Annotated in this window: 100 protein-coding genes, 1 tRNA gene, 1 riboswitch and 2 other annotated features (1 of these 104 running past the window's edge); of the genes, 91 read left to right on the top strand and 10 right to left on the bottom strand. The window is 39.6% G+C overall.

What is annotated here, in order from left to right:
• On the top strand, positions 1–123 hold the 3' portion of the coding sequence (locus tag BMZ31_RS06115; RefSeq protein WP_090830846.1) for a M42 family metallopeptidase. 963 nt of this gene lie to the left of the window's left edge; only the last 123 of its 1086 coding nucleotides appear in the window; its start codon lies beyond the left edge, outside the window; the stop codon is at positions 121–123.
• A gap of 149 nt (positions 124–272) precedes the next feature.
• Here BMZ31_RS06115 and sspI read toward each other — a convergent pair whose 3' ends face one another.
• The gene (gene sspI / locus BMZ31_RS06120; RefSeq protein WP_090830847.1) at positions 273–479 is read right to left on the bottom strand and encodes a small acid-soluble spore protein SspI; all 207 of its coding nucleotides are present in this window, start codon (positions 477–479) and stop codon (positions 273–275) included.
• Between the two features lie 118 nt (positions 480–597).
• On the opposite strand from sspI, the gene BMZ31_RS06125 reads away from it, so the two are divergent.
• From BMZ31_RS06125 to pheT, 3 genes are all read left to right on the top strand, one after another.
• On the top strand, positions 598–1356 hold the full coding sequence (locus tag BMZ31_RS06125) for a TrmH family RNA methyltransferase (RefSeq protein ID WP_090830848.1): 759 nt from the start codon (positions 598–600) through the stop codon (positions 1354–1356).
• 402 nt (positions 1357–1758) lie between these two features.
• Positions 1759–2796: a phenylalanine--tRNA ligase subunit alpha gene (gene pheS, locus BMZ31_RS06130; RefSeq protein WP_090830849.1), complete on the top strand. Its 1038-nt coding sequence runs from the start codon at positions 1759–1761 to the stop codon at positions 2794–2796.
• Between the two features lie 20 nt (positions 2797–2816).
• Complete coding sequence (gene pheT / locus BMZ31_RS06135) at positions 2817–5231, top strand: phenylalanine--tRNA ligase subunit beta (RefSeq protein ID WP_090830850.1); 2415 nt, start codon at positions 2817–2819, stop codon at positions 5229–5231.
• A gap of 218 nt (positions 5232–5449) precedes the next feature.
• Here the strand turns inward: pheT and BMZ31_RS06140 are convergent, their stop codons facing one another.
• The gene (locus BMZ31_RS06140) at positions 5450–6211 is read right to left on the bottom strand and encodes an SDR family NAD(P)-dependent oxidoreductase (RefSeq protein WP_090830851.1); all 762 of its coding nucleotides are present in this window, start codon (positions 6209–6211) and stop codon (positions 5450–5452) included.
• Between the two features lie 153 nt (positions 6212–6364).
• Here BMZ31_RS06140 and BMZ31_RS06145 point away from each other — a divergent pair, with 153 nt between their 5' ends.
• From BMZ31_RS06145 to BMZ31_RS06255, 23 genes are all read left to right on the top strand, one after another.
• Complete coding sequence (locus BMZ31_RS06145; protein ID WP_090830852.1) at positions 6365–6751, top strand: MerR family transcriptional regulator; 387 nt, start codon at positions 6365–6367, stop codon at positions 6749–6751.
• 73 nt (positions 6752–6824) lie between these two features.
• Complete coding sequence (locus BMZ31_RS20020) at positions 6825–7136, top strand: hypothetical protein (protein ID WP_139205915.1); 312 nt, start codon at positions 6825–6827, stop codon at positions 7134–7136.
• A gap of 149 nt (positions 7137–7285) precedes the next feature.
• Complete coding sequence (gene zapA / locus BMZ31_RS06150) at positions 7286–7546, top strand: cell division protein ZapA (protein ID WP_090831378.1); 261 nt, start codon at positions 7286–7288, stop codon at positions 7544–7546.
• A gap of 7 nt (positions 7547–7553) precedes the next feature.
• Positions 7554–8096, top strand: a complete 543-nt coding sequence (locus BMZ31_RS06155) for a CvpA family protein (RefSeq protein ID WP_090830853.1) — start codon at positions 7554–7556, stop codon at positions 8094–8096.
• A gap of 91 nt (positions 8097–8187) precedes the next feature.
• Complete coding sequence (gene polX / locus BMZ31_RS06160) at positions 8188–9909, top strand: DNA polymerase/3'-5' exonuclease PolX (protein WP_090830854.1); 1722 nt, start codon at positions 8188–8190, stop codon at positions 9907–9909.
• Between the two features lie 35 nt (positions 9910–9944).
• Positions 9945–12302, top strand: a complete 2358-nt coding sequence (locus BMZ31_RS06165; protein WP_090830855.1) for an endonuclease MutS2 — start codon at positions 9945–9947, stop codon at positions 12300–12302.
• Positions 12303–12321: 19 nt separating this feature from the next.
• On the top strand, positions 12322–12726 hold the full coding sequence (locus BMZ31_RS06170; RefSeq protein WP_090830856.1) for a DUF350 domain-containing protein: 405 nt from the start codon (positions 12322–12324) through the stop codon (positions 12724–12726).
• Positions 12727–13239: 513 nt separating this feature from the next.
• Positions 13240–14943 (top strand): AMP-binding protein, encoded by a 1704-nt coding sequence (locus BMZ31_RS06180; protein WP_090830858.1) that lies wholly within the window; start codon positions 13240–13242, stop codon positions 14941–14943.
• Between the two features lie 171 nt (positions 14944–15114).
• Entirely contained in the window at positions 15115–15702 is a 588-nt protein-coding gene (locus BMZ31_RS06185) for a TetR/AcrR family transcriptional regulator (protein WP_090830859.1), read from the top strand.
• Positions 15703–15731: 29 nt separating this feature from the next.
• Entirely contained in the window at positions 15732–16505 is a 774-nt protein-coding gene (locus tag BMZ31_RS06190) for an enoyl-CoA hydratase (protein ID WP_090830860.1), read from the top strand.
• Between the two features lie 108 nt (positions 16506–16613).
• The gene (locus BMZ31_RS06195; protein WP_090830861.1) at positions 16614–17387 is read left to right on the top strand and encodes an electron transfer flavoprotein subunit beta/FixA family protein; all 774 of its coding nucleotides are present in this window, start codon (positions 16614–16616) and stop codon (positions 17385–17387) included.
• 36 nt (positions 17388–17423) lie between these two features.
• On the top strand, positions 17424–18401 hold the full coding sequence (locus BMZ31_RS06200) for an electron transfer flavoprotein subunit alpha/FixB family protein (RefSeq protein ID WP_090830862.1): 978 nt from the start codon (positions 17424–17426) through the stop codon (positions 18399–18401).
• 224 nt (positions 18402–18625) lie between these two features.
• Positions 18626–18940 carry a thioredoxin gene (trxA, locus tag BMZ31_RS06205; protein ID WP_090830863.1) on the top strand — a complete coding sequence of 105 codons (315 nt, stop codon included), beginning with the start codon at positions 18626–18628 and terminating at the stop codon, positions 18938–18940.
• A gap of 283 nt (positions 18941–19223) precedes the next feature.
• The gene (locus BMZ31_RS06210; RefSeq protein ID WP_090830864.1) at positions 19224–20405 is read left to right on the top strand and encodes a hypothetical protein; all 1182 of its coding nucleotides are present in this window, start codon (positions 19224–19226) and stop codon (positions 20403–20405) included.
• Between the two features lie 169 nt (positions 20406–20574).
• Entirely contained in the window at positions 20575–21522 is a 948-nt protein-coding gene (locus BMZ31_RS06215; protein ID WP_090830865.1) for an SDR family NAD(P)-dependent oxidoreductase, read from the top strand.
• A complete protein-coding gene (locus tag BMZ31_RS06220) occupies positions 21512–22456 on the top strand; it encodes a lysylphosphatidylglycerol synthase transmembrane domain-containing protein (RefSeq protein WP_090830866.1) in 945 nt (314 codons plus the stop codon). The genes BMZ31_RS06215 and BMZ31_RS06220 overlap by 11 nt, the downstream gene beginning before the upstream one ends.
• The gene (locus BMZ31_RS06225) at positions 22453–23904 is read left to right on the top strand and encodes an alkaline phosphatase family protein (protein ID WP_090830867.1); all 1452 of its coding nucleotides are present in this window, start codon (positions 22453–22455) and stop codon (positions 23902–23904) included. The genes BMZ31_RS06220 and BMZ31_RS06225 overlap by 4 nt, the downstream gene beginning before the upstream one ends.
• Positions 23905–24666, top strand: coding sequence for a glycosyltransferase family 2 protein (locus BMZ31_RS06230; RefSeq protein WP_090830868.1), 762 nt, complete (start codon positions 23905–23907; stop codon positions 24664–24666).
• Between the two features lie 81 nt (positions 24667–24747).
• Positions 24748–25497, top strand: coding sequence for a hypothetical protein (locus tag BMZ31_RS06235; RefSeq protein WP_090830869.1), 750 nt, complete (start codon positions 24748–24750; stop codon positions 25495–25497).
• A gap of 43 nt (positions 25498–25540) precedes the next feature.
• Positions 25541–26467 carry an FTR1 family iron permease gene (locus BMZ31_RS06240; RefSeq protein WP_090830870.1) on the top strand — a complete coding sequence of 309 codons (927 nt, stop codon included), beginning with the start codon at positions 25541–25543 and terminating at the stop codon, positions 26465–26467.
• Positions 26468–26741: 274 nt separating this feature from the next.
• Positions 26742–28199, top strand: coding sequence for a hypothetical protein (locus BMZ31_RS06245; RefSeq protein WP_090830871.1), 1458 nt, complete (start codon positions 26742–26744; stop codon positions 28197–28199).
• Positions 28192–29964: an excinuclease ABC subunit UvrC gene (gene uvrC / locus BMZ31_RS06250; RefSeq protein WP_090830872.1), complete on the top strand. Its 1773-nt coding sequence runs from the start codon at positions 28192–28194 to the stop codon at positions 29962–29964. Before BMZ31_RS06245 ends, uvrC begins: the two co-directional genes overlap by 8 nt.
• Before the next feature lie 67 nt (positions 29965–30031).
• A riboswitch (Lysine riboswitch) is annotated at positions 30032–30207 on the top strand.
• Positions 30208–30407: 200 nt separating this feature from the next.
• Positions 30408–31637, top strand: a complete 1230-nt coding sequence (locus BMZ31_RS06255; protein WP_090830873.1) for an aspartate kinase — start codon at positions 30408–30410, stop codon at positions 31635–31637.
• Between the two features lie 50 nt (positions 31638–31687).
• Here the strand turns inward: BMZ31_RS06255 and BMZ31_RS06260 are convergent, their stop codons facing one another.
• The gene (locus BMZ31_RS06260) at positions 31688–32140 is read right to left on the bottom strand and encodes a YslB family protein (protein ID WP_254778641.1); all 453 of its coding nucleotides are present in this window, start codon (positions 32138–32140) and stop codon (positions 31688–31690) included.
• Between the two features lie 402 nt (positions 32141–32542).
• Here BMZ31_RS06260 and BMZ31_RS06265 point away from each other — a divergent pair, with 402 nt between their 5' ends.
• The 21 genes from BMZ31_RS06265 to yihA all read left to right on the top strand — a co-directional run bounded on the left by BMZ31_RS06265 (position 32543) and on the right by yihA (position 58651).
• On the top strand, positions 32543–33154 hold the full coding sequence (locus BMZ31_RS06265) for a succinate dehydrogenase cytochrome b558 subunit (protein WP_090830874.1): 612 nt from the start codon (positions 32543–32545) through the stop codon (positions 33152–33154).
• 143 nt (positions 33155–33297) lie between these two features.
• Entirely contained in the window at positions 33298–35058 is a 1761-nt protein-coding gene (gene sdhA, locus BMZ31_RS06270) for a succinate dehydrogenase flavoprotein subunit (RefSeq protein WP_090830875.1), read from the top strand.
• Positions 35059–35064: 6 nt separating this feature from the next.
• Complete coding sequence (gene sdhB, locus BMZ31_RS06275; RefSeq protein WP_090830876.1) at positions 35065–35823, top strand: succinate dehydrogenase iron-sulfur subunit; 759 nt, start codon at positions 35065–35067, stop codon at positions 35821–35823.
• Between the two features lie 332 nt (positions 35824–36155).
• Positions 36156–36929, top strand: coding sequence for a Cof-type HAD-IIB family hydrolase (locus BMZ31_RS06280; protein ID WP_090830877.1), 774 nt, complete (start codon positions 36156–36158; stop codon positions 36927–36929).
• 142 nt (positions 36930–37071) lie between these two features.
• Positions 37072–37656, top strand: coding sequence for a class D sortase (locus tag BMZ31_RS06285; RefSeq protein ID WP_090831380.1), 585 nt, complete (start codon positions 37072–37074; stop codon positions 37654–37656).
• A gap of 228 nt (positions 37657–37884) precedes the next feature.
• Positions 37885–43524, top strand: a complete 5640-nt coding sequence (pulA, locus tag BMZ31_RS20705; RefSeq protein WP_254778643.1) for a type I pullulanase — start codon at positions 37885–37887, stop codon at positions 43522–43524.
• A gap of 134 nt (positions 43525–43658) precedes the next feature.
• Positions 43659–44123, top strand: coding sequence for an acyl-CoA thioesterase (locus BMZ31_RS06295; protein ID WP_090830878.1), 465 nt, complete (start codon positions 43659–43661; stop codon positions 44121–44123).
• 148 nt (positions 44124–44271) lie between these two features.
• Positions 44272–44496, top strand: coding sequence for a spore germination transcription factor GerE (gene gerE, locus BMZ31_RS06300; RefSeq protein WP_009796032.1), 225 nt, complete (start codon positions 44272–44274; stop codon positions 44494–44496).
• Between the two features lie 294 nt (positions 44497–44790).
• A complete protein-coding gene (locus BMZ31_RS06305) occupies positions 44791–45240 on the top strand; it encodes a MarR family winged helix-turn-helix transcriptional regulator (protein ID WP_090830879.1) in 450 nt (149 codons plus the stop codon).
• A 19-nt stretch (positions 45241–45259) separates the two neighbouring features.
• Positions 45260–46060, top strand: a complete 801-nt coding sequence (gene racE, locus BMZ31_RS06310; protein WP_090830880.1) for a glutamate racemase — start codon at positions 45260–45262, stop codon at positions 46058–46060.
• A 151-nt stretch (positions 46061–46211) separates the two neighbouring features.
• Positions 46212–47276: a GerMN domain-containing protein gene (locus tag BMZ31_RS06315; protein ID WP_090830881.1), complete on the top strand. Its 1065-nt coding sequence runs from the start codon at positions 46212–46214 to the stop codon at positions 47274–47276.
• 113 nt (positions 47277–47389) lie between these two features.
• Positions 47390–48157 carry a ribonuclease PH gene (gene rph / locus BMZ31_RS06320; protein WP_090830882.1) on the top strand — a complete coding sequence of 256 codons (768 nt, stop codon included), beginning with the start codon at positions 47390–47392 and terminating at the stop codon, positions 48155–48157.
• A gap of 3 nt (positions 48158–48160) precedes the next feature.
• The gene (locus tag BMZ31_RS06325) at positions 48161–48766 is read left to right on the top strand and encodes an XTP/dITP diphosphatase (protein ID WP_090830883.1); all 606 of its coding nucleotides are present in this window, start codon (positions 48161–48163) and stop codon (positions 48764–48766) included.
• 2 nt (positions 48767–48768) lie between these two features.
• Positions 48769–49287: a metallophosphoesterase gene (locus tag BMZ31_RS06330; RefSeq protein ID WP_090830884.1), complete on the top strand. Its 519-nt coding sequence runs from the start codon at positions 48769–48771 to the stop codon at positions 49285–49287.
• Positions 49288–49433: 146 nt separating this feature from the next.
• Positions 49434–49507, top strand: a tRNA-Arg gene (locus BMZ31_RS06335).
• Positions 49508–49651: 144 nt separating this feature from the next.
• A complete protein-coding gene (locus tag BMZ31_RS06340; protein ID WP_090830885.1) occupies positions 49652–50689 on the top strand; it encodes a tetratricopeptide repeat protein in 1038 nt (345 codons plus the stop codon).
• Between the two features lie 149 nt (positions 50690–50838).
• Positions 50839–52116, top strand: a complete 1278-nt coding sequence (gene tig, locus BMZ31_RS06345; protein ID WP_090830886.1) for a trigger factor — start codon at positions 50839–50841, stop codon at positions 52114–52116.
• A 386-nt stretch (positions 52117–52502) separates the two neighbouring features.
• Positions 52503–53768 carry an ATP-dependent protease ATP-binding subunit ClpX gene (gene clpX, locus BMZ31_RS06350; RefSeq protein WP_090830887.1) on the top strand — a complete coding sequence of 422 codons (1266 nt, stop codon included), beginning with the start codon at positions 52503–52505 and terminating at the stop codon, positions 53766–53768.
• A gap of 163 nt (positions 53769–53931) precedes the next feature.
• Complete coding sequence (lonB, locus tag BMZ31_RS06355; protein ID WP_090830888.1) at positions 53932–55599, top strand: ATP-dependent protease LonB; 1668 nt, start codon at positions 53932–53934, stop codon at positions 55597–55599.
• 143 nt (positions 55600–55742) lie between these two features.
• Positions 55743–58070 (top strand): endopeptidase La, encoded by a 2328-nt coding sequence (gene lon / locus BMZ31_RS06360; protein WP_090830889.1) that lies wholly within the window; start codon positions 55743–55745, stop codon positions 58068–58070.
• Positions 58067–58651: a ribosome biogenesis GTP-binding protein YihA/YsxC gene (gene yihA, locus BMZ31_RS06365; protein WP_090830890.1), complete on the top strand. Its 585-nt coding sequence runs from the start codon at positions 58067–58069 to the stop codon at positions 58649–58651. The genes lon and yihA overlap by 4 nt, the downstream gene beginning before the upstream one ends.
• 530 nt (positions 58652–59181) lie before the next feature.
• On the opposite strand, the gene BMZ31_RS06370 is transcribed toward yihA, so the two are convergent.
• Positions 59182–59667 (bottom strand): LiaI-LiaF-like domain-containing protein, encoded by a 486-nt coding sequence (locus BMZ31_RS06370; protein ID WP_090830891.1) that lies wholly within the window; start codon positions 59665–59667, stop codon positions 59182–59184.
• Between the two features lie 273 nt (positions 59668–59940).
• Between BMZ31_RS06370 and hemA the strand changes: the two genes are divergently transcribed.
• From hemA to ysxE, 8 genes are all read left to right on the top strand, one after another.
• A complete protein-coding gene (gene hemA / locus BMZ31_RS06375) occupies positions 59941–61287 on the top strand; it encodes a glutamyl-tRNA reductase (RefSeq protein ID WP_090830892.1) in 1347 nt (448 codons plus the stop codon).
• Between the two features lie 14 nt (positions 61288–61301).
• The gene (locus BMZ31_RS06380; RefSeq protein WP_090830893.1) at positions 61302–62135 is read left to right on the top strand and encodes a cytochrome C assembly family protein; all 834 of its coding nucleotides are present in this window, start codon (positions 61302–61304) and stop codon (positions 62133–62135) included.
• A gap of 20 nt (positions 62136–62155) precedes the next feature.
• On the top strand, positions 62156–63088 hold the full coding sequence (gene hemC / locus BMZ31_RS06385; protein ID WP_090830894.1) for a hydroxymethylbilane synthase: 933 nt from the start codon (positions 62156–62158) through the stop codon (positions 63086–63088).
• Entirely contained in the window at positions 63088–63861 is a 774-nt protein-coding gene (locus BMZ31_RS06390; protein ID WP_090830895.1) for a uroporphyrinogen-III synthase, read from the top strand. The genes hemC and BMZ31_RS06390 overlap by 1 nt, the downstream gene beginning before the upstream one ends.
• 78 nt (positions 63862–63939) lie before the next feature.
• Positions 63940–64914, top strand: coding sequence for a porphobilinogen synthase (gene hemB / locus BMZ31_RS06395; protein WP_090830896.1), 975 nt, complete (start codon positions 63940–63942; stop codon positions 64912–64914).
• Positions 64915–64942: 28 nt separating this feature from the next.
• A complete protein-coding gene (gene hemL / locus BMZ31_RS06400) occupies positions 64943–66232 on the top strand; it encodes a glutamate-1-semialdehyde 2,1-aminomutase (protein ID WP_090830897.1) in 1290 nt (429 codons plus the stop codon).
• Between the two features lie 449 nt (positions 66233–66681).
• The gene (gene spoVID, locus BMZ31_RS06405; RefSeq protein WP_090830898.1) at positions 66682–67821 is read left to right on the top strand and encodes a stage VI sporulation protein D; all 1140 of its coding nucleotides are present in this window, start codon (positions 66682–66684) and stop codon (positions 67819–67821) included.
• Positions 67822–67986: 165 nt separating this feature from the next.
• Positions 67987–69021 (top strand): spore coat protein YsxE, encoded by a 1035-nt coding sequence (gene ysxE, locus BMZ31_RS06410; RefSeq protein WP_090830899.1) that lies wholly within the window; start codon positions 67987–67989, stop codon positions 69019–69021.
• Between the two features lie 18 nt (positions 69022–69039).
• Here ysxE and BMZ31_RS06415 read toward each other — a convergent pair whose 3' ends face one another.
• Positions 69040–69231, bottom strand: coding sequence for a hypothetical protein (locus BMZ31_RS06415; RefSeq protein WP_090830900.1), 192 nt, complete (start codon positions 69229–69231; stop codon positions 69040–69042).
• Positions 69232–69403: 172 nt separating this feature from the next.
• Positions 69404–69640: a binding site (T-box leader), on the top strand.
• Between the two features lie 50 nt (positions 69641–69690).
• On the opposite strand from BMZ31_RS06415, the gene BMZ31_RS06420 reads away from it, so the two are divergent.
• The 3 genes from BMZ31_RS06420 (at position 69691) to BMZ31_RS06430 (ending at position 75535) form a co-directional block, all read left to right on the top strand.
• Positions 69691–72333: a valine--tRNA ligase gene (locus BMZ31_RS06420; RefSeq protein ID WP_090830901.1), complete on the top strand. Its 2643-nt coding sequence runs from the start codon at positions 69691–69693 to the stop codon at positions 72331–72333.
• 93 nt (positions 72334–72426) lie between these two features.
• Positions 72427–73734, top strand: coding sequence for a bifunctional folylpolyglutamate synthase/dihydrofolate synthase (locus tag BMZ31_RS06425; protein WP_090830902.1), 1308 nt, complete (start codon positions 72427–72429; stop codon positions 73732–73734).
• A 79-nt stretch (positions 73735–73813) separates the two neighbouring features.
• Positions 73814–75535 carry a sensor domain-containing diguanylate cyclase gene (locus tag BMZ31_RS06430; RefSeq protein ID WP_090830903.1) on the top strand — a complete coding sequence of 574 codons (1722 nt, stop codon included), beginning with the start codon at positions 73814–73816 and terminating at the stop codon, positions 75533–75535.
• A 44-nt stretch (positions 75536–75579) separates the two neighbouring features.
• Here the strand turns inward: BMZ31_RS06430 and BMZ31_RS06435 are convergent, their stop codons facing one another.
• Genes BMZ31_RS06435 through BMZ31_RS06445 form a run of 3 tightly spaced genes read right to left on the bottom strand, consistent with a single transcriptional unit; the run spans position 75580 to position 77432 of the window.
• Positions 75580–76512, bottom strand: a complete 933-nt coding sequence (locus tag BMZ31_RS06435) for a type IV pilus modification PilV family protein (RefSeq protein ID WP_090830904.1) — start codon at positions 76510–76512, stop codon at positions 75580–75582.
• Positions 76513–76527: 15 nt separating this feature from the next.
• Positions 76528–76968, bottom strand: coding sequence for a type II secretion system protein (locus tag BMZ31_RS06440; RefSeq protein WP_090830905.1), 441 nt, complete (start codon positions 76966–76968; stop codon positions 76528–76530).
• Between the two features lie 8 nt (positions 76969–76976).
• The gene (locus BMZ31_RS06445; RefSeq protein WP_090830906.1) at positions 76977–77432 is read right to left on the bottom strand and encodes a prepilin-type N-terminal cleavage/methylation domain-containing protein; all 456 of its coding nucleotides are present in this window, start codon (positions 77430–77432) and stop codon (positions 76977–76979) included.
• A 162-nt stretch (positions 77433–77594) separates the two neighbouring features.
• Here BMZ31_RS06445 and BMZ31_RS06450 point away from each other — a divergent pair, with 162 nt between their 5' ends.
• The 28 genes from BMZ31_RS06450 to pheA all read left to right on the top strand — a co-directional run bounded on the left by BMZ31_RS06450 (position 77595) and on the right by pheA (position 102786).
• Positions 77595–78248: a hypothetical protein gene (locus BMZ31_RS06450; protein ID WP_090830907.1), complete on the top strand. Its 654-nt coding sequence runs from the start codon at positions 77595–77597 to the stop codon at positions 78246–78248.
• 11 nt (positions 78249–78259) lie between these two features.
• Positions 78260–79636: a G5 domain-containing protein gene (locus BMZ31_RS06455; protein WP_090830908.1), complete on the top strand. Its 1377-nt coding sequence runs from the start codon at positions 78260–78262 to the stop codon at positions 79634–79636.
• 20 nt (positions 79637–79656) lie between these two features.
• Entirely contained in the window at positions 79657–81318 is a 1662-nt protein-coding gene (locus BMZ31_RS06460; protein ID WP_090830909.1) for a GspE/PulE family protein, read from the top strand.
• 10 nt (positions 81319–81328) lie between these two features.
• Entirely contained in the window at positions 81329–82369 is a 1041-nt protein-coding gene (locus BMZ31_RS06465; protein ID WP_090830910.1) for a type IV pilus twitching motility protein PilT, read from the top strand.
• Entirely contained in the window at positions 82369–83583 is a 1215-nt protein-coding gene (locus tag BMZ31_RS06470) for a type II secretion system F family protein (protein WP_090830911.1), read from the top strand. Before BMZ31_RS06465 ends, BMZ31_RS06470 begins: the two co-directional genes overlap by 1 nt.
• A 130-nt stretch (positions 83584–83713) precedes the next feature.
• Positions 83714–84124 (top strand): prepilin-type N-terminal cleavage/methylation domain-containing protein, encoded by a 411-nt coding sequence (locus tag BMZ31_RS06475; RefSeq protein WP_254778695.1) that lies wholly within the window; start codon positions 83714–83716, stop codon positions 84122–84124.
• Positions 84125–84880 (top strand): prepilin peptidase, encoded by a 756-nt coding sequence (locus BMZ31_RS06480; protein ID WP_090830912.1) that lies wholly within the window; start codon positions 84125–84127, stop codon positions 84878–84880.
• 18 nt (positions 84881–84898) lie between these two features.
• On the top strand, positions 84899–85894 hold the full coding sequence (pilM, locus tag BMZ31_RS06485; protein ID WP_090830913.1) for a type IV pilus biogenesis protein PilM: 996 nt from the start codon (positions 84899–84901) through the stop codon (positions 85892–85894).
• Positions 85894–86541, top strand: a complete 648-nt coding sequence (locus BMZ31_RS06490; protein ID WP_090830914.1) for a PilN domain-containing protein — start codon at positions 85894–85896, stop codon at positions 86539–86541. The genes pilM and BMZ31_RS06490 overlap by 1 nt, the downstream gene beginning before the upstream one ends.
• Entirely contained in the window at positions 86538–87350 is an 813-nt protein-coding gene (locus BMZ31_RS06495; protein ID WP_090830915.1) for a hypothetical protein, read from the top strand. The genes BMZ31_RS06490 and BMZ31_RS06495 overlap by 4 nt, the downstream gene beginning before the upstream one ends.
• Positions 87351–87457: 107 nt before the next feature.
• On the top strand, positions 87458–88474 hold the full coding sequence (locus tag BMZ31_RS06500) for a hypothetical protein (protein ID WP_090830916.1): 1017 nt from the start codon (positions 87458–87460) through the stop codon (positions 88472–88474).
• 192 nt (positions 88475–88666) lie between these two features.
• Complete coding sequence (locus tag BMZ31_RS06505; RefSeq protein WP_090830917.1) at positions 88667–89242, top strand: Maf family protein; 576 nt, start codon at positions 88667–88669, stop codon at positions 89240–89242.
• Positions 89243–89286: 44 nt separating this feature from the next.
• Complete coding sequence (gene radC / locus BMZ31_RS06510; protein WP_175478044.1) at positions 89287–89970, top strand: RadC family protein; 684 nt, start codon at positions 89287–89289, stop codon at positions 89968–89970.
• 156 nt (positions 89971–90126) lie between these two features.
• Positions 90127–91149 (top strand): rod shape-determining protein, encoded by a 1023-nt coding sequence (locus BMZ31_RS06515; protein ID WP_090830919.1) that lies wholly within the window; start codon positions 90127–90129, stop codon positions 91147–91149.
• 204 nt (positions 91150–91353) lie between these two features.
• Positions 91354–92241: a rod shape-determining protein MreC gene (gene mreC / locus BMZ31_RS06520; protein ID WP_090830920.1), complete on the top strand. Its 888-nt coding sequence runs from the start codon at positions 91354–91356 to the stop codon at positions 92239–92241.
• A complete protein-coding gene (mreD, locus tag BMZ31_RS06525) occupies positions 92234–92752 on the top strand; it encodes a rod shape-determining protein MreD (protein ID WP_090830921.1) in 519 nt (172 codons plus the stop codon). Before mreC ends, mreD begins: the two co-directional genes overlap by 8 nt.
• Positions 92753–92909: 157 nt before the next feature.
• The gene (gene minC, locus BMZ31_RS06530) at positions 92910–93590 is read left to right on the top strand and encodes a septum site-determining protein MinC (protein ID WP_090830922.1); all 681 of its coding nucleotides are present in this window, start codon (positions 92910–92912) and stop codon (positions 93588–93590) included.
• Between the two features lies 1 nt (position 93591).
• Complete coding sequence (gene minD / locus BMZ31_RS06535; protein ID WP_090830923.1) at positions 93592–94398, top strand: septum site-determining protein MinD; 807 nt, start codon at positions 93592–93594, stop codon at positions 94396–94398.
• A 295-nt stretch (positions 94399–94693) separates the two neighbouring features.
• Positions 94694–95470, top strand: coding sequence for a M23 family metallopeptidase (locus BMZ31_RS06540; protein ID WP_175478018.1), 777 nt, complete (start codon positions 94694–94696; stop codon positions 95468–95470).
• Entirely contained in the window at positions 95463–96329 is an 867-nt protein-coding gene (locus tag BMZ31_RS06545; RefSeq protein ID WP_090830925.1) for a M50 family metallopeptidase, read from the top strand. Before BMZ31_RS06540 ends, BMZ31_RS06545 begins: the two co-directional genes overlap by 8 nt.
• Before the next feature lie 386 nt (positions 96330–96715).
• Entirely contained in the window at positions 96716–98167 is a 1452-nt protein-coding gene (locus tag BMZ31_RS06550; protein ID WP_090830926.1) for an Rne/Rng family ribonuclease, read from the top strand.
• 98 nt (positions 98168–98265) lie between these two features.
• Positions 98266–98361 (top strand) — a sequence feature (ribosomal protein L21 leader region).
• A 13-nt stretch (positions 98362–98374) separates the two neighbouring features.
• Positions 98375–98683, top strand: a complete 309-nt coding sequence (rplU, locus tag BMZ31_RS06555) for a 50S ribosomal protein L21 (protein ID WP_090830927.1) — start codon at positions 98375–98377, stop codon at positions 98681–98683.
• A 14-nt stretch (positions 98684–98697) separates the two neighbouring features.
• Complete coding sequence (locus BMZ31_RS06560) at positions 98698–99042, top strand: ribosomal-processing cysteine protease Prp (RefSeq protein ID WP_090830928.1); 345 nt, start codon at positions 98698–98700, stop codon at positions 99040–99042.
• Positions 99043–99333: a 50S ribosomal protein L27 gene (rpmA, locus tag BMZ31_RS06565; RefSeq protein ID WP_090830929.1), complete on the top strand. Its 291-nt coding sequence runs from the start codon at positions 99043–99045 to the stop codon at positions 99331–99333.
• 128 nt (positions 99334–99461) lie between these two features.
• Positions 99462–100004 (top strand): Spo0B C-terminal domain-containing protein, encoded by a 543-nt coding sequence (locus BMZ31_RS06570; protein ID WP_090830930.1) that lies wholly within the window; start codon positions 99462–99464, stop codon positions 100002–100004.
• Positions 100005–100074: 70 nt separating this feature from the next.
• On the top strand, positions 100075–101370 hold the full coding sequence (gene obgE / locus BMZ31_RS06575; protein WP_090830931.1) for a GTPase ObgE: 1296 nt from the start codon (positions 100075–100077) through the stop codon (positions 101368–101370).
• A 25-nt stretch (positions 101371–101395) separates the two neighbouring features.
• Entirely contained in the window at positions 101396–101851 is a 456-nt protein-coding gene (locus BMZ31_RS06580) for an ACT domain-containing protein (RefSeq protein WP_090830932.1), read from the top strand.
• An 80-nt stretch (positions 101852–101931) separates the two neighbouring features.
• Positions 101932–102786 (top strand): prephenate dehydratase, encoded by an 855-nt coding sequence (pheA, locus tag BMZ31_RS06585; protein WP_090830933.1) that lies wholly within the window; start codon positions 101932–101934, stop codon positions 102784–102786.
• Between the two features lie 56 nt (positions 102787–102842).
• On the opposite strand, the gene BMZ31_RS06590 is transcribed toward pheA, so the two are convergent.
• A complete protein-coding gene (locus BMZ31_RS06590; RefSeq protein ID WP_090830934.1) occupies positions 102843–103382 on the bottom strand; it encodes a transcription repressor NadR in 540 nt (179 codons plus the stop codon).
• Between the two features lie 35 nt (positions 103383–103417).
• Complete coding sequence (locus BMZ31_RS06595) at positions 103418–104590, bottom strand: IscS subfamily cysteine desulfurase (RefSeq protein ID WP_090830935.1); 1173 nt, start codon at positions 104588–104590, stop codon at positions 103418–103420.
• Positions 104591–104695: 105 nt separating this feature from the next.
• Between BMZ31_RS06595 and nadB the strand changes: the two genes are divergently transcribed.
• From nadB to safA, 4 genes are all read left to right on the top strand, one after another.
• Positions 104696–106279: an L-aspartate oxidase gene (nadB, locus tag BMZ31_RS06600; protein ID WP_090830936.1), complete on the top strand. Its 1584-nt coding sequence runs from the start codon at positions 104696–104698 to the stop codon at positions 106277–106279.
• Positions 106248–107081 carry a carboxylating nicotinate-nucleotide diphosphorylase gene (gene nadC / locus BMZ31_RS06605; protein WP_090830937.1) on the top strand — a complete coding sequence of 278 codons (834 nt, stop codon included), beginning with the start codon at positions 106248–106250 and terminating at the stop codon, positions 107079–107081. The genes nadB and nadC overlap by 32 nt, the downstream gene beginning before the upstream one ends.
• Positions 107082–107093: 12 nt before the next feature.
• Entirely contained in the window at positions 107094–108200 is a 1107-nt protein-coding gene (gene nadA / locus BMZ31_RS06610) for a quinolinate synthase NadA (RefSeq protein WP_090830938.1), read from the top strand.
• Positions 108201–108360: 160 nt separating this feature from the next.
• Positions 108361–109316, top strand: a 956-nt coding sequence (gene safA / locus BMZ31_RS06615) for a SafA/ExsA family spore coat assembly protein (RefSeq protein WP_254778645.1), incomplete at its 3' end; no start/stop codon positions are given.

Raw genomic sequence — 109316 nt, forward strand, 5'->3', positions numbered from 1 at the left:
CGTTATATTCACTCACACGCAGCTATGTTGCATCGTGATGATTATGAAAATACAGTGAAATTGATCGTTGAAGTGATCAAGAAACTTGATCAAGATACAGTTGATCGTATTACTTTCGATTAAAAAAATGAAGCCCCGAATATGACTTCGGGGCTTTTTCTATAGGCTCTTTTCGATTTCATAATTCGGCGTGGAAAGTGCATCCTGGAGCGGAAATCAACTACCACTTTCTGTAAAAAAACTGCCCTGCCACTTTAGCAGGACAGCATTCGTTATTTAAGTCCACTTTCTAGAGCTTGAAGCATTTCTTGCTTTTCTTGCTCTGAAGAGTTTTTCCAAATGATTTCAAATAGAACCCCTAATCCAGGAAGCATTTTTTCTTCTCCGTTTTGAATCGCATCTACAATAGTATCTTGAAGTTCAGTTTGAGAATTTCCAGAAACGTTGTGAATTACCGCATTTCTTAAATTTAAACCCATTTGAGCCACTCCTTTCCATTTTTAATACGTATATATCTTTTTCTGATTTTGGTTTAATTATGTATATCTGATAAGCTATAATTAAAAAATTGAACGATGTAATAAAGGAGAGTCCGTTTTGAAATACATACAATCTGAAAACAATCCTCAAGTGAAGCAATGGAGAAAGTTGCTGACACGAAAAGAAAGAGATAAAACTGGAACATTTATTGTAGAAGGTTTTCATTTAGTCGAAGAAGCCCTTAAGCAGAGTGAGACGGTTAGTCAAATTATCTTAAGTGAAGGTATGGAAGTTCCATCAAGATGGAACTATGAAATACCTGGTGTAACGGTTTTACCAGAAGCAATCTTTAAAACCCTATGCGAGACAGAAGCTCCTCAAGGTATTTTGGGGGTTTGCCGACAGAATACAGTTGTGGATAAGCTTGAAGATATGAAGACGTTCTTACTCATTGATGCTGTTCAGGATCCTGGAAATCTTGGTACGATGATTCGTACAGCAGATGCTGCCGGAATTGACGCCGTTATCATTGGGACTGGCAGTGTTGATATATATAACTCGAAAGTTCTCCGTTCCGCACAGGGAAGTCATTTTCACCTTCCTGTCATAAGAGCAGAATTAAAAGACTGGATTGAGAAACTGCAAGACAATCAAATTCCTGTTTATGGTTCCGCGCTAGAAAATGCAGTCAATTTCAAAGAAACTTCAACATCCTCTTCATTTGCCCTTCTTGTAGGTAATGAAGGAAGTGGAGTCAATAAGGAATTGCTTGCTATGACAACATCCAATCTTTATGTACCGCTTTTCGGACAAAGTGAGTCATTAAATGTGGCTGTTGCCGCAGGAATCCTGCTTTATCATTTAAGAACGGTTTGAAACCTAGAAGAAAATAATATATAATAGCAACAAAATGAATAATGAAAAAAACGATGACGGAGAAGAGTAACCTGTTTATGACCTTTAAGGGAGAAGGTGCCCTGGACTGTAAGCACCTTTATGGAAATGACAAGTGAAGTTCACCTCCTGAGTTGACACTAGGACCACAGGGAAAAGCAGTCTAATTGCAAATAAGTACTGCGACATTTAATTGTGTAAAGGTGTATCGGCAAGAGCCGTTATCAGGATGAAGCGAACGTGCTATGGTTATTTTTTATACATACATGTTTAAAAGGGTGGTACCGCGAACTAAAACCTCGTCCCTTACCAGGATGAGGTTTTTTATTTTGCCAAAAAGCGCTTCGCCAATGTCTCAAACAATCACACAAAGGAGGAAGTAAGATGCAAGAAAGATTACAAGAACTACAAGCTGAAGCTTTAGATAAAGTTCAACAAGCTTCAAACTTGAAAGAATTGAATGATGTCCGTGTGGCTTATTTAGGAAAAAAAGGCCCAATTACAGAAGTATTAAGAGGTATGGGCAAGTTGTCAGCTGAAGAACGGCCTAAAATGGGTGCATTAGTAAACGTTGTTCGTGAAGCCATTGAATCTGCAATCGGAACGAAACAGCAATTGCTTGAAGAAGCAGAAGTGCAAGAGAAGCTTGCCTCTGAGTCTATTGATGTAACTTTGCCAGGGCGACCTGTGAAAGTTGGAAACCATCACCCACTTACAAGAATGATTGAAGAAATCGAAGACCTTTTTATTGGAATGGGCTACACAGTTGCTGAAGGACCAGAAGTGGAAAAAGACTACTACAACTTTGAAGCATTGAACCTGCCAAAAGGTCATCCTGCTCGAGACATGCAAGATTCCTTCTATATTACGGAAGAAATTCTTTTGAGAACTCATACTTCTCCTGTTCAAGCTCGTACGATGGAAAAACATAAAGGTCAAGGACCGATCAAGATTATTTGCCCAGGTAAAGTTTACCGCCGTGACAATGATGATGCGACACATTCACATCAATTCATGCAAATCGAAGGGTTAGTTATCGATGAAAACATCAGAATGAGTGATTTAAAAGGAACACTTGAAGTGTTTGCGAAGAAAATGTTTGGTGAAGATCGTGAAATTCGCTTACGTCCAAGTTTCTTCCCATTCACTGAGCCTTCCGTTGAAATGGACATTTCTTGTAAGATTTGTGGAGGAAAAGGCTGTAACGTATGTAAAGGAACAGGCTGGATCGAGATTCTTGGTGCAGGTATGGTTCATCCAAATGTACTTGAAATGGCTGGCTACGATTCGAAAAAATACACAGGCTTTGCTTTTGGAATGGGGCCTGAACGTATTGCCATGTTGAAATATGGCGTTGACGATATCCGTCACTTCTATACAAATGATGTTCGTTTCTTAAAACAGTTTTCAATACATGAATAATATTTAGGAGGAATCACGAAATGTTCGTTTCATATAAATGGTTGCAAGAGTATGTCGACCTTTCTGGCGTGACGGCAGAGCAGCTTGCTGAAAAAATCACGAAGAGCGGGATTGAAGTTGAAGGTGTAGAAGTTCTAAACAAAGGAATTTCTGGAGTTGTTGTCGGATACGTTTTAGAAAGAGAGCAACATCCAAATGCAGACAAACTAAGTAAGTGTCTTGTAGATATTGGTGAGGAAGCTCCAGTTCAAATCATCTGTGGTGCAAAAAACGTGGCTCAGGGACAGAAAGTCGCTGTTGCAAAAGTAGGCGCGGTCCTTCCAGGAGATTTCAAAATCAAGCGTGCTAAGCTACGCGGTGAAGAATCACTTGGTATGATTTGTTCATTGCAGGAATTAGGGATGGAAGGAAAACTGGTTCCTAAAGAATATTCTGAAGGTATCTTCGTATTCTCTAGTGATGCAAAAGTGGGAGAAGATGCACTTGCCCTGTTAAATCGTGACGATGAAGTTTTGGAACTTGGTCTTACACCCAACCGCTCTGACTGCTTAAGTATGCTTGGTGTTGCTTATGAAGTTGCAGCGATTCTTGGAAGAGAAGTAAAGCTCCCTGAAACAAACGTCCAAACAATAAGTGAAAAAGCATCAGATTATATTTCTGTAAGTGTTGAAGCAAAAGAAGAAAATCCATTGTATGTGGCGAAAGTGATCAAAAATATTACGATTGCTCCTTCTCCGATGTGGATGCAAACTCGTTTGATGGCTGCAGGCATTCGTCCTCATAACAATGTAGTAGACATAACAAACTATATTCTTTTAGAATACGGTCAACCATTACATGCATTTGATTACGACAAATTGGGTTCTAAACAAATCCTCGTTCGTAAAGCAGAAGCTGGCGAAGAGATGGTTACACTTGATGAAGCGAAGCGAACGCTTAGTGAAGATCATCTAGTCATCACTAACGGTGAAGTACCAGTTGCTCTTGCAGGTGTAATGGGTGGAGCAAATTCTGAAGTTGGTTCAGAAACTACGACAGTCCTCTTGGAGTCAGCATACTTTACTGGTGCTGTAGTACGTAAGGCGTCTAAGGACTTTGGATTAAGAAGTGAAGCAAGTGCACGTTTTGAAAAAGGTGTCGATCCGAACCGTGTTCGTGCTGCGGCTGAAAGAGCGGCTGATTTGATGGCGCAATACGCTGGTGGAGAAGTGCTTGAAGGTAGCGTTGAAGCTGATACATTAAGTGTTGAACCAGCAGTTGTATCTGTGACACTTGAAAAAATTAACCGCGTACTAGGCACTGAGTTATCAATGAATGATGTGGAGCAGATTTTTGCTAGACTGCAATTCGAAGTGAAAACAGAGGCAGACACGATTACTGTTACAGCACCAACTCGACGTGGAGATATCCAAATCGAAGAAGATTTGATTGAAGAAGTAGCGCGTCTTTACGGTTACGATGAGATTCCTAAAACATTGCCAATTGGTTCATCTACTCCAGGGAGATTGACTCCATACCAGAAGAAACGCCGTATTGTCCGTCAATATCTTGAAGGTTCTGGTCTATATCAAGCAATCACTTATTCACTTACAAGTGAAGAGAAAGTTGCCCAGTATGCATTTGAAGGGAAAGAAGCGATCCGTCTTTCCATGCCAATGAGTGAAGAACGCAGCATGCTGCGCTTGAGCATTGTTCCTCAATTACTGGAAGTATTGAAATATAATGGTGCCCGCCAAAACGATAGCCTTGGTGTTTACGAAACAGGTGCTGTCTTCTTAGTGAAAGAAGGAGAAGAGCTTCCTGAAGAAAGAGAGCATCTTGCAGGAGCAGTAACAGGCTTGTGGAACCAGCACGCTTGGCAAGGAGAGAAGAAAGCCGTTGACTTCTATGTGCTTAAAGGAATCCTTGAAGGTGTATTCGCAAAATTAGGTCTTACTGAACGCATTTCATTTGTTCAGGCAACAGTTGAAGGCCTGCACCCTGGCCGCACAGCTGAAGTAGTGTTAGATGGCGAAAAAATCGGCTTTATTGGTCAAGTTCATCCGAACGTTCAAAAAAATCTAGATTTGAAAGATACTTATGTGTTTGAACTTTCTTTGAAAGCTGTATTGGAAGCTGCAACAGAGCCGTTAAAATATCATGTGATTCCGCGCTTCCCATCGATGACTCGCGACATTGCACTTGTTGTTGAAAAGGAAAAGTCTGCGGGAGAATTGGAAGCTGTTATCGTCGAAGCTGGCGGCAGCCTTCTTAAAGAAGTGAATGTATTTGATTTGTACGAAGGTGAACGTATGGAAGCTGGCAAGAAGTCCATTGCCTTCTCATTAAAATATTCCGATCCGGAACGTACTCTTACTGATGAAGAAGTAACGAAGAATCACGAAAAAGTACTTGCAGCACTTGGCGAAAAAGCTGGAGCTGTTTTAAGAGGCTAATACAAGGAGGAGCAGCTTGGATAAGCTGCTCCTTCCTTTTTATTACGCTCTGTTTAAGGATGTTGAATTTCTTGTATAACTTATGAAGTAGATTAGTTGAACAGATTTAGTTAAGAAAGTTAATAAAAAATAATTAGTAGCATGATTACTCAGCCATTTATTTTATCGAAGGTACTTAGTTATAAATTAATTTTAAATTTTTTCCACATCGTATTTTTTTATTTGGTTGTTCTGACCGCAAAGTTAAATATAGGTTCTCTAAGCTCAAATTTATAGGTATATCCATCAACAATCCCTACTACCTTATTATTATCATAAAGGTCAAGCATAAATCCTGCCATTTGTTTTGATGTGTGAAATTTTGGTACAACACCTTCATAATCAAATTCGTCCAGATCAAAAGAACGTTTTGCGAACTCTGTTTCAGTTGCAGCAGGAGCCAAAACTTTTACTTGCATGTTCGCTCCTTTTGACTTAAGTTCGTGAGCAAGTCCTTCTGTAAATGCACTTACGTAAAATTTAGAAGCACAGTAGGTAATAGCATCTGCAACAATCGTATAACCGCCCCCTGATGATACATTAATAAGCTGTGTCCCTTCGACATTTGAATAATCACGAACATAAAGAGAAGTAAGGATTGTTAATGACTCTATATTCAAATGTAACATAGCCTCAATTTTATTTAGATTTTGATTAGCAACTGAAGCAAAGTTGCCAAATCCTGCATTGTTAATCCAAGTTTCAATTTGGAAATCAGCAAGACTTTCGTAAAGTTTATAAGCATTCTCAGTTACTGATAAATCAGTTGTTCGAATAACAACATCTAAGTTTGGATTGATATGTGCAATCTCTGACTTGAGTATTTCCAGATTATCTTTCCTTCGAGCAACCACGATTAAGTTTTTTCCTCGAGACGCAAAAGCTAGTGCAGCTTCATAACCTATACCTGAGCTTGCTCCAGTTATCACAGTGTATTTCATATTAATTCCTCCAGAATCTTTAAATAATATAGTTGTAATCTTTTATTGCTTTGGTAATTATATTCGTTAGAGTGTACTCTAAGGCAAGCATTTTTTATAATCTCATAATGAACATTTTTTAAACAATTGTAGTACTAATAAAAGGAGATTTTTATGTACCAAATTAGCGAGATTGCAAAGTTGTTGGGGATCACCCCTCATACATTACGGTATTATGAAAAGGAGAAGATTATTTTTCCTGTTCGAAATGAGAAAGGAGAAAGAATATTTGATGAAACGCATCTTACATGGCTTAAATTTGTATTGAAATTAAAGCAGACACAAATGCCAATTGCTCATATTAGAGAATATACTGAATTAGTTAGGCAAGGAGAAAATACGACTTCAGCAAGGATTAAACTTCTTGAAAAACATAGAAGTTCTATTCAAAATCAGATAAATAATTTATTAGCTACAGAGAAGATGCTTGATAATAAAATTATTGGTTATAAGGAATACATTAAAACTCACAAAGCAATCTTCACCAACAGTCCTAACTGAATTGGTAATTAGGTGCCCTCTGGATATGTAAAACAATCCTAGTCTAGTTGGTTTTAGCGCTGGTGCACATGCCTTGTTTTCGTATGCTGGTAGTAACGATATCGGTTATACGGGGATAGATGGGTTAGATCTTGTTAAATGTAGAGAGATTTCTCATTATAATCATAAAAATAGAGCAAAAGCATTCCGCATTTTGTTGACTGTAAGAAAGGTTTCAGAAATTGGCCAAGATGATCACACAATTCTGGTGAATGATAATAATTTGGACATGTGCATCGAATCACAAACGTTGCTCCTGCACCATAGTTATTCGAGAAAGCCGGTGTTCAGTTCGTCGCCAATCTGCGTGTTCAATCATGAAGTGGTACCGGTAGTGGCTATGTAAGACGGGACCATTTGCATACCTTATGACATTTTCCTCTAATATATTACAAAAAATTCCTAATTTTGAGTCAGAGACGACTGTTTAACTTCCCACTCCTAAATGTTCATGATATTATATTAATTAGGATTCATGGAATGGAGGCATTAATGTTGTCGTACGGACAAAAAAATCGAACTACAGTTGATATTTATGGACAGCAGTATGTCATTTTAGGTACTGAAAGCTCAAGTCACGTCAGACTGGTCGCAGCACTTGTTGACGATAAGATGAGAGAAATCAGTTCTAAGAATCCATCTTTGGATTCGAGCAAACTAGCCGTCTTAACTGCAGTTAATGCAGTGAATGATTATATAAAAATAAAAGATAAACTAGAACGGCTTGAAGCTGAATTACATAGGGAAAAGGATTGAATAACGAATGCTTGATCTCGCAATTTTAATCATTTTGATCATAGGTTTTTTCATTGGACTTAAACGGGGATTTATTTTACAGTTAATTCATCTTACAGGTTTTATTATTGCTTTTATAACTGCCAGCCTTTATTATGACAAATTGGCGCCGAAGCTGACTCTTTGGATACCGTATCCAAACTTTGGCGGAAATGCGGCTATCAAGCTCATTTCCGATGGGACAAACGCAGAAATGGCTTTCTATAATGCGATTGCCTATATTGCTATTTTTCTAGCGGTAAAGATTGTTATGCAAATTATCGGTTCGATGCTTGATTTTATTGCCCATCTCCCAGTTCTGAAGCAATTGAATGTTTGGGCTGGAGGGATTCTTGGATTCATCGAAGTCTACTTAGTCATTTTTATCCTTTTGTACATAGCGGCACTTCTGCCGATGGAGTTTTTACAGAACGCATTAGATGACTCTATAATGGTAAACCTGATGATCAAAAATACTCCTATTTTCTCAGATTACATTAAAGAGCTTTGGTTTGAATATGTAACTGCTTAAACTTCTCTGTGGCAGAGAAGTTTTTCTTTTCTACTTCAATTTCTATAATATGTACGTTAATGACCATGCTAATGAAGAGGAGGCTTTACGTATGAACATAAATAAAAAAGATGTTATCCGATTATTAGAGAAAATTGCTGTTTATTTAGAGCTAAAGGGAGAAAATCCATTTAAGATTTCCGCTTTTCGTAAGGCAGCTGCAGCACTAGAACAAGACCATCGTAGCTTATCAGAAATGGGTGACTACACGAAGCTGTCCGGAATTGGAAAAGGAACAGCAGCAGTCATTGAAGAGTATATTGAGAGCGGAAATTCTTCGGTTTTAGATGAGTTGAAAGAAGAAGTACCAAAAGGTTTAATTCCATTACTTCAACTTCAAGGTCTTGGGGGAAAAAAAATCTCTAAACTCTATAAGGAGCTAGGTGTTGAGGATATTTCAGATTTAGAGGAAGCTTGCCGATTAGGAAAAGTAAGTGAATTAGCGGGATTTGGCAAAAAAACGGAAGAAAAAATACTTGCTGCGATTGCCAAGGTAGGCGAGCGTCCAGACCGTTTGCCAATTGCCTATATGCTGCCAATTGCTGAAAGAATTGAATTAGCATTGCAAGCTATGAAAGGGATTATCCGTTTTTCGAGAGCAGGCAGTTTAAGACGTATGAGAGAAACGATAAAAGATTTGGATTTCATCATTGCAACGGAAGAACCTCACACAGTAAGAGAGCAATTGCTTGCATTACCTGATATTAAAGAAACAATTGGCGCAGGGGATACTAAAGTATCGGTGACTTTTGGATATGATTATGATATATCTGCTGATTTCCGCCTGGTAAAGCCTGAGGAATTTGTAACAGCCCTTCATCATTTTACTGGCTCGAAAGATCATAATGTGAAAATGAGGCAACTCGCTAAAGAGCGTGGAGAAAAAATTAGTGAGTACGGCGTTGAAAATGCGGAAACTGGTGAGATTCTAACTTTTAATTCAGAGGAAGAATTTTTCAACCATTTTGGAGTTCCGTTCATTCCTCCTCCAATGAGGGAAGATGGGACTGAAGTAGAAGGTTTGAAAGAACCTAAAAAATTGATTACCCTCGATAATATTAAAGGTGATTTACATATGCACTCCACCTGGAGCGATGGAGCTTATTCTATTGAAGAAATGGCAGAAGCTTGCAGAGCAAGAGGGTATAAATATATGGCAATTACCGACCACTCCCAATATTTGAAGGTGGCCAATGGTTTGACGCCGGAAAGATTAAGGGAGCAAAGGAAAGAAATTCAAAAACTGAATGAAAAGTACGATGATTTTGTGATCCTATGGGGAGTCGAGATGGATATTCTTCCTGATGGTACACTGGATTACGAAGATGATCTGCTGAAGGAAATGGATATTGTCATTGCTTCCATTCACTCTGCATTCTCTCAGCCCCGTGCAACAATCATGGAGCGTTTAAAAACGGCTCTTACGAATGGTCACGTAGACATCATTGCCCATCCGACTGGAAGATTAATTGGCAGAAGAGAAGGATACGATGTAGATGTAGACATGTTGATTCAACTGGCAAAGGAAACAAATACAGCGCTTGAATTAAATGCCAACCCACATCGTTTAGACCTGGCAGCTGAACATTTGCGAAAAGCCCAAGAAGCTGGGGTTAAATTGGTGATTAACACGGATGCCCATCATCTTGACACGTTGACACACATGGAAATCGGTGTAGCTGCTGCACAAAAAGGCTGGATCAATAAGGATTCTGTCATCAACACATTTGATAAAAATGACTTACTTCATTTTTTACATGAGAGAAATAACTAAAAAGAACTTAAAGAGCTGAAAGGAGATTATTCTCCATGCAAAATAGAGCATTAAAGGTTTTAGAATTTACAAAAGTAAAAGAACGATTGCTGGAACATGCATCATCTTCCCTCGGAATCGAGAAGGTTAGGAATCTCGTTCCATCCACAGATTTTGAGGAAGTGGTTAAGCTGCAAAAGGAGACGGATGAAGCTTCCAATGTCATTCGTCTTAAAGGAAATGTCCCAACGAGTGGTATTTTTGACATACGTGCCCATATTAAACGCGCAGTTATTGGAGGGACGCTAAGTCCTCAAGAGCTTACGCAAGTAGCTAGTACAATCTCGGCTAGTCGAAGAATGAAACGATTCATAGAAGGGCTAGTAGAGGAATCAATAGAACTACCAAAGCTGTCAGAATATGTGGAGAAAATCATCGTTCTAGCAGAACTTGAAGAAGCAATCCGAAATGCGATTGATGAAGGTGGAGAAGTGCTCGACAGTGCGAGTGACTTATTGCGTTCACTTCGCAGTCAGTTAAGAGCTAATGAAGCCCGAGTACGTGAAAAGCTAGAAAGTATGATTCGTTCTTCAAGCGCCCAAAAAATGCTTTCAGATGCAATCGTAACGATTCGAAACGATCGTTTTGTTATTCCCGTAAAACAAGAATATCGCGGGCATTATGGCGGCATCATCCATGACCAGAGTTCTTCTGGACAGACGCTATTCATTGAACCACAATCCATTGTCCAACTGAACAACCAGTTGCAGGATATTCGGGTAAAAGAACAGCTGGAAATAGACCGCATCTTAAGTGAACTACGTGCAAAAACAGCTGAATTCAATCATGAACTTGCCATTATCGTGGAAATACTAGGAGAGCTTGATTTTATTTTTGCAAAAGCCAAGTATGGAAAAAGTATTAAAGGCTCGATGCCACTGATGAATGATGAAGGGCGTATTGCCTTATTCAAAGCTAGACATCCGCTCATCCCTATTGATGAAGTGGTAGCAAATGATATCATGCTTGGAAAAGACTTTACGACGATTGTCATCACGGGACCGAATACAGGTGGTAAGACCGTCACATTGAAAACGGTTGGCTTATGTACCTTAATGGCACAAGCGGGAATGCAAATACCGGCGTTGGACGGTTCTGAGCTTGCTGTCTTTGGGGCAGTTCATGCTGATATTGGGGATGAACAATCGATTGAACAAAGTCTTAGTACCTTTTCTTCACATATGGTGAACATCGTAGAAATTTTAAACACAGTTACGTATGATAGCCTTGTATTATTCGATGAACTTGGTGCCGGTACGGATCCACAGGAAGGGGCCGCCCTGGCTATCTCCATTCTTGACGAAGTATACAAAAAAGGTGCAAGAGTCATTGCGACTACCCATTATCCTGAGTTGAAGGCTTATGGCTATAATCGGGAAGGTGTTATGAATGCAAGTGTCGAATTTAATGTTGAGACATTAAGTCCTACTTATAAGTTGCTCCTAGGTGTCCCAGGACGAAGCAATGCGTTCGAAATTTCTAAGAGGCTTGGTCTCAATCAGAATGTCATTGAGAGTGCACGATCACACGTGAGTGCAGACAGCAACGAGATCGATAGCATGATTGCTTCCTTGGAAAAAAGCAAAAAGCTTGCTGAACAAGAGCTGGAAGAAGCACATCAACTGCGAAAAGATGCAGAACATCTACACAAAGACCTTCAAAAGCAAATGATCGATTTTTATGAACAAAAAGATACTTTATACGAGAAGGCAGGAGAAAAAGCGGCTGAACTCGTTGAAAAAGCAAAAGAGGAAGCAGAGTCAATTATCCGTGACCTCCGTAAGATGAGGACTGAAAAGCACGCAGAGGTGAAGGAACATGAACTCATCGAAGCGAAGAGACGTTTAGAAGGAGCGGCTCCAGCCATCAAAAAATCTGTAAACCCAACTGCCAAGAAAAAAGAGAAAAGAGTGTTTGCAGCTGGTGATGAAGTAAAGGTTTTAACTTTTAATCAAAAAGGGATATTGCTTGAAAAAGCATCAGCCACAGCATGGCAAGTGCAAATTGGCATCATGAAAATGAAGGTAGAAGAAAAGAATCTTGAGTTCTTGAATACTCCGAAGCCTGTTGAAACAAAACCATTGACCATTGTCAGAGGCAAGGACTTCCATGTAAACTTGGAACTCGATCTACGTGGAGAAAGATACGAGAATGCCTTGGCAAGGGTTGAAAAATATATAGATGATGCATTGCTGGCTGGATATCCGAGAGTATCCATCATACATGGTAAAGGTACCGGTGCGTTAAGGCAGGGTGTCCAGGAATATCTGAAAAACCATCGTGCCGTGAAAAGAACCCGGCTAGGAGATGCTGGAGAAGGTGGAACCGGCGTTACGATAGTAGAATTCAAGTAATGTTTGGGGAGATTAGAAGATGGGACAGTTTTGGGAGAATGAATTCGTTCTTACAGCTGCAAATTATAGTGTTGTCATCTTATGTATGGTCGTTTTTTTGGCCGTATTTGAATTGGTGACGAAATATAACAATTGGGAAGAAATTAAGAGGGGAAATATTTCTGTTGCCCTTGCCACTGGAGGTAAGATATTCGGTATCGCGAATATCTTTTCACACTCCATTTCACAGCATGATTCCTTGTTTACAATGGTTGGATGGGGTATCTTTGGATTTGTTCTCCTCTTGGCTGGTTATTTCATTTTTGAATTTTTGACACCAAAGTTTAATATTGATAAAGAGATTGCCAATGATAATCGAGCTGTTGGTTTAATTTCGATGATTATCTCTGTTGGATTGTCATTTGTCATCGGGTCTGGGATCTAGTTAGGGGAGAAAAAAGTGGAAAAGCTCGCAAAGATTTTACTTGTTTTATGTGCCGGATTTATGGCAATCGGTATCATTTATTTATTGTTCTTCGCATAAAAAACATCGTAGCCCTGGGCTGCGGTGTTTTTTATTATTCAGCCCCTATAAGGGGGGAGATATTGGTTTTTGCAAGAATGGGAGTAACTTTCGCAAGATTCCTGTGATTTTTGCAAAGATTATCCCGTAGTTTTGCAAGAAAAGCTTGTTTTTTCGCAAGATAGAAATAATACATCCAGAAATATCCATTAAAGATTAGGGTTTTTACAAATAACTGGTAATTTAGCTATTCGAATTTATGATCTAGGTACTCTGCTCACCCTTCCATTTGAATTAGGACTTTTGTATTCTTCTCATTATAAAAAGGACAGCCTTTTTTGTTGATTTATGATTCTAATTGTCTAAAAATCACCATTATATTATAATGAGTGATAAGTTAGAATTTTTTAATAATTTATATAAAGGAGGGTAATTATGTCTAACCTACGGCCGTGGATCGATCAATATCCACCAGAAATACCAGCTGACCTGGAATATGAACAAATACCGGTTCAGCAATATCTCATCCGTTCAGCAGAAGAGTTCGCTGATCAAGTTGCTATTCATTTTATGGGTAAAGACATTACCTATAAGCAGGTACTCGATTCGGCTTATAAATTTGCAGGCTATTTGCAAGGAATCGGTATTACAAAAGGAGATCGGGTAGCAATCATGCTAGCCAATACTCCACAGTCTGTCATAGCGTATTATGGGATCTTGCTTGCCGGAGGAATTGTTGTCCAAACAAATCCACTATATACTGAACGCGAACTTGAATATCAAATGAAAGACTCAGGTGCAAAGGCGATTGTAACATTGGATATCTTATATCCACGCGTATCGAAAGTAATGCCGCAAACGGATTTAGAACACATAATTGTAACCGCTATCAAAGATTTTCTTCCGTTTCCTAAGAATTTGATTTATCCATTTATCCAGAAAAAACAGTATGGTATCGTAGTAAATGTGAAACACGGTGGCAGCAATCACTTAATGACAGAGATATTGAAACAACCAACCCGTAAACTGGTAAGCCACCCGTTCGATTTTGAGGAAGATCTTGCATTGTTACAATATACGGGTGGGACAACAGGGTTTCCTAAAGGGGTTATGCTCACACATAAGAATCTCGTGGCAAACGCATCTATGTGCAAAGCTTGGATGTATAAATGCGAGCGTGGTAAAGAAGCGATTTTAGGAATTTTACCGTTCTTCCATGTATATGGCATGACAACGGTAATGATTTTAGCCGTAATGCAAGGCTACAAAATGATTCTATTGCCGAAGTTTGATGTTGAAACAACATTAAAGACGATACAAAAACAGCGCCCGACTTTATTTCCTGGGGCACCTACCATCTATATCGGATTATTGAACCATCCAGATTTGAAAAAATATGATTTATCGTCGATTGATTCATGTATAAGCGGTTCCGCTCCATTGCCAGTTGAAATCCAGCAGAAGTTTGAAGACGTAACTGGAGGAAAGCTTGTTGAAGGATACGGATTGACGGAGTCATCGCCTGTAACGCACGCCAATTTCCTTTGGGATCGTCCACGAATTAAAGGAAGCATAGGAGTTCCTTGGCCAGATACACAATGTGTCGTGTTTTCGATGGAAACGGGTGAAGCACTTCCATCTGGTGAAATCGGGGAAATTGCTGTAAAAGGTCCACAAGTAATGAAGGGCTACTGGAATAGACCTGAAGAAACTGAACAAACATTAAGAGATGGCTGGTTGCTGACAGGTGATCTTGGGTATATGGACGACAAGGGATATTTTTACGTGGTCGATCGGAAAAAAGATATGATCATTGCAGGTGGATTCAATATCTATCCACGTGAAATTGAGGAAATTCTATACGAACATCCTGCTATTCAGGAAGTCGTTGCAGCGGGAATCCCTGATCCATATAGAGGTGAAACTGTAAAAGCCTACGTCGTTTTAAAAGAAGGAAAAAACGTAACAGAGGAAGAACTGAATGAATTTGCAAGAAAGCATTTGGCATCCTACAAAGTTCCTAGGGTTTACGAATTCAGAGATGAACTTCCAAAAACAGCAGTAGGCAAAATTTTACGTAGAGCATTAGTGGATGAAGAGAAAAAGAAATTAGAAGATGATTGGCAAAAAAGAGCGTAACTTTTGAGCCAGCGTGATCGGCTCTTATTTTTTGACTAATAATGCTTGTCCGATTCTTGACAGAAGTAAAATTGCGAATTATTATTAAATTATGAATGATGATTCATTCATTTTTGTGATAAATAATGAACTTTCTATAGATTAGAAGTTTTCTTCAAAGGAGGTAAAGGATTGAAGAAAAACAAGCCGAAATACCGGCAGATTATTGATGCAGCGGTAGTTGCCATCGCCGAAAACGGCTATCATCAAGCACAGGTTTCTAAGATTGCCAAGCAGGCCGGAGTAGCAGACGGAACGATTTATTTGTATTTTAAAAATAAAGAAGACATCCTTATTTCTGTGTTTGAAGAGAAGATGGGATCCTTCGTAGAAAAAATTGAAGAAAAAATTGCAGGAAAAGAGACAGCAGCAGAGAAGTTATATATGATGGTGGAAACCCATTTCAAAATGCTGGCCGAAGATCGTCACCTTGCCATAGTCACCCAGCTTGAACTGAGACAGTCTAATAAGGAGTTACGCCTTAAGATAAATGAAGTTCTGAAGGGTTATTTAAAATTAATAGATCAGATTTTAATAGATGGTAAAGAAAGAGGAGAATTTTCTTCCCAGTTGGATATTCGGCTGGCTAGACAAATGATCTTTGGTACGATGGACGAAACGGTAACATCATGGGTCATGAATGAACAAAAATATGAACTTGCATCCACCGCCGCAGCTGTCCACCAGTTATTGATCAATGGGTGTGGCAAAGGAGATTAACGCGAAGTTTCCTAGAAGGAGTGATTTGGTTGGGACTATTAAAATTAACCCATCAAGGGCCGGTTGCAACATTTACGATTCAAAGACCCCCTGCAAATGCTTTGTCATCCGAAGTTCTAAGAGAATTAAGTGGTTTACTTGATGAAGTAGAGCACAACAACGAAGTAAGAGTCATCCTGATCCACGGTGATGGGCGTTTCTTCTCAGCAGGAGCTGATATTAAGGAATTCACTACAATCGAATCAGGTGCAGAGTTTGCAAAACTTGCAGGTTTTGGACAAGATTTATTTGATAGAATGGAAAAATTCCCTAAACCTATCATCGCAGCTATACACGGCGCAGCACTAGGTGGAGGCTTGGAGCTCGCGATGGGATGTCATTTTAGACTGGTAAGTGAAACAGCAAAGCTTGGACTTCCGGAATTGCAATTAGGATTGATTCCAGGATTTGCAGGAACACAGCGTCTTCCTAAATTTGTCGGTGTAGCAAGAGCAGCAGAAATGCTATTCACATCGGATCCCATTACGGGTTTAGAAGCGGTTCAATACGGCTTGGCAAATCATGCATATCCTGAAGAGGAATTGCTTGAACAAGCTTATAAAATGGCTAATAAAATTGCCAAAAAAGGTCCATTGGCTCTTAAATCAACAATTGAATTGCTAAATTATGCGAAAACCGAAGAATATTACGCTGGTGTGAAAAAAGAAGCAGAATTATTCGGGGGAGTGTTCATGTCGCGAGATGGCAAAGAAGGCATCAAAGCTTTTATTGAAAAGCGTGAGCCTCAATTCAAAGGGGAGTAAAAAATTCCGCCAATAAGGTGAGAACTAACTTGGCGGGAAAATTTTTTTACCATAAATATTTTCAATCTTTCGAACTGATGGAATGTTTGAATTCTGGGAGGGTAACCGATGAATATTTTTGTATTAATGAAAAGAACTTTCGATACAGAAGAAAAAATTACGATTGCTGGCGGCAAAATCAATGAAGATGGCGCTGAATTTATTATCAATCCTTATGATGAATATGCAATTGAAGAAGCTATTCAAGTGCGCGACGCTCATGGCGGAGAAGTAACAGTCGTTTCCGTTGGTGGTGAGGAAGCAGAAAAGCAACTTCGCACAGCGCTTGCTATGGGAGCTGACAAAGCTGCACTTATCAATGTAGAAGATGATCTTGAAAATGGAGACCAATTCTCTACGGCTAAGATTCTTGCTGAATACTTGAAAGATAAAGACGCTGACCTCATTATTGGAGGAAATGTTGCAATTGATGGCGGAACAGGACAAGTTGGACCTCGATTGGCAGAATTGCTTGGTCTTCCATATGTAACTACGATTACAAAACTTGAAATTGACGGAAATAAAGCGACAGTCGTTCGTGATGTTGAAGGCGATTCAGAAGTAATCGAAGTAAGTCTTCCATTACTTGTTACTGCTCAACAAGGTTTGAATGAGCCGCGCTATCCTTCATTGCCTGGTATCATGAAAGCGAAGAAAAAGCCTCTTGAAGAACTTGAACTAGACGATCTTGATCTTGAAGAAGATGATGTTGAAGCTAAGACAAAAACGATTGAAATTTATTTGCCGCCTAAGAAAGAAGCTGGAAAAGTGCTTCAAGGTGACCTTAGCGATCAAGTAAAAGAATTGGTAAATCTTCTTCATACGGAAGCAAAGGTAGTCTAATAGGAATTTGACATTATTGCGCAGGAGGTTAATAAAATGACTAGAAAAGTATTGGTATTAGGTGAAGTTCGCGATGGAGCTTTACGTAACGTCTCATTTGAAGCAATTGCTGCTGGAAAAACCATTGCCGAAGGCGGAGAAGTCGTTGGAGTTTTAGTTGGAGAAAGTGTAAGCGCTTTAGGGCATGAGCTTATTTCATATGGTGCGGATCGAGTTATTACAGTTGAAGATGCAAAGCTTGCACAATATACTTCAGATGGCTTCGCACAAGCATTATTGGCAGTCATCGATCAAGAGCAGCCAGAAGGCTTAGTTTTCGGACACACTTCTTTAGGAAAAGACTTGTCACCGAAAATTGCTGCTAAGTTAAATTCAGGACTTGTTTCTGATGTGACAGCTATTGAAGAAGCCGGTGGAAATATTGTATTCACAAGACCGATTTATTCAGGTAAGGCATTCGAAAAGAAAATCGTTACTGACGGGTTAATTTTTGCAACGGTTCGTCCAAACAACATTACACCTTTAGAAAAAGATGAAAGCCGAAGTGGTGATGTAGCATCACTTTCAGTTGATATTAAAGATTTACGTGCCATTATCAAAGAAGTTGTTCGCAAAGCTTCTGAAGGCGTAGATTTATCTGAAGCAAAGGTTGTTATCGCGGGTGGACGTGGTGTGAAGAGCACTGACGGCTTCGAGCCTTTGAAAGAGTTGGCAAAAGTATTAGGAGGAGCTGTTGGTGCGTCACGTGGAGCGTGTGATGCAGATTACTGCGATTACTCTCTACAAATCGGACAAACAGGTAAAGTTGTTACTCCTGATCTTTACATTGCTTGTGGTATTTCTGGAGCTATTCAGCACTTAGCTGGAATGTCCAATTCCAAGGTAATTGTAGCAATCAACAAAGATCCAGAAGCAAACATTTTTAAAGTAGCTGACTATGGGATTGTTGGAGATCTTTTCGAAGTAGTTCCGATGCTTACTGAAGAATTCAAAAAGCTTAAGGTTCATTCTTAAAAACTAGCGCCCTCAAAGGGAAAGATAAATGCAAAGAACGAGCGGTTTTTTTCTGCTCGTTCTTTCTCTCTTTTCATCATAAATACCTTTGGTAAACCTGTATTTTTTTAAGCATATAATCTTATTTAGAGGGTAAATTACATTCGAGCAAATAATTAGCAAACTGTTTCACACGATGTTATACTGACGATAGTATTCGAGTAATTTTTTAGGAGGCAATAAAAATGGCTATTTCAAATGCAACTGATCAAAACTTCTCAACTGAAACTGGATCTGGCTTAGTACTTGCAGATTTCTGGGCTCCTTGGTGCGGACCTTGTAAAATGATCGCTCCAGTTCTTGAAGAACTTGATGCTGAAATGGGTGATAAAGTTAAAATCGTAAAAATCGATGTTGACGAAAACCAAGAAACAGCAGCAAAATTTGGTGTAATGAGCATTCCAACTCTTTTAGTATTAAAAGATGGCGAAGTTGTAGATAAAGTTGTCGGTTTCCAACCGAAAGAAGCTTTAGCCGGCGTTCTTGAAAAGCACGTCTAATAAATCCCAAAAGTCCTGGTGTCTAACCAGGGCTTTTTATTTTTTTTCGGAACTTTTCATATCGCGTGATTATTTCAGCCTGATTTTTGAGAATAAAAATAGTAATCTCCCGTTTGCAGATGCTAATCCACGTGTTGGTGAAAAATCAATTTATTGTTGTCGATTTCATTATATATCTAAATTCTCGTTGACAATGAGAATCGTTCTCTATTATAATGAGAATCGAAAGTGATAATCATTATCAATGGCCATTATATCAATATACATATTGGGGGATTCATGAATGTCTATTAAGTTCAAATTATTCGCAGCTTTAGCAACGATGTCTCTAGTTTTGGGTGCATGTGGAAAGACGGAAGAAAAGGAAGAAACAACAAAACAACACGCTGAAAAGACTGAAAAGACAGATAAGCATGAAGAAACTGCTGAGCATGAAGACGCTGATTATGCCGCAGTTTACAAAGAAGCAGTAGCTGAGCTTGAAAAAGCAAAAGAAGGTAAAGAAGTAGATTTCGATAAAGTAATAAAGTCATATGAAGAACATTTACAATCACTTGTTCAAAAACGTGATGCTGAATTAGAAAGCACAAATGATCAGCACATTACAGCTGCGCTTGCTGCTGGTAAAGAAGGTTCAATGGATAAAGTAGTTGTAAAGCAAGTGTTTGACAAATTAATGCAAAAAGTTTTCTATACAACTATGAAGCATGAATTCACTGAAGTAACTGAAAACTGGGGTAAAACAGAAGAAGTAAAAGAAGAAATGGAAGAAGCGAAAAACTTCTATTCTATCATTCAATCAACAGTACAAAAGCGTGACGCTGCTTATGGTACGACAATGGAAGATGCCATTGCTGGCGGATTTGCTGAAATGGAAAAAGCTATTGAAGCAAACGATGAATTAGGTTTCCAATTAGGTAAGCAAGTTGTAGACAAGACATTGATGAAGACGTTTTATTTAGCAACAGGTGCTACTCCTAATGGTTATGCAACAAAAGCAGCAGATGAGGCAAAGACAGATGCGGTTGCAGCAAAAATTGAACAAGCTGAAGGATGGGCATTCTATCAGTCATTAACAAGCTACATGATGAAGAATGCACCAGAAGCAGATACATTAATCCAAAAACAATTTGACTTACAATCAGACGTAGAGGCACTTGATCCTGTGGCTATAAACAAAGCTTTTGTACGAGGCTTCGCACAAACAGCAATCAATGAGTATCATGAAAGTGAAGAAACATGGGGCGAAGACAAATCAGTCATAACTGGATTAGAAGGTGCTCTATTCCTTGACATTATTTCTTCAGATGTAAAAACACTTTTAGGTGAAGAAGCACAAAAGACATTAACAGATAAAGCACAAAAGTATATTGAAGCTACTAAAGCGAAAGATCAGGCTGCTGGGGAAGAGTTGCTAAATGAGATTCTTACAACTACTCAAATGGTGATCGAAAAAGCTAAATAGTCCGGAGTAATAGAGGGTTCAGCAAGGGTCTGACTACCAAGGAAACAAGGTGTCTGGCCCTTTTCCTTTTCCAAGAAGAGGTTTTACAAAGTTTTCTGCTTTTCCTATCCCTAAAAAAATAGTGTAAAATATGTTCCGTATAGTTAAGAAGGCAATGAGGTGTCAAAAATTGAGGATAATCGTCACGGGCGGTGCAGGTTTTATTGGTTCCAACCTCTCAAAAAGGTTACTGGCTGAGGGTCATAAAATATTGGTCTTAGACGCAATGCATCCATACTATTCGATTGAAAGAAAAGAAAAACAGTTGAAGAGGATTGGTGAAGCAGAGAAATTTTTATTTTATAAAAAAAATCTATTAGATGACGAAGCCGAAATTAAAGAGATATTTTCTACTTTTCAAGCAGATTGTGTGATTCATTTGGCGGCAATACCAGGAGTCTCGCTTTCCATTGAAGTTCCCAATGAATATGTCGATTACGATATTAAAGCTACAATTAACGCATTGAGGTACGCAGGGGAAACGGGAGTAAAACACTTCATCTTTGCATCCTCATCATCTGTATATGGAGAGCAGGAAAATGTCCCGCTGAAGGAAGAGATGGCTACAGGGAAGGTGATATCACCGTATGCGGCAGCCAAATATGGAGCAGAATCTTTTTGTCATGCCTATTCGTCCATCTATGGCATGAAAATGACCATTCTCCGTTTCTTTACTGTATATGGTCCAGGTGGGCGCCCGGATATGGCCATTACAAAGTTTATCCGTAAGCTACAATCTGATGAAAGTATTGAGATTTTCGGAAATGGCACTTCACGTGATTATACATATATCGACGATTGTGTGGAAGGCATTATTCTTGCCATGCAAAAATCGAAAGGAAATCAAACCTACAATTTAGGCTCAGGAAGACCAATTGCCATTGAAGAATTAGTGCAATCTTTAAGAACGCATTTTCCAAGTATGAAATTGACGCAGGATGGTACAAGGCTAGGTGATGTTAGCTCAACTTGGGCGGATATTTCAAAAGCGAATTCCGAACTAGGCTATGAACCGGCATTTACTTTTGCAGAAGGGCTAGCCAGAACCGTTGAATGGTCAAAAGAGAATGAAAGCTAAAATGAAGAGTCTGAAGAAATTCATTGGAATCCTGTTTATATTTATCTTCGTAATCTTATCGATTCGATACTTTCAGCCGAATGAATTATGGTTAAAAAGTAAAGCGTTTTTTGTTGAACATCCTTTTTTGATCATCATCGTTTCGATTGCTTATACACTTTCCTTTGTTTTTAGAGCATTGGCTTGGAAACTCTATCTTTCCTCTGAAGTGAAATTTTGGAACTGTTTAAAGGGGATTTTGTTCAGCCTTACCGTAAACCATATAGCTCCCTTTAAAATAGGAGATATCATTAGAATCGGATATCTTTCAAGACAGGAAAAACATGTGACTATAGATGAGTCCGCTCATTCCGTCGTGGTATTAAGGGCGCTTGATATGCTGGTTTTATTGATATTTTCCTTTCTAGGGCTCATCTATTTTTCCAAACTCACGCCTATTCATATTTCGGTATGGCTGCTTCCTGTGTGCGGTCTTTTATTGGCGTTTGTTTTTCTACTTTGGAAATGGAAACCGGATTTTCTTAATAAGCATTGGCAGCTATTTCATAAAGCGCTGCTCAGCAGAAATTTTGTCTTTATTTTCTTACTAGTCATTCTCAGTTGGTGTCTTGAAGGTGCAGTCATTTGGGGAGTGACCACGTCTTTAAAAGAACCGATTCTGTTATTACAAGCCATTTGGGTCAATTCAGTCACAGTTGGTGGACAAATCTTTCAAGTTACACCTGGAGGGATTTCCACTTATGAATCTATGATGACTTTCACCTTGATCAGTATTCAATATCCAAATAACGTAGCCTATTACGTTGCCATTATTAGCCATGGCTACAAATTTATTTTTTCATATGCTGTGGGCATTCTTCTTGTCATCAAGTCGCCCATCTACACCATTAAACAAATTAAAGAGCTTTTGTTAGTGAGAGGAGAAATGAAATGAAAAAAGCATCCGCATTTGAAAAGACGGCTGCTCGTTGCTGGAATTTATTAAATGAAGGAAAACCGTTTACCCCGATTTTTGTCATTGGAACAATGGTCATCTATCAATTGCCGAATATGACAGATCTTTCATTCGTATTAAATATGCTATTAGGTTTACTTATCATAGTGCCGTTGTTAGCACTTTACTTTATATATGATTTTCCGCTGTTCCTCCGCAATTATTTGTGGATACCATTCATTGCGTATTTAATGATTTGGGACAGTGTAAACTATGGGCTCTTGTTCACTTCATTGGGATTGTACTTCTTCTTCACTGTATTCTTTTGGGGAACGATATACTACCACCTGCGGATAGGAACGACTTGGCTTAATTTTAGAAGGTTTTGGAAACTTGTCTTGAAAAATAGTGATTCAACAAGCGGAAATGCACAAGAACAACTGCCGAAATTCTTATTAATTCTATCGGTATGGAATATGGTCATGGAAAAACCAGCACTAGCGTCAAATGACCTTGGCATAATAACAGTTTTTTATGCAGGGATTTTGCTTTTTGCCTACATTCTTCATAAAAACTTGTTCGATTGGAAACCGAAGGTCATCCCAACTTACACAGAAAATGCAGAAGTGCCGAAAAAGCCTATCAATGATCGTGTAATTGTTATGGTCATTGACGGAATGAGAAAAGAAAGATTTGAAGAAGCGAACACGCCTTTCCTTGATAAATTAAAAAACGAGGGAACTGACTATTCGCGAATGGAAACCGTGTATCCTGCAAGAACAGTCGTATGTTTTTCTTCGATGTTCACCGGGACCTATCCACATGAACATGGCATCAAGTCCAATATGGTTTGGAAATTAGGCATTAAAGTCGAAAGTATCTTCGATTCATTGAGGAAAATTGGTAAAAAAGGCTCTCTGTTAGGAATTGCACATTTAGTCGATTCATTTGGCAAAGATGTTGAAACAGTGACAGCCGTTATGCACAACGATGTTGCTGATCGAAATATCATTGAAAGAGCCAAACTGATCATGAAAGAACAAAATCCTGATTTGCAAATCGTTCAATTAATTGGAACCGATCAAACTGGACATAGCAGAGGCGTATTTTACGATGATTACATACAGAAAATAGAAGAAGCAGATGCTCTTGTAGAAGAGTATTACAATTGGTTGAAAGAAAATAATAAACTCGAAAACTTCACCTTTATCGTATGTGCGGACCATGGACAGGCTGATGGAATTGGTGGGCATGGACATCTAGATGAAGGTGAGCGTTACGTTCCGTTCTTTATGTATGGACCATCGATTGAAAAAGGGAAGAAAATTGATGAGAAACGAAGTCTTGTATCAATGGCTTCTACTATTGCTTATTTAATGGGAGCGCCTTATCCTAGTCATAGTCGAGGGCCTGTATTATTAGAAGCACTTCGAAAGGATGAAAATTAGATGTCAGAAAAAAAAGTGATTGTTTTTCTTCCTGCCCATAATGAAGAAGAATCTATCGCTGAAGTCATTCGCAAAGTACCGAGAAGTATTAGAGATGGCATAAAAGTAGAGGTTCTCGTTATTGATGATGGTTCAACTGATAGAACGGTGAAAGTCGCTAAAGACGCGGGAGCGGATCATATTTTTAGTTTTAAACAAAACATGGGATTAGGGTCTGCGGTGAGAAAGGGACTCGAATTATGTGTTGAATACGGAGGGGATATCGGTGTCATGATTGATGCCGATAATGAATACCCAGCTGAAGAAATTCCTGAATTGATTTCTCCAATCTTATCGGGGGAATCCGATTATGTAATGGGTTCGAGATTCCTTGGTACGATTGCTGGTATGCGTTGGAACAGACGGTTAGGGAACTATTGCTTTACTTGTCTGCAATCCCTTTTACTTGGAAAGTGGATATACGACGGTCAGTCTGGGATGAGGGCTTTTTCACGGCTAGCGATGGAGAATGCAGAAATCATTCATGATTATAACTACGCCCAAGTAATTACGCTTAACCTCTTGCGAAAAGGTTTCAGGATGAAAGAAGTCCCAATCACCTATCAGGTTCGTTCCAAAGGAGAATCTTTCATAAAGTTTAGAGCTTATATGACGTCTGTCTTGCCGGCCATTGTAAAAGAAATGCGAAGACCAGTGAGAAAAGTACGTATGGATGAAAAAATGCCACTCATAATAAAACAAGAATCTAAACATCAATCGTGATAAAAATGTGAATAATCACAATGTATCATTGACACCGAGTATGATAATCATTATCATTGGAAATGTAGGAGGGAACGTATAGTGAAAAAAATAGCTGGTTTGTGTGTTTTATTGATATTCATTCTCAATAACGTTTTTTCAACTCAAGCATTTGCGTATTCTTATGGGGATCCAAATGAAGAGAAAGTTGCCGAAACTTATAAGCAAATGCTCGTTAAGCTTGATGAAAACCCTCCGAATTTTACTGAAGCTAAGAAAGTTTATGAGTCAGTTCAAGAAGAAATTGATATGCACATGGGGAAAGAACCAAGTGAAATCATCCTAAAGAACTTGGAAGACGAAGATAAAGAGAGTACGATTGAAAACATGGAGAAATTGCTCGTGTTAAATATTGCTCGTCGTCTCGAAGGTATTGAAAAGAATTTTGAAGAATATGATACGAGCAAAAAATTGTTAGCCAAAGGATTCGCTACATATGAAGCAATGTCAAGCAAAGTGGAAGCAGAAAATCCTGAAACGAACCAAGCGATAAAGAATGATTTTGAAGAGGCACTTGCCTCTCTTGGAAATCCAGGATTGTTCGGAGTCGGAAAAAAGGATGCAGATAAGAAAGTCTTTATTGAAAATAAAGAGGCAATCTTAGACGCTCTTAAGAGGGAATATGACATCAAGAGTCTCGAGGTTGGGCATTTTTCCGAGAGTGCAACCGAAACGGATAGTGGTAAAAAAGAATGGACGGACACTTCTAACATAAAGAACTGGATTCCAATCATCCTCATTGTAGGATTGATTGCAGCTATCATCATTTATACGATTCGAAAAAGAAAATAGATATTACTAACAGGTAAATCTTCTTGAGAGAGGGGAAACAATTGTGGAGATACAAGCGTTATTGATAACTTTTCGTGAGGTTTTGGAAGCCCTTTTAATTGTCGGCATCATCACGACTTACTTAAAGAGAACGAATAATCAAAAGTTCACCAAATATGTTTGGCTGGGTGCGGGTCTTGCAGTATTAGCCAGTGTCGGTGTGGCAATGTTATTCCAAGTTGTCTTTACAGGCTTCACTGCGATGGGCAGTGAAATGTATTTGAAAATAGGGATTATGGTCGTTTCTACTGTATTGCTCACACAGATGGTATTTTGGATGGCCAGCCATAGCCGTAATTTAAAAGGCAATATGGAAGGCAAGATGAATCAATTCATTACAGCAGGGAATATTGTCGGAATGGTTATTCACTCCTTCCTCGTCGTTCTTCGTGAAGGTGTAGAAACAGTATTTTTCTTTGCAGCTATCACAGGCGGGAATATCGGGGCTGCAATGCAGGGATGGGGTGCGATTACAGGTGCCGTAATTGCTGCAACAATTTCTTACTTCTTCTTTAAAGGAACGATGAGAATTCCATTAAAGAGCTTCTTTAAAGTTACTGGTGCATTCATCATCTTGATTTCTGCAGGGCTTCTTGTTCAAGCAATCAGTATGATGCAGGATATTAATTTGATTGGTAGCGTAGTGCCACACTTATATGACATTACATGGTTGTTGCCTGAACATCCAATCGATTATGCTCATTATTTACGTGATCATGGAGTAGCACCATTGCTATCAGGTGACGTAGGCATTTTCTTAAAAGCATTGTTTGGTTATTCATCCATGCCATCAATTGAAGAAGTTGTCGCTTATATCGGTTATTTTGCAGCGATTTATCTTTTGACTTCTTCTAAAACGAATAAGGAAAAAGCTGTGAAATCTGCAGAGACTGTTACAAAGATGAACGTTTTAAATCCACAAGCAAAATAAAAATAATCTCTCTCTCAAATTTTGAAAAGTACAGAGTTTCATTCTCTGTACTTTTCTTCTATTCTCAAAGCTCTTTTCGTAAACTTTGTAGTTATTGGATCAAGAAAAAGCCGGCATTAGGGCTTTTTCTATACCAAAGTCAAAAGAATTTTTGCGGTTAAAATTTTATTTGGAGGAAAAGAGCACGAAATAAGAATCTATACGCGTTTTTGCTATAATCGTAAAAGCAACACTCTATGCGAAAACAGCCATTACAAAAGAAGATGGTGAAAGTGTGAAAGGCAATCCATTCTTACAGATAATCAGTATCGTTGCAATCATAGTAGTATTTATTTGTCAGTTTGTGTTCTTAAATCCTTTTGTATCGACCTGGGATCAGGTCGATTTCTCGCTTGCATTGGAGCGTTTTGATCTTTTGCAAATGCAACCTCATTTCCCGGGCTATCCCTATTTTATACTTGGTGGCATGTTTATTCATTTTCTATCTGGTGGGATGGTTGAGTCATTAACTATTTTCAGCATTCTGTTTTATCTTACAAGTATTTATCCCATTTACTATCTGTCTTGCCATTTTGTGAAGCGGGAGTATACCTGGTTGGTAACCGCTATTACTTATACATCGAGTTATACGGTTGTCATGGTGAATCAGCCCATCTCTGAGGGAGCGGCCTTAGCGACTTTATGGTGGCTGATGTGGAGCATATTTATTGCGTTGAAGTCAGATAGAAAAATAATCTATATAGTTCCGCTATTCTTTTTAAGTGCGTTGTTTGGTATTCGACTATCATATATTCCATTCGCGATTGGGGTAGCTCTATTATTTTTTCAAAAATGGAAGGATGGAAAGCTTTCAGTAAAGGAATTAGGACAATATGCTAGCATTGCAATTTTCTTTCAATTGATTTGGGTTGCAGGTCTTGTGGCATCTGAAGGCAGTGTAGAAGGATTTATCAAACTTTCTTTAGCTTTCACGAACGGTCATTTCCAGGAATGGGGTGGATCAGTAGGTACAAGTCAGCTAACTATCATAGAACGAATCTACTATTTACTTGTCAAAAATATTTATTGGACTGGATTATCCGGGGAAAATGTAGTACTAGCTGTTTTATACGCTGCTATGCTGATTTTCGTGGTGTATACTTTATTTAGTAAGAACCGAAGAGTCGATAGGCAGTTTTACCCTTTGCTTTGGATGGTTCTCGCTTATTTTCTTTGGTCATTGTTTGCTCAAAATATCGAGAAAGCCCGTCATGCTCTTCCTATCATCATTATGATCGTATTCTGGTTATGGATAACACTTTTTTCAAAACGTTGCCAATCATGGATTCTCGCCTTGGCCATATCAATCTTGGCTGTCCAATGTTACACTGGCCTAAATTTAGTGAGAGAACAAGCAACGATAAAACCGGCAATCTATCAAATGGCCGACTTCCTTTCGGGGTATGAAGAGCCTATTGTGGTGTATACTTGGGAAGAAACAAGGGTATTGCAATATTTGGGTGTACCTTTTTCACATAAGCGTGTTTTGACATATGAACTATTCAAAGAAGACTCAAAAAATTATCGAGATCGAAGTATTCTCCTGACAAATAAAGTAGTTGAAGGATTTAGAGCTCAAGGTATCGAAATGACTGACCTGAAGAGAATCAAAATGTTCCACTCAAATGAACTATTTGATCCCGTATATCATGATATAACATTGTATGAATGGGGAGGTGACCGGGATGAATGAATTGATTAAGCATAAATTGACGCTGCTCCCAGATCAGCCGGGCTGTTACTTAATGAAGGACAGGCAAGGAACAATCATATACGTGGGAAAAGCAAAGGTATTAAAAAATCGTGTGCGTTCCTATTTTACCGGTTCCCATGATGGAAAGACGCTAAGACTTGTGAATGAGATTGAGGATTTTGAATATATCGTTACATCGTCCGATATGGAAGCTCTCATTTTGGAACTGAACTTAATCAAGAAACATGATCCAAAATATAACATCATGTTAAAGGATGACAAAACATATCCTTTCATCAAGCTTACCTCAGAACGGCATCCAAAGCTTATTATCACGAGGAAGGTAAAAAAAGATCATGGTAAATATTTTGGACCATACCCGAATGTTCATGCAGCGAATGAAACGAAAAAGCTGCTTGACCGTATTTATCCTCTTCGCAAATGTGCGACATTACCTGATCGTGTTTGTCTTTATTATCACCTTGGCCAATGTTTGGCTCCCTGTGTTAAGGACGTTAGTGAGGGTCAATATAAATCCATTGTTGAAGATATTACCCGTTTTTTAAACGGCGGTTATAAAGAAATCAAAAAAGAACTTTCGGGAAAAATGATGGCTGCAGCAGAAGAATTGGATTTTGAACGTGCAAAGGAATTTCGTGATAAGATATCACATATTGAAGCGACGATGGAAAAACAAAAAATGACGATGACCGATTTTACGGATCGAGATGTGTTTGGGTATTCCGTAGATAAGGGCTGGATGTGTGTCCAAGTATTTTTTGTCCGACAAGGGAAGTTGATAGAACGTGATGTTTCGATGTTTCCGATTTATGATGAGCCAGAAGGAGAAATACTTACATTCCTTGGACAGTTTTACTCTAAACCTAATCATTTTAAGCCTAAGGAAATCCTTATTCCGAATTCAATAGATCGCCAAATGGCAGAAGAACTTTTACAAGTCAAAGTAATCAACCCTCAAAGAGGGCAGAAAAAGGACCTTGTAAAGCTTGCTGTCAAAAATGCCAAAATCGCACTGAGTGAAAAATTCTCGTTAATTGATAGGGACGAAGACCGTACGATTAAAGCCGTCGAAAACTTAGGTTCAGCACTTGGTATTTATACACCGCATCGCATTGAATCTTTCGATAACTCCAATATTCAAGGTACAAATCCTGTTTCGGCACTTGTTGTATTTTTGGACGGGAAGCCTCACAAAAAGGAATATCGAAAGTATAAAATCAAGACGGTTGAAGGTCCAGATGATTACGAATCAATGAGGGAAACAGTCCGAAGAAGATACTCAAGGGTTCTCAAAGAAGGTTTGCCTCTTCCTGATCTGATCATTGTCGATGGTGGTAAAGGACATATTGAATCAGTGAGGGACGTCCTTGAAAATGAGTTAGGTTTGGATATCCCTCTTGCTGGTTTGGCAAAAGATGATAAGCACCGGACCTCACAATTGCTTTACGGGAATCCGCTAGAAGTCATTCCACTGGATCGAAATAGCCAGGAGTTTTATTTACTTCAACGAATTCAAGATGAAGTCCACCGATTTGCGATTACTTTCCATCGTCAAGTTAGAGGGAAAAGTGTTTTTCAGTCGCTTTTGGATGATATTCCAGGTATCGGTGAAAAACGTAAAAAACTGCTGTTAAAAGAATTCGGTTCCGTAAAAAAAATGAAAGAAGCTACCCTTGAACAAATGTTGGGAATAGGCATCCCAGTAGCTGTTGCCGAAGAGTTAATGAGAAAGTTACAAGAATAGCATTGTTATGTGTTTTTCACTGTGCTATAATGAGAAAAATTTAAACACTCACTTTATTTAGCATAAAAGTGAAGGTAGAGGTGCGAACTTCAATAGTAGAAGCTGGGAGGGGAATGAGCTCTGTTGATTGGCTTTGAAAGGGGAGGTCGCCGAAGTGGGGAAAGACTCATTCTTTTCTTGCTGGTTCTGTATTGAATAAATGCAGAATTGTCAGGACGCCTGTCTTGGAGAGCTATCTTACATTGTCATGCGTTGGAATCATTCTGCGTATACGAAGCAATGGGGATCTCTTTTCCTCATTGCTTTTTTGTATTTGGCTGTTTAAGGACAAGTTGATTTTACGTACTTTGTAGATTGGAGCGGAAATCAACAGGAAATGTTAACAAATCCTTTTATTTACTCCCGTTAATCAGGTGAATTCTTAATGGAAAGAAGGGGAAGAAATGGGACTAGTAGTCCAAAAGTTTGGTGGAACTTCTGTGGGGAATACGGAGAGAATCCAAAATGTTGCTCAACGCGTAATTGAAGAAAAAAATCGTGGGAATGATGTAGTTGTTGTCGTATCGGCTATGGGAAAAACAACAGATCATCTTGTAACGATGGCAAAAGAGATTTCAAGCCAGCCGAATAAGCGTGAAATGGATATGCTGTTAACGACCGGTGAACAAATCACCATTTCTCTATTGGCAATGGCATTACAGGAAAAGGGCGTAGAGGCAATTTCCTTCACAGGTTGGCAGGCGGGAATTCAAACTGAAGCCATCCACGGAAATTCGCGAATAGCCAATATCGATATTGGTGCGGTCAAAGATCAGCTTTCTAGTGGAAAGGTTGTCGTAGTCGCTGGATTTCAGGGAGTAACAGAGAACGGAGAAATTACCACTTTAGGACGTGGCGGTTCCGATACGACTGCTGTAGCTCTTGCCGCTGCTCTTTCAGCGGATAAATGTGACATTTATACAGATGTAACAGGCGTTTTCACAACAGATCCCCGTTATGTGAAGGAAGCAAGAAAATTATTGTCCGTATCCTATGATGAAATGCTTGAACTTGCAAATCTAGGTGCAGGAGTCCTTCATCCAAGAGCAGTAGAGTTTGCGAAAAATTATAAAGTGGCACTTGAGGTTCGTTCTAGCCTTGAAAAGGTTGAGGGCACCATGATAGAGGAGGAAGCTTCAATGGAACAAAATTTAGTTGTCCGCGGTGTAGCATTTGAAGATGAAATTACACGAGTAACGGTACTTGGTTTACCGAACTCATTGGCAAGCTTGTCGACTATTTTTACGACACTAGCGCGCCATCAAATAAATGTGGATATTATCATTCAAAGCACAACTAGTGAAAAATCGGCGAACTTGTCTTTCTCCATTAAAACAGAAGATTTGCAGGAAACGCTTGACGTATTAAACAGCAATCAACATATCCTTCAATTCGAAAATATCGAATCTGAACAAGGACTTGCGAAAGTTTCTATTGTTGGATCTGGTATGATTTCAAATCCAGGTGTGGCAGCTGAAATGTTTGAGGTTCTTGCGCAACAACAAATTCAAGTAAAAATGGTTAGTACATCTGAAATTAAAGTATCGACAGTGGTAAACCAGGAAGACATGCTTAATGCGGTTCAAGCATTGCATGAAGCTTTCCATCTATCGGAATCACCAATAAACGCATAAAAAAGAAGCCTTCATTGACCGATGAAGGCTTCTTTTGCTAGCTGCAATAGTTATGTTGTTTGATCTTTCTTATCCCATTTAACTGTAAAGACGGCCTTATATCCCTTCTTTGCCGGGTGTTCGTAAGCTTCTGTAATCGTTTCTTTATGATATTCGATTTGTTGAGCAAGGAATCCAGCTTCAAGTTGGAAGAAGTGCTCAGCCTTTGTGGAATTTCTTGAAGAAAGTAATGGACTTACCAATTCGAATTCCATTTCACTTTTTGTTTCTTTTTTTAAGATGAGTGTTCCCCATGATGCTTTTTCATAAAAGTCGATAATTTCGTCCATCGTTTGCAACGGGTATTTTCGTGCCAATCTCTTTCCCGCCCAGTATAAAATTTCAGGTGTGTTTTTACCTAAAAGTTCCGGCAATAGAGTATCACGAAGCAATTCATAGCCAAACTTTGAGATGGTTGCCGGCATGTCAGTCGCAGTTTGTTCAGTTGATGTTAAGTTGCTCAAGCGTATCCCCTCTTTCTATCACTCTATTATATACATTCGTCCCGGGAAATTCAGAACTATTTTCTGTTAAATTTGTGTAACAGGGTGTATGAAATTTCGTTATTTTAGTATACCTGAGATGTACTATCTCTAAAACATTTTTCATAAAAAACCAAATGCGAATTTTCAAAAATATGTAGCCTTTCATGATATCAATATATTTAAAAGATTTCATTTTTTATAAAATATTTATGTATACGTTTTCTTGACGCTCTATCATGATGGGAGTAAAATGAACATGTCACATAATTGTAAAAAATGAGGATTTACTTTTTAAGGTGATGAAGGGTTTCTCTGCCTTCTTCGGAATTATAGCAGAGTATGAATCTTTGTGCTGTTTTTAACATTTAAGGGGGTAAATTTATGGCTGGTAACCGAGAGTTTTTTTATCGCAGACTGCACTCATTGCTAGGAGTTATTCCTGTTGGATTATTCCTTGTTCAGCATCTTGTAGTCAATCATTTTGCTACAGGGGGAGAAGAGTCTTTTAACAAAGCAGCAGGATTTATGGAACATCTTCCTTTCCGTTTCGTCCTTGAGACTTTTATTATTTTCCTGCCATTATTGTTTCATGCACTCTATGGACTTTATATTGCTTTCACGGCTAAAAATAACACTAGCAGATTCGGTTTCTTCCGAAATTGGATGTTCACGCTACAACGTGTTTCGGGTGTTATCACTTTAGTATTCGTAACTTGGCACGTTTGGGAAACAAGAGTTGCGGCAGCATTCGGCACAAAAGTCAATTTCGACATGATGGAAAACATTTTGTCTAATCCTTTCATGTTCTGGTTTTACATTGTGGGTGTTATCTCGACAATTTTCCACTTTGCTAACGGACTATGGTCATTCATGGTAAGCTGGGGAATCACTGTAACACCAAGATCACAAAAGATTGCTACATATGTTACATTAGGAATTTTCGTGGCTCTTTCAATCGTAGGAGTTCGCGCATTACTTGCATTCACTATCTAAGCTTTAGAAAATTATTCATTAATATGAAAAATAGTAGGATTAGAGCTTTTTATCACGATACGAATTTTAACTAAGAAAATTGTCTAGCTTCAGCGCCGAATGCGGGGCGCTTGCGCTTTTCTTAATAGAGGGAGTGAGTCACAATGAGTAAGGGCAAGGTGATTGTTGTCGGTGGCGGTTTGGCCGGCTTAATGGCAACTATTAAGGTTGCAGAATCGGGAACTCCGGTCGAACTGTTTTCACTTGTACCAGTGAAACGTTCACACTCTGTATGTGCACAGGGTGGAATTAACGGAGCTGTTAATACAAAGGGTGAAGGTGACTCTCCATGGGAGCACTTTGATGATTCAGTTTACGGAGGAGACTTCTTGGCGAATCAGCCGCCAGTAAAGGCAATGTGTGAAGCGGCACCAGGAATCATCCACTTATTAGACCGTATGGGTGTTATGTTCAACCGTACGCCAGAAGGACTACTAGACTTCCGCCGCTTTGGGGGAACACAGCATCACCGTACAGCATTCGCAGGCGCAACTACAGGACAGCAGCTTCTTTATGCTCTTGATGAGCAAGTTCGCCGTTATGAAGTGGCAGGCCTTGTTACTAAATACGAGGGCTGGGAATTCCTTGGAGCTGTTGTGGACGACGAAGGCATTTGCCGTGGGGTTGTCGCTCAGAATCTTACATCTATGGAAATCAAGTCTTTCGCGGGTGACGCTGTAATTATGGCAACGGGCGGACCTGGAATTATTTTTGGTAAGTCAACGAACTCTGTTATCAACACAGGTGCTGCTGCATCGATCGTTTATCAACAGGGTGCTTACTATGCAAACGGTGAATTCATTCAAATTCACCCTACAGCAATTCCTGGAGATGACAAGCTTCGTCTTATGAGTGAATCTGCTCGTGGTGAAGGTGGCCGTGTATGGACATATAAAGACGGTAAGCCATGGTATTTCCTTGAAGAGAAATATCCAGCTTACGGGAACCTTGTTCCACGTGATATTGCAACTCGTGAAATTTTTGACGTTTGCGTTGAGCAGAAGCTCGGGATCAATGGCGAAAACATGGTATACCTTGATCTTTCCCATAAAGATCCTAAGGAATTAGATATTAAACTAGGCGGAATCATCGAGATCTATGAAAAATTCATGGGTGACGATCCGCGTAAAGTTCCAATGAAAATATTCCCGGCTGTTCATTATTCAATGGGCGGACTTTGGGTTGATTATGATCAAATGACAAACATCCCTGGCTTGTTTGCAGCTGGTGAGTGTGACTATTCTCAACATGGTGCAAACCGTCTAGGTGCTAACTCACTTCTATCTGCGATTTACGGTGGTATGGTTGCAGGTCCAAATGCGGTTCGATACATTGGCGGACTTGAAAAAAGTTCTCACGCAGTATCATCATCCGTATTTGAGAACCATGTAAGACAAGAAGAAGCTAAGTGGAACTCAATCATGAGTCTAAATGGTAATGAAAATGCTTATATCCTTCACAAAGAGTTGGGTGAATGGATGACTGACAACGTAACAGTTGTACGTCACAACGATAAGCTATTGAAAACAGATGAGAAGATTGTTGAACTTCTTGAGCGTTATCAAAAAATCAACATCAACGATACAGCGAAATGGAGCAATCAAGGGGCAGTATTTACTCGCCAACTTCAAAACATGCTTCAATTAGCTCGTGTTATTACAATTGGTGCCTACAATCGTAATGAAAGCCGTGGTGCTCATTACAAGCCGGAATTCCCAGAAAGAAATGATGAGGAATTCTTAAAGACAACAATGGCAAAATTTGTGGATGCTTCTTCAGCACCTGAATTCCATTACGAAGATGTAGATACTTCATTAATTCAGCCGCGTAAGCGTGACTATTCTAAAACGAAAAAAGGGGAGTAGAAAGGCATGTCTGAGAAAACAGTGAAATTTATTATTACCCGTCAAGATCGCCCTGACTCTGCCCCTTATCAGGAAGAGTTTGAATTAGCTTACCGTCCAAACATGAACGTTATTTCTGCATTGATGGAAATCCGCAGAAACCCTGTAAATGCTAAAGGTAAAGACTCAACACCAATTACTTGGGATATGAACTGCTTGGAGGAAGTTTGTGGGGCATGTTCGATGGTCATTAATGGCAAGCCGCGTCAATCATGTACAGCACTTGTTGACCAACTAGAACAGCCAATCCGCCTTGAGCCAATGCGTACTTTCCCTGTCGTTCGTGACTTGCAGGTAGACCGCAGCCGCATGTTCGATAGCTTAAAGAAAGTGAAGGCTTGGATTCCAATTGATGGTACTTACGATTTAGGACCTGGACCACGTATGCCTGAAAAGAAACGTCAATGGGCATATGAATTGTCTAAGTGTATGACTTGTGGTGTCTGCTTAGAGGCTTGTCCAAATGTTAACAGCAAGTCAAACTTCATTGGACCTGCGCCATTATCTCAAGTTCGCTTATTCAACGCACATCCAACTGGTGAAATGAATAAATCCGAACGTTTAGACGCTATCATGGGTGACGGAGGGTTAGCAAACTGCGGTAACTCTCAAAACTGTGTTCAATCTTGTCCAAAAGGAATTCCTTTGACAACTTCGATCGCGGCTCTAAACCGTGATACTACGTTCCAATCATTTAAAAACTTCTTCGGTAGCGATCAAGTATAATTAAGACGAAAAACCTCTTTTCCGTTTGGGAAAGAGGTTTTCTTTTTTTAGGCTATGTTAAATGTGCCTGTTGATTTCCGCGGGCGGTCGGGGAGCCTCCTCGTCGCTTTGCTCCTGCGGGGTCTCCCCTGACACGCTTCTCCCGCAGGAGTCTTCGTGCCTTGCGCTCCAATTAACATTGTTCAAAAATCAACATTAAACCTTATCAGAGCCTTTTTTAAAAAGTCTGTAATTACTTTTTCGAGTACTTGAAAGTAGGAAAACTTGTAGGGTCTAGAGAATTAATTAATCTAACATATTATTAAAGGATAATTCATTTAAAGGGGATTCTTATGGAATACAAGATTGTATTTTTCGATGTGGATGGAACGATTACGCATCATGAAGACGGAAGTATCTCAACAAAAACAAAAGAAGCAATAAAAGAATTAAAAAACAAAGGCATAAAGGTAGTTGCTGCAACAGGAAGGCCATTATCTTTGTGTGAAGAAATAAGAGAATTAGGAATTGATACTTTCATCACGGCAAATGGTGGGTATGCAAAGCATAATCAAAATGTGATTCATAAAGTACCGATGAATCAAGAAATAGTCAAAGAAGTATTGGAATTTGCGTACAATGAGAATCATGGCCTATCATTTTTTACTGAAGAATTTAGTATGAACGGTGTAAAAGATATCGAAATCCTAAAGGCTTTGAAAGAAACTTTGTCATTGAATGATTATCCGGTGATAAAGGAAATGATTCATCAGGAGGAAATATACTTGATGTGTTTATATGCAAATGACGAAACAGTTGAGAAATACATGGACAACTTTCCGTATCTCACTTTTCAGAGATGGCACCCTTATGTACTTAATGTATTACAGGAGGAGATTTCTAAATCCTTAGCAATCATTAAAGTCTTGCAGTATTTCAATATTGATAAATCAGAGGCCATTGCATTTGGTGATGGAGAGAATGATATCGACATGCTGGAATTAGTAGGACTCGGTATAGCCATGGGAAATGGGAATGAAAAATTAAAAAAAGTAGCCGATTTCGTAACGAAGAAGTCGAGTGAAGACGGAATTGAGTTTGCATTACAACATTATGGAATCATATAAACGCGGTCTAGGGAGCTCTATTTTCACAAACAGATTAAATTACATTCCTTTAGTGTAGAGCCCATATGATAAAGAAATAATTTCCTATATCTGCTATAATCATAGTAATTCATTACGACTATTAAGAGTGAGTGTGAGTGAAATGAAATTTAAATCTCTTTTGCCTCTATTGTTTATTGTGGTTGGGATAGTGATTATCGGTATAGGTGGCTGGCAAATCCTTGATTCAAAAACCCAGACAGAAGATTCTTTAGAAGTTGCTAAAAAAATTGTTGAAAAAAATTCGGATCTTAAAGGTACCAAGAATAAGGACGATGAGCCGTTTACTCCTTTTGTTGGTGAAACGGTAGGTTTATTGGAGTTACCGCGCATAAAATCAGAGTTAGCAATTATTGAAGGAACGGACGAGGATGATTTAAAAAAAGGTGTCGGACATTATAAAGGCTCCTACTATCCAGGAGAAAATGGTCAAATCGTTTTATCAGGCCATCGTGATACTGTCTTTAGACGATTGGGAGAACTGAAAATTGGTGATCCTCTAAAAGTGAAAATGCCATATGGCAATTATGATTACGAAATCATTGGTACTAAAATTGTCGAGGCGGATGATACGAGTATCATTACACTCCAAAAAGAGAATGAAGAATTGGTCGTAACGACATGCTATCCTTTTTCATATGTAGGAGATGCTCCTCAGCGCTATATCATTTATGCAAAGAAAAAATGAATTCAATTATTTAACCATAGGAATCCTATGGTTTTTTTGTCGAAAAGGCAAACTAAAAAGTCGGAAAAACGCCTTCTTTTAGAATTGAATAAATAACACTAGAATGATAACCTTATATTAACTGTTGTGAAAGCGATTGCATAAGCTTGATAGTTTATATACAGTTATTTTTTTTCGCAAATGTGCAAACGTTTTCACTCTAGTAATATTTTGTAAGGAGGACCTCGGATGAGAAGGATATTATCACTTTTGCTAGCCTTCGTACTTGTAATAAGTACATTTTCAACACCTTTATCGTTACAGTCTGCCGCTGCAGAAAAGACTTACGAAAAAGTTGTACTTAGAGGCAATGCAGAGACGTTAGATTGGGGATCGGACAACAATCCATTGACTTATGATGAAACGGAAGGTAATTGGAAAACTAGTCCCATCAGTCTCCAAGGAGGCAAAGAAGTAGAATACAAGTTTGTGATGGATGGAAACTGGATGAGTGGGGAAAACCTACGCTTTACACCACCTCAAACAGGAGATTATATTTTTGTATTTTATCCAGAGAATGAAAGAAAGGTAGATGTCAGGCTAGATTTTTCGAAATTCACTGGCAAGCTGACATTGGATGTAACTCTTCCAGCTGGTACACCAGAATGGATCACGCCGACTATCGGTTCTTCACTAAATGGATTTAACTATGCAGTCACGCCGTTAACGAAAACTGCTGACGGCAAATGGACAGTAACACTCGCTGGAAATGAAAATGAATCAATAGAGTACCTATATTCACTCGGAGATGCAAAATTCACCGAGAACCGAACAGAGAAAAGAAAAGCTACCTTTACAAAAGAAGGAACGGTCTATCAGGATTCCGTTGAAAAATGGAGTGGTGTACCCGTTGCCAAAGATGTAAAACATGACTATTCCATCTCTCCTGCGGTTCCTAGCAGCAATGATGAGGTAGAGGTTAAAGTAACGGTGAAACATTACGGCACGGTTGATGCAGGGGCCGTTTATTTTACTACGGATGGAAAACTTCCTAAAGGAGCAAGAGGAACTGTTACTGCAGGTAATGCCGTATCCTTAGTGGAAGATTCTGCAACCACTGAAAATGGAATTACAACCACTATATTTAAGGGGATCATTCCTAAACAAGCCAATGATACACCTGTGAAGTACATAATTGATGTTTGGGATCAAGATGGTGCAGGCTCTCAATTTGCTGATTCCAACAGTTTAGTAGCCAAAGATGCCACTTCCTTTGCCTATTATGTGGATGATTTTCAATCGCCGCAATGGGCTAAGGATGCAACGATTTATCATATTTTTGTAGATCGCTTTAACGATGGCGATGTGAACAATAACCGCTCAGTAAATAAGGATTTGCCATATGATGAGCAGTTGAAAGGCTGGATGGGTGGAGATTTGAAAGGAATCCAGGATAAGTTGGATTACATTTCCGATTTAGGTGTAAATACCATTTGGATTTCTCCTGTTTTCAAGGGGCCGTACTCACATGGCTATCATCCGAAGGATTTCAAACAAATTGATGACCGCTTTGGTGATCCAGAAACAATGAAGGAATTAATAAAAGCGGCACATGCAAAGAATATCAAAGTCGTCTATGATTTTGTTGCTAATCATACCTCGAATCAGCATTCCTTCTTCCAGGATGCTTTAACAAAAGGGAAAGACAGCCCGTATTATAACTGGTATTCGTTCGAAGAATGGCCAAACAAATACAAAACGTTTTACGGCATTTCAGAACTGCCAGAATTGAACAATGAGAATCCTGAAGTAAGAAATTATATGATTAACGATGTAGTACCATATTGGTTGACGGAATTGGATTTCGATGGCTTCCGTCTTGACTATGCGAAAGGTCCAAGTTATAGCTATTGGGTGGATTTCCGCCATAAAGTAAAGCAAACAAAACCTAATGCATTTATTTTCGGTGAGATTTGGGATAGCAGAGAAAAAATCAATTCATACGCAGGGGAACTAGATGGAGCACTTGACTTCGTACTGAATGACGCGCTTGTAAATACTTTTGCTAAAAACCAATCAATGACTGAATTAAGCGATACTATTAATGCAAACATTGAGACTTATCCGAAAGAATATGTAATGTCTTCTTTCTTGGATAGTCATGATAAACCACGCTTTATCTTTGAAGCTGGTGGAGATGTCGAAAAGTTGAAGCTTGCTGCTTCCACGCAATTGACTTTGCCTGGCGCACCTGTCATTTACTATGGTGACGAAGTGGGGCTGTCACAAAGTAAAGACCATAACTCTGTGAGTGACTGGAAAGATCGTTACTACCGTGAATTTATGGTGTGGGATGAAGCGAAGCAAAATCAGGATTTAAAGAGTTATTATAAGAAACTAATTAGCCTTAGGAATAAAGAAAAGGCGTTAAGAACTGGCGATTATCAAAAATTATTTGCTGACCAAAATGTGTTGGCATACGAACGTGAAGATGAGACAGGGAAATTCCTTGTTGTTGTAAACAAAGGTTCAGAGAATAAAGAAATCGATGTGAATCAACTTTATAATCAAACGGAAATCCAAAATGTTACTTTAACTGATGCTTTAGGTACAGAAAAAATCTCAAATGATGCTGAAGGAGATCTTACTTTTACAAGTGAAGGTAAAGGCTTTGAGATTTATGAAGTGGAAGGGACTTTAGAATACTCGGATCAACCGTTAGATCGTAACAAAGTCTACAATAAGGTGGTTCTTAGAGGTTCTGCACCATTAACATGGTCAGAGGACAATCAGCCACTAACTTACGATTCTGTTGAGAAAGTATGGAAGAGTAATCCAGTTAGCTTAACAAAAGGGGAAAAAGTCGAATTTAAATTTGTAAGAGACGAGCAATGGCTTGAAGGGGACAATTTATCTTTTGTTCCAGAGTTTAGTGATAAATATGTCTTCGTGTTCCATGCTTTGGATCAACGTAAAATAGACGTTCGCCTCGCTGAGCAAAAGGTAACAACGAAAGTTAAGGTTCATTACCAACCGAAAGCAGGAGATATAAAGGATTGGAACCTATGGGTGTGGGCAGAAGGAAAGGATGGAAAGGCATATCCTTTCACTGGTCAAGACTCATTTGGGAAATATGCTGAAATAGAGCTTGATGGCGACCATAACCGAGTAGGATTCATTGTTCGCACAGATAGCTGGGAGAAAGACGGCGGAGATCGCTGGATTGAAGATGTATGGTACGGACAGGATGAAGTATGGATAAAAGCGGGCGACGATAAAGTATATTTAAGTCCTCCAGATGGCGAATATCGTGATTTGCCAGTTTACGATGAACTAGAAGTAACTTTTAATTATTACAGATATGACCTGAACTATAAGGATTGGGATATTTGGGTTTGGACAGACAAATCAGAGGGACAGGCATTGCCGCTCTCTAAAGAAACTTCATTTGGTAAACAAGGTACGATTAAGTTGACGAATTTAAACGGTGCCTCAAAAGTAGGTTTTATTGTTCGTAAATCGGACTGGTCTGCGAAAGATATTGCAGAAGATCGATACATCACAGATTTTACAAGTGATGGAAAAGCTCAGGTATGGTTGGCTCAAGGTCAAAAACGGATTTATGATAATCCAGCAAAAATTGATCGTAATCCACGTATTATCAAAGCGGCAATCGACGAACTAAACAAAATCTCATTTGAGACAAACTTTCCGTTCGCCATTGAAGAAGGAAAAAATCCAGGAATCGTTTTAGATGGAGCAGCAATTAAGAGTGTTGAAGCTGTAGGGGATACTAAGACCGGATTAACAAATAAAGTCACCATTACGACGGAAGAAGAGCTTGATCTTGCGAGAGTTTACAAGATTAGTAAAGAAGGCTTTGGAGATGCAACCGTCACGATGGGGAAAGTAATTGGTAGCCAGTCATTTGAAGACCGTTTTTATTATGCAGGAAGTGACCTTGGAAACACTTATTCTAAGGAAAAAACGAAGTTCCGATTATGGGCACCAACTGCAAGTGAAGCTAAATTAGTTACTTATGAAAAATGGGATAGCCCTCAAGGACAAGAAATTGCGATGACACGTGCTGAAAATGGTACATGGACCGCACAACTGAATGGTGACCAAAAAGGACTTCTTTACACGTACAAAGTGAAAATCGGCGATACGTGGAATGAAGCGGTAGATCCATATGTTCGTGCCGTAGCGGTCAATGGAGACAAAGGTGCGGTAGTCGACTTAAGCAAGACAACTCCGAAGGATTGGAAAAAGAAAAAGCCGATCTTTAATAATCCTGAAGACGCGATTATTTATGAGACACACGTCCGTGATCTTACTATCCAAGCGGAGAGTGGAGTCAGCAAAGCCAATAAGGGTAAATTCCTAGGCGTAGCAGAAAAGAATACTAAAGGCCCGAATGGCGTGAAAACAGGTTTGAGCCATATCAAAGACCTTGGTGTTACTCACGTACAATTTATTCCGATGTATGATTACAATACAGCTAGTGTGGATGAGACAAAACTTGATCAACCACAGTATAACTGGGGATATGATCCTAAGAACTACAACGTTCCAGAGGGATCTTATTCAACAGATCCATATTCACCGACGGTCAGAATTAATGAAATGAAGCAAATGATTCAAGCGCTTCATGATAACCAGCTTCGCGTTGTGATGGACGTTGTTTACAATCATATGTTTAATGCTTTCGAATCAAACTTCCACAAACTTGTACCTGGTTACTATTACCGTTACAACGATGATGGAACGCTAGCTAACGGAACAGGAGTAGGGAATGATACTGCGTCAGAACATAAGATGATGCGCAAATTCATCGTAGACTCTGTTACGTATTGGGCGAAGGAGTACAATATTGATGGATTCCGTTTCGATTTGATGGGTATCCATGATGTGGAAACAATGAATCAAGTTCGTGCAGCGCTTGATAAAATCGATCCTTCCATCATTGTCATTGGGGAAGGATGGGATTTGAATACTCCGCTGGATCCAGCTCAAAAAGCAAATCAAAAGAATGCATCTAAAATGGACGGTATCGCTCATTTTAATGATGACATTCGTGATGGATTAAAAGGAAGCGTGTTCGAGGAAAAAGATAATGGTTTCATTAACGGGAAATCAGGCATGGAAACACGCATCAAAAAAGGTGTTGTTGGTGGAATCACATACAATGATACTATCAAAACATTTGCAAAAGATCCTGAACAAACAGTTACTTATGTAGAAGCACATGACAATCATACGCTTTGGGATAAGTTAAAGCTTACAAATGGAAATGATACTGATGCCGATCGCAAAAAGATGCACAAATTGGCAAGCTCGATTATATTGACATCTCAAGGTGTTTCTTTTGTACATGCGGGTCAGGAATTCATGAGAACAAAGAATGGAGATCATAATAGCTATAAGTCTCCAGATAGCGTAAACCAACTTGACTGGAAACGAAGAAGCGAATTTAATGCAGAAGTGGAATACTTTAAAGGTCTGGTAAAGCTCAGAAAAGCTCATAAAGTATTCCGTTTGACAACAGAGGAAGAGATAAAGAAAAAGCTTACTTTTATCGAATCTCCTAAAAATACTGTTGCTTTTGCCTTAAATGAAAATAAAAATGGTACAGAGAAAATCGCAGTTGCTTACAATGCGAATCGCACTGCTGTTGAAGTTAAATTGCCTGCAAAAGGCAATTGGCACATCCTAGTTAACGGTGAGAAAGCTGGTAACAAGTCACTCGGAGTTATTAAAGGTGACAAAGTAACAGTTCCACCTTTAAGTACGTATGTGCTTGAATTGAATCATGATGGAACCATTCACGAAATTTTTGAGTGGTTAAAGAAATTTCAATTTCAATTATTTACAAGATTCTCTTGGTAAATGAAATGATGAAGCTCCTGTTTTTAAACAGGGGCTTTTTTTGATGTAGTATTAAAAGGTTTTTCTTTCAAAATTTTCCGTCTATTATTATAATAGAAAAATGAATAGTTATTCATTTTAGGAGGCTGAAGAATATGAGCAAAATGACATACATTCAAGATATGGACAGTTGGACAAAAGGGTTTGATTTTTTTAGCCCGGTCAAAGTGAGATTTTCAGAAACGGACATGTTTGGTCATTTGAACAATACAGTGACTTTTGCATATTTTGAAGAAGCAAGGATTGAATATTTTAAAAGCAAAGGATTTATGCAGGATTGGATCAATCCAAAGAATGAAACGATTCCTGTAGTAGCTAATTTGCAATGTGATTATGTGAAACAGGTTTTCTTTGGGGAAGAACTTAGGATTTATGTGAAAGCAGATACCATTGGAACGTCTTCTGTGGACCTTCATTACATGGCAACACGAAAAGATGGGGAAGTTTGTTTCACAGGCAGGGGAACGGTAGTTCAGATTTCAAAAAAGACGGGAAGAGGCGTTCCGTGGACGGAAGAAATGAAGGGATTATTCCTCTCAAACACTAACGTTCAAGCTTAAAACATAACAAAAACACATTTTTATCACTATTTCATTCTCCAAGCATAAATATAGTCACTTCATAAGAATTGTTCACATAGTATATGGTGACTAAATATATACCCATCCCACGATTCATAACTGGCGAAGGCAAGGAGGGTTACAATACTTGAAAGAGAATGAATACACGCACAAGCCGTTACTCACCAAACGTGAAAGAGAAGTATTCGAGTTATTAGTTCAAGACAAAACAACGAAGGAAATCGCTGGTGAATTGTTTATAAGCGAAAAAACGGTTCGTAATCACATTTCCAATGCTATGCAAAAGCTTGGTGTTAAGGGGCGTTCACAAGCAGTTGTAGAGCTCCTCCGTATGGGAGAGCTAGAACTTTAAAAAAAACCGGCATCCTTCTAGGACGCCGGTTTATATTTTATTATCTTGGAAACACTGCTCCAACTATGGCAAGGACATGTTACTGGACTGTTTTTACAGTTTCATTCAAGATTCTATCCTAAAGTTCCGTCTTTTTTCACAATAAGCTTGGCATTGCAGATTTCAATCTTGAAATTTTGATGAAAAAAGGTGAAAATAAAATCACGAGGATGGCCAATAGCTTCTAGAGCTAGCATAAATGGTTTAGGCGCATTCGTTAGCTGGAATAGGTGAGAGCCGGAGGAGCTGTAGAGGATGAAAGTTGAAAATGCACAAATTACTGACATGACTGTCGTAGCGAATATTGAAAAAGAATTAAGGTATATTTCTGGGATTATCAAGCAAAAAGGAAGGGAAATCCTAAGTAATTATACGATTACACCTCCTCAGTTCGTTGCATTGCAATGGCTTTTTGAAGACGGAGATATGACAATTGGTGAATTATCCAATAAAATGTTCTTAGCATGTAGCACAACAACAGACCTTGTTGATCGTATGGAGAAGAATGAATTGGTCATGCGCGTAAAAGATCCGAATGACCGAAGAGTGGTTCGTATCCATTTGCTTTCTGAGGGAGAGCGGATTATTGAAGAAGTAATCAAGAAGCGACAAGGCTACTTAAATGAAGTATTAACAAACTTTTCTGATGAAGAAATTCAGATTCTTCAAGGAAGCTTGACGAAACTGCATCAAGAAATGCGTTAACAAATGAGGCGGGATACAATTGAAGAAATCAATAGGTGTTATTGATTCAGGCGTTGGAGGTTTGACTGTTGCCAGAGAAATTATGAGGCAGCTCCCCAACGAAAAAATCACCTATCTAGGTGATACGGCAAGATGCCCGTATGGACCAAGACCTGAGCATGAGGTAAAAAAATTCACTTGGCAGATGACCAACTTCTTATTGGGGAAAAATATGAAGATGCTGGTGATAGCCTGTAATACAGCAACTGCGGTTGCATTAGATGAAATTCGCAAAAAATTGGATATACCTGTGATTGGGGTTATTTACCCAGGTGCAAGAGCAGCTATCAAAATGACGGACAACTATCAAATTGGTGTAATTGGCACGTCAGTCACCGTCAAAAGCGGGGCATACGAAAAAGCGTTAAAATCGCTTAATAGTAAGGTGGCCATTCAGAGTCTTGCGTGTCCGAAGTTTGTGCCACTCGTTGAAAGTGGAGAATACGATGGACCTTTAGCTAGCAAAGTTGTAGAGGAATCATTGCAGCCTCTAAAGAATCAAAGGTTGGATACATTGATACTGGGTTGTACGCATTATCCTCTATTGGAGCCACTTGTGAAAGAAACGATGGGCGACAAGGTGAATATTATCAGTTCAGGTGATGAGACAGCCCGAGAAATCAGTACGATTATACAACATTATGGTTTGCTGGAGACAGATGAGGACGAACCACACCATGAATTCTTCACAACTGGGTCTAGCGAAATCTTTTCAAAGATTGCTTCTAGTTGGATTGGTAAACCGATTACGAATGTTGAAACCATTAAATTAGGTACATAAGAAAGCAATTCCTTCAAAGGAATTGCTTTTTTTGTCGGAAATTGAATCATAAAAACATTGCAAGGAATGTCCTATTTTTATTTCTAAGTCGGTCTAAATTTTGAATAGGCTCGTATACATGATAGTACAAACTGTCTTAGGAGGGATTGCAATGTCTATAAATAAAAAAACAACTTTAGTTTCCGCAGTATTGGTATCATCGGTTCTTCTATCTGGCTGCGGGCTGTTCGGTGGTGAAGCGCAAAAGAAAATTGATCCGCCAAAAAGCGTAACTTATACGAACGATGGCAATAAGACAACCGTAACGGAAGCTGGAAAAGACAGCGCTAAAGAAGAAGGAGTTCAAAATTCATTAAAAACAGAACTATACCTTCTCGATAAAAATGGTTATGTTGTGCCGCAAACATTAGAATTGCCAAAGACTGATGGGGTGGCAAAACAAGCAGTCGAATATCTCGTGGAAAATGGACCTGTCAGCGAAATGCTGCCAAACGGATTTAGAGCAGTATTACCTGCAGAAACACAAGTATCTGTCGCAATTAAAGATGGAGTGGCAGTAGTAGACTTCTCTAAGGAGTTTAAGAACTATCAGCCAGAGGATGAGCTGAAGATTCTTCAGTCTGTTACTTGGACGCTCACTCAATTTGATTCAGTCAAAGAAGTGAAGATGAAAATGAATGGCCATGAGCTAACTGAAATGCCTGTGAATGGAACTCCAATCAGCGAAGGTATGACAAGGGCCAGCGGAATTAATATTGACACATCTGAAGTAACAGATATCATGAATACAAAACCAGTAACGGTTTACTACCTTGGTGGAGAAGAAGGTTCTTATTACTATGTTCCTGTTACTCGCCGTGTAAGTAACAACATGAAGGATAATGTCGAGGCGGTTGTCAATCAACTCGTTCATGGTCCTGGTAATTCATCAAGCCTAATGAGCGATTTCCAAGCGGGTGTCAAATTAGTGGAAGCTCCAAAAGTGGAAAATGGAAAAGTTACTCTGAACTTTAATGAGTCCGTTTTTGGCAGCTTTGAAGAAAAAGTGATTTCCCAACACCTTTTGAATGCGCTGGTTCTTTCATTAACAGAGCAAAAAGGCATTGAAAGTGTAGCTGTCATGGTAAATGGCAAAGCTGAACTTGTGGATGAGGAAGGCAAGAAGTTAACAGAGCCAGTAACTCGTCCAGAAAAAGTCAATACGGGTAGTTTCTAATAAAAGATATTTGTTATACTATATGTGTACAATAAAAGAGGCAGACATGAGCTGCCTCTTCTTTATTTTAATAAGCAAGAATGGTCTTTGAAATGGATAGGAGGAACTGCAACATGCGTCACGATGGTAGAGAAACATTGCAATTGAGACCGATACATATTGAAACGAATTATTTGAAGCATCCAGAGGGATCTGTACTTATTAGCGTAGGTGATACAAAAGTAATCTGTAATGCAACAATTGAAGACAGAGTGCCTCCTTTTATGCGTAATCAGGGAAAGGGCTGGATTACAGCTGAGTACTCTATGCTTCCACGCGCAACTGAACAACGTAATATCCGTGAGTCTTCCAAAGGGAAAGTGACGGGAAGGACCATGGAAATTCAAAGGTTAATCGGACGCGCTCTAAGAGCTGTCGTTGATCTTGAAGCGATTGGTGAGCGCACGGTGTGGATTGACTGTGATGTTATTCAGGCTGATGGCGGAACGCGAACCGCTTCGATCACAGGCGCTTTTATCGCCATGACAATGGCCCTTAATGAGTTAGTCGAAAAAAAGAATCTCAGCACTTTTCCGATTACGGATTATTTGGCAGCGACAAGTGTGGGGATATTAGCGGATGGTCAAGCAGTCCTTGATCTTGATTATGTTGAAGATTCTCAAGCGATGGTAGACATGAATGTAGTAATGACAGGTGCAGGCCAATTTGTTGAGCTCCAAGGGACAGGTGAAGAAGCTACTTTCTCATACAATCAATTGCAAGAATTATTAAAAGCCGCAGAAAAAGGCATAATGGAACTTTTTGAACATCAAAGTAGCGCATTAGGTGAAACGATTTCTGCTAAAATTGATGAGAGAAGGAACATGGCAAAGGAGAGATAAGTTTTGAAAGAAGTAATCATTGCTACAAAAAACATCGGGAAAGCAAAAGAGTTTGAGGCGATTTTTGCTCCTTATGACATAAAGGTGCTCACTTTGCTTGATTTTCCTGAAATCGAGGATGTAGAAGAAACTGGTGCTACTTTCGAAGAAAATGCCATCATCAAAGCAGAAAGCATTGCTTTGAAATTGGATAAAATGGTGATTGGCGATGATTCTGGATTAATCATCGATGCATTGGATGGTAGGCCGGGAATTTATTCGGCAAGGTATGCTGGCCTTCAAAAAAATGATGAAGATAACATAGACAAAGTTTTACAGGAACTTGCTCATGTTCCCGCTCAACAGCGTCAAGCCCGTTTTTACTGTGCCCTAGCTGTTTCTGCTCCCAATGAAGAATCTTTTACGGTGTCAGGAACTTGTGAAGGGGAAATCTTATTTAAACGCAGAGGAACGAACGGCTTTGGGTATGACCCCATCTTTTTTGTGAAAGAAAAGGGTAAGGCCATGGCGGAGCTGACAAAAGAGGAAAAAAATCAAATTAGTCATAGAGCCAACGCCTTGAAGAAGTTAGCTTCGAAAATGCAGACTCTTCTTGGAGAGGCGAATTAATTGTGAAAATCCTCATACTTAGCGATAGTCATGGAGATGTCGAAAGTTTAGCGAAGATAAAAAATCAGTATGTTCATTCTGTAGATATGATGATTCATTGCGGTGATTCAGAGCTAGATGCACAAAGCGAAGTAATGGAAGGCTTCAAAGCGGTAAGAGGTAACTGTGATTATGATGGAAGATATCCGAAAGAAACAATTGAAAAATGTGGGGGTATAACTTTTTATGCCACACACGGACACCTTCATTCGGTCAAAACCACTCTAATGAATTTGTATTATCGTGCAAAAGAAGTAGAAGCTAATGTTGTTTGTTTTGGCCATTCGCACATCCTTGGCGTCGAAATGATTGAAGGCATCCTGTTTATTAACCCAGGAAGCATACTATTGCCGAGAAAGCGAATCGAAAAAACGTATGTGTTACTAGAAGTCGAAAACGACAAAGCAATCGTGAAAATCTTTGAAGTAGATGGAACCGAACTTGTCGAATTAGAAAGAGAATTTACACTACCGCTTTCATGAATGAGACAGTATAATCAAAGGGGAGGAAATTTTTCTCCTCTTTGGAAAAATAATTTAAAATAATGTGTTGACTTTTAAATGTTAGCCTAATATAATAAAACTTGTCGCTGGAACGTTATAAGAAAGCGAAACATAAATAATACCATGTCCCAGTAGCTCAGCTGGATAGAGCAACGCCCTTCTAAGGCGTCGGTCGGGAGTTCGAATCTCTCCTGGGACGTCCCAAAAAACCCGCTTATTATAAGCGGGTTTTTTTCTGTCTATAAAAGATAATTTGTACATGCTAATGATAGTGTATTCTTGCGCTTTTCTGTTTTGAAATGCTAAACTATTTTTCAACAATATGCTTAAGGGCGGTTTTTTTATGAAAAAACGGGCACGTGTCCGCCGTGATGACAATCTCATCATTTTTCCTGACTTAGAGAAACGGCTGACAGAAAAAGGACTTGAAAGCCTGCAAAAGAAAAATTTCAATGAAGCGGTCGGTTATTTTGAAGATGCCAAGGAAATGGATCCCGAGAATGCTGATACCCTTATCGGGCTAGTACTTGCCTATTTCGAAGCTGGTAAACTGCAAGATGCTCGTAGTCTTGCAAAGGATATGCTTTATAAGGGCATTGGGGACTATTTTCAAATGGTCGATCTCTATGTCATGATTCTAATCCAACTTCATGAATATGAAGAAGTGGTACATACGGTAGGGGCATTATTGGAGGAAAAAGAAATTCCCCCTGAAAAAGCTGAGCATTTTCGCACGATTTTGCAATTCAGTAAGAAAATGGTGGACAATAAGACTTTTGATGATCAAGATGATTATCGTGATAAACTTGAAACAGAAACGAAACTTGATTCTTTTAACTTATTTGCCTATCAAGATCCGAAGGAACAAATGCTCCTTGTAGCGAAATTATCAACACAGAATATTCGCCCGTATGTGGAAGAAATAAAATCTTATCTAGCTTCTGAGTCAGGACATCCATTTTTAAAAACAATGCTTTTAAATGTTCTGAAAGAGCAAGAATACGATCGGGAAGTAGAAGTCACTAAGCTTGGGGTAAAACAAGTGGTTTTACCGACTGAAATGTCAGATATTCAAGGGCAGGAAAAACAAATTGAATTAACGTCCAAGTTGGGAGAATTTCTCGAGCACGATGATCCGGTTCTTTTTGAAAATATAAAGAGTTTGGTTGAGAGGCATTTCTTTTTGATGTATCCTTTTGATATGAATCCTTCAGACTCTGGAGCATGGGCGGCTGCCTATCATTTTACGGCAAATGAATACCATGGGATGGATACGGATGCCGAGCAATTAGTAACACAATATGGAACTTCTGAGGCTGATTTTCTGAAAGCGAAGGAGCAAATTCAGCTAATTGAAGAAATTTCTTACCCGATAATATAGTGTTATTCTTGAAAGACAATAAACCTATGTTATAATGTAGTGGTTGTAATATGTGTATAAAACATATAACTGAAATACGAAGTGCTGGACAAGGTGTTTATTTCATTTCGTATAATGAAAATGAGAATAGATTGTTGGAGGGAAATAGTATGTCTGCAAAGTGGGAAAAATTAGAAGGGAACCGTGGGGTCCTGACTATTGAAGTAAGTGCTGAAAAAGTTTCTGAAGGCTTAGACTCTGCTTTCAAAAAAGTTGTACAACAAGTTAACGTTCCTGGTTTCCGTAAAGGTAAAATGCCAAGACAAATGTTCGAAAAGCGTTTCGGTGTAGAAGCACTTTATCAAGATGCTCTTGATTTCATTCTTCCAGAAGCATATGCAAGTGCAATCGACGAAGTTGGTATCGAGCCAGTAGATCGCCCTGAGATCGACGTTGAACAAATGGAAAAAGGCAAAGAGTTAGTTTTCAAAGCTACTGTAACGGTAAAGCCTGAAGTTAAATTAGGCGACTACAAAGGTATCGAAGTAGAAGCGTTGAATACTGAAGTAACTGAGGAAGATGTTGAAAATGAATTAAAAACTCTTCAAGACCGTCAAGCTGAACTTGCTATTAAAGAAGATGGCAAAGCTGAAAACGGCGATACAGTAACAATCGATTTCGAAGGATTCGTTGATGGAGTTGCATTCGAAGGTGGAAAAGCTGAGAACTATTCTTTAGAATTAGGTTCTAACTCTTTCATCCCTGGCTTTGAAGACCAATTAGTTGGTACTGTTGCTGGCGAATCTAAAGACGTTGAAGTTTCTTTCCCAGAGGAATACCATGCTGCTGAACTAGCTGGAAAGCCTGCTGTTTTCAAAGTAACTGTACACGAAATCAAAGGTAAGCAACTTCCTGAACTTGATGACGAGTTTGCTAAAGATGTAGACGAAGAAGTAGAATCTTTGGCTGCACTTAAAGAAAAAATCAAAGCTCGTTTAGAAGAAAGCAAAAAGCATGAAGCTGAGCACCACTTACGTGACTCTGTAGTGGAAACTGCTGCTAAGAATGCTGAAATCGACCTTCCATCTGTAATGGTTGACACTGAAATCGACCGCATGATGAAAGAATTCGAACAACGTCTTCAAATGCAAGGCATGAACTTAGACCTTTACTTCCAATTCTCTGGTCAAGATCAAAACGCTCTTCGTGAGCAAATGAAGCAAGAAGCGGAAAACCGCGTTCGTGTTAACTTGACTCTTGAAGCAATCGCTAAAGCAGAGAACCTTGAAGTAACTGACGAAGAAGTAACTGCTGAGCTTGAAAAAATGGCTGAAATGTACAATATGACTGTAGAGAATATCCAACAAGCTCTTGGAAACCTTGAAGGTCTTAAAGGTGATCTTCAACTTAAAAAAGCTGTTGATTTCCTAGTAGAAAACAAGAAATAATTTGTGTTTAAATAGGAACAAGGCGCGATTTATTCGTGCCTTGTTTTATAACATATAAGAAGTACATATACTCCAAATACATATACTTAATTTTTTGTGAATTGACTTAATTTCTTCAATAATGGTTAAGCTTAATGAGTACATAACTTTCTTAACAACGCGGATGATATAAGAATAATACGAGTGAAAATATTTTTTCAGCAACACTATTGGGCGATACATAGCATAAAGTGTTTAAGAGTTATCATTTCCGGTTAATGGCTATAATGTGTTACAATGCAATACATAACGCTGAAAGATTTTTACAAAAGGCTCTTATTATTATGATTTTTTCATGATCCGCAGCTTTAAAATATTGTGTAGACGTTTTCCAAGGGGTGAAAATATTGTTCAAATTTAATGATGAAAAAGGGCAATTAAAATGTTCGTTTTGTGGAAAAACACAAGATCAAGTACGTAAGTTAGTTGCCGGACCTGGTGTATATATATGTGATGAATGCATCGAATTGTGCACTGAGATTGTTGAAGAAGAGCTTGGTACTGAAGAAGAAGTTGAGTTTAAGGATGTTCCGAAACCGAAGGAAATCCGTGATATTCTCGACGAGTATGTAATCGGACAAGAGCAAGCAAAGAAATCTCTATCTGTTGCTGTTTACAATCACTACAAGCGTATTAATTCGAACAGTAAGATCGATGATGTTGAACTTTCAAAAAGTAACATCGCAATGATTGGGCCTACTGGTAGCGGTAAAACGTTATTGGCTCAAACTTTGGCTCGTATCCTTAATGTGCCATTTGCGATTGCTGATGCAACATCATTGACTGAAGCAGGTTACGTGGGTGAAGATGTTGAGAACATTCTTCTAAAGCTTATCCAAGCTGCAGATTATGATGTAGAAAAGGCTGAAAAGGGAATCATTTATATCGATGAAATCGATAAAATTGCCCGTAAGTCTGAAAATCCGTCCATCACAAGAGATGTTTCGGGTGAAGGTGTTCAGCAGGCACTTCTTAAGATTCTTGAAGGTACGGTTGCTAGTGTTCCTCCACAAGGTGGAAGAAAGCATCCACATCAAGAATTCATTCAAATCGATACGACGAATATCTTATTTATCTGTGGTGGTGCATTTGATGGTATCGAACCGATCATCAAGCGCCGTCTTGGACAGAAGGTAATCGGATTTGGTTCTGATGTGAAACAACAGGATATCAGCCAAAAAGAACTTCTTTCAAAAGTATTGCCTGAAGACTTACTTCGTTTCGGATTAATTCCGGAATTCATCGGTCGTCTTCCGGTAATCGCAAGCTTAGAGCAATTGGACGAATCTGCCTTGATCGAAATCTTGACAAAGCCGAAAAATGCTCTAGTGAAGCAATATCAAAAAATGCTAGAACTAGATGATGTCGAGCTTGAGTTCGAAGATGGCGCACTTGAGGAAATTGCTAAGAAAGCAATCGAACGTAAAACAGGTGCACGTGGACTTCGCTCAATTATTGAAGGCATCATGCTAGATGTCATGTTTGACCTCCCTTCACGTGATGACATTACGAAATGTGTAATCACAAAAGAAACGGTCGCTGATAATAGTGTTCCAAAACTAGTACTAGAAGATGGTACAGTAGTGGAAGAAGAACGTAAAACTTCTGCATAAAAAGGCGCTGCTTACTCTTTTAGAGTAGTGGTTAGAATAAGAATGAGGTTGTCTCCATCTCTTGGGGGCAACCTCATTTTATTTCTTCTACTTTCCTGTTTATTAGACTTCCATGAAGGAAATACTACCATATAAAGATTGGTAAAGATCAGGAGGGAACAGGATGAGTTGGACGGGGATTGCCTTATTTATACAGCTATTTTTCGGCATCATCATAGGTCTGTATTTTTGGAATTTATTAAGGAATCAAAGAACGCAAAAAATATCCATCGACAAAGAATCTCGAAAAGAAATGGATCAGCTTCGAAAAATGAGATCGCTTTCTTTAACCGAACCGCTTTCAGAAAAGGTGAGACCGTCAACATTTAAAGAAATTGTTGGTCAACAGGACGGGATAAAAGCTTTAAAGGCAGCTCTATGTGGACCTAATCCACAACATGTCATCATATATGGACCCCCGGGTGTAGGGAAAACTGCAGCCGCTCGACTTGTGTTAGAGGAAGCGAAAAAGAATCCTAAAAGTCCTTTTCAATCATCATCCGTTTTTGTGGAATTGGATGCCACGACGGCACGATTCGACGAAAGAGGAATTGCTGACCCATTAATTGGTTCTGTTCACGACCCTATCTACCAAGGTGCAGGAGCAATGGGACAAGCGGGAATTCCGCAGCCAAAGCAAGGTGCTGTGACGAATGCACATGGCGGTGTTTTATTTATTGATGAAATTGGAGAACTTCATCATATTCAGATGAATAAATTGCTCAAAGTGCTCGAAGATCGTAAGGTCGTTTTAGAGAGTGCGTATTATCATGAAGAGAATCCGCAAATTCCTTCACATATTCATGATATTTTTCAAAATGGACTGCCTGCTGATTTCAGATTAATTGGTGCTACGACAAGGACGCCAAGTGAAATTCCGCCAGCTATCCGCTCCCGTTGTATGGAAGTGTTTTTTCGTGAGTTGAATCAGGAAGAGATTTCTGCAATTGCCAAGAATGCCGCAGAAAAAGTCGGAATGGTTATTCATGAAACAGGCTTAAACACACTGGCTGAATATGCGAGAAATGGCCGTGAAGCTGTGAACATGGTTCAAATTGCAACTGGACTTGCTATTACAGAAGATCGAAATTATATAAAAGATGAAGACATTGAATGGGTAATCCATTCGAGTCAATTGACTCCGAGAATGGAGAAGAAAATCAATGCTGAATCAACCATTGGTCTCGTCAATGGACTTGCCGTCTACGGTCCGAATTCAGGGGCCCTGCTTGAAATTGAAGTGACAGTCATTCCAGCTAAAGATAAAGGAAGCATCAATATTACCGGTATTGTCGAGGAAGAGAGTATCGGAGACCGGGGCAAGTCGGTAAGAAGGAAAAGTATGGCAAGAGGTTCCATCGAGAACGTCATTACGGTGCTTCGTTCCATGGGAGTACCGGCAAATGATTTTGACATACATGTGAATTTCCCCGGTGGAGTGCCGATTGATGGACCTTCCGCAGGTATTGCCATGGCCACAGGCATTTACTCGGCGATTTATGAAATTCCAATTGACAATACAATTGCTATGACAGGCGAAATCAGCATTCATGGAAATGTAAAGCCGATTGGCGGCGTATTCCCTAAGGTGAAGGCTGCTAAAAGAGCAGGAGCTAAAACCGTCATCATCCCTGAGGAAAACATGCAAAGCTTGTTGAATGAGGTAGAAGGAATCAGGATCATTCCTGTTTCAAATTTGAACCAAGTGTTTGATGTCGCTTTGAAAAAGGAATTTCCTTTGAAAAAGGTTGTTCCGGTTTCTGTTGAAATTTCAAAGAAGGAAAGCATTTAGCATTCAAAAGCTCCGGTGTGCTATTTTTTGAATGGCGCGCTGGAGTTTCTGTATTTATAGACACTTTTTCACAAATAAGATAGAATTGTACAAAGACTCTTCTTGTTGTCCTATAAATGAATTGCATTTGGAGGTGCAAGTTTATGACGAATACGAAAGAAATCATCGTCCCCCTCCTGCCGCTTCGAGGTTTGCTTGTTTATCCGACTATGGTGCTACATTTGGATGTTGGCCGTGAAAAATCGGTTCAAGCTCTTGAAAAAGCGATGGTAGATGACCATTTAATCTTTTTGACTACTCAAAAGGATATTTCAATAGACGATCCGACAGAGGATGATTTATATCATATCGGAACGCTCACAAAGGTTAAGCAGATGCTTAAGCTTCCGAATGGAACGATCCGTGTTCTTGTTGAAGGCTTAAACCGTGCTAAGATTACTACCTTTTATGACGAGGAAGATTTCTATACAGTCAGTATTCAAGCTCATGAAGAAAGCGATGAGAAGGATGTTGAAGACCAAGCCTTGATGAGAACGATGCTTGATTATTTTGAACAGTACATAAAGCTTTCGAAAAAAATCTCTGCAGAAACCTATTCATCAGTTTCTGACATCGAAGAACCAGGCAGAATGGCGGATATTATTTCATCTCACTTGCCATTAAAGTTGAAAGAAAAGCAAGAAATTCTTGAAACGTACAATGTAAAAGAGCGCATGCAACGCGTCATTGATATCATTCATAATGAAAAAGAAGTCCTCAATCTTGAAAAGAAGATTGGTCAGCGTGTCAAAAAGTCAATGGAGCGAACGCAAAAGGAATATTATTTGCGTGAGCAAATGAAGGCGATCCAGAAGGAACTTGGAGACAAAGAAGGAAAAACGGGTGAAATTGCTGAACTCACTGACAAGATTGAACTAGCAGGCATGCCTGATCATGTAAAGGAAACGGCATTCAAAGAATTGGATCGTTATGAAAAGGTACCGTCCAGTTCTGCTGAGAGTGCGGTCATCCGTAATTATATTGAATGGCTGTTGTCAATTCCTTGGAATAAGAAGACAGATGATAACCTCGATATTCGCAGAGCTGAGAAAGTACTGAATCAAGATCATTACGGACTTGAAAAAGTAAAAGAACGTGTTCTTGAATATTTAGCGGTTCAAAAATTGACGAATTCTCTAAGAGGGCCAATTCTTTGTCTTGCTGGACCTCCAGGGGTAGGGAAAACGAGCTTAGCCCGTTCGATTGCATCGTCCTTGAACCGAAACTTTGTGAGAATTTCTCTCGGTGGTGTGAGGGATGAATCTGAAATTCGTGGTCATCGCCGTACATATGTCGGAGCAATGCCCGGCAGAATCATTCAAGGGATGAAAAAGGCTGGTACGATTAACCCCGTGTTCCTATTGGATGAGATTGATAAGATGGCAAGTGATTTCCGCGGAGATCCTTCGGCGGCAATGCTGGAAGTACTTGATCCCGAGCAAAATCATAGCTTTAGTGACCATTACATTGAAGAAACATACGATTTATCAAAGGTAATGTTTATTGCTACAGCTAATAACCTGTCAACCATTCCAGGCCCTTTAAGGGACCGCATGGAAATCATTACGATTGCGGGTTACACTGAGCTTGAGAAAGTTCATATTACGAAAGATCATTTGCTTCCAAAACAAATAAGTGAAAATGGATTGTCTAAAGGTACATTGCAAGTCAGGGACGATGCCATTCTAAAAATTGTCCGCTATTACACTCGTGAATCTGGTGTACGTAGTCTAGAAAGACAAATGGCAACGATTTGCAGAAAGACAGCCAAAATCATTGTTTCAGGTGAAAAGAAAAAGGTCGTCATTACTGAAAAGAATGTCGAGGAATTCCTAGGAAAACCTCAATTCAGATACGGTCAAGCGGAACTTGAAGACCAAGTCGGTGTAGCAACTGGTTTGGCTTATACAACGGTTGGCGGAGATACCCTTCAGATTGAAGTGTCCCTATCACCTGGAAAAGGCAAGCTGGTTTTAACAGGTAAACTAGGTGATGTCATGAAGGAGTCAGCGCAAGCTGCTTTTAGCTATATTCGTTCTAAAACGAAAGAACTGGGTATCGATGATAACTTCCATGAGAAGCATGATATCCATATCCATGTTCCCGAAGGTGCCGTTCCTAAAGATGGTCCTTCCGCCGGAATCACAATGGCGACAGCCCTTGTGTCCGCCTTAACTGGAAAGCCAATCCGCAAGGAAGTTGGAATGACCGGTGAGATTACTTTGCGCGGAAGAGTGCTGCCGATTGGCGGTTTGAAAGAAAAATCACTGAGCGCACATCGTGCAGGTTTGAAGAAAATCATCCTGCCAAGAGATAACGAAAAGGATATTGATGATATCCCGGAAAGCGTTCGAAATGAAATGGAGTTTGTTTTAGTGTCACATGTAGATGAAGTATTGAAACACGCCCTTGTTGGTGGTGAAGAGCAATGAAGGTAACAAGTTCAGAGATTGTCATTAGTGCGGTTAGACCAGCACAATACCCTGAAACCGATTTTCCAGAGTTCGCCTTAGCAGGTCGCTCTAACGTTGGAAAATCATCATTTATCAATAAAATCTTAAATAGAAAGGCGCTTGCCAGAATTTCCTCTAAACCAGGAAAAACGCAAACGCTCAACTTCTATCTTATCAATGAAAATATTCACTTTGTGGATGTTCCTGGTTACGGATATGCGAAAGTGTCCAAGAAGGAACGTGAAGCATGGGGGAAAATGATTGAAACGTACTTCACAACAAGGGAGCAGCTTCTAGCTGTCGTATTGATTGTAGATTTACGACATCCGCCTACGAAAGACGATATCATGATGTATGATTTCCTTAAGCATCATGGAATTCCTTGCATTATTATTGCTACCAAAGCCGATAAAATCCCTAGAGGGAAATGGCAGAAGCATTTGAAAGTAACAAAAGAGACACTTGATCTCGATCCAGATGATCGAATTGTCATTTTCTCTTCTGAAACGGGCGAAGGAAAAGACGAAGTTTGGTCTGTTTTGAAGAGTTTTATGAAGTAAGTGGAAAAGGAGCCTAATTTGGGCTCCTTTTCTTTTATCAGGTTTCGCTCTGCAAGATGTTTGAAGGATTGTGTTAACAATTCGGTTATTTAGTGAAAGGCAGTGTAAAAGCTCAGTATTGTTTCTTGAATTATGTTGATTGGAGTGGAAGGCGCTTGACTCCTTGGGGATTAGCGTTACAGGCGAGACCCCGCAGGAGCGAAAGCGACGAGGAGGCTCGGCGAACGCCCCCAGGAAAGCAAGTGACTGGAACGGAAATCAAAAGACATGTTTAACAGAGCCTAGTGAAAAAATCAAATTCATTATGGAGCTAGAATACTGGTGTAACCTAAAATTTTCCTTTTACATTTCAATCTTGCAAAACGGAAACAGATTCTTGCGAAAAAGGACCGTAATCTTGCGGAAGTCGGACGTATTCTTGCGATACGTGACAATCTTGCGAAAATCAAAAAAACAGTGAATCGTCCAATATCCAGACAAAAGAGCCAGCATATTAATGATGCTGGCTCTAAGGTTACAGTCTAAAATAGTTATTTTTTCTTTATGAATAACAGATAAACACCAACCAAAATCAGAACGGCAGGCCAAAACTTCCAAACGAGATTTACATTCGATTCTAGAACACCAAACCAATTAGCCATCTTGTCATAAAATAGCAGTAAAATGGCCAATACTAGGAAAAGAATACCTTGTAGAAATCCGTTCCCAGTTTTCTGGTGTCTTAAAAAGAAGCCAAGTGCAATGATGAGGATGAAAGTACCAATGTGATCAGGCCAAATTTCAAAACGGTTTACAACGTGAAAATGAACACCAAACCCAAGCAAAATGACACCTGGCAGGATCGCCTCATAATCTTTGCCTAAGTATCCTTGTCCTAAAAAAGCGAGACCAACTATGATCAATAGGGTAGGCCACGTATAGAACTGTTGGAAAATCGTTATGCCGGATTGCTGTAGAAAAAAGTAAGCTCCAAATCCAATAAGAGTAATTCCAGGGAAAAATTTTTGGTTTTTCATGAAAAACACCACTTCCAGTAAGGTTCACTTGAATCTATCTAAAATTTTTGGTACTGTACATAGGGAAGTAATTGTCGATAAATGCGAAAATGGGACTAGTTCTATCGTCTATATCGCATTCTATCATATGTAAATAAAAATGAGCGATAAACTCGCTTTTGCTAAATATATTATCACATGTTTCGTTTTCTGTTCACATTTTTTGGGCAAAAAGATAATGAAGCCATGATATAATAGCTATGCAATTTTTAATTAAGGGGTGTAACTTTAAAAATGCATATATTAGTGGTCGGTCTTAACTATAAAACTGCCCCTGTCGAAATCCGCGAACGGCTGACATTTGATCCCTCACAACTAGGGGATGCAATGCAGAAGCTGCAATCGAAAAAAAGCATACTTGAAAATGTGATTATTTCTACTTGTAACCGCACGGAAATCTATGCAGTTGTAGACCAGTTGCATACTGGTCGTTACTATATAAAAGAATTTCTATCTGAATGGTTTGATTTAGAACAAACAGATTTTTCTCCTTTCCTATTCATTTATGAAGAGGATGGTGCAATCGAACACTTATTCAATGTATCTTGCGGACTGAACTCAATGATTCTAGGTGAAACGCAAATTCTTGGTCAAGTTCGTTCAAGCTTCTTGTTAGGACAAGAGAAGAAAACAACAGGAACAGTATTTAACCACCTTTTCAAGCAAGCCATCACGTTGGCAAAGCGCGGCCATTCCGAAACAGATATCGGTGCAAATGCCGTTTCGGTAAGTTATGCTGCCGTCGAATTGGCAAAGAAAATTTTTGGTTCGCTCGAGAAGAAGCATGTCCTTATTCTCGGTGCAGGGAAAATGGGTGAATTAGCAATCCAGAACCTTCACAGCAATGGTGCTAAAAAAGTGACGGTCATAAACCGTACTTTTGAAAAAGCTCATGGTCTTGCTTCTCGTTTTGGAGGACAAGCAAAAACATTGGAAGAGTTACAGTGTGCGCTGATCGAAGCCGATATCCTCATTAGTTCTACTGGTGCAAATGGATTCGTCATTACTAAGGAAATGGTGCAAAATGTCGATAAATTGAGAAAAGGCAAGCCTCTTTTCATGGTCGATATTGCCGTACCGCGTGACTTAGATCCAAAACTTGCAGATTTAGAGAATGTCTTTTTATATGATATTGATGATCTTGAGGGTATTGTTCAAGCAAACCTTCAGGAACGAAAAAAGGCTGCTGCAAAAATCAGCTTAATGATAGAAGCGGAGATTGTAGAATTTAAGCAATGGTTGGGTATGCTGGGAGTAGTCCCTGTTATTTCTGCGCTTAGAGAAAAAGCCCTTGCCATCCAAGCAGAGACGATGGAAAGTATCGAGAGAAAGTTAGGGCATCTGAGTGATCGTGATATGAAGCTCTTAAACAAGCACACGAAAAGTATCATCAATCAGATGTTAAAAGATCCTATCCTTCAGGCAAAAGAATTGGCTGCCCGTCCGGACGCTGATCAGGCTTTGGACTTATTTGTAAATATCTTTAATATTAAAGAACTTGTTGAAGCTCAACAAGAATCGAAAGCGGCCGAAACCAAAAAGGAATTGGTTCCATCAAGACAGGCTTCCTTTCAGTCATAAGAGGGGTTCTGGCTATGTTCGATATATATATGACGCGGTTGCACGAACTCACCGTTGTTCTGTATGCCTTAAGCGTCCTTCTATATTTTATTGATTTCCTACAGCATAACCGGAAGGTAAACCAAACTGCCTTCTGGTTACTTGCATTTGTATGGGTTTTACAAACGGTATTTTTATTTCTTTATATGATGAAAACAGGACGTTTCCCGGTACTTACCATTTTTGAGGGATTATACTTCTACGCCTGGATATTGGTGACTCTTTCACTCGGCATCAATCGATTGATGAGGGTTGACTTCTTTGTTTTCTTTACCAATATTCTCGGCTTTATCGTAATGGCCATCCATACGTTTGCTCCCATGCAATTCGAAGAAAACGTGATGGGGGAACAGGTTGTTTCAGAATTACTATTGATACATATAACTATCGCCATATTGTCCTATGGGGCTTTCTCGCTGTCCTGCGTTTTTTCATTGCTATATTTAATCCAGTACGATTCATTGAAGCGTAAAAAATGGGGAGCAAGGCTTTGGCGTATCACCGATCTTACCAAGCTTGATCATATGTCCTACGTATTAAACTTAATCGGTGTTCCTATGCTTATACTGAGTTTGATTTTGGGCTTGCAATGGGCTTTCCTGAAGCTCAACGGCATGCCGTGGTACGATATTAAGATTATCGGCTCTTTCATCGTTTTAACCGCTTACAGCCTTTATTTATATTTGAGGATTAGCAAAGGTTTATCAGGAAAATCCTTAGCGCTATGGAATGCAGCTTCATTTCTAATCGTTTTAATAAACTTCTTTTTATTTGGACAATTATCGTCCTTCCATTTCTGGTATAGGTAAAATTAGGAGGCTCATAAATCATGAGAAAAATCATTGTTGGTTCCCGCAGAAGCAAACTGGCCATTACACAAACAAACTGGGTCATTGACCAATTAAAGAAGCTTGGAGCGCCATTCGAGTTCGAAGTAAAGGAAATTGTAACAAAAGGTGACCGTATCCTTGATGTCACTCTTTCTAAAGTGGGCGGTAAAGGGTTATTCGTAAAAGAAATTGAGCAAGCAATGCTTGATAAAGAAATTGACATGGCTGTCCACAGCATGAAGGATATGCCGGCTGTATTGCCAGAAGGGTTGACAATTGGTTGCATTCCTAAAAGGGAAGATCATAGAGATGCACTTATTTCGAAAGGGCATGTTCCACTTGACCAATTGAAGCAAGGTGCAACGATTGGTACGAGCAGTCTACGACGCAGCGCGCAGCTTCTTGTAAAAAGACCAGACCTGAATATTAAGTGGATTCGCGGGAATGTTGATACTCGTTTAGAAAAACTTGAAAACGAAGATTACGATGCCATCATTTTGGCTGCTGCTGGATTATCACGTTTAGGTTGGACAAGTGATACCGTGACTGAATTTTTGAGTGATGAAGTTTGTGTTCCGGCGGTCGGGCAAGGTGCCTTATCTATTGAATGCCGTGAAGACGATCATGAACTGCTTGCTCTTTTTGAAAAATTCACATGTGAAAATACAAATCGTGCAGTGAGAGCTGAACGTGCGTTCCTTGATAAGATGGAAGGCGGATGTCAAGTTCCAATTGCCGGCTATGCATACATCAACGAACAAGATGACATTGTCTTGACTGCATTGGTTGCTGCCCCAGATGGTTCTGTCGTCTATAAAGAACAATTGACAGGAAAAGACCCAATTGAGCTCGGCATAAAAGCAGCTGACAGCCTGATTGAAAAAGGCGGAAAAGAACTGATTGAAAAGGTAAAGCAGGAGCTTGAGGGGTAATGGAAAAGGAACTTCCTTTGCTTGAAAAAAGGATTCTCATTCCACGAGGGAAGCAACAAGCAAATTCCTTTTCAAAGTTAGTCGAGAAGTTTGGAGGGATTCCTGTAGAAATCCCTCTTCTCGCTTTTCGCCCTATTGAACAGAACGACAGTATACATAAAGCTATACAAAAGTTACCGACGTATAATTGGTTGGTTTTTACCAGTAATGTAACGGTTGAAACATTCTTCTCACTTCTTAATCATCCATCACTGCCAGAAAATATAAAAATAGCAGTGATAGGTGAGCGGACAAAGAAAGTACTTCTTTCAAAAGGAATAGTGGTAGATTTCGTTCCGAAAGAGTATGTAGCGGAAGCTTTTGTGGAAGCATTTTTAACTGAAGTACATCCAGGAGACCGCGTCCTGATTCCTAAGGGGAATTTGGCGAGGGATTATATTGCGGAGGCACTTAGGCAGCAGGGAGCAACTGTTGACGAAGTAATTGTTTATGAGACGTACCTTCCAGACGAAAGCAAGAAGCTACTTGCTGAGAGTTTAGAGGCTAGGAAATTGGATGTGCTTCTTTTTACTAGCCCTTCCACTATCGATCATTTTATGGAAGTTGTCGAGCAGCATCAACTGCATGATAAACTTCAAGAATGTATAATAGGTTGTATAGGGCCTGTCACCCATGACAGAATCACTTCACACAATTTGAACGTACATATAATGCCCGAAAAGTATACAGTAGAAGACTTAGTAGATAGTACGGTTTCTTTTTTTGAAAAATAGGAAAGCAAAAGCATTTCGAAGTTGAAATAGGATTCAGCTTCGAGGCGCTTGCGCTTTTCGATAACGGAGGTTAATAGAATGGAAAAGTTTTCACGTCATCGCAGATTGCGTAGCAGTGCCAATATGAGAGCGCTAGTAAGAGAAAATCACTTACGAGTAGAAGATTTCATCTACCCTTTATTCATCATTGAGGGAGAAAACGTAAAGAATGAAGTTTCTTCTATGCCAGGAGTATTCCAAATCTCCATGGATTTATTACCTGCAGAAATGGAGGAAATAAATTCATTAGGAATTAAATCCGTAATCTTGTTCGGAGTACCAGCCGAAAAGGACGAAACGGGCCAAGGTGCCTACCATGACCACGGGATTGTTCAGGAAGCGACACGTGTGATCAAAAAGCTTTATCCTGAGATGATTGTAGTGGCAGATACTTGCTTATGTGAATACACAAGTCATGGACATTGTGGAATCGTAGAAGGCGATAAGGTCCTGAACGATCCGACGTTGGATTTGCTTGCGAGAGCGGCTGTCAGCCAAGCGAAAGCAGGTGCTGATATCATTGCTCCATCTAACATGATGGACGGGTTTGTAGCAGCGATTAGAGCGGGATTAGACGAAGCTGGCTTTGAAGATGTTCCGATCATGTCCTATGCTGTAAAATATTCATCAGCATTTTACGGTCCTTTCCGTGATGCAGCTGATAGCACACCGCAATTTGGTGATCGCAAGACGTATCAAATGGATCCTGCAAACCGCATCGAAGCAATGAGAGAAGCTGAATCGGACGTGAATGAGGGGGCTGACTTCCTTATTGTTAAGCCTGGTTTACCATATTTGGACATCGTTCGTGATGTTAAAAATAACTTCCAGCTGCCAGTTGTCATTTACAACGTGAGCGGAGAGTATTCCATGGTCAAAGCGGCTGCGCAAAATGGTTGGATTGACGAACAAAAGATCGTGATGGAAATGCTTACTGGCATGAAACGTGCTGGAGCTGATCTAATTATCACTTATTTTGCCAAGGACGCTGCCCGCTGGCTTAAAGAACAATAATCATATTCTTCCGAAAAGAGGGAATGGAATGCGCACATACAATAAATCTCTAGAGGCTTTTAAAGAAGCACAAAAATTGATGCCAGGTGGCGTAAATAGTCCGGTCCGCGCATTTAAATCGGTTAAAATGGATCCGATTTTTATGGAAAGAGGAAAAGGGGCTAAAATTTACGATATCGATGGCAATGAGTATATCGACTATGTCCTTTCATGGGGACCGTTAATTCTTGGGCATTCTAATGACTCTGTTGTTGAAGCAATCAAGAAAGTCGCTGAAATGGGTACGAGCTTTGGGGCTCCGACATTAATGGAAAACGAACTTGCGAAACTTGTGATCGATCGTGTTCCTTCAATCGAAGTAATCAGAATGGTTTCTTCTGGCACAGAAGCGACAATGAGTGCGCTTCGTCTTGCAAGAGGTTATACGAATCGAAACAAGATTCTTAAGTTTGAAGGCTGTTACCATGGACATGGAGATTCTTTGCTGATTAAAGCAGGTTCAGGCGTGGCTACACTTGGTTTACCTGACAGTCCTGGAGTACCAGAAGGCGTTGCGAAAAACACCATCACTGTGGCTTACAACGACCTTGAGAGTGTAAAATATGCGTTTGAGCAGTTTGGTGAAGATATTGCTGGTGTCATTGTTGAACCTGTTGCAGGTAACATGGGGGTTGTTCCTCCGCTGCCTGGATTCCTGCAAGGACTTCGTGACATTACACAGCAATATGGTTCCGTGCTAATCTTTGATGAAGTTATGACAGGCTTCCGTGTGGACTATAACTGTGCACAAGGCTATTACGGGGTGACACCTGATCTTACATGTCTTGGAAAGGTTATCGGTGGTGGACTTCCAGTTGGAGCTTATGGTGGTAAAGCGGAAATCATGGAGCAAATTGCGCCAAGCGGACCGATCTATCAGGCAGGAACGCTGTCTGGAAATCCGCTTGCGATGTCAGCCGGTTATGCGACATTAAGTCAATTGAATCCAGATGATTATAAAGAGTTCCAACGTAAGGGAGACATGCTGGAAAAAGGTATGATGGCAGCTGCTAAGAAATACGACATTCCACACACTGTGAACCGTGCTGGATCGATGATCGGTTTCTTCTTTACGAACGAAAAAGTGACGAATTATGAAAAAGCAAAAACGTCTAATCTCGATTTCTTTGGCACTTACTTCAAAGAAATGGCTGATCAAGGTGTCTTCTTGCCTCCATCACAATTCGAAGGATTATTCCTATCTACTGCACATACGGATGAGGATATCGAAAAAACGCTTAAAGCGGCAGAAAATGCTTTTGCTAAGTTAAAAGGATAAAATTTTAGACGCGTGCCCTAGTGGTGCGCGTTTTTTGCTTTGAAAAAGATGTTGCTTAAATCGTGAACTTTCGGCGTATTTCAAACAGACTTTGGCTTAAATCCGAGAGTGGTTATTTTCTGAATATTATGAAGTAAGCATAAATCTGTCTGAACATAACAAATAAAAAATTTTCGCCGCATAAATCTCAAAAACACCGCAAAAAACTCACCGAGCATAACAAATCTTTTTTGTACTCATTTGCAGGTCAGAAATTAACCCTCCAACACTTGAAATAGTCTCAAATACCATTCACTTCGCATAAAGAATTCAAGTGAACCTCCTGTTTTTTTCAAAAATCCTCTCATTTGCCAAGTTTTCTTGATATTCAATCATAAATAGATTCCGACACTCATAAAGTGTAAGTGACATAGTGATTAAACGCGAAAGGATCGAAAGGAGGAGTCGCTTTGTCTCAAGGGAATCAATCTTGCCTACGCTTTTCCTTAGAGGAGTCTGTATGGTTCCAAAAAGGACAGGAAGTAGCTGAGCTCGTCTCAGTATCGTTGGATCCGGATATTGTCATTCAAGAAAGCGATCAATATGTTACGATCAGCGGTTCGTTGCAACTAACGGGAGAATATAGACGACATGAGGATGTTGCTTTAGAAGGGGACTACGTGACAGCGCAGAAATTTGTACAGAATGTTGAACATCGCGAGGACGGAATTTACGAGTTTTCACATCGTTTTCCGGTAGACATTACGATTCCATATAATCGCATTCAAAGTATTTATGATGTGGATGTGGCAGTGGAGTCTTTTGATTACGTTTTTCCTGAACGTAGTTGCTTAAAGCTAAATGCTGATTTGACGATTTCTGGCTTGTACGGTGATCAGCAGCACGAGCCTGCTGAGGAAGTGGAAGCATTTGAACCCATCTTTCGAAGCATTGATGTAGAAGTAGAGGAAGAAGCTGCAGAAGCAGATACTGAACCTTCTGAATTTGAAAATGTTTATCTGCCTTTTGAAGCAGAAGCGAGAAAGCGACTGGAAGAAGAAGTGAAAAAGGCGGAAGTGAAAGTACCGATTTTACCCGTGCAGGAGACTGCGAATGAACAAGAACAAGAACAAGAAGCAGTTGTCAGTCAACCGCGCGGAGAAGTTCAAAAGCCGCAACCAGTAAATCAAGTGCCTGTACCATCTGTGGTCGAAGAAGTACCACAAGCAGAACTGCCAGTGGTAGAGGAGATTCCACAAGCCCCACCAGTCGCAGAGAAACAGGCTCAACCACAAGAAGAGTATGAAGAAGAAAGTTCGTCCTCTGCTGACAAAAATAATGTATCTCAGGCATCACCAGACGTTAAAAAGAAGAAGGCGTCTAAAAAGACAGGTATGTCCCTTACGGAGTTTTTTGCTAGAAAAGAAGATGCTGAGGAACATGTGAAATTGAAAGTATGCATTGTTCAAAAGGGTGATACATTAGATTCACTTTCTGAGCGTTACGAAGTATCGCTTCAAAACTTGCTTCGTTACAATCAGTTGGAACTGAATCAAGATGTTTATGAAGGGCAGGTATTATATATTCCTGCTTCATATGCCAAGAATTAAGTAACGATAGGAGAGCGGGTACATTACCTGCTCGACTATTTTTTATCAAGCCAACTTTTTGTGCCATGTATGGGCACTTTTTTTGCAAATGGAAGAAAGGTAGTAAGAATAACGTGCCTTGAAACAGTTTCTTACGCTTTTCTATTGGAAGAGAGTTGAGTTTGTATGAGTGACTCAAACCGTCTCAATGTTGTTTCTCCGATTCTTGAGAATTATAGCATTGAACCCTATTTCGTCGAGGAGGTTGGGAGAGTAAAGAAAATTTACTCAAACAAGGGTACGTTTGCTTTAAAAAAGATTGCGCCGAATGTAGGTACTGACTTTATTCGTCATGTTCATTTCCTCTTCCAAAAAGGATTTAATAGAATCGTCCCTATTTATCCAACATTGGACGGCAGATACGCGGTATTACATGAAAAAGAACTATATTATTTAATGCCGTGGCTTTCTAACGAGGAAAAAGAAAATAGGCATGAGCGGCATCAGCAGCTATTTAGAGAACTTGCGAGATTGCATACTTTGTCTGCCAAGGAGGTTCCAATTAAGAAAGAAGAACGCAGTGAACACTATGAACAGACTGTACAGTTATGGGAAAAAGATCAGGAGTTTCTTGATGGATTCATGGATGATTGTGAAAAGAGAGCCTATATGTCACCGTTTGATTTGCTATTTTGCCTCTATTATCATGAAATAAGTCAGGCTGCCCGCTTTTCGAAAGCCAGACTTGATGAATGGCATGAAGTGACAAAGGAGCAAGAAAAGGCACGTATGGTTGTGAACCATGGAAAAGTATCCACTGAGCACTTCCTATACGATGACAAGGGGTATGGTTATTTTACTAACTTTGAAAATGCAAGCCATGGCTCCCCTATTCATGATCTGCTCCCATTTCTAGCGAGAACGTTAAAAACGAACCCGAAGAAAAACGAAGATTGTGTGGAATGGATTTATACTTATTTTAAGTATTTTCCTTTCAAGAAAGATGAAAAACAGCTTTTCTTAAGTTATCTGGCATATCCGACGCCCATTATTCGGACAGCACAAGCTTACTTTCAAAGACAGTCGCCTAAAAATGAGTTGAAGTTTGTCCAGCAATTGCAAAGACAATACTGGTACTTGAAAAACACCGAATTTGTGGTGATGAGAATCATTGAAGTTGAGAAATCCATGGAGCAATCAAAAGAAGGAGCCCAGCAATGAGATTAGCTTTGGGCTCCTTCAAATGATTTCAAGATAGAGGGCTAATGAAACTAGAACGAAAATGGTCAGTAAAAGGACATCTACTGTTGTCGGAAAGAAAATGGTCCTGATACCTTGAAAAATACAAAAAGGGATACTAAACTGCGCTGCAACAGCTCTTACCGTCCTGAGCCAAGGCGGCAACGAGTAAATATTATACTTTTTCCTCATCGGTACACATCCTCCACTTCTTTTACTCCCATTCTATGCGTTTACCCAATTGTTTGTGTATAGTAAATTGGGTTCACCAAATAAGCCTCAGCGTATAAAATATAAAAAAATCGGCAACAATGATTGACGAGAAACTACTTTTTTGGGTAGTATTTAAAGTATAAATTTAATAATGAATGCATAGACAGGGAAGAGTACATTGTCCGCTGCTTTTAGAGAGGAAAACCATTTGCTGAAAGGTTTTCTAAGCAGAACCATTGGAAAGTCACCCTCGAGCTTCTTTCGCCAACGGATTTTTTTCCAAGTAGTGAAAGACGGATCAACTCCGTTATCTTATTTAAGAGCCAATCTGGATTGTTCAGGTTGGAAAAAAGGTGGTACCGCGAAGCAAGCTCCATTCGTCCTTTTAAGGCGAATGGAGTTTTTTGTGTTTTTCAGAATTTTCAAGGAGGAATCGATATGGAAACGAAAGAAATTACAATGCCGACAAAGTACGATCCAAACGCGATCGAAAACGGCCGATATGAATGGTGGTTAAAGGGGAAATATTTCGAAGCAAAAGATGATATGGAAAAACAACCTTACACGATTGTTATTCCACCACCGAATGTTACAGGTAAGCTTCACCTTGGTCATGCTTGGGACACGACGCTTCAAGATATCTTGACTAGAATGAAGCGCATGCAAGGCTATGATGTGCTATGGCTCCCTGGCATGGACCATGCGGGAATCGCAACACAGGCAAAAGTAGAGGAAAAGCTTCGCAGCGAAGGTACGAGCCGTTATGATCTTGGCCGTGAAAAGTTCGTTGAAGAAACTTGGAAGTGGAAAGAAGAGTATGCGGGACATATCAGAAAGCAATGGTCAAAGCTTGGTTTAGGTCTTGATTACAGCCGTGAGCGCTTTACGCTTGATGAAGGATTGTCCGATGCGGTTCGCGAGGTATTCGTATCTCTTTATAACAAGGGTCTTATCTATCGTGGTGAGTATATCATCAACTGGGATCCTTCAACAAAAACAGCATTGTCCGATATTGAAGTAATCTACAAAGATGTTCAAGGTGCTTTCTACCACATGCGTTACCCTCTTGCCGATGGTTCTGGTCATATTGAGGTTGCGACAACTCGTCCAGAAACGATGCTTGGAGATACAGCTGTTGCTGTACATCCTGAAGATGAGCGTTATAAGCACCTCATTGGAAAAACAGTCATTTTACCGATTGTTGGCCGTGAAATTCCAATCGTTGGTGATGATTATGTGGATATGGAGTTCGGTTCTGGCGCAGTAAAGATTACGCCTGCCCACGACCCTAACGATTTCGAAATCGGAAACCGTCATAATCTTGAAAGAGTACTTGTTATGAACGAAGATGGTACGATGAATGATCGTGCTGGTAAGTACAAGGACATGGATCGTTTCGACTGCCGCAAGCAAATCGTAAAAGACCTACAAGACCAAGGCGTGTTGTTCAAAATCGAAGAGCACATGCATTCTGTAGGACACTCTGAGAGAAGCGGTGCGGTTGTCGAGCCATACCTTTCAACACAATGGTTTGTAAAAATGCAGCCTCTTGCTGACAAAGCAATCGAGTTACAACAACAGGAAGACAAAGTTAACTTTGTACCTGACCGCTTTGAAAAAACATACTTGCGCTGGATGGAAAATATCCGCGACTGGTGTATATCAAGACAACTATGGTGGGGTCACCGCATTCCGGCTTGGTATCATAAGCAAACGGGTGAAGTATACGTAGGACATGAGGCTCCTGCTGATGAGGAGAATTGGAATCAAGACACGGACGTATTGGACACTTGGTTCAGCTCAGCATTATGGCCGTTTTCTACATTAGGATGGCCAAATACGGGAGCAGCTGATTACAAGCGTTACTACTCAACAGACTGTCTCGTAACTGGCTATGACATCATCTTCTTCTGGGTTTCCAGAATGATTTTCCAAGGTATTGAATTTACAGGACAACGTCCATTCAAAGATGTTTTAATCCACGGACTTGTTCGTGATGCTGAAGGACGCAAGATGAGTAAGTCACTTGGCAATGGTGTCGATCCGATGGATGTAATCGATAAGTACGGTTGCGATTCATTACGCTTCTTCTTATCAACTGGAAGCTCTCCAGGTCAGGATCTACGCTTCAGCATTGAAAAAGTAGAATCTACTTGGAACTTTGCTAATAAGATTTGGAACGCATCGCGCTTTGCATTGATGAATATGAACGGAATGACATATGACGAAATTGATTTGACTGGTGAAAAATCAGTTGCGGATCAATGGATCTTGACTCGTTTGAATGAAACGATTGAAACCGTAACGCGTCTATCTGATAAATATGAATTCGGAGAAGTAGGCCGTATCCTTTACAACTTCATCTGGGATGATTTCTGTGATTGGTACATTGAAATGGCTAAGCTTCCATTGTATGGCGAGAATGAAGCAGCTAAAAAGACAACGCGCTCCATTTTAGCTTATGTTCTTGACAATACAATGAGACTACTACACCCATTCATGCCATTCATTACAGAAGAAATCTGGCAGAACCTGCCGCATCAAGGTGAGTCCATCACGATTGCAAAATGGCCGGAAGTAAATCCTGAATTGAGCAACTCACAAGCAGCGGCAGATATGAAGCTACTCGTTGAAATGATCCGCTCTGTAAGAAATATCCGTGCTGAAGTAAATACACCAATGAGCAAGAAAGTTAAAATGTTCATCAAGGTGAAAGACGGTGCGGTATTAGAAACACTTGAAAGAAATCGTTCTTACATCGAAAGATTCTGTAATCCAGAGGCCCTTGAAATCGGAACGGATCTTCAAACGCCTGATAAAGTAATGACAGCTGTAATCACGGGTCTAGAGATTATCATGCCACTTGAAGGCCTCATTAACCTTGACGAAGAAATTGCCCGTCTTGAAAAAGAATGGGATAAGTTAAATAAAGAGGTTGAGCGAGTTCAGAAGAAATTAGGCAATGAAGGCTTCGTGAAGAAAGCACCAGAAAGCGTTATTGCAGAAGAACGTGCAAAAGAAAAAGATTATATCGAAAAACGTGCGACAGTAGAAGCGCGTATTCAAGAATTGAAAGCATAAAAAGTTGTACCAATTTCATCAGTTGAGACGGATCCCATATAAGGATTCGTCTTAACTTTTTTATTTTATTATCATAAATTGGGGTTGGTTTGCTTGTTTCATTCATATAAAGAGGCGCTCGATTGGATTCACTCACGTTTGAGGCTAGGAATTAAACCAGGATTGATACGGATGGAGTGGATGATGGAGAAACTGAATCATCCAGAAAGAGAACTTTCTGCTCTCCATATAGGGGGTACGAATGGAAAGGGCTCTACAGTTACATTCTTAAGATCGATGTTACAGGCAGGCGGCTATAAGGTAGGGACCTTCACATCACCGTATATTGAACAATTCAATGAGAGGATTAGCGTGAATGGAACTCCCATACCTGATGAGCAGATTTTAGAATTGGCAAATGTGATTAAGCCATTATCAGATGAACTTGAGGAAACAGAGCTCGGTGGACCGACTGAATTTGAAGTGATTACAGCCATGGCATTCTATTACTTCGCTCGCATTGAAAAAACAGACTTTGTTTTGTTTGAAGTAGGGCTTGGTGGTAGGTTTGATTCTACGAATATCATTAGACCTCTACTATCGATCATCACAAATATTGGGTTGGATCATACACAAATACTTGGTGACTCTTATGAGGCCATTGCATTTGAAAAAGCAGGGATTATTAAGGAAGGTATTCCCATTGTAACAGCTGTCAAAAATGCGGAAGCATTAAAGGTCATTGAAGAGCAGGCTATTCTGAAAAACGCACCAATCTTACGTATCGAAAAGGAGTACTTCATTAAAGAGCAACATTCCCTTGAACATGGAGAATCTTTCTCGATTCATTCAATATTGACAAATTTAGACGATATTACTATTAGCATGGTTGGAAAGCATCAAACTGAAAATGCCGCCGCAGCTGTGATGGCATTACAATGTTTAATAAAAGAACACTCGCTTTCCATCAATGAGGATGATTTAAGACTAGGTTTGAAACAGGCATTTTGGCCGGGCAGATTTGAGAAAGTGTCGGATCAACCGCTTGTTTACTTGGACGGTGCACATAATGAAGAAGGGATCAATGCCCTTGTTGAGATCCTAACGAACCGTTTTTCCGAAAAAGAAATCCACATTGTGTTTGCAGCCTTAAAGGATAAGAAACTCGATGAAATGATACATAAGTTAGACAAAGTTGCGTCAAACATAACTTTTGTTTCGTTCGATTTTCCACGTGCAGCGGTTGCAAAGGATCTTTTTGACATTAGCCGTTCAAACAACAAATCACGATGGGAAGACTGGTCAAGTCAGCTTGAAACGAAAATGGATGTCTTACAAAATAATCAGATGCTTGTCATTACAGGTTCGCTCTATTTTATTTCTGAAATAAAGGGCTGGATTTGTCAAAAAATGAAAGAATAGTGTGACAAATTTTTGAAGATTTGATAAAATGAGTCTGTATTCATGACAAATTTACTATCACCTAGGAGGTGGATAGAAAATGGGTGTTAAGCCCCAATTCAAAAGAAATATCTTATTTCTATGGCTGATGCTTGTACCAATAGGAATGTGGTTTACATACCATACCTATCCGCCAGACTTAGCAGGATTGGAACTTGATTTACTTGTGTTTCTCATCCTTACATCTGTAGTGGCTGCAATGCCGATGGTCATTAATAATACGCCTATTTTCCTTGTTCAATGGGTGTCATTGGCAGCCTTTTTCAATTTTGGCTTATTTACAGAGATGATTCTTGGTCAAGTGGCCGTAATTGTCCTATTGATTAAGTTAAAAGTAACAAGGGATCAATGGTATAGATTGCCATTGAATTCGATTATGTTCTTCATTATCTCATTTATCTGCGGTAGTGTTTATTACATGTTGGGTGGGCCTGAACCAGGTGAAGTTATGATTGGGAAACCTCATTTGTTCGGTTTGGGTGCTATCTATGTCTTTCTTGAATTTGTTCTAAATCAAGTCATCATTTCTATCATTTTGTATACTTTACATGGTTCAAAAATCTCTTTCTTTGGAAAAGATTTTGTATGGGAAACTGTTACATCTTTAATGACGGCACCAATTGGATTTGTTTTATATATCCTTTATAAAGAAGTAGGCTTAATTTCGGTCCTCTTTGTCGGAGTGCCATTTGCAAGTTTATCAATTATTTTGAATCTCTATTATTCTAGTCAAAAGATTAATGAATATCTGCAAAATGCGACGGAAATTGGACATCAACTTGCTGAACGACTTCAAGTAGATGATGTCATCGACTTGTTCATTCAGAGGATGAGTGAAATGCTTCCGGTAGATTATGCTTATATTTTGGATGTTATCGATGATAAGGAACTTCAGTTGATAAGAAGAATTGAGAATGGCTCTATTATGCCGAATGATATATCAAGTGTTCAAAAAGGCGAAGGTATTTGTGGCATAGTCTGGTCAACAAAAAATTCTGTCCTTTATTCCTCTAAAAAGGAATGGCAAAAAATTGTTGTCGGATATATGCCTGATCAGGTTGAAAGTGTCTTAAGTGTCCCAATTGTCCGTAATAGCAAAGTGGTTGGCATTTTGTTGTTAGCATCTAGAAATAAACGAGCTTACGAAAAGTCGCAATTGATGATTGCGGATATCCTGTGTTCACACTTTGCGATTGCCATTGAAAATGCAAAGCACCATGAAATTGCCAAACAAAACAGTGAGCGATGTGCTTTAACGAAGCTCTATAACTATCGCTTTTTTGAAAATATGCTTTCTGAGGAATTTAGAAAACTTCACAACGGACAGCGTAAATTGCTGTCATTAATCATTCTGGATTTAGATCATTTCAAATCTATTAATGATACTTATGGGCATCAAAGCGGGAATGAAATATTGTACGAACTCGCTTGGAGATTAGAAGAATTGGTAGGGGACAGAGGGACCGTTGCCCGTTACGGCGGTGAAGAATTCGTTGTCTTGTTACCAGATACAGAAAGAGACGAAGCGACATTAATCGCTGAGCAAATCAGGCAAACGATTGCGGACAAACCATTTGTACTTACACAGCATATGAACGTAAACGAACATGCTCTAAATGTAAATGTCACAGCTTCCCTAGGGGTTGCAACAGCACCACAGGATGCGGATGATTCACTAGCGCTCATTCGTCATGCGGACCGTGCCTTGTATGTAGGGGCTAAGAGGGCAGGGCGAAATAGAGTTGCGGAATATGTGAAATAAGAAATGGCAGAATCTCACGTGAGATTCTGCCATTTCTTATTGAATTAATAATTAACGATTATTCCATCGTTTTCATCGATGTACCAATTTGAATTAGAATTTACACAAGAATTATCGAAGTATAGGTTAGAATCAGTGAATTCTTCCAATTTCCCATTCTTTATATAGTAAACGTCGCCTTTAATACAGATTTCTGCTTTACTGGTTTGTTTTTCTACTGCATCCTTTGTTAAGAAAATGGCATCTCCATAAACATTTAACTCCGACTTCCCGTTAATATCTATCTTCTCGAAGATGGCTTCATGTAATACTTCCACTGATCCTTTCCATCCGCCCACTGATCTAAAAGCTTCAAACCAAGCGGAGGGATTGTTCACAATATGTGTGTCGTTATCGTTTAATTTAAATTCAGAATAATAGAATTTACCTGTACTAGAACTTATATAGGTATTACTGAATGGAACAACCGGATATATTTTAGGGTCCTTAATTGGAGCAGGGTTGCCGGCTCTTGATACTTTAGACACGATTATTTTAGAAGTAAGTATTACGTCCTCAGAAGCTGTTTTTCCTTTGCTAGTAAAGTTGACCGTGACGTCACTCGATGTATTACTACAGTCAATGGCTGTCATAGTAGATGGAACAATAATTTGGTAATTATTCTGGTTTTCGATTGTTTTTAAATCTAGAAGTTTTAGACTGCTCTTTCTAGTATTGTATTGATTTTTGAACTCTGTACAGAAATTAGTTTTGTTTGTTTCCATAGCGACTTTAGCTGGTGCGATCATGTTATTTAATTCAGTTTTATAATAAGTGATTCCCATTTCAGCTAAATCCGTGGCTTTGTTACGGTTCTCCGTCTTGTTAAATTGCTTATTTGCAGTCATTGCCATTCCGCTTAATGAAAGTCCAAGAATCACTATTACTGTCATCATGACCATTACTAAGATTAAGGTGTATCCTTTTTCATTCCTCATTTTCCCGCCCCTCTCCTAATAGCGCTTGATAATTGTTTCGATTTCTTCAAAGTCTCCGTTTTGATCAGTGATTTTGATATAAAGGCTTAATGGTTTGGATGAATCTATCTCTTTCGGTCCTGTTAAAACGGAATAAGTATTTGTCCCTGTTACGTCATATTTTATCAGGATTTTCAATTTATCTTTATGTAATGGGATATTTGCGCTTGTCGTTCCAATGGAAGCTTTTTGAGTACTTGAATCTAGGGAAAGTATGTATTTATTATTCTTAGTATGGTAATTCTTGATGGTTGCCACAATAAGGTTTGCTTCCTGTGAAAGGCTCGTTTTTGTGGAAATGCGCTTGAAATTTTGTTGGGAACCAATGAAGACCCCGTAAATAAGCGTTGAAACAAGCGATAAGATGGCCAAAGTGGCCAGAACTTCTATTAATGTTATCCCCTTTTGATTTTTCATCGTTTTACTCACTTTCTGATATATGTGTACGTCTCAGATTTGTGGTTTGGATTGCTAGGATCTGCAACCATCACCTTAACTTGAATTAGTCCGGTTTCATTTATATATGAAAAAGTTGCAAGAATTTGATTGGGATTGTTTTGTATGAATGGAGTTGAGCTTTTCTTAGAGAAGAATTTTTCCAGAGCTGTCTTATCAATCGATTTCGGTGTGAAAGGACTACTAAAAATAGTTTTTATATCGTTATCCTTTTCAAGTTCACTTCTAGTGATATTTTCCTCTACCAAGTTGATCACTGTTTGAGCAGTTTGGGTGTAATCTAGTTTTTGCTCATTCTTTTTATTAAAAATGGTCGATTGGGTAAAAAAGCCCATGAAAGAAGTCATGATAATAAATAGTAGTATGATTGAAAGTAAGACCTCAATGAGGGTGAATCCTCTTTCGTTATGCTTTAAGTCACACATTAATTTTCGACACCTCCTTTTAAATTACTTACAAATATTATACAATATTTAGTAGACGAAATTTGTCTAATTCGTAAAAAAATAGACGAATTTATATAAAAAGATAGAAATTAGTAGTTTTATAGCGACTTTTTTCCTAGAAAATGTTTGAGGAGTGGTCAAATGGACAGTGTTTTGTGGTTAGTAGGTTCCCTCGTTTTATTAGTGCCAATTATTTATTTGTTGCCTTTAGGACTCACGAAAAAAGGTAAAATGGTAACGGTATGTACAGCCTTTTTTGTGTCCCTTTTAGGCCAAATGGTCGTTGTTTTATACAATTCAACCATTTCTATTATGTTGCTCTTAACTGTCCTATTACTTGCTACATACATTATTCACAATAGGTTAGCCCCTACAATGTATCTTCTACCTACTTCTGTCGATGAATTAGGAGAAGAAAAGGATATGGAAGAATATTTAGAGTTATACCAAAAACCAAAAGTCGATTTGTTTGTAGAAGACGATAGTCTAAGAACGACTGTGAAATCGAATCAGGAACTTAATCTAAAGACATTAACTGAAGGCACAGTTGATTTAAGAAATGATCAGGATTTGAGTACGGACGATTCTCTTGTAGAGGATGAAATCTCCTTATTATGGGATAGAGAAGTCGAACTGAAATTCAATGAAAATCTCGTACAAAACGGTGACGAAGAAAGTAAACCATTTTTTAAAACAGAAGAAGACTTTGGTGAAGTATATGACGTGGATTGGTCTCTCCTGGAAGCAAATGAGAATCTTAATAGTGACGTAGAAAGAGAGAAACAACTAGTCTAGGAGGGTGTTTGGTGAAGAAAACAGGACAAGCTATAAAACTTTTTCTTGTACTTGTATTGTGTACTACATATTTTCTGGGTTTCTCGCGTTATGGTGCAAAAGCGTTCCAATCCATAAATGGAGTGAGTGATGTATATCCTGCGGGTACGGTCATTGGAAACATCTCTATGGAAGGCAAAACAGCTGAGGAAGCTAAATCTGAATTGACAAATAAGTATGCTGATTGGGTTAAGAATGCAACATTATCACTTCAATTTAAAGAAAAAAATGTACCTATGAATGTTGAAAATTTCCATTTCAATATTGAAGAGTCTGTGAATGCTGTCGTGGCTGGCAAAGAAACACCGTTAATGGTTACGCTTGAAAAAGGTGTCGTTCTAGAAACAATGTCGCAAATATCTAGTGATTTAGATGAAAAGACAATGAATGTAAACCGACTATTAGATGAGCTAACCTCAATAGCTAGCAGAATGGCCATTGATGAAAAAATAGTTAGTCTAAGTGAGTTTTTGTTAGCAAAGGAAAATAAATCCGATACAATCTCTGAGGTTGTGATTCAAACAAAAGAAGCTCCTGAGAAAATAGATGAAATCGCTGCAAAACTTTATAAGGTTACCATTCCTTCACAAGCTACTTTCTCGTTACTAGATTATGCAAAAGAACAAGGGCTTGAAAATGCACCTTCTTCAACAATGAGTATCATTGCATCAGGCATTTATGAGGCTATCCTACCGACTAATTTCTCCATTATCGAAAGAAATATCGGACAAGAATTGCCAGCATTCGCTGACCTTGGCTTTGAGGCGAAAATTGATAGTTCCAATCATCTAGATCTTGGTTTCTCCAATCCTAATACGAGCGACTATATGGTGGAACTTCAATGGAACGGACAAGAATTATCAGTGAAATTAGTGGGAGAAGCTTTACTTTACGATTATAAAATCGTTACTAAAAATAAAGCCGACTACGAACCTAAGACAATTAAGCAATATAGTCCGCATTTAGCGACTGGCCAAAAAAAAGTCAAGCAAAAAGGTGAAAAAGGCTATATGATTACAGTTCACAGAGAAATTTATGATAATGGTCAACTGTTAAAAACAGAACCTATTTCAGAGGATTTCTATGCTCCTGTTCCGCAAATTGAAATCCATGCACTGCCTGCCGTTCCGGTAACTCCTGGAACAACAACCGGAACGAACGCAACTGGTACAAGTCCGGATGTACAACAACCCGTTGCAGGAACAACCACTACTCCCAATACTAACTTGCCATTACCGACTGATCAACAGAATCAGACCGGACCAACTGGAACGACGTCAGTTTCTGAAGCCACTGAAACTCCAACGGACGATAATCTATGGGGAAAACCTAACGAGCAACCTAAATAAACAATAAAGCAGGGATAAGTATGAAAACAACGAGGAAACGTTTAGGGGATTTGCTCATTGAAGCAGGATTAATTACAGAAGAGCAGCTTCAAGCTGCTTTAAAAGAGAAAACGGTCAATCAAAAACTGGGTGATGTTTTACTGCAAAGAGGATATATCACCGAGCAACAGCTTATTGAAGTACTTGAATTTCAGCTGGGTATTCCACATATTAGCTTGTATCGTTATCCTTTTGACACCAATCTTCTGACATTGATCCCAAAGGAATTGGCTAGAAGAAACCTGATCATCCCTTTGAAAAAAGAAGGTGACAGACTATTTGTCGCAATGGCCAATCCAATGGATTTTTTCATCATCGATGATTTACGTTTATCGACAGGATTTCATATCGAAACCGCTATTGCTACAAAAGATGATATTTTACGCGCGATTAATAAGTACTATAATTCTGAAGATGGATTTGAAGAACTGTTTGGCGAACCACAAGTGAAAGAGGTTACAAGAGATGACGATGTGACGGATCAAAACTCACCAATCGTCCGACTTGTTAACCAAATTCTTTCGAATGCTGCCGTCCAAAAAGCCAGTGATATTCATATCGATCCCCAAGAAACGAAAGTGGTCGTTCGCTATCGAATTGATGGTGTCCTACGCCAGGAACGGGTATTGCCCAAACAAATGCAGAACGTATTGACAGCCCGTATCAAGATTATGTCAAATCTTGATATTACGGAACATCGAATCCCTCAGGACGGACGAATCAAAATCAATCTCGATTTTCATCCAGTCGACCTGCGTGTTTCAACATTGCCAACCGTTTTTGGTGAAAAAATCGTTATGCGTTTGCTGGACATGGGAACCTCACTCAACGATATTACGAAAATTGGATTCAACCAATTAAATTTGCAAAGATTTATGGAAATGATTGAAAAGCCAACAGGAATTGTCCTCATCACAGGTCCAACTGGTTCAGGCAAGTCTTCAACCTTATATGCGGCATTGAATAAGTTGAACAGCGATGAAGTCAATATCATTACAATTGAAGATCCTGTTGAGTATCAGCTTGAAGGGATCAACCAGATTCAAGTCAATCAAAACGTTGGCATGACCTTTGCTGCTGGACTTCGTTCCATCTTACGTCAAGATCCAAACATCATCATGGTCGGAGAAATACGAGATAGAGAGACAGTAGAAGTAGCAATTAGAGCTTCATTAACGGGTCACCTCGTCTTGAGTACCCTTCACACAAATGATTCAATTGGTACGATTACGAGACTACTAGATATGGGCGTGGAGCCTTTTCTTCTTGCCTCATCACTGAGTGGTATTGTGGCTCAACGTCTGGTTCGAAAGGTTTGCCGTGATTGTGTGGAAACAATCGCCCCTTCTAAACGAGAGATGGAGATATTCGCTCGTCGTGGGATAAAGATTGATAAAGTGGTGAAAGGTCGAGGATGCTCATCATGCAATATGACCGGCTATAAAGGCCGGGTTGCACTACATGAAGTGCTTTGCGTAGATGATGAAATTCGACGTGTCATTATGAATGGCGAATCGTTCCATAAACTTCGTGAGTATGCGATGAAAAGTAAAACAGTCTTTTTAATAGATGATGGCCTTTTAAAGATTAAACAAGGCTTAACAACAACAGAAGAAGTATTGCGTGTAGCTATTTTGGAGTAGGAGTCTAAATATGAAAGAAAAAATTGATGCGCTGCTCAAAGCAGCATTTGAATTCAAGGCATCGGATATACACTTGACCGTCGGAGTACCGCCAGTCATGCGTATTAATGGCGAGCTTCGAAGATATGGACAAGAAGCATTGAAACCTGCTGACACAGAAGGTATGGCTAAAGCGATTGTGCCTGAGAATATGTGGGAACTGTTTAAAGAGAAAGGTGAACTTGATTTCTCCTACGGTGTATCAGGTGTGTCACGGTTCAGGGTAAACTCTTATTTTCAACGAAACTGTATCGCCATGGCATTAAGAACAGTTCCTGCAAATGCACCATTAATTGATGATCTTGGCATGCCCGATATCATCAGAGAATTAACGAAGAAGCCTCAAGGACTGCTACTTGTTACAGGTCCTACTGGTAGTGGTAAGTCCACAACATTAGCTTCGATGATCAATCATATGAACGAGACACAGCGAAAGCATATCATCACATTAGAGGATCCGATTGAATATCTTCATAAACACGGTAACTCCATCATTGATCAAAGAGAAATTGGCTTTGACACAAAGAATTTTACGAATGGTTTAAGAGCTGCACTAAGACAGGATCCAGATGTCATTCTCGTAGGTGAAATGCGTGACTTGGAAACGATTCAAACGGCTATCACAGCAGCTGAAACAGGACATCTGGTCCTAGGTACATTGCATACATCGAGTGCACCGGCAACGATTAACCGTATTATTGATGTATTTGAGCCTGCTCAGCAGCCGCAAATAAGAATTCAGTTAGCATCAGTTCTTGTTGGAATCATTTCACAAAGATTATTTCCAACACCTGATAAGCAGGGCAGAAAAGCAGCAACCGAAATCATGATCAATAATGCTGCAATCGCCAATTTGATCCGTAATGAAAAAATTCATCAGATTCCTAGTATCATGCAAACTTCCCGTGCCCTCGGGATGCATACGCTAGAAACGAGTATCAGAGAAATGATAGAAAAAGGGCTCATTCATAAAGAATCAGCACTTCCTCATCTACAGGAGAAGTATATTTAATGGCACGTTTTCGATATTCAGGACGCGATCGTAAGGGGAAACGGCAGGGCACCGTCAACTCCCCTTCAAAGCGCGAAGCTTTATTGAAATTAAAAGAAGAGGGAGTAAAGGTAATTGAAATTTCCGAGGTTCCTGAAACATGGCTAACAAAGGATATTGCAATAGGAAACCCCGTTAAGCTTGAGCACTTTGTCATCTACATGCGCCAATTTGCTACGTTGCTGAAAGCTGGGGTGACAGTCGTTGATTCGACTCAAATCCTAGCAGATCAGACGGACAGTAAAGCACTCAAAAAGGCATTACTAGATATCGAGCAAGAATTGCGCGAAGGTAATCCCTTATCCATGGCTGTAAAAAAGTATCCGAAAATCTTTACGCCCATGTTCATCAATATGATCAGAGCGGGTGAAGTTGGCGGGAATATGGAAGAAACACTCGAACGACTTGCTGAACATTACGAAAAACAGCATCATACAAAGCAAAAAATTGTTTCGGCACTTACGTATCCGATGGTTATCGGGATAATTGCGATCGGGGTTGTAATCTTTTTATTAGTATCTGTTGTACCCACATTTGTGGCCATGTTTGCTGATTTGGGTGGAGAATTACCTACGATAACTAGATTTGTTTTAGGTGCCAGTGAATTTATGCAAATTTATTGGTGGCTTGTTTTACTGATTGGGATTGGAATCGTTATCCTTTTGTCATACTTAAGAAAGAACAAAGAAACAAAATATTACCTAGATTATGCCTTACTACGGATGCCTTTGTTTGGCAAACTGCTTCAAAAAGCGGTTCTTGCAAGGATGACGCGTACTTTAAGTTCGCTTTTCTCTAGTTCAGTTCCAATTCTGCAGGCAATGTCGATTGTTGAGAATGTCGTCGAAAATGAAGTGATTGCTCGTGTAGTGCGAAAGTCCCGTGACTCTTTAGAAAAAGGGCAATCTATGACGGTCCCTATGAAGGACCATTGGGCATTTCCACAACTTGTCACACAAATGATTTCAATTGGTGAAGCTACTGGTGCATTAGACGCTATGTTAGGTAAAATCGCTGATTTCTATGAGAAGGAAGTAGACACAGGAACAGACCGCTTAAAATCCTTAATAGAGCCACTTATGATAGTAGTTTTAGCAGGATTGGTGGGCACAATCGTAACGTCAATTATGGTACCGATGTTTGAAATGTTTAATCAATTTGACAAAAAATATTAAAATATTTCTTTTATAACAAAAATCTGTTTTAATAGACAAATAGCACTAAATTCTTCTTCCCTAATTCTGACAAATATTGTATGATAATGAGGAAGAAAGTACTATACATAAAATGGGGAGAGTGGAAAATTTGTTTAAAGCTTTAAAGCAAAAAATGAAAGATCAACGTGGTTTAACATTGATCGAATTGTTAGCAGTTATCGTTATCTTGGGAATTATTGCAGCAATTGCGATTCCTGCGATTGGAAATCTAATTGACAATTCTAAGCAGAAAGCAACTATTAATGATGGACTCCAAATAATTAATTCAGCTAAACTTTATGTAACTGAAAATCCTACTGACCTTGAAATTTCACCTACAGAATTACAACCTTATTTAGATGGACAAAAATCAAACTTTACTAAAGTAACAGTAAGTAAGACAAGTGGTGTTTTGGTTTTAAATTTATTTGGTCATGATTCAGTTGCGTTAGTAAATGGTAAAACTTCTCCTGCCGGAACTGCAACTTCTGTCACAGAAAAGAATCTTCTAGATTATTAAATGATAACATTTAATTTGTTTGTCTATGGCATTGTCTTCGGCTCATTCTTCAACGTAGTCGGCCTTCGCGTCCCTATAAAGAAGTCGATTGTTGCACCAAGGTCGGCTTGTCCGACATGTGGGCATCAGTTGAGAGCCTGGGAGTTGATTCCGGTAGGATCTTATTTGATTCAAGGTGGAAAATGCCGCGGCTGTCAGTCGCGGATTTCTCCTATTTATCCGATTACTGAACTGATTACAGGTGTTTTGTTTGCATTAGCCCCAATATTTGTCGGGTGGACATACGAATTAGTAGTCGCTTTGACATTGATTTCTTTACTCATGATTATCTTCGTTTCAGACATTCACTATATGCTTATCCCTGATAAAATTTTGCTTGTGTTTAGCGGAATTTTTTTATTTGAGCGTTTTTTCACTCCACTTACTCCATGGTGGGATTCGATTCTAGGAGCCACGGTCGGCTTTCTATTGCTATTTGCCATTATGCTAATCAGTAAAGGTGGCATGGGTGGTGGGGATGTAAAACTTTACGGAGTGCTTGGCTTCGTTCTTGGCACCAAACTTGTTTTACTTTCATTCTTTTTAGCTACTCTATTTGGAGCTGTTATTGGTATTTTTGCTATGCTTATCAAGCTTGTCGAACGGAGACAGCCAATTCCGTTTGGTCCATTCATTGTTGCTGGCACACTTTTCTCTTATTTTTACGGAGAAGAACTGATAGATTACTATTTAAACTTTATTACATATGGATTTTAAAATTAAGGGGTCGTCATTATGCCATTTTCCCTATCACTGCAAAGTAACCGTATTGCAAATTTAATAATCAATGATCACTCCATTCGTTTTCTTGAGCTCAAGCAGACTAATCCGCCTGTAACAGGGCGATGGGGAGAAAAGTTTTTGCCACCGGGGATCATTTCGGAGGGGAAAATAACAGATTTCGAAACTCTTGAAAATATATTAGAAGAATGCGTGGATGAATGGAAAATCCACAAAAGAAATGTCAGATTTACAGTACCGGATTCGCTGATCATTATTAGAAAAGTTGCCATTCCGGCAGATGTAGAAGAGGACGAAATCAAAAGTTATTTGTATATGGAACTTGGTTCAAGCATTCATCTTCCATTTGAAGATCCAGTTTTTGATATTTTTCCATTGAAATACAAAGGCACACAAAAGGAAGTCGTCTTATTTGCCGCACCAGAACAATATGTAATGGAATATTCCAATCTGTTGTCAGGGGTAAAGCTGAATCCAATTGCAGCGGATATCTCGCCATTGGCTCTTTATCGCTTATATCATTCGGTGAACAATGTAAAAGGGGACGAACGAGTATTCAAGGTACACTTTACTCTTACGAATGTCATGATGAGTATTTTCGAAAATCATATTCCGCAATTCATGAGACATTTTCCGATTGAACTTAATATTGAAAACTGGAAAATTAAACGGGATCGCAAAGGTCTTTACGAATACACATATACTGGTGATTCTATTAAACTTCAATACCAATTCGAAGATATCTATAAAGAAATGGTAAAGCTGATGGATTTCTACCGTTATTCGTTAAACAATGGGAATCAAGAAGTTACCAAGATTGTCGTGAGCGGTGACCATCCCATGCTGTCGGCCTTTACAGAAGAAATGGTGGAACGATCGGGAATACAGGTCGAAGTCCTTCAATCAGGCAGTGTATCAAGTGTGAAAAATAAGGAACTGCCGGCGACACATTTGTTGGCTTTAGGCCTTGCATTAAAAGAGGTGGAATAATGTTAGTTGAAATCAATCTACTTCCCATAAAAGAACGCCGAAGTTCTGCCATGCTTTTTGCAACGGCTCTATTTGTCGGCCTATTCATTGTTGTCATCGCATTTTTCTACTGGAGAGTTCATACGATTCAAAGTGACCTTGATGTAGTGAATAAGGGAATCACCCATACGCAACAGATCGCTGCGAAAGAACAAGAGAAATTCCAGTTAGATGTGGGAACTGAATCAATAAAACAATTGGAGACTTCGATTGAATGGGCAGATAAGTATCCAATTGCGTCTGTTCCAGTTATGAGACATTTGACTTCGCTTCTCCCTGAACGCGGGTTTATTCAAACATTCAGTTATGATGAGCTTGGAACGTTAACGCTCTCTGTTCAGTTTGATACAAGCAGGGAAGCTGCCTATTTCCTGAATCGTTTGCAGGGTTCAGAGATGATTCAAAGTGCTGATTTAAACTCGCTTACTACAAAAGAAGATGAAGAAACTCCTACTGTTGAGAATGGAGTTACAGCAACTTCTCAAAATGATAAAGTAGATGAATATATTCCACGCTACTTAGCGGAGTTCCAAATCCAGCTTCATAAGGAAATGGCGCGAAAACCGATTGAAGATAGTTTTGCAGGGGAAGGAGTGAGCGGAACGTGAAGCTTCGTCTCTCAAAAAAAGACAAATCAATATTCGGAGCATTTTTCGTTATTATTCTTTTGACAACGGCAGCAGCACAGTTTTTGTTTGTTCAACCTTTGCAAGCTGAACTTGTTCAAAAAAAACAATCACTACAAACTGAGCAAAAATTATTAGAGACCATTCAGCAGAAAAAAGGTGCTCTTTCTGAAAATACAGTGGTAAGCACAACTGAACTTCAAAAGAAAATGCCTGTTCAGCCATTAGTAGATCAATTGATACTTGATTTGGAAAAGGCGGAGGTTGTTTCTAACTCTACTATTAAAAGTATGGCGTTTTCCTCAGATGCTTCAACAGTTGAGGAAGGTACTATTGAAGCAGCACCAACAGAAGCACCACCTGCCAATACAGAAGGCCAGGAGACGACTACCGAAACAACGGATGCCGTCGCTACGACTGAAACTGCTGTCGATCCTGCAGTAGCTAGTGCCCTTCCTGCAGGTGTAAAGAAAGTCAGTGTAGAACTATCCATTGAATCTCCAAGCTACGAAGATTTGGAGAAATTCATTGCTACATTGGAAAGCATGAAACGCATTTCTGTAGTAGCAAAAATCGACTTCACAGGTGGAGACGAAATTACGACACTGGAGGACGAAGATGAACCTTTGGTTTACACTCTTTCGCTGACGGCATTCTATATGCCTGACTTGAAGGACTTACAAGACCATTTGCCTGAGCTAGCAACACCAGCACCGGCTAACAAGCGCAATCCACTTAGCAAATTTTCTGATGTATCGACAACAAGTGAATCTGACGATAGCAACCAATAAAAATATTGGCGAAATCATTCAATAACAAGACGACAAAAGTCTTGTTATTTTTTTTTGCTTCTATGATAGGATGAAGCAAATCAGTCGACTTGAAGGGAGCTAATAAGGTGGACAAGCGACAAAACGGAAAAACGATCACAATCAAAATAAATGGCAATGAACAACCCTTTCGGGAGGATACATCATCAGAAACGATCCTTCCACTAGAAACATTTACACGCAATGAAACAGCGGCAGCACAAGAAGCCGCTGAAGAAAGCTTTGATTGGATCTTACCAGAAAACGATAATCAAAACGAAATTGCCGAATATCGTATTGTTAATCAACCTGCCAAAAAGACAAAAAACAAAACGAATATTCCAAAACAGATCTGGGGGAAAAACAACAATACTCACATCAAATCGATAGTGTTTTCGGTGTTTTTTGCACTACTATTTGGGACAAGTCTTGGCGTTCTCATGTTGAAACTCGTTATTAATGACCAAACGGAGCCAGCGAAAACGGCAGCAACAACACCGGTTACTGGAGGTTCTGACACACCTAAAGAAACGGTGGGTAAATCCGCTTTTCTGTTGCATCCGATTTCAACTTTTATCGTTCAGGAAGGCGTGTATTCAACGAAAGATGGAGCAGAAAAGGCGTCTGAAGCGGCTAAGCAAAAGGGTGTTCCAACTGCCATAATTGAAAAGGATGGTAAGTTCTTGCTTATTTTAGGAATTGCAGGTTCGATTGATCATGCTAAATCGCTTGGTGCTACATACAAAGAGAAAGATATCGACTTTTTTGCAAAAGCTCTGGAGATTCCTGAAAGACCGCTGGCAGATGTAAATGCTTCAGAGAAAGAAGTGATGGAAACGGCTGCTTCTTTTTATCAAAGCTTAACAGTAGCTGCAAGTTATACGGCAAGTGACATGCCAGCTGAATTGACGGCAAAGCTGGACGAATACGAAAAGGAATGGACAAGCTTAAAAGATGACAAAGGAAATGCAAAAGTGAAAGGGATGAAAGAAGAATTGTTGGGAGCGTCAGCTGCGGCTAAGACGTTTTCAAAAAGTAAAAAGGAAAGTGACTACCAAAAGCTTCAACAGCACTTATTATCCTTTGTGGTCTTATATCATTCATAACGACAAATAAACCTAAGAAATTGGATAAACCGATTATTTTCTGGGAAATGTATTGGGAGAAGTCTGCTTCGTTAAAAGGGTAGGCTTTTTTCTTATTTAAAAATATATGACCTTATGAATTGTTTGATGTGACAAATTTTGATACGATTAGATTGTATCTCCCAAATACGAATGGTAAGGTAAGGTGATGAAATGCAACGCCTCATTTTAGCCTCTTCTTCTCCACGGCGAAAAGAACTTCTTGAAAACCTCCATCTCACATTTGAAATCTCAAGTAGTGACGTAGATGAAAGTTTCGATGCAGAAATGACACCAGCGGAAGTAGTTAAGATGCTTGCTAAACGAAAAGCTCAAAAAGTATTTGAGTCAAACCCTGATGCATTTGTAATCGGATCTGACACCGTTGTCGTTTCAGATGAGTTGATTTTAGGTAAACCAGAAACAGAATCTGAAGCGATTGAAATGCTGAAAAGACTTTCTGGTAAGACCCACAGTGTATTTACAGGTGTAGCGATCTTGTCCCCCATCAAAAACACTGAATTTTATGAAAAAACAGATGTAATGTTTTGGGAGTTAACTGATGAGGAAATAAGAAGTTATGTACAAAGCGGAGAACCTTTTGACAAAGCAGGGGGCTATGGAATCCAAGGCTTTGGCAGTATGTTGGTAAAAAAAATCTCCGGCGATTATTTTGCAGTAGTTGGGTTACCTGTTTCCAGAACACTACGTGAATTGCAACAAGCTGGCTACAAGTATCCCTATTCGTGACCCGTCAATAACTCCCTTACCAATAGGGAGGAATAACAGTGACTATGAATACGTTAATGATCAGGGATTTTCCCCAGGATGAAAAGCCAAGGGAACGTTTTATCCAAAACGGTCCTGAAAGTCTCTCCAACCACGAGCTCATTGCGATTTTACTCAGAACAGGCACAAAGGAGGAATCTGTCCTCCAGCTCTCCAATCGCCTCCTTTCCCAATTTGAAGGATTAAGGCTTTTAAAAGATGCCTCATTGGAAGAAATTACGTCCATCAATGGCATCGGAATGGCAAAAGCTATTCAAATACTTGCTGCTGTTGAAATTGGTAGGAGGGTGGCGAACCTTTCGACAGATGATCGCTATGTCATTCGTTCTCCAGAAGATGGGGCAAAATACGTAATGAACGATATGCGATTTCTCTCCCAAGAACACTTTGTGTGCCTCTACTTAAACACGAAGAATCAAGTGCTCCATAAACAAACCATCTTCATAGGCAGCTTAAATGCCTCCATCGTACATCCTAGGGAGGTTTTTAAAGAAGCATTCCGCCGTTCTGCTGCTTCCATTATTTGTCTTCATAATCATCCTTCCGGAGATCCGTCCCCAAGCAGGGAGGATATTGAAGTGACAAAAAGACTTGCAGAATGCGGGAAAATCATCGGAATTGAATTGCTTGACCATTTGATAATCGGGGAAAATAAATTTGTTAGCTTAAAGGAAAAAGGTTATTTGTGACACTATGTTTTTATTTGACGTTACGATATAATATTGTTTATGATTTTTTGAGTGCTTCATTCAAATAAACAATTGATGATGAACAAAAATCTATCTTATAAATAGACACCTTAAATTAGATTTTATGGATTTCGTATCAGAAAGGGAGATACAACTATGTTTGGATTTGGGACAAGAGATCTTGGTATTGATTTAGGAACAGCCAATACCCTTGTATATGTAAAAGGAAAAGGAATTGTCGTAAGAGAGCCATCTGTAGTCGCAATGCAGACGGATACAAAACACATCGTTGCTGTTGGTAACGACGCGAAAAATATGATTGGTCGTACGCCTGGTAATGTCGTTGCTTTAAGACCAATGAAGGACGGCGTAATCGCTGATTATGAAACAACAGCGACAATGATGAAATATTATATTCGTCAAGCTTTGAAAAATAATAGCATGTTTGCTGGTAAGCCCTATGTCATGATTTGCGTACCTTCAGGCATAACGGCGGTTGAAGAGCGTGCGGTCATCGATGCTACTAGACAAGCAGGAGCTAGAGATGCTTATACAATTGAAGAGCCATTCGCAGCAGCGATTGGAGCGAATCTGCCTGTTTGGGAACCAACAGGAAGCATGGTAGTCGATATCGGTGGCGGTACAACAGAAGTGGCAATCATTTCACTTGGCGGGATTGTGACAAGTCAGTCAATCCGCATCGCGGGTGATGAGATGGACGATGCTATCATTCATTATATTCGTAAAAACTACAATCTTATGATTGGTGACCGTACTGCTGAAACAATCAAAGTTGAAATTGGTTCTGCTGGTAATCCTGAAGGAATTGAAAATATGGAAATCCGTGGTCGTGATTTACTAACAGGTCTTCCAAAAACAATTGAAATTACTGCGAAGGAAATTGCTACAGCTCTTCATGATACGGTGTATGCGATTGTCGATGCAGTAAAGAACACGCTTGAAAAAACTCCACCTGAACTTGCAGCAGACATCATGGACCGTGGTATTGTCCTGACTGGTGGCGGAGGATTATTAAGAAATCTTGATAAAATCATCGCTGAAGAAACTAAAATGCCCGTCTTGATTGCTGAAAACCCGCTTGATTGTGTAGCAATTGGAACAGGTAAAGCACTTGATCATATCCAGTTATTCAAAAACAAAGCTAAAGATTCTCGCTAATAAAGGCTATTTTCGCATTGGATGTTGCTTTTCGGAGGTTCTCTCCCCGCATTATTTATGGCTTCGCAGCTCTTTTCGAGAAGTTTCTGAACCGAGATTTAATAACAAATCGTAAAAATCCAGAAGCCGATTTTTACTTTTGGGTGTGAAAGCAACAAAGTTTACGAAAAGAGCCCTAATAAAAGAAAGTAAGAGGTGTAAATCATGCCACAATTCTTCTTGAATAAACGTTTGATAATATTGCTTGTCAGCATTATTATTCTCGTGGCATTGATTGGGTTTTCACTAAGGGAACGTGAAAGTTTGACCTGGCCGGAGCAATTCGTGAAAGACACGACCGGCTGGGTTCAATCCCTTGTTTCAAAGCCTGCCAATTATGTTGCAGGCTTTTTTGAAAATCTCCAAGATTTGCAAAATACATACCATGAAAACGAGGAGTTGAAGACAAGAGTCGATGATCTTGTCAGACTCGAATCACGGGTACAAAAGCTAGAAAAAGAAAATGAAGAACTGAGAGACATCCTTGATAAAAAAGACAGCCTTAGTGACTACAAGCCTCTTCAAGCAACAGTTATCGGCAGAAGCCCTGATAATTGGCATGAGATGTTGATTATCGATAAAGGGAAAACCAGTGATATCGAGAAGAACATGGCAGTTATCACTTCAAAAGGATTGATTGGAAAAGTCAAAAATGTTAATTCTTTTACTTCTACGGTTCAGTTGATGAGTAGTGACGATGCGAAAATAACGATTTCAGCGATTGTTCAAGGTGATAAAAACGCCTATGGTTTCGTTGATGGCTACGATCAAGAAAAGAAAATGCTTTTAATAAAAAGAATTCCTTACGATGCTAAAATCGAAAAGGGACAAAAGGTTATCACATCAGGACTTGGCGGAGTGTTTCCTGCAGGTCTTCAAATCGGTAAAGTCGTGAAGGTCATTCCTGATCAATATGGACTAAACCAAACAGCATACGTAAAGCCGTGGGCTGATTTTTATGATATTGAAAATGTAATGGTTGTTAAGCGTAAAATGGTTAACCCGGAATTTGAAGAGATCGTTAAAGAGAAGGAGGAAGGGCAGAGTGAATAAATTCCTTCTTCCTGTTTTGTTTGTTTTCATTTTTATTTTAGAAAGCATGTTTGTCCAGTTTCTTCCTGGTCAATTATTCGATAGCAAACGAATCTTTGTGCCGCATTTCCTTCTGACGGCGATCCTGATGTTGACGATTTTTGGTAATCGAAAATACGGAATTTTGTATGGTGCCATCTTTGGATTATTGTTTGATATCGTTTATACAGAAATAATCGGGATCTATCTGTTCATGTTTCCATTAATTTCGTATTTGTCTGCAAAAATGATGCAGGTTTTACAGGCGAATATCTTCATCAGTATATTTGTTACCATAATCGGTATATCTTTGCTCGAATTTGGGGTATATGAACTTAATTACTTAATTTCTGTCACAAGAATGGATATTGGAGATTTTTTTCAATTTCGCTTCCTTCCAACTCTTGTGTTGAATCTAGCATTTGTTATCATAGTAGTGTACCCCTTGAAAAGACAATTTGAAAAATTCGCAGAGGAATTGGGGAACGATTAGAAAAGTACTTTTGACCTAAGCAAAAAAGAGGATTTAGACGCTTTCTGTCGAATTCTTTTTATAGCATTTCAATGCTGTGTACAAATATAGATTGTTTGCAGCTCGAGCTACCAACAAGGTGCTTGTGCTTTTCTTACAACCGAGGTGAATTTCCTGGATGAAAAAGCGACAAAACGTGACGATTAAAGGGACAAAAGAAGGGTTAACCCTTCATCTGGATGACTTATGTTCCTATGAGGAATTAAAAAAAGAACTGAACGAAAAGCTTTCCGCGAGTTATCGCGAAAATGCTGATAAACCGCTCATGCCTGTAAAAGTAGAGGTGGGAAACCGCTATCTAACTTCGACTCAGCAAGAAGAACTAAAAACACTGATCCGCCAAAAGAAGAATTTGGTCGTTGATAGTATAGAATCGAAAGTCATGCTCAAATCAGAAGCAGAACAATTCAAGTTGGAAAATGAAGTTGTTACTGTGACAAAGATGATTCGCTCGGGACAAGTATTGGAAGTTCCCGGAGATTTATTACTGATTGGAGATGTAAATCCGGGCGGCACTGTCATGGCTGGTGGTAATATTTTTATCATGGGTAACTTGAAGGGGATTGCGCACGCTGGGTGTAATGGCAACGAAAATGCAGTCATTGCCGCCTCGGTGATGACTCCCTCGCAATTGAGGATTGCTGACTGTATTAATAGATCACCCGATCGCGAGCAAGTAGAAGAGAGACATGATATGGAATGTGCATACATAGATCATGGCGGCCTGATTGCAGTTGATAGATTGCAAGCTTTAATCCGTCTAAGACCTGAATTAACAAGATTAGAAGGGGGCGTTTAATGTGGGAGAAGCGATAGTAGTAACATCCGGTAAGGGCGGCGTTGGCAAGACAACAACTTCCGCTAATCTTGGAACAGCACTTGCCCTACAGGGGAAACGTGTTTGTTTAGTAGATACCGATATTGGTCTTCGTAACCTTGATGTTGTCATGGGATTAGAAAATCGCATTATTTATGACTTGGTTGACGTTGTCGAAGAACGCTGTAAAATTCATCAGGCACTTGTTAAGGACAAGCGCTTTGACGATTTGCTATACTTGTTGCCAGCTGCACAAACAACAGATAAGTCAGCTGTAGAGCCTAAACAAATGAAGAAATTAATAGATGAACTGAAGCAAGATTATGATTATATCATCATCGACTGTCCTGCAGGTATTGAGCAAGGATACAAAAATGCCGTTGCTGGAGCGGATCGAGCGATTGTCGTTACAACACCGGAAAAATCGGCTGTTCGTGATGCGGATCGTATTATTGGACTGCTGGAGAAAGAAAAAGATGTCGAGCCACCTAAGTTAGTCATTAATCGTATCCGCAGTCATATGATGCAAAACGGTGAGATGCTTGATGTGGATGATATTACGGCACATTTATCCATTGAACTAATCGGTATTGTGGCTGATGACGAAGAAGTCATCAAGGCTTCCAATTTCGGAGAGCCGATTGCCCTTAACCCTAATAGCAAAGCTGGAATTGCTTATCGAAACATCGCCAGACGTATTCTTGGTGAGTCCATTCCATTGCAACCGCTAGATGATGCTAATAACAAAGGCGTTTTCTCAAAACTGAAGAAATTTTTTGGCGTACGCTAAATGACGAAGACTGGGAACGATTCCCGGTCTTTTCTTTTTGTAAAAGGATCTTTTCTAAAAGATTGGTTTTTTTTGGAATAAGTTTTGTGAAAGTAAACCTATTAGTTGATTGAAGCGAGCATCCTGGAGCGGAAATCAACCACTACTTCAATTTATTAAATAGCAACAAAGTTAATGAAAACAGCCTTATAAAAAAATCTCTTGGCTTCTCGTCCTCTTTCTTATAAACAAAGTCATACCTGAGGTGGACAACTCATACAATCTTACTAAAAGAGCTTAAAGGGTTGGTGGGATAATGTCTAAATCGGATGAAATCAAAAAACGAATAGCCAATCGTAAAAAAGAGAGGGAGCGTTCAGACAAAAAAAATCCAAGTCGTTCCTACTGGCCTGCAGATGATGAAAAATACGGATTCAATCAAGTATCTTCGTTTGAGGCAGCTCCAGGCAGTGATGACCATCCTCTTTTTCAAAAAGAAGTGTTTCTATTCAAGATTCTAGCCTCGGTTTGCTTATTCCTTGCCGTTGCCATTCTTTTCCGAAATCAATCAACCGCGTTTGATACGACAAGGGAATTTGTCAAAAAGGGGATGGGACAGGAATTTCAATTTGCGGCAGTTTCAGAGTGGTATGAAGGAAAGTTTGGAAAACCACTAGCTTTACTACCTTTATCAGGAAGTGATAAGAAGGAAACGGTGGATACGGAACAGGAATACGCTTTGCCTGCATCCGGCAGAATCCTTGAAAACTTCGAGAAAAATGGACAAGGCATCATGATCGAAACGGAAAAAGGCAATCCAGTTGAAACGATGAATGAAGGACTGGTCGTGTTTGCAAGCGTGAAAGAGGGAATCGGAAAAACGGTCATCATTCAACACGCGGATAAAAGTGAATCTTGGTATGGGAATCTTGACGATATTTCTGTGAACCTATATGAGTATGTAAAAAAGGGCACGGAAGTTGGAACGGCATCGGTAACTCAAGGTGAAGACAAGACAAAAGGAGAATTCTACTTTGCTATAAAAAAGGATGATAACTTTGTAGACCCAGTTCCGGTGATTCGTTTTGAATAAAACAATGAGCCTGCTTCAACATATTCGTATACATCCCCTATTATGGATTGTGATGGGGGTTGCGGTGTTGACAGCCCATTTTATGGAATTGTGTTTATTGCTCATCATTGTATTTGTCCATGAGATGGGACATGCAGCTGCGGCATCATTTTATTCATGGAGAATCAAAAGTATTTCCCTCCTTCCTTTTGGGGGGGTGGTAGAAATGGACGAACATGGAAATCGTCCGCTCAAACAAGAAGCGGTTGTCATTTTGGCAGGTCCTTTTCAGCATGTGTGGATGGTAGCCGTAGCTACGATTCTCTTTCAGTTTGCGATGATCCCCGAACATCTTTTTTATTTGTTTTTGCAATATAATGGGATGATTTTGTTTTTTAATTTATTGCCGATATGGCCATTGGATGGAGGAAAGTTTGTCTTCTTATTGTTTTCCCGCATCAAACCTTTTCCAGATGCTCATCGGCTTTCGCTTTATGTTTCAATGATTTCGCTTTTCTTCATGGTTATCTTGACCCTATTGGGAGGTCCTACAAATTTAAACAGCTGGATTATTATCTGCTTCTTAGCATTTTCTCTCTATCATGAATGGAAACAAAGGCGTTATGTATTTATGAGATTTCTAATTGAAAGATATTATGGGAAAAAGGGCGACCTCCAACAATTGAAGCCTCTTATCGTGGCAGAAACAGATCTTCTTGCCAATGTACTCGAGAAGTTTCACCGAGGGTGTAAGCACCCCATTGTGGTCGAAAAAGCAGGTCATGAAAAACGCGTTCTTGATGAAAATGAAGTTTTGCATGCCTTTTTTGCAGAGAAACGTGTAAGTGACAAAATAGCCGATCTTCTATATTCTTATTAAAATGTCTGTTAAAGCTCATTGTTGATTTTGTCACTTTGTTGATTGGAGCGGAAGGCGCTTGACTCCTCGAAAATCCTCCATTATGCTATCGCATAATATCGTGCGATGTAAATTCAAGGAAGAATTCCTTGTGCTATCGCATTTTCTTCGTGCGTGGGTTATTTCGAGGAAGATTATCAATGTCCTGAGGGATGAGCGTTACAGGTGAGACCCCGCAGGAGCGATAGCGACGAGGAGGCTCGGCGAACGCCCCCAAGACGAATTTGCTTATTCGTAGCGGAAAGCAAGCGACTGGAACGGAAATCAACAGGCAAGTATTACAGAGCCATTAAAATAGAAATTCAGATATAATAAAGGTAAGAATGACTTGAAGTGAGGACTTAAATTTGGATACATTAATTATTAATTACGCGGCAACTGAAAAACGATATGCCTTTTTAAGAAATGGTAAGGTTGAAAAAATATATATAGAACAACCCAAACAGCAATCATTAGTAGGAAATATTTATTATGGAACTGTCACGAAGGTTCTTCCGGGGATGAACGCTGTCTTTGTTGATATCGGAGAAGAGAAACAAGCTTATTTACACCGTGATAAGCTTGTTTCTTATGCGGTGGCCAGTAACGAGAAAGGCACCAAGGAAAATAAGACGGTATCATCATTCGTTCATCAAGGTGAACGGCTTCTTGTACAAGTCGAAAAGGATGAAGCAGGTACAAAAGGTGCGCGCTTAACGGGAATCATTGAACTTTCAGGAAGCCATATCGTATATATGCCAAATGGCCGTTATGTAGCAGTATCCAAAAAAATTCAGCCTGAAGATAAGAATGTAGGTTGGCGCAATTTTGGGGCGAGTGTAAAAGAAGAAAATGAAGGTATCCTCTTTCGTACTTCTTGTGAAAATCAAACGCATGAAACGATACAGTCTGAGTTAGAAGAACTTCGACAACAATATGCCGAGATAATGAGAAAAACGCAAGGCATGAAAAAAACAGGAGTGCTTCTCAGAACGGATAATTTTCAAGAAGAACTCATAGATGTCATGACTAAAATGGGACAGGGTGAAGTGATTGTAGATGACCCGGAATTAAAGAAAAAGCTTCAAAAGATAATGGAACTTCAAGATTCCAATCTTACGTTTACTTACTATCGCGGGAAAGAAAGCATATTTCATGCCTTTCAGCTTGAAAACGAAATCGATAAAGCGTTGAAAAGGATGGTATGGCTCGATTCCGGGGCTTATCTTGTGATAGATGAAACCGAAGCCTTAACGATAATAGATGTTAATACAGGCAAATTTTCAGGGAAAACGGATTTACGCGATACTGTGAAGAAGACAAATCTGTTAGCTGCAGCAGAAGCAGTCAGACAGCTTCGTTTAAGGGATATTGGTGGCATTGTTCTAATTGACTTCATTGACATGAAATACGATAAAGATCGTGAAGAAGTGGCGCAAAAAGTGTTAATGGAATTGAAAAAAGATGAGAAACAAACAAAAGTGCTCGGTTTTACATCATTGGGCATTCTTCAAATAACGAGAAAGAAAACGAAGCCTAGTTTACTGGAATCGATGACGGAGCGTTGTCATGTTTGTGACGGGACAGGCCGAGTTCAAAGTTCGGAATCCATTGCATTTCAACTTGAACGAGAACTTTGGGAAAATAAACATTCCGATTACTCTTCGCTTTGGATCGAGACGACAGCGGAAGTGAAGAAATTGCTTGAAGGTGAAGGTGGAGTACATCTAAAAAGGCTTGAAGACGCCATAGGATTGACCATCCATCTAGAAGTTGTTTCGAGCATAAAGCCTTTCTATCACATAAAGAAATTCAGTTGAGTTTTCTCTAAGTAAAGTTGGATACAATCTAATATGAATAATTTCTGTTGACATGTTTCTTTATAATATGATAGTATTTTCATGTTATGTTTGTAGCGCACCCGCTACAACCGCACAGATCAGGTATTAAGCTTTTGCGATTCGCAAATGCGATCTCGCGAGAACACCTGTTGATGGCGAGTCTGAGTAAACAAGGAGGTGCAGTTCATGTACGCAATTATCGAGACTGGCGGTAAGCAAGTAAAGGTAGAAGCTGGCCAAGCTATCTACATTGAAAAACTTAACGTTGAAGAAGGCGAAACAGTTACTTTTGACAAGGTTCTTTTCGTTGGCGGAGATAATGTAAAAGTAGGAAGCCCACTAGTTGAAGGCGCTACGGTTACTGCTAAAGTTGAAAAACAAGGCCGTCAAAAGAAAATCGTTGTTTTCAAGTACAAAGCTAAGAAAAACAATCGTAAAAAGCAAGGTCATCGTCAACCATACACTAAAGTTGTTATCGAAGCAATCAACGCGTAAGGTTTTGTAAATCGATGATTCGAGTTACATTTAATCGTACTGAATCCGGGAACATTCGATCGTTTACGATGAGCGGTCATGCCGACTTTGCCAAACGTGGCAAAGATATTGTATGTGCAGGTGCATCTGCCGTTTCGTTTGGAGCGGTTAACTCCATCATTCAATTGACGGGTTACACACCTGACATTCAACAAGGAAAAGATGGCTTTCTGAAATGCTCTTTTTCCGATACCTTATCGGAGGATGTGCAGGCAAAAGTTCAACTTCTTCTTGAAGGAATGATTGTTTCGCTTCAAACGATTGAAAAAGATTACGGAAAGCACATAAAAATTACCTTCAAAAAGCAGGAGGTGGAATAAATGTTAAGATTAGATCTTCAGTTCTTCGCTTCTAAAAAAGGAGTAGGTTCTACACGTAACGGTCGTGATTCACACGCAAAACGCCTTGGCGCTAAGCGTGCTGACGGACAATTCGTATCTGGCGGCTCAATCCTTTACCGTCAACGCGGTACAAAGATTTACCCAGGTGAGAACGTAGGACGTGGCGGTGACGACACTCTTTTCGCGAAAATCGACGGCGTAGTTAAGTTCGAACGTTTCGGTCGTGATCGTAAAAAAGTGAGCGTTTATCCAGTAGCTCAAGAAGCTTAAGCTATGTTAGAAAACTCTAACCGTAACGGTTAGAGTTTTCTTTTTTGGCTAAATTTGCTTACTATACTGCTATTTTTTGATATACTATCAGAAAGTAGGCTACTGACTCGTAAAGTAGGAGAGCAAGCATGGAAAAAGAATGGGGAATTATTGAGGTTTTAAAACACTCTCGCCATGATTGGCTGAATAAGCTTCAATTAATCAAGGGAAATCTTGATTTGAACAGAATAGAGCGGGCTAAAGAAGTAATCCATGAAATTATTATGGAAGCACAACAGGAAACGAAGCTGACGAATCTGAACACATCAAAATTGACGGCTTTATTATTGAGTGCCAATTGGGATAAACATATGTTTCAATTGGAGTTTGATGTTCTACATGAATGTGGAGCCTTGAATTTTGATGATGAAATGTTGGCGGATTGGACAGAGGGTCTTTTCGCTTGTCTCGATCAGTCCATTGAACCTTTTCAGGAGAATCACTTATCGATCTCAATTGAAAAGTGTGATGACGGAGCCCGTTTCTTTTTTGATTTTAGAGGAATAATAATTAATAAAGAACTGATAGAAGGTTTTTTGGCGAATGACAAAAAGAAAAATTTTGTAATGGTCCAAAGAGAACTTTCTGAACAGGAACTCGCACTTGAAATTTTTGTACCAATCTCAGGCTGAATGGTGTAAAAATGCGATTCTCGTCGCTTCATCAGTTTCCTTTACATAATGCGGACGGGAGGAAGACAAAATGTTTGTAGATCAAACCAAGATATACGTAAAAGGCGGAGATGGCGGTAACGGTGCAGTCGCTTTTCGTCGTGAAAAATATGTGCCACTAGGTGGACCAGCTGGCGGTGACGGCGGCACAGGTGCTGATGTTATTTTTGAGGTAGAAGAAGGACTGCGTACATTAATGGATTTCCGTTATAAGCGCCATTTTAAGGCGGATCGCGGAGAACACGGGATGTCCAAAGGCATGCATGGCAAAAATGCAAAAGACATGATTGTAAAAGTTCCACCTGGAACGGTTGTCATGGATGAAGAAACGAAAGAAGTAATCGCTGATTTAGTTGAACACGGCCAACGTGCAGTCATTGCAAAGGGTGGACGTGGAGGCCGAGGTAATTGCCGCTTCGCAACACCTGCCAACCCAGCACCAGAGCTTTCTGAAAACGGTGAACCAGGACAGGAGCGCAATGTCCTCCTTGAATTAAAACTATTAGCTGACGTCGGACTAGTAGGTTTCCCAAGTGTAGGAAAATCAACTTTGCTTTCCGTTGTCTCAGCAGCAAGACCAAAGATCGCTGAGTATCACTTCACTACAATTGTTCCAAATTTAGGAATGGTGGAAACAGAAGACGGAAGAAGTTTTGTTCTTGCTGACTTACCAGGATTAATCGAAGGTGCACATGAAGGTGTAGGCCTTGGACATCAATTCTTAAGGCATATTGAACGTACAAGAGTAATCGTACACGTTATTGATATGGCTGCAAGTGAAGGCAGAGACCCTTATGAAGACTTCTTGACGATCAACAAGGAACTTCAAGAGTACAACTTAAGATTAACGGAGCGTCCTCAAATTATTGTTGCGAACAAAATGGACATGCCGGAAGCAGAAGAAAATCTTAAGAAATTCAGAGAACAAATGACAGAAGATTTTCCTATCTTCCCAATTTCAGCTGTAACTCGGACAGGATTAAGAGAACTTCTATTTGCTGTTGCTGACAAAATCGAAGAAACACCTGAGTTCCCGCTACTTGCAGATGAAGAAGAGACAGACACAGAAGTAAATCGTGTGCTTTATAAACATGAAGCAGATGCTGATCATTTTGTCATCACAAGAGAGCCAAATGGAACGTTTGTCGTTACAGGAGATAAGCTTGAAAAATTATTTAAGATGACTGATTTCTCTAGAGAAGAGTCTGTTCGTAGATTCTCACGTCAGCTTCGTGGTATGGGTGTCGATGAAGCGCTCAGAAAGAAAGGCGCGAAAGACGGGGATACAGTTAAGCTTATGGAATTTGAATTTGAGTTTGTGGAATAGTTTTTCTGGGTGAAGAGGTGAAAGAATGAGATTGAAAAAATTAGATAAGAAGTTCTACTTAGTGCGTGAAGATGTACTTCCGGAAGCGATGAAGAAAACGCTTGATGCTAAGGAGATGCTTGAAAGAGGAAAGGCTGAATCGGTTTGGGATGCTGTCCAGAAGGTTGACCTTAGCCGCAGTGCTTTTTATAAATATCGTGACACCGTTTTTCCTTTTTCTACGGTTGTGAAGGAAAGGCTTATCACTCTCTTTTTTCACCTTGAAGATCGCTCGGGAACGCTCTCACAGCTTTTGAGTACAGTTGCATCAGCAGGCTGTAATGTTCTTACTATCCATCAAACGATTCCATTGCAAGGAAGAGCAAACGTTACATTATCCCTTAACACGGGGGACATGAACATAGAGATTGATGCTTTGCTTACCAATCTTCGTCGATTGGAGTTTGTTGAAAAGGTAGAAGTGCTCGGCACAGGCGCGTAAACGACTCGCATTCATTGTGAGGCTGATTTGCGGGCCTTTTTCTTTTATATAGAGGAGAGTCTTAATTAGGGGGAAGAGCATTGAGGATTGGTTACTTAGGTCCACGAGGGACATTTACTGAATTAGCTGTCAGACAATTATTTGCCAAAATGAATACGATACCGTTCTTATCGATTCCAGAATGTATGGATGCTGTCATGGGAAATGAAGTGGACATGGCTGTAGTGCCTATTGAAAATGCTTTGGAAGGTAGTGTGAATGTAACGCTGGATTATCTTGTTCATGAAGTGGACCTTCCAATCGTTTGTGAAATTACAGCGCCGATTAGGCAGCATTTCATGGTGCACCCACAGAATGCTGAAAACTGGCATGACGTGACGGAAATATTGAGCCATTCCCATGCGATCGCGCAATGCCATAAATTCCTCCATCAGCATTTTAAAGGAGTAGTTTGTGAAAATGCCGCATCCACTGCGGCGGCAGCAGTTCTTGTTAAAGAGCATCCAGAGGTGAAACGTGCGGCCATTGCTAATGAATTGGCAGCTTCTGAATACGGATTGACTATTGTGAAGAAAGATATTCACGATTACGAACATAATCATACTCGATTCGTTGTCCTATCTAAAAATGCCATCGGCTTTAATCCAAAAGAAGTGGAGTTTTCCGGTTATAAGACCTCATTAATGATTACACTTCCATCCGATCATCCAGGAGCACTTCATCAAGTTCTTTCCGCATTTGCTTGGAGGAAGATTAACTTGTCTAAGATTGAATCGAGACCAATGAAAACAGGATTAGGAAATTATTTCTTCATCGTCGACACGGAAATGAAAATGGACGATATATTAATTCCAGGCACCATCGCTGAACTTACTGCCCTTGGCTGCAAGGTCAAAGTGCTTGGCAGTTATCCTTCTTTTCATATTGAACAGTAAAAAACGTGTTAACCAATCTAAAAAGTACTGACTCCGAGGGGTCAGTACTTTTGACGTTAAGATTCTATTAAGTATCCTTTGTTTCTAAGTGCTTCTTCCGCAGCTAATAGTTTTTGTTCATTACTGGCTGTAATCGTGTGAAGATGGATGCCTTCCGTAAGTTCGGATAGATAAGCGGCATTTGTAGCGTTTACTTTGCTCATGAATTGCTTCACTTCCAAACGATTTGCCACCATGATGGAGGCGGTTAAATCGCCATAGACTGGATGTTCAATGCGGACATCCTTCACTGTCACCCCGTGATCGACAAGGATATTCAGCTCATCTTCTGTTTGTTCTGGAGTATGGAAGCAGGCAATCGTTTTTTCGTAAAGGGGTGCCGGTGAACTTGGTTTTAAATACATATAACCTTGACTTGTCGCAATGATAGGCTCATTTTTGGCTTTTAAAAGGGTTATGTCTCCAACAATGACCTGTCTGCTAACCTTTGTTCTTAAGGCAAGATCGCTTCCCGTAATCGGCTGATTACTGTCTTTCAAAAGTTGAAGAAGGAGATTTCGCCTTTCCTCTCCAAGAATCTTCTTATCTTCCATCAATTAAGCGCTCCCTTTTTTCTAGTTGATAACCTATTTTACCATAATATTTCTGGTTTTTTAAAGGAATTGAATGAACTAGAAGCCTGGGCAATCGACACAATGGTGTTAGCTAAATTTTTTACATCATTTTCTGTTGTTGAACAACCAAATGAAATGCGGATAAATTCTTTTGCAGTCTTATCATCGTACCCCAAAGATTTCATCGTTTTTGAAGGGCTTAGCATTCCTGTGTGACACGCGGTGCCTGTTGAAATAGCATATCCCTTCCTGTTGCATTCAAGCATCAGCCACTGACCTTCCAAGCCTCTTATACTTAGCCCTAGTATGGAAGGGAGCTGTTCGTGAATATCTTCAGCACCATGAACGGTCAGAAGTGGTTCTATGGGCTGCAAGGCTTGTAAGAACGATTGTCTTAGATTGGTGAACCTTAAGGAGAGTTCCTCTTTTTGGGCTGAAAGGTGTTGGATGGCCGTAATCATCGCTGCGATAGCAGGCACATTGACGGTACCCGGTCTTAAGCCGTTTTCGTGAGAACTTCCTGGGAACAGAGGGCTCCATGGTACTTCTGGATGAATGTACACCGCGCCAATCCCTTTGGGTCCATAAACTTTATGACCTGAAATGGAAAGACTGTCAACATATGGGATGATGCTTTTTAGATCAATTTTTCCAAATGACTGAACACAATCCGAATGTAGCAAAATGTTTCTTTCTTTGCAAATCGCACTGATTTCTTTTAATGGCTGGATCGTACCAATTTCCGAATTGGCATGTTGGATACTGACAAGAATCGTATCTTCCCTCATCGCCCCTCTAAGTTGGTTAAGGTCTATCATTCCTTTAGAAGTTAAAGGCAGGAAGGTAATTTCATATCCGTCATTTTTTAGCCTAGTCATTACACTATGGACAGAAGAATGCTCTGCAGCACCAGTAACAATGTGATTTCCCTTAATTGAAGCTCCCCTTGCGATGGATTCTAATGCAAGAAAGTTACTCTCCGTTCCTCCACTTGTAAAATAAACACCTTCAGGCAGTACGCCAATCATTTCGGCTAGTTCATTACGGCAAAGTTCTAGTAAGGAATTTGCATTTTCACCCGTATCATGGAGGCTGCTAGTATTGCCGAAATAATGAGTGGCTGTTTGAATATACGTTTCTGCTGCCTCTGGATCAAGCGGGCATGTCGCAGCAAAATCAAAGTATTTCATGTAAACCCCAACTTTCTTAAACTTCTAAGATAGAAATCTCTTGTCAATAGTTTAAATCTGTGTAAATATAAGTGTCAAGACACCTGTTAAGTCGGAGGGGTGAAAATGAAAATTGCCGATGTAATAATAATTGGCAGCGGTATTGCAGCGCTCCAATTAGCTGTACAGCTTTCTAAGCAATTAAATGTGATAGTTCTCACAAAGTCTAAAATTAGAAATGGGAATTCCTATTTGGCACAAGGAGGCATTGCCATTCCTTTAGCTTCTGAAGATAGTCCATACCTACACTATATAGATACGCTCGAAGCAGGCAGTTTCCATCACATTGACGAGGCGGTCCTCGGAATGACGACGGACGCTGTAGATTTATTAAAAGAACTTCAAGCAGAGGGTTGTCAATTTGATAAGGATGATTCTGGGAATTTGAAGCTTGGTATGGAAGGGGCACATAGTGCCAGAAGAATTGTTCATAGTGGTGGAGACGCAACTGGAAAAGTCATGGTTGATTTCCTGATTTCTAAATTGACGTCCAATGTGAAAGTTCTGGAAGAATCGTTCGTTTATGAACTTTTGCTGAGCGAAGACAAGAACGAATGTGTTGGAGTAAAAGCCAGCATGAGAGGGAATGTCGAGTATTTATTTGCTCCCCATGTCGTATTGGCAACGGGAGGTTGTGGCCAACTATACGAATTCTCATCCAATAGCAGCCAGGCCACTGGAGACGGACTTGCTTTAGCCTATCTCGCTGGTGCCGAACTGACAGATATGGAATTCATACAATTTCATCCGACCCTGCTATATAGTGGCGGGAAGGTGAGAGGTCTCATTTCAGAAGCTGTTAGGGGTGAAGGGGCTCGGCTCGTTGATGAACAAGGAGCATTGATTATGGATGGAGTCCACCCTTTGAAAGACTTGGCTCCAAGGCACATCGTTTCGCAAACGATTTATGAGAAACTTCGGAACGGAGTTAGTGTTTACTTAGATATTAAAAATATAGAAGATTTTCATAAGAAATTCCCAACCATTACAAAACTTTGTAATGAGGCTGAGATTGAATTAGAAAAAGGCCTCATTCCTGTAGCACCTGGAAGCCATTTTTTAATGGGTGGGGTAGTCGTGGACGAAGTAGGCAAATCAACGATTGAGGGACTTTTTGCAATCGGTGAAGTGGCCTGTACGGGGATACACGGTGCAAATCGACTGGCAAGCAATTCATTGCTCGAAGGACTATATTACGGCAAGAAACTCGCAAAGTGGATTAATGAACATCCACGGAATTTTTCAAGCAAGTCTTATCGAAAAAAAATGGATTCCCAATTGATGCCGACAACGATACAACTTCCATCGCTTCAAACGATTCAATGCAATATGATGTCCTTAGCTGGGATTGTAAGAGCAGAGACCGAACTTTTAAATATGAAAAGTTGGTTGGAAGGATTTCAATTGAAGCAATTCTCTAAGTGGAATTTAGATGGTTTAAATGATGGGGATAAATTACGTCTTTTTACAATGCTCACAGCATGGATGATAACCTCCTCCGCTTTAGAGCGAACAGAAAGCAGAGGAGGCCACTTCAGAGCCGATTTCCCTTTTGAAAATAATGACCTTTGGAAAAAGAAAAGAATTACCTTAAAGAAAATCATGGAGGAAAAACAAGATGAACCATCTCAAACTGCGCTCGTTACTTGAGCAATTTTATATAGAAGATATCGGTGATAGGGATTTATCGAGTGAATACATTTTCGGGAAAAATCAGCTAGGGCAGGTTAGCTTAATTTGTAAGGAAAATGGTGTATTTTGTGGAGAAGATATCATTCAGAACGGTTTTCGTTTAATGGATGAGGAAATAAAAGTTAGTTGCCTCGTGCAGGATGGAGATAAAGTAGAAGTGGGGCAAACTTTGGCTGTGATCACTGGTCCTGTTCATTACTTATTAATGGCTGAACGTGTTGTGTTGAATCTAATTCAAAGAATGAGCGGAATTGCCACAGCTACAAATGAAGCTTTGAATTTACTACATTCGTCGACTACGAGAATTTGTGATACAAGAAAAACGACACCTGGATTAAGAATGTTTGATAAACATGCAGTCAAGGTTGGAGGAGGCTACAATCATCGCTTTGGCCTATATGATGCGGTCATGCTGAAGGATAACCACATTGCTTTTGCCGGATCCATACTTGAAGCAGTAAAAAAGATCAAAGCAGAAGTGGGACATATGGTTAAGATTGAAGTGGAAACAGAAACACTCGAACATGTCAAAGAAGCCGTTGAAGCGGGCGTGGATGTCATCATGTTTGACAATCAATCCCCGGACCGCATTAAAGAATGGATTAAACATGTCCCAAGTCATATTATTACAGAAGCATCAGGCGGGATAACCTTAGAGAACCTCGCTACTTATGGGGATACTGGTGTGAATTATATTTCGCTTGGTTTCTTGACTCATTCAGTTAAGGCATTGGACATTAGCGCCAAAGTGCTAGTTTAAGGGGGAACAATTATGAAGTTGCTTGATAAATTGGCTCAAAAGAAGTCCATCATTCCGGAAAGATACCGTGAAATGAGCAATGAAGATTTGATTACAATAGTGTCATCCGCTAAGAAAGCACTGGGGGAAAGTTTATTTATTCCAGGACACCACTATCAAAAAGACGAAGTTATTAGATTTGCCGATGCAACTGGGGATTCGCTTAAGCTTGCCCAGTTGTCTGCTCAAAATAAGAATGCAGAGTATATTGTTTTTTGCGGCGTTCATTTTATGGCGGAGACGGCGGATATTTTGACAGGGAATCAACAAAAAGTTATTTTGCCGGACATGCGTGCAGGTTGTTCAATGGCTGATATGGCTGATATTTATCAAACCGAAAGAGCTTGGAAAGAGTTGAGTAACGTATTTGGCGATTCGATGATCCCACTAACTTATATAAACTCTACAGCAGCTATTAAAGCATTCGTAGGTCGTAATGGTGGCGCTACGGTTACCTCCTCAAATGCGACTGAAATGGTTTCTTGGGCACTTCAACAAAAGGAAAGAATCCTATTCCTTCCCGACCAACATCTTGGACGCAATACCGCTGTGACTCTAGGAATCGGCTTAGACGAAATGGCTGTTTGGAATCCTATCTTAAATCAATTGGAATTTGATGGAGAACTTGATAAAGTAAAAATTATTTTATGGAAAGGCCATTGTTCTGTCCATGAGAATTTTACAGTGCAAAATATTAAGGATATTAGAAGCAATCATCCAGAAATGAAAATCATTGTACATCCGGAATGCACCTATGACGTTGTGAAGCAGGCTGATATGGCAGGATCGACAAGTTACATCATCAACCAGATCGAACAATCAGCCAAAGGTTCATCATGGGCTATCGGAACAGAAATGAACCTCGTACAGAGAATCATCAAGGATCATCCGGATAAGAAAATTGTTTCCTTGAATCCACACATGTGTCCGTGCTTGACGATGAATCGGATCGATTTACCGCATTTGGCATGGTGTTTAGAATCAATCGTTTCAGGTGAAATTCATAATGAGATAAAAGTAGAAGAAAATGTTGCGCAGGAAGCCATTCTTGCCTTGAATAGAATGCTTGAACTTTCGTAAAAACAGCGTTTCAATCCCTCCGAATCATGGGGGGATTTTATTTTTTCTACCTGTAAAATCATAATTCAATGAAAAAATTCATAAGTTTTTTTGTATACTGTTAGCAATTTGCCTATACCATCATACTATATATAGACTTATGCATAGGAGGGAAATCAGAGTGAAAATCCATATCGTACAGAAAGGGGATACTCTTTGGAAGATCGCCAAGAAGTACGGCGTGAATTTTGAAGAGCTGAAAAAAATGAATACCCAGCTCAGTAACCCTGATATGATCATGCCCGGTATGAAAATAAAGGTTCCAACTTCAGGTGGAATTGTAAAGAAAGAAGCACCAGTAGCGGGAACTAAACCGGACGCAAAAATCAATTTAGGTGCAAAGAAGGAAATGCCAATTCAAACTCCTTCATTTGCGAAAGAGCAACTAATGCCTGTAAAAGAAGCTCCAATAAAAGAAGCGCCGAAGACTGCACCAATTATTAAAGAAGCTCCAATTATTAAGGAAGCGCCAAAAGCACCTTACACTCCAAAAATGCCTCTACCACAAATCCCAGAAATCGATATCAATAACTATTTCATGATGAATATGACAAACATGTCTGTTCAGCAGCCACAGCCTAAACAAGTAGCTCCAATAAAAGAAGCACCAATTAAGGAAGCCCCGATAAAAGAATTACCAATAAAAGAATTACCAATGAAAGAATTGCCAATGAAGGAAGCACCGATTAAACAAATGCCAATGAAAGAAATGCCGTTAAAGGAATTGACAAATAATCAAGCTCCGATAAAAGAGTCGCCAATAGAAGCGCCACCACAAGGAGGAGTCGAACAACCGATGTTGCCACAAGAGTGTGTACCTGTGACACCAGTTATGCCAGGACCAGGTTGGGGTTACCCGATTGGACATCATGCGAATCCATTTATGGCAGGGCCGATGAGTGGACAATTCCCACAAGGGCAAGGCATGATGCCAGGGATGGCAGGTAATCAATTTATGCAGCAGCCTTTTGATGACGAATCTTCATCATTTATGCCACAACTTCCAGGCATGAATTTCGGCGCAGGACAGCCGCAAATGGGTCAAATGCCGCAAATGGGCCAAATGCCGCAAATGGG

The organism is Bacillus sp. cl95, assembly GCF_900115925.1.
Lineage (GTDB): Bacteria > Bacillota > Bacilli > Bacillales > Cytobacillaceae > Neobacillus_A.

What these genes read in the sequence shown, in the direction of transcription:
- nadA (WP_090830938.1), top strand. Translation starts at nt 107,094, where the DNA reads ATGAAGTTGCTTGATAAATTGGCTCAAAAGAAGTCCATCATTCCGGAA.
- lon (WP_090830889.1), top strand. Translation starts at nt 55,743, where the DNA reads ATGACGAATACGAAAGAAATCATCGTCCCCCTCCTGCCGCTTCGAGGT.
- ysxE (WP_090830899.1), top strand. Translation starts at nt 67,987, where the DNA reads ATGAGTGACTCAAACCGTCTCAATGTTGTTTCTCCGATTCTTGAGAAT.
- pheT (WP_090830850.1), top strand. Translation starts at nt 2,817, where the DNA reads ATGTTCGTTTCATATAAATGGTTGCAAGAGTATGTCGACCTTTCTGGC.
- tig (WP_090830886.1), top strand. Translation starts at nt 50,839, where the DNA reads ATGTCTGCAAAGTGGGAAAAATTAGAAGGGAACCGTGGGGTCCTGACT.
- BMZ31_RS06450 (WP_090830907.1), top strand. Translation starts at nt 77,595, where the DNA reads ATGGACAGTGTTTTGTGGTTAGTAGGTTCCCTCGTTTTATTAGTGCCA.
- sspI (WP_090830847.1), bottom strand. Translation starts at nt 479, where the DNA reads ATGGGTTTAAATTTAAGAAATGCGGTAATTCACAACGTTTCTGGAAAT.
- radC (WP_175478044.1), top strand. Translation starts at nt 89,287, where the DNA reads ATGAATACGTTAATGATCAGGGATTTTCCCCAGGATGAAAAGCCAAGG.
- lonB (WP_090830888.1), top strand. Translation starts at nt 53,932, where the DNA reads ATGAGTTGGACGGGGATTGCCTTATTTATACAGCTATTTTTCGGCATC.
- hemB (WP_090830896.1), top strand. Translation starts at nt 63,940, where the DNA reads ATGGAAAAGTTTTCACGTCATCGCAGATTGCGTAGCAGTGCCAATATG.
- BMZ31_RS06430 (WP_090830903.1), top strand. Translation starts at nt 73,814, where the DNA reads ATGGGTGTTAAGCCCCAATTCAAAAGAAATATCTTATTTCTATGGCTG.
- BMZ31_RS06170 (WP_090830856.1), top strand. Translation starts at nt 12,322, where the DNA reads ATGGGACAGTTTTGGGAGAATGAATTCGTTCTTACAGCTGCAAATTAT.
- minC (WP_090830922.1), top strand. Translation starts at nt 92,910, where the DNA reads ATGAAAAAGCGACAAAACGTGACGATTAAAGGGACAAAAGAAGGGTTA.
- pulA (WP_254778643.1), top strand. Translation starts at nt 37,885, where the DNA reads ATGAGAAGGATATTATCACTTTTGCTAGCCTTCGTACTTGTAATAAGT.
- BMZ31_RS06225 (WP_090830867.1), top strand. Translation starts at nt 22,453, where the DNA reads ATGAAAAAAGCATCCGCATTTGAAAAGACGGCTGCTCGTTGCTGGAAT.
- nadB (WP_090830936.1), top strand. Translation starts at nt 104,696, where the DNA reads ATGAAAATTGCCGATGTAATAATAATTGGCAGCGGTATTGCAGCGCTC.
- BMZ31_RS06145 (WP_090830852.1), top strand. Translation starts at nt 6,365, where the DNA reads ATGTACCAAATTAGCGAGATTGCAAAGTTGTTGGGGATCACCCCTCAT.
- BMZ31_RS06255 (WP_090830873.1), top strand. Translation starts at nt 30,408, where the DNA reads ATGGGACTAGTAGTCCAAAAGTTTGGTGGAACTTCTGTGGGGAATACG.
- BMZ31_RS06165 (WP_090830855.1), top strand. Translation starts at nt 9,945, where the DNA reads ATGCAAAATAGAGCATTAAAGGTTTTAGAATTTACAAAAGTAAAAGAA.
- BMZ31_RS06465 (WP_090830910.1), top strand. Translation starts at nt 81,329, where the DNA reads ATGAAAGAAAAAATTGATGCGCTGCTCAAAGCAGCATTTGAATTCAAG.
- mreC (WP_090830920.1), top strand. Translation starts at nt 91,354, where the DNA reads ATGCCACAATTCTTCTTGAATAAACGTTTGATAATATTGCTTGTCAGC.
- pheS (WP_090830849.1), top strand. Translation starts at nt 1,759, where the DNA reads ATGCAAGAAAGATTACAAGAACTACAAGCTGAAGCTTTAGATAAAGTT.
- hemA (WP_090830892.1), top strand. Translation starts at nt 59,941, where the DNA reads ATGCATATATTAGTGGTCGGTCTTAACTATAAAACTGCCCCTGTCGAA.
- BMZ31_RS06305 (WP_090830879.1), top strand. Translation starts at nt 44,791, where the DNA reads ATGAAAGTTGAAAATGCACAAATTACTGACATGACTGTCGTAGCGAAT.
- BMZ31_RS06515 (WP_090830919.1), top strand. Translation starts at nt 90,127, where the DNA reads ATGTTTGGATTTGGGACAAGAGATCTTGGTATTGATTTAGGAACAGCC.
- BMZ31_RS06435 (WP_090830904.1), bottom strand. Translation starts at nt 76,512, where the DNA reads ATGAGGAATGAAAAAGGATACACCTTAATCTTAGTAATGGTCATGATG.
- BMZ31_RS06195 (WP_090830861.1), top strand. Translation starts at nt 16,614, where the DNA reads ATGAATATTTTTGTATTAATGAAAAGAACTTTCGATACAGAAGAAAAA.
- BMZ31_RS06505 (WP_090830917.1), top strand. Translation starts at nt 88,667, where the DNA reads ATGCAACGCCTCATTTTAGCCTCTTCTTCTCCACGGCGAAAAGAACTT.
- sdhB (WP_090830876.1), top strand. Translation starts at nt 35,065, where the DNA reads ATGTCTGAGAAAACAGTGAAATTTATTATTACCCGTCAAGATCGCCCT.
- BMZ31_RS06265 (WP_090830874.1), top strand. Translation starts at nt 32,543, where the DNA reads ATGGCTGGTAACCGAGAGTTTTTTTATCGCAGACTGCACTCATTGCTA.
- BMZ31_RS06415 (WP_090830900.1), bottom strand. Translation starts at nt 69,231, where the DNA reads ATGAGGAAAAAGTATAATATTTACTCGTTGCCGCCTTGGCTCAGGACG.
- rph (WP_090830882.1), top strand. Translation starts at nt 47,390, where the DNA reads ATGCGTCACGATGGTAGAGAAACATTGCAATTGAGACCGATACATATT.
- polX (WP_090830854.1), top strand. Translation starts at nt 8,188, where the DNA reads ATGAACATAAATAAAAAAGATGTTATCCGATTATTAGAGAAAATTGCT.
- BMZ31_RS06140 (WP_090830851.1), bottom strand. Translation starts at nt 6,211, where the DNA reads ATGAAATACACTGTGATAACTGGAGCAAGCTCAGGTATAGGTTATGAA.
- BMZ31_RS06220 (WP_090830866.1), top strand. Translation starts at nt 21,512, where the DNA reads ATGAAAGCTAAAATGAAGAGTCTGAAGAAATTCATTGGAATCCTGTTT.
- BMZ31_RS06380 (WP_090830893.1), top strand. Translation starts at nt 61,302, where the DNA reads ATGTTCGATATATATATGACGCGGTTGCACGAACTCACCGTTGTTCTG.
- BMZ31_RS06490 (WP_090830914.1), top strand. Translation starts at nt 85,894, where the DNA reads ATGTTAGTTGAAATCAATCTACTTCCCATAAAAGAACGCCGAAGTTCT.
- uvrC (WP_090830872.1), top strand. Translation starts at nt 28,192, where the DNA reads ATGAATGAATTGATTAAGCATAAATTGACGCTGCTCCCAGATCAGCCG.
- BMZ31_RS06580 (WP_090830932.1), top strand. Translation starts at nt 101,396, where the DNA reads ATGAGATTGAAAAAATTAGATAAGAAGTTCTACTTAGTGCGTGAAGAT.
- obgE (WP_090830931.1), top strand. Translation starts at nt 100,075, where the DNA reads ATGTTTGTAGATCAAACCAAGATATACGTAAAAGGCGGAGATGGCGGT.
- BMZ31_RS06230 (WP_090830868.1), top strand. Translation starts at nt 23,905, where the DNA reads ATGTCAGAAAAAAAAGTGATTGTTTTTCTTCCTGCCCATAATGAAGAA.
- BMZ31_RS06295 (WP_090830878.1), top strand. Translation starts at nt 43,659, where the DNA reads ATGAGCAAAATGACATACATTCAAGATATGGACAGTTGGACAAAAGGG.
- BMZ31_RS06470 (WP_090830911.1), top strand. Translation starts at nt 82,369, where the DNA reads ATGGCACGTTTTCGATATTCAGGACGCGATCGTAAGGGGAAACGGCAG.
- hemL (WP_090830897.1), top strand. Translation starts at nt 64,943, where the DNA reads ATGCGCACATACAATAAATCTCTAGAGGCTTTTAAAGAAGCACAAAAA.
- BMZ31_RS06280 (WP_090830877.1), top strand. Translation starts at nt 36,156, where the DNA reads ATGGAATACAAGATTGTATTTTTCGATGTGGATGGAACGATTACGCAT.
- BMZ31_RS06540 (WP_175478018.1), top strand. Translation starts at nt 94,694, where the DNA reads ATGTCTAAATCGGATGAAATCAAAAAACGAATAGCCAATCGTAAAAAA.
- BMZ31_RS06285 (WP_090831380.1), top strand. Translation starts at nt 37,072, where the DNA reads ATGAAATTTAAATCTCTTTTGCCTCTATTGTTTATTGTGGTTGGGATA.
- BMZ31_RS06370 (WP_090830891.1), bottom strand. Translation starts at nt 59,667, where the DNA reads ATGAAAAACCAAAAATTTTTCCCTGGAATTACTCTTATTGGATTTGGA.
- nadC (WP_090830937.1), top strand. Translation starts at nt 106,248, where the DNA reads ATGAACCATCTCAAACTGCGCTCGTTACTTGAGCAATTTTATATAGAA.
- BMZ31_RS06180 (WP_090830858.1), top strand. Translation starts at nt 13,240, where the DNA reads ATGTCTAACCTACGGCCGTGGATCGATCAATATCCACCAGAAATACCA.
- BMZ31_RS06595 (WP_090830935.1), bottom strand. Translation starts at nt 104,590, where the DNA reads ATGAAATACTTTGATTTTGCTGCGACATGCCCGCTTGATCCAGAGGCA.
- BMZ31_RS06445 (WP_090830906.1), bottom strand. Translation starts at nt 77,432, where the DNA reads ATGTGTGACTTAAAGCATAACGAAAGAGGATTCACCCTCATTGAGGTC.
- BMZ31_RS06210 (WP_090830864.1), top strand. Translation starts at nt 19,224, where the DNA reads ATGTCTATTAAGTTCAAATTATTCGCAGCTTTAGCAACGATGTCTCTA.
- BMZ31_RS06440 (WP_090830905.1), bottom strand. Translation starts at nt 76,968, where the DNA reads ATGAAAAATCAAAAGGGGATAACATTAATAGAAGTTCTGGCCACTTTG.
- BMZ31_RS06200 (WP_090830862.1), top strand. Translation starts at nt 17,424, where the DNA reads ATGACTAGAAAAGTATTGGTATTAGGTGAAGTTCGCGATGGAGCTTTA.
- rplU (WP_090830927.1), top strand. Translation starts at nt 98,375, where the DNA reads ATGTACGCAATTATCGAGACTGGCGGTAAGCAAGTAAAGGTAGAAGCT.
- BMZ31_RS06420 (WP_090830901.1), top strand. Translation starts at nt 69,691, where the DNA reads ATGGAAACGAAAGAAATTACAATGCCGACAAAGTACGATCCAAACGCG.
- BMZ31_RS06460 (WP_090830909.1), top strand. Translation starts at nt 79,657, where the DNA reads ATGAAAACAACGAGGAAACGTTTAGGGGATTTGCTCATTGAAGCAGGA.
- sdhA (WP_090830875.1), top strand. Translation starts at nt 33,298, where the DNA reads ATGAGTAAGGGCAAGGTGATTGTTGTCGGTGGCGGTTTGGCCGGCTTA.
- BMZ31_RS06340 (WP_090830885.1), top strand. Translation starts at nt 49,652, where the DNA reads ATGAAAAAACGGGCACGTGTCCGCCGTGATGACAATCTCATCATTTTT.
- pilM (WP_090830913.1), top strand. Translation starts at nt 84,899, where the DNA reads ATGCCATTTTCCCTATCACTGCAAAGTAACCGTATTGCAAATTTAATA.
- BMZ31_RS06480 (WP_090830912.1), top strand. Translation starts at nt 84,125, where the DNA reads ATGATAACATTTAATTTGTTTGTCTATGGCATTGTCTTCGGCTCATTC.
- BMZ31_RS06390 (WP_090830895.1), top strand. Translation starts at nt 63,088, where the DNA reads ATGGAAAAGGAACTTCCTTTGCTTGAAAAAAGGATTCTCATTCCACGA.
- hemC (WP_090830894.1), top strand. Translation starts at nt 62,156, where the DNA reads ATGAGAAAAATCATTGTTGGTTCCCGCAGAAGCAAACTGGCCATTACA.
- BMZ31_RS06570 (WP_090830930.1), top strand. Translation starts at nt 99,462, where the DNA reads ATGGAAAAAGAATGGGGAATTATTGAGGTTTTAAAACACTCTCGCCAT.
- yihA (WP_090830890.1), top strand. Translation starts at nt 58,067, where the DNA reads ATGAAGGTAACAAGTTCAGAGATTGTCATTAGTGCGGTTAGACCAGCA.
- rpmA (WP_090830929.1), top strand. Translation starts at nt 99,043, where the DNA reads ATGTTAAGATTAGATCTTCAGTTCTTCGCTTCTAAAAAAGGAGTAGGT.
- BMZ31_RS06560 (WP_090830928.1), top strand. Translation starts at nt 98,698, where the DNA reads ATGATTCGAGTTACATTTAATCGTACTGAATCCGGGAACATTCGATCG.
- BMZ31_RS06315 (WP_090830881.1), top strand. Translation starts at nt 46,212, where the DNA reads ATGTCTATAAATAAAAAAACAACTTTAGTTTCCGCAGTATTGGTATCA.
- trxA (WP_090830863.1), top strand. Translation starts at nt 18,626, where the DNA reads ATGGCTATTTCAAATGCAACTGATCAAAACTTCTCAACTGAAACTGGA.
- BMZ31_RS06155 (WP_090830853.1), top strand. Translation starts at nt 7,554, where the DNA reads ATGCTTGATCTCGCAATTTTAATCATTTTGATCATAGGTTTTTTCATT.